The organism is Pedobacter sp. L105 (assembly GCF_009765875.1).
In the GTDB taxonomy this organism is placed as follows: Bacteria; Bacteroidota; Bacteroidia; order Sphingobacteriales; family Sphingobacteriaceae; genus Pedobacter.
In genome coordinates, this window is record NZ_LMUP01000016.1 from 119,877 (window position 1) to 210,150 (window position 90,274).

At 40.1% G+C, this 90,274-nt stretch carries 86 protein-coding genes and 7 tRNA genes (1 of these 93 running past the window's edge); 44 read left to right on the plus strand and 49 right to left on the minus strand.

Features of this window, described 5'->3' with window-relative positions; genetic code table 11:
- The 4 genes in view from GSQ84_RS26950 to GSQ84_RS26965 are tightly spaced (at most 13 nt apart) and all read left to right on the plus strand, a layout consistent with a single transcriptional unit that may run on beyond the window.
- Nucleotides 1–464: the 3' portion of a YggS family pyridoxal phosphate-dependent enzyme gene (locus GSQ84_RS26950; RefSeq protein ID WP_158800500.1), read on the plus strand. 223 nt of this gene lie to the left of the window's left edge; only the last 464 of its 687 coding nucleotides appear in the window; its start codon lies off the left edge, out of view; its stop codon occupies nt 462–464.
- Nucleotides 464–925, plus strand: a complete 462-nt coding sequence (locus GSQ84_RS26955; RefSeq protein WP_158800501.1) for a GNAT family N-acetyltransferase — start codon at nt 464–466, stop codon at nt 923–925. The genes GSQ84_RS26950 and GSQ84_RS26955 overlap by 1 nt, the downstream gene beginning before the upstream one ends.
- A 13-nt stretch (nt 926–938) precedes the next feature.
- On the plus strand, nt 939–2,210 hold the full coding sequence (locus GSQ84_RS26960) for an aspartate kinase (protein ID WP_158800581.1): 1,272 nt from the start codon (nt 939–941) through the stop codon (nt 2,208–2,210).
- Nucleotides 2,203–3,384, plus strand: coding sequence for a class I SAM-dependent methyltransferase (locus GSQ84_RS26965; RefSeq protein ID WP_158800502.1), 1,182 nt, complete (start codon nt 2,203–2,205; stop codon nt 3,382–3,384). Before GSQ84_RS26960 ends, GSQ84_RS26965 begins: the two co-directional genes overlap by 8 nt.
- 57 nt (nt 3,385–3,441) lie before the next feature.
- Here the strand turns inward: GSQ84_RS26965 and GSQ84_RS26970 are convergent, their stop codons facing one another.
- The 5 genes from GSQ84_RS26970 to GSQ84_RS26990 all read right to left on the minus strand — a co-directional run bounded on the left by GSQ84_RS26970 (nt 3,442) and on the right by GSQ84_RS26990 (nt 7,465).
- Nucleotides 3,442–3,639 (minus strand): cold-shock protein, encoded by a 198-nt coding sequence (locus GSQ84_RS26970; protein WP_158800503.1) that lies wholly within the window; start codon nt 3,637–3,639, stop codon nt 3,442–3,444.
- Nucleotides 3,640–3,719: 80 nt separating this feature from the next.
- Nucleotides 3,720–4,355, minus strand: a complete 636-nt coding sequence (locus GSQ84_RS26975; RefSeq protein ID WP_158800504.1) for a peroxiredoxin — start codon at nt 4,353–4,355, stop codon at nt 3,720–3,722.
- Between the two features lie 96 nt (nt 4,356–4,451).
- Nucleotides 4,452–5,372, minus strand: coding sequence for a DUF72 domain-containing protein (locus GSQ84_RS26980; RefSeq protein WP_158800505.1), 921 nt, complete (start codon nt 5,370–5,372; stop codon nt 4,452–4,454).
- A gap of 426 nt (nt 5,373–5,798) precedes the next feature.
- Nucleotides 5,799–6,893, minus strand: a complete 1,095-nt coding sequence (locus GSQ84_RS26985; RefSeq protein WP_158800506.1) for a S1C family serine protease — start codon at nt 6,891–6,893, stop codon at nt 5,799–5,801.
- Between the two features lie 5 nt (nt 6,894–6,898).
- Entirely contained in the window at nt 6,899–7,465 is a 567-nt protein-coding gene (locus tag GSQ84_RS26990) for an RNA polymerase sigma factor (RefSeq protein WP_158800507.1), read from the minus strand.
- Nucleotides 7,466–7,607: 142 nt separating this feature from the next.
- Between GSQ84_RS26990 and GSQ84_RS26995 the strand changes: the two genes are divergently transcribed.
- From GSQ84_RS26995 to GSQ84_RS27005, 3 genes are all read left to right on the plus strand, one after another.
- A complete protein-coding gene (locus GSQ84_RS26995; RefSeq protein ID WP_158800508.1) occupies nt 7,608–7,832 on the plus strand; it encodes a hypothetical protein in 225 nt (74 codons plus the stop codon).
- Nucleotides 7,833–7,926: 94 nt separating this feature from the next.
- The gene (gene purB, locus GSQ84_RS27000; RefSeq protein ID WP_158800509.1) at nt 7,927–9,273 is read left to right on the plus strand and encodes an adenylosuccinate lyase; all 1,347 of its coding nucleotides are present in this window, start codon (nt 7,927–7,929) and stop codon (nt 9,271–9,273) included.
- A gap of 77 nt (nt 9,274–9,350) precedes the next feature.
- Nucleotides 9,351–9,902 (plus strand): NifU family protein, encoded by a 552-nt coding sequence (locus GSQ84_RS27005; RefSeq protein WP_158800510.1) that lies wholly within the window; start codon nt 9,351–9,353, stop codon nt 9,900–9,902.
- A 66-nt stretch (nt 9,903–9,968) separates the two neighbouring features.
- On the opposite strand, the gene GSQ84_RS27010 is transcribed toward GSQ84_RS27005, so the two are convergent.
- The 3 genes from GSQ84_RS27010 to GSQ84_RS27020 form a co-directional block, all read right to left on the minus strand.
- Nucleotides 9,969–11,123, minus strand: coding sequence for a prolipoprotein diacylglyceryl transferase (locus GSQ84_RS27010; RefSeq protein ID WP_158800511.1), 1,155 nt, complete (start codon nt 11,121–11,123; stop codon nt 9,969–9,971).
- Between the two features lie 28 nt (nt 11,124–11,151).
- A complete protein-coding gene (gene mtaB / locus GSQ84_RS27015; protein WP_158800512.1) occupies nt 11,152–12,471 on the minus strand; it encodes a tRNA (N(6)-L-threonylcarbamoyladenosine(37)-C(2))-methylthiotransferase MtaB in 1,320 nt (439 codons plus the stop codon).
- A gap of 79 nt (nt 12,472–12,550) precedes the next feature.
- Nucleotides 12,551–13,117: a UbiX family flavin prenyltransferase gene (locus GSQ84_RS27020; RefSeq protein WP_158800513.1), complete on the minus strand. Its 567-nt coding sequence runs from the start codon at nt 13,115–13,117 to the stop codon at nt 12,551–12,553.
- A 397-nt stretch (nt 13,118–13,514) separates the two neighbouring features.
- On the opposite strand from GSQ84_RS27020, the gene GSQ84_RS27025 reads away from it, so the two are divergent.
- Nucleotides 13,515–13,590 (plus strand) — tRNA-His (locus GSQ84_RS27025).
- Between the two features lie 92 nt (nt 13,591–13,682).
- Nucleotides 13,683–14,156: a ribonuclease HI gene (rnhA, locus tag GSQ84_RS27030; protein ID WP_158800514.1), complete on the plus strand. Its 474-nt coding sequence runs from the start codon at nt 13,683–13,685 to the stop codon at nt 14,154–14,156.
- On the opposite strand, the gene fbp is transcribed toward rnhA, so the two are convergent.
- The 5 genes from fbp to GSQ84_RS27055 form a co-directional block, all read right to left on the minus strand.
- Nucleotides 14,153–15,172, minus strand: a complete 1,020-nt coding sequence (fbp, locus tag GSQ84_RS27035) for a class 1 fructose-bisphosphatase (protein WP_158800515.1) — start codon at nt 15,170–15,172, stop codon at nt 14,153–14,155. The two genes, rnhA and fbp, sit on opposite strands and share 4 nt — an antisense overlap.
- Before the next feature lie 20 nt (nt 15,173–15,192).
- Complete coding sequence (locus tag GSQ84_RS27040) at nt 15,193–15,684, minus strand: metallophosphoesterase (RefSeq protein WP_158800516.1); 492 nt, start codon at nt 15,682–15,684, stop codon at nt 15,193–15,195.
- A gap of 14 nt (nt 15,685–15,698) precedes the next feature.
- Nucleotides 15,699–16,478, minus strand: coding sequence for a tRNA1(Val) (adenine(37)-N6)-methyltransferase (locus tag GSQ84_RS27045; protein WP_254071003.1), 780 nt, complete (start codon nt 16,476–16,478; stop codon nt 15,699–15,701).
- A complete protein-coding gene (locus tag GSQ84_RS27050; RefSeq protein ID WP_158800517.1) occupies nt 16,405–16,788 on the minus strand; it encodes a VOC family protein in 384 nt (127 codons plus the stop codon). Before GSQ84_RS27050 ends, GSQ84_RS27045 begins: the two co-directional genes overlap by 74 nt.
- 364 nt (nt 16,789–17,152) lie before the next feature.
- Nucleotides 17,153–17,986 carry an energy transducer TonB gene (locus GSQ84_RS27055; protein WP_158800518.1) on the minus strand — a complete coding sequence of 278 codons (834 nt, stop codon included), beginning with the start codon at nt 17,984–17,986 and terminating at the stop codon, nt 17,153–17,155.
- Between the two features lie 262 nt (nt 17,987–18,248).
- Between GSQ84_RS27055 and GSQ84_RS27060 the strand changes: the two genes are divergently transcribed.
- The 4 genes from GSQ84_RS27060 to GSQ84_RS27075 all read left to right on the plus strand — a co-directional run bounded on the left by GSQ84_RS27060 (nt 18,249) and on the right by GSQ84_RS27075 (nt 24,308).
- A complete protein-coding gene (locus GSQ84_RS27060) occupies nt 18,249–20,429 on the plus strand; it encodes a glutamine synthetase III (RefSeq protein ID WP_158800519.1) in 2,181 nt (726 codons plus the stop codon).
- Between the two features lie 104 nt (nt 20,430–20,533).
- Nucleotides 20,534–21,715, plus strand: coding sequence for an AIR synthase-related protein (locus GSQ84_RS27065; RefSeq protein ID WP_158800520.1), 1,182 nt, complete (start codon nt 20,534–20,536; stop codon nt 21,713–21,715).
- A 266-nt stretch (nt 21,716–21,981) separates the two neighbouring features.
- On the plus strand, nt 21,982–23,370 hold the full coding sequence (lpdA, locus tag GSQ84_RS27070) for a dihydrolipoyl dehydrogenase (protein WP_158800521.1): 1,389 nt from the start codon (nt 21,982–21,984) through the stop codon (nt 23,368–23,370).
- Nucleotides 23,371–23,468: 98 nt separating this feature from the next.
- Complete coding sequence (locus tag GSQ84_RS27075) at nt 23,469–24,308, plus strand: MBL fold metallo-hydrolase (protein ID WP_158800522.1); 840 nt, start codon at nt 23,469–23,471, stop codon at nt 24,306–24,308.
- Here GSQ84_RS27075 and GSQ84_RS27080 read toward each other — a convergent pair.
- Entirely contained in the window at nt 24,305–24,508 is a 204-nt protein-coding gene (locus GSQ84_RS27080; protein ID WP_158800523.1) for a helix-turn-helix transcriptional regulator, read from the minus strand. The two genes, GSQ84_RS27075 and GSQ84_RS27080, sit on opposite strands and share 4 nt — an antisense overlap.
- A 428-nt stretch (nt 24,509–24,936) precedes the next feature.
- On the opposite strand from GSQ84_RS27080, the gene GSQ84_RS27085 reads away from it, so the two are divergent.
- The 3 genes from GSQ84_RS27085 (at nt 24,937) to GSQ84_RS27095 (ending at nt 28,462) form a co-directional block, all read left to right on the plus strand.
- Entirely contained in the window at nt 24,937–25,797 is an 861-nt protein-coding gene (locus tag GSQ84_RS27085; protein WP_062547391.1) for an RNA polymerase sigma factor RpoD/SigA, read from the plus strand.
- An 89-nt stretch (nt 25,798–25,886) separates the two neighbouring features.
- Nucleotides 25,887–27,335 (plus strand): glyceraldehyde-3-phosphate dehydrogenase, encoded by a 1,449-nt coding sequence (locus tag GSQ84_RS27090; RefSeq protein WP_158800524.1) that lies wholly within the window; start codon nt 25,887–25,889, stop codon nt 27,333–27,335.
- Nucleotides 27,336–27,514: 179 nt separating this feature from the next.
- Entirely contained in the window at nt 27,515–28,462 is a 948-nt protein-coding gene (locus tag GSQ84_RS27095) for a M20/M25/M40 family metallo-hydrolase (RefSeq protein ID WP_158800525.1), read from the plus strand.
- Between the two features lie 160 nt (nt 28,463–28,622).
- Here the strand turns inward: GSQ84_RS27095 and GSQ84_RS27100 are convergent, their stop codons facing one another.
- Genes GSQ84_RS27100 through GSQ84_RS27115 form a run of 4 tightly spaced genes read right to left on the minus strand, consistent with a single transcriptional unit; the run spans nt 28,623 to nt 32,107 of the window.
- Nucleotides 28,623–30,287 carry a S41 family peptidase gene (locus GSQ84_RS27100; RefSeq protein WP_158800526.1) on the minus strand — a complete coding sequence of 555 codons (1,665 nt, stop codon included), beginning with the start codon at nt 30,285–30,287 and terminating at the stop codon, nt 28,623–28,625.
- Between the two features lie 33 nt (nt 30,288–30,320).
- Nucleotides 30,321–30,956: a haloacid dehalogenase gene (locus GSQ84_RS27105; protein WP_158800527.1), complete on the minus strand. Its 636-nt coding sequence runs from the start codon at nt 30,954–30,956 to the stop codon at nt 30,321–30,323.
- Nucleotides 30,956–31,453: a hypothetical protein gene (locus GSQ84_RS27110; RefSeq protein WP_158800528.1), complete on the minus strand. Its 498-nt coding sequence runs from the start codon at nt 31,451–31,453 to the stop codon at nt 30,956–30,958. The genes GSQ84_RS27105 and GSQ84_RS27110 overlap by 1 nt, the downstream gene beginning before the upstream one ends.
- 3 nt (nt 31,454–31,456) lie before the next feature.
- Nucleotides 31,457–32,107 carry an ABC transporter ATP-binding protein gene (locus GSQ84_RS27115; protein WP_158800529.1) on the minus strand — a complete coding sequence of 217 codons (651 nt, stop codon included), beginning with the start codon at nt 32,105–32,107 and terminating at the stop codon, nt 31,457–31,459.
- A gap of 132 nt (nt 32,108–32,239) precedes the next feature.
- Between GSQ84_RS27115 and sucC the strand changes: the two genes are divergently transcribed.
- Both sucC and asnS read left to right on the plus strand, forming a co-directional pair.
- Nucleotides 32,240–33,430, plus strand: a complete 1,191-nt coding sequence (sucC, locus tag GSQ84_RS27120) for an ADP-forming succinate--CoA ligase subunit beta (RefSeq protein ID WP_158800530.1) — start codon at nt 32,240–32,242, stop codon at nt 33,428–33,430.
- A 533-nt stretch (nt 33,431–33,963) separates the two neighbouring features.
- Nucleotides 33,964–35,412, plus strand: a complete 1,449-nt coding sequence (gene asnS, locus GSQ84_RS27125) for an asparagine--tRNA ligase (RefSeq protein WP_158800531.1) — start codon at nt 33,964–33,966, stop codon at nt 35,410–35,412.
- A 460-nt stretch (nt 35,413–35,872) separates the two neighbouring features.
- On the opposite strand, the gene GSQ84_RS27130 is transcribed toward asnS, so the two are convergent.
- Nucleotides 35,873–37,534 (minus strand): FMN-binding glutamate synthase family protein, encoded by a 1,662-nt coding sequence (locus GSQ84_RS27130; RefSeq protein WP_158800532.1) that lies wholly within the window; start codon nt 37,532–37,534, stop codon nt 35,873–35,875.
- Nucleotides 37,535–37,700: 166 nt separating this feature from the next.
- On the opposite strand from GSQ84_RS27130, the gene GSQ84_RS27135 reads away from it, so the two are divergent.
- On the plus strand, nt 37,701–38,321 hold the full coding sequence (locus GSQ84_RS27135; protein ID WP_158800533.1) for an L-threonylcarbamoyladenylate synthase: 621 nt from the start codon (nt 37,701–37,703) through the stop codon (nt 38,319–38,321).
- A gap of 387 nt (nt 38,322–38,708) precedes the next feature.
- On the opposite strand, the gene trpA is transcribed toward GSQ84_RS27135, so the two are convergent.
- The 4 genes from trpA to trpD are packed head-to-tail and all read right to left on the minus strand — an operon-like array spanning nt 38,709 to nt 42,325.
- A complete protein-coding gene (gene trpA / locus GSQ84_RS27140; RefSeq protein ID WP_158800534.1) occupies nt 38,709–39,479 on the minus strand; it encodes a tryptophan synthase subunit alpha in 771 nt (256 codons plus the stop codon).
- Nucleotides 39,480–39,509: 30 nt separating this feature from the next.
- Nucleotides 39,510–40,691: a tryptophan synthase subunit beta gene (gene trpB, locus GSQ84_RS27145; RefSeq protein WP_158800535.1), complete on the minus strand. Its 1,182-nt coding sequence runs from the start codon at nt 40,689–40,691 to the stop codon at nt 39,510–39,512.
- Between the two features lie 27 nt (nt 40,692–40,718).
- Complete coding sequence (locus tag GSQ84_RS27150) at nt 40,719–41,339, minus strand: phosphoribosylanthranilate isomerase (protein WP_254071004.1); 621 nt, start codon at nt 41,337–41,339, stop codon at nt 40,719–40,721.
- Nucleotides 41,339–42,325 (minus strand): anthranilate phosphoribosyltransferase, encoded by a 987-nt coding sequence (gene trpD / locus GSQ84_RS27155; RefSeq protein ID WP_158800536.1) that lies wholly within the window; start codon nt 42,323–42,325, stop codon nt 41,339–41,341. The genes GSQ84_RS27150 and trpD overlap by 1 nt, the downstream gene beginning before the upstream one ends.
- A 201-nt stretch (nt 42,326–42,526) precedes the next feature.
- On the opposite strand from trpD, the gene GSQ84_RS27160 reads away from it, so the two are divergent.
- On the plus strand, nt 42,527–43,480 hold the full coding sequence (locus GSQ84_RS27160; protein WP_158800537.1) for an ion channel: 954 nt from the start codon (nt 42,527–42,529) through the stop codon (nt 43,478–43,480).
- Here the strand turns inward: GSQ84_RS27160 and GSQ84_RS27165 are convergent.
- Genes GSQ84_RS27165 through recR form a run of 3 tightly spaced genes read right to left on the minus strand, consistent with a single transcriptional unit; the run spans nt 43,477 to nt 45,759 of the window.
- The gene (locus GSQ84_RS27165; RefSeq protein ID WP_174238701.1) at nt 43,477–44,319 is read right to left on the minus strand and encodes an alpha/beta hydrolase; all 843 of its coding nucleotides are present in this window, start codon (nt 44,317–44,319) and stop codon (nt 43,477–43,479) included. The genes GSQ84_RS27160 and GSQ84_RS27165 overlap by 4 nt on opposite strands.
- Nucleotides 44,320–44,324: 5 nt before the next feature.
- Nucleotides 44,325–45,137: an SDR family oxidoreductase gene (locus tag GSQ84_RS27170; protein WP_158800538.1), complete on the minus strand. Its 813-nt coding sequence runs from the start codon at nt 45,135–45,137 to the stop codon at nt 44,325–44,327.
- A 4-nt stretch (nt 45,138–45,141) separates the two neighbouring features.
- Nucleotides 45,142–45,759, minus strand: coding sequence for a recombination mediator RecR (gene recR / locus GSQ84_RS27175; RefSeq protein ID WP_158800539.1), 618 nt, complete (start codon nt 45,757–45,759; stop codon nt 45,142–45,144).
- Nucleotides 45,760–45,841: 82 nt separating this feature from the next.
- On the opposite strand from recR, the gene GSQ84_RS27180 reads away from it, so the two are divergent.
- Together GSQ84_RS27180 and GSQ84_RS27185 are read left to right on the plus strand one after the other, a co-directional pair.
- Nucleotides 45,842–47,320 carry a sodium:solute symporter gene (locus tag GSQ84_RS27180; RefSeq protein WP_158800540.1) on the plus strand — a complete coding sequence of 493 codons (1,479 nt, stop codon included), beginning with the start codon at nt 45,842–45,844 and terminating at the stop codon, nt 47,318–47,320.
- A gap of 18 nt (nt 47,321–47,338) precedes the next feature.
- Nucleotides 47,339–48,046, plus strand: a complete 708-nt coding sequence (locus GSQ84_RS27185) for a TIGR00730 family Rossman fold protein (RefSeq protein WP_158800541.1) — start codon at nt 47,339–47,341, stop codon at nt 48,044–48,046.
- Here the strand turns inward: GSQ84_RS27185 and GSQ84_RS27190 are convergent.
- Both GSQ84_RS27190 and GSQ84_RS27195 read right to left on the minus strand, forming a co-directional pair.
- Nucleotides 48,043–48,648, minus strand: coding sequence for a DUF502 domain-containing protein (locus tag GSQ84_RS27190; protein ID WP_158800542.1), 606 nt, complete (start codon nt 48,646–48,648; stop codon nt 48,043–48,045). The genes GSQ84_RS27185 and GSQ84_RS27190 overlap by 4 nt on opposite strands.
- 9 nt (nt 48,649–48,657) lie before the next feature.
- Nucleotides 48,658–51,117, minus strand: coding sequence for a bifunctional UDP-N-acetylmuramoyl-tripeptide:D-alanyl-D-alanine ligase/alanine racemase (locus GSQ84_RS27195; protein WP_158800543.1), 2,460 nt, complete (start codon nt 51,115–51,117; stop codon nt 48,658–48,660).
- A 75-nt stretch (nt 51,118–51,192) separates the two neighbouring features.
- Here GSQ84_RS27195 and GSQ84_RS27200 point away from each other — a divergent pair, with 75 nt between their 5' ends.
- The 5 genes from GSQ84_RS27200 (at nt 51,193) to GSQ84_RS27220 (ending at nt 52,273) form a co-directional block, all read left to right on the plus strand.
- The gene (locus GSQ84_RS27200; protein WP_158800544.1) at nt 51,193–51,678 is read left to right on the plus strand and encodes a regulatory protein RecX; all 486 of its coding nucleotides are present in this window, start codon (nt 51,193–51,195) and stop codon (nt 51,676–51,678) included.
- A 137-nt stretch (nt 51,679–51,815) separates the two neighbouring features.
- Nucleotides 51,816–51,888, plus strand: a tRNA-Gly gene (locus GSQ84_RS27205).
- Nucleotides 51,889–51,934: 46 nt separating this feature from the next.
- A tRNA-Leu gene (locus GSQ84_RS27210) sits at nt 51,935–52,019 on the plus strand.
- Nucleotides 52,020–52,066: 47 nt separating this feature from the next.
- Nucleotides 52,067–52,139 (plus strand) — tRNA-Gly (locus GSQ84_RS27215).
- Nucleotides 52,140–52,188: 49 nt separating this feature from the next.
- Nucleotides 52,189–52,273, plus strand: a tRNA-Leu gene (locus tag GSQ84_RS27220).
- Between the two features lie 89 nt (nt 52,274–52,362).
- Here the strand turns inward: GSQ84_RS27220 and GSQ84_RS27225 are convergent.
- The 3 genes from GSQ84_RS27225 to GSQ84_RS27235 all read right to left on the minus strand — a co-directional run bounded on the left by GSQ84_RS27225 (nt 52,363) and on the right by GSQ84_RS27235 (nt 54,913).
- Entirely contained in the window at nt 52,363–52,983 is a 621-nt protein-coding gene (locus tag GSQ84_RS27225; protein ID WP_158800545.1) for an NAD(P)-dependent oxidoreductase, read from the minus strand.
- 174 nt (nt 52,984–53,157) lie between these two features.
- On the minus strand, nt 53,158–54,060 hold the full coding sequence (locus tag GSQ84_RS27230; RefSeq protein WP_158800546.1) for an AraC family transcriptional regulator: 903 nt from the start codon (nt 54,058–54,060) through the stop codon (nt 53,158–53,160).
- Between the two features lie 37 nt (nt 54,061–54,097).
- Nucleotides 54,098–54,913, minus strand: coding sequence for an SDR family oxidoreductase (locus GSQ84_RS27235; RefSeq protein WP_158800547.1), 816 nt, complete (start codon nt 54,911–54,913; stop codon nt 54,098–54,100).
- A 398-nt stretch (nt 54,914–55,311) separates the two neighbouring features.
- On the opposite strand from GSQ84_RS27235, the gene GSQ84_RS27240 reads away from it, so the two are divergent.
- The 10 genes from GSQ84_RS27240 (at nt 55,312) to GSQ84_RS27285 (ending at nt 66,703) form a co-directional block, all read left to right on the plus strand.
- Nucleotides 55,312–56,319, plus strand: a complete 1,008-nt coding sequence (locus tag GSQ84_RS27240) for an esterase (protein ID WP_158800548.1) — start codon at nt 55,312–55,314, stop codon at nt 56,317–56,319.
- A 10-nt stretch (nt 56,320–56,329) separates the two neighbouring features.
- Nucleotides 56,330–57,220 (plus strand): acetoacetate decarboxylase family protein, encoded by an 891-nt coding sequence (locus GSQ84_RS27245; RefSeq protein ID WP_174238702.1) that lies wholly within the window; start codon nt 56,330–56,332, stop codon nt 57,218–57,220.
- A 3-nt stretch (nt 57,221–57,223) separates the two neighbouring features.
- A complete protein-coding gene (locus GSQ84_RS27250; RefSeq protein WP_158800549.1) occupies nt 57,224–57,712 on the plus strand; it encodes an anthrone oxygenase family protein in 489 nt (162 codons plus the stop codon).
- Nucleotides 57,709–58,095: a patatin gene (locus tag GSQ84_RS27255; RefSeq protein ID WP_158800550.1), complete on the plus strand. Its 387-nt coding sequence runs from the start codon at nt 57,709–57,711 to the stop codon at nt 58,093–58,095. The genes GSQ84_RS27250 and GSQ84_RS27255 overlap by 4 nt, the downstream gene beginning before the upstream one ends.
- Complete coding sequence (locus GSQ84_RS27260; protein WP_158800551.1) at nt 58,079–58,507, plus strand: DUF4345 family protein; 429 nt, start codon at nt 58,079–58,081, stop codon at nt 58,505–58,507. Before GSQ84_RS27255 ends, GSQ84_RS27260 begins: the two co-directional genes overlap by 17 nt.
- A gap of 2 nt (nt 58,508–58,509) precedes the next feature.
- The gene (locus GSQ84_RS27265; RefSeq protein ID WP_158800552.1) at nt 58,510–59,898 is read left to right on the plus strand and encodes a patatin-like phospholipase family protein; all 1,389 of its coding nucleotides are present in this window, start codon (nt 58,510–58,512) and stop codon (nt 59,896–59,898) included.
- Nucleotides 59,895–61,601, plus strand: coding sequence for a metallophosphoesterase (locus GSQ84_RS27270; RefSeq protein WP_158800553.1), 1,707 nt, complete (start codon nt 59,895–59,897; stop codon nt 61,599–61,601). Before GSQ84_RS27265 ends, GSQ84_RS27270 begins: the two co-directional genes overlap by 4 nt.
- A 1-nt stretch (nt 61,602) precedes the next feature.
- Entirely contained in the window at nt 61,603–63,936 is a 2,334-nt protein-coding gene (locus GSQ84_RS27275) for a GMC family oxidoreductase N-terminal domain-containing protein (protein ID WP_158800554.1), read from the plus strand.
- A gap of 135 nt (nt 63,937–64,071) precedes the next feature.
- On the plus strand, nt 64,072–64,989 hold the full coding sequence (locus GSQ84_RS27280; RefSeq protein WP_158800555.1) for a hypothetical protein: 918 nt from the start codon (nt 64,072–64,074) through the stop codon (nt 64,987–64,989).
- 64 nt (nt 64,990–65,053) lie between these two features.
- On the plus strand, nt 65,054–66,703 hold the full coding sequence (locus GSQ84_RS27285) for a M28 family peptidase (protein ID WP_158800556.1): 1,650 nt from the start codon (nt 65,054–65,056) through the stop codon (nt 66,701–66,703).
- On the opposite strand, the gene GSQ84_RS27290 is transcribed toward GSQ84_RS27285, so the two are convergent.
- The 13 genes from GSQ84_RS27290 to pyrF all read right to left on the minus strand — a co-directional run bounded on the left by GSQ84_RS27290 (nt 66,700) and on the right by pyrF (nt 77,659).
- Complete coding sequence (locus GSQ84_RS27290; RefSeq protein WP_158800557.1) at nt 66,700–66,984, minus strand: SelT/SelW/SelH family protein; 285 nt, start codon at nt 66,982–66,984, stop codon at nt 66,700–66,702. The genes GSQ84_RS27285 and GSQ84_RS27290 overlap by 4 nt on opposite strands.
- 10 nt (nt 66,985–66,994) lie before the next feature.
- On the minus strand, nt 66,995–68,011 hold the full coding sequence (locus tag GSQ84_RS27295; RefSeq protein WP_158800558.1) for a YCF48-related protein: 1,017 nt from the start codon (nt 68,009–68,011) through the stop codon (nt 66,995–66,997).
- Nucleotides 68,012–68,443 (minus strand): DUF2147 domain-containing protein, encoded by a 432-nt coding sequence (locus GSQ84_RS27300; protein WP_158800559.1) that lies wholly within the window; start codon nt 68,441–68,443, stop codon nt 68,012–68,014.
- A gap of 82 nt (nt 68,444–68,525) precedes the next feature.
- A complete protein-coding gene (locus GSQ84_RS27305) occupies nt 68,526–69,560 on the minus strand; it encodes an LLM class flavin-dependent oxidoreductase (RefSeq protein WP_158800560.1) in 1,035 nt (344 codons plus the stop codon).
- Nucleotides 69,561–69,858: 298 nt separating this feature from the next.
- A tRNA-Leu gene (locus GSQ84_RS27310) sits at nt 69,859–69,942 on the minus strand.
- Nucleotides 69,943–70,215: 273 nt separating this feature from the next.
- Nucleotides 70,216–70,704: a hypothetical protein gene (locus GSQ84_RS27315; RefSeq protein ID WP_158800561.1), complete on the minus strand. Its 489-nt coding sequence runs from the start codon at nt 70,702–70,704 to the stop codon at nt 70,216–70,218.
- A 216-nt stretch (nt 70,705–70,920) separates the two neighbouring features.
- Nucleotides 70,921–71,004, minus strand: a tRNA-Leu gene (locus GSQ84_RS27320).
- 59 nt (nt 71,005–71,063) lie between these two features.
- The gene (locus GSQ84_RS27325; protein ID WP_158800562.1) at nt 71,064–71,825 is read right to left on the minus strand and encodes an MBL fold metallo-hydrolase; all 762 of its coding nucleotides are present in this window, start codon (nt 71,823–71,825) and stop codon (nt 71,064–71,066) included.
- 40 nt (nt 71,826–71,865) lie between these two features.
- Complete coding sequence (locus tag GSQ84_RS27330; protein ID WP_158800563.1) at nt 71,866–72,516, minus strand: outer membrane lipoprotein carrier protein LolA; 651 nt, start codon at nt 72,514–72,516, stop codon at nt 71,866–71,868.
- 9 nt (nt 72,517–72,525) lie between these two features.
- A complete protein-coding gene (locus tag GSQ84_RS27335) occupies nt 72,526–75,129 on the minus strand; it encodes a DNA translocase FtsK (RefSeq protein ID WP_158800564.1) in 2,604 nt (867 codons plus the stop codon).
- Between the two features lie 63 nt (nt 75,130–75,192).
- Nucleotides 75,193–75,414, minus strand: a complete 222-nt coding sequence (locus GSQ84_RS27340; RefSeq protein WP_142529160.1) for a PspC domain-containing protein — start codon at nt 75,412–75,414, stop codon at nt 75,193–75,195.
- Nucleotides 75,415–75,499: 85 nt separating this feature from the next.
- Nucleotides 75,500–76,777, minus strand: coding sequence for a DUF2851 family protein (locus GSQ84_RS27345; RefSeq protein WP_158800565.1), 1,278 nt, complete (start codon nt 76,775–76,777; stop codon nt 75,500–75,502).
- A gap of 51 nt (nt 76,778–76,828) precedes the next feature.
- Nucleotides 76,829–77,659: an orotidine-5'-phosphate decarboxylase gene (gene pyrF / locus GSQ84_RS27350; RefSeq protein WP_158800566.1), complete on the minus strand. Its 831-nt coding sequence runs from the start codon at nt 77,657–77,659 to the stop codon at nt 76,829–76,831.
- A 271-nt stretch (nt 77,660–77,930) separates the two neighbouring features.
- On the opposite strand from pyrF, the gene rho reads away from it, so the two are divergent.
- Nucleotides 77,931–79,658, plus strand: coding sequence for a transcription termination factor Rho (rho, locus tag GSQ84_RS27355; RefSeq protein ID WP_174238703.1), 1,728 nt, complete (start codon nt 77,931–77,933; stop codon nt 79,656–79,658).
- Nucleotides 79,659–79,664: 6 nt separating this feature from the next.
- On the plus strand, nt 79,665–80,348 hold the full coding sequence (pssA, locus tag GSQ84_RS27360) for a CDP-diacylglycerol--serine O-phosphatidyltransferase (RefSeq protein WP_158800567.1): 684 nt from the start codon (nt 79,665–79,667) through the stop codon (nt 80,346–80,348).
- A 97-nt stretch (nt 80,349–80,445) separates the two neighbouring features.
- Here pssA and GSQ84_RS27365 read toward each other — a convergent pair whose 3' ends face one another.
- Together GSQ84_RS27365 and folK are read right to left on the minus strand one after the other, a co-directional pair.
- Nucleotides 80,446–80,823 carry an Hpt domain-containing protein gene (locus GSQ84_RS27365; RefSeq protein WP_158800568.1) on the minus strand — a complete coding sequence of 126 codons (378 nt, stop codon included), beginning with the start codon at nt 80,821–80,823 and terminating at the stop codon, nt 80,446–80,448.
- Between the two features lie 22 nt (nt 80,824–80,845).
- Nucleotides 80,846–81,343, minus strand: a complete 498-nt coding sequence (folK, locus tag GSQ84_RS27370) for a 2-amino-4-hydroxy-6-hydroxymethyldihydropteridine diphosphokinase (protein ID WP_158800569.1) — start codon at nt 81,341–81,343, stop codon at nt 80,846–80,848.
- Between the two features lie 52 nt (nt 81,344–81,395).
- Between folK and sppA the strand changes: the two genes are divergently transcribed.
- The 5 genes from sppA to GSQ84_RS27395 are packed head-to-tail and all read left to right on the plus strand — an operon-like array spanning nt 81,396 to nt 87,009.
- Nucleotides 81,396–83,165, plus strand: a complete 1,770-nt coding sequence (gene sppA, locus GSQ84_RS27375) for a signal peptide peptidase SppA (RefSeq protein ID WP_158800570.1) — start codon at nt 81,396–81,398, stop codon at nt 83,163–83,165.
- 3 nt (nt 83,166–83,168) lie between these two features.
- A complete protein-coding gene (locus GSQ84_RS27380) occupies nt 83,169–84,845 on the plus strand; it encodes a DNA polymerase/3'-5' exonuclease PolX (protein WP_158800571.1) in 1,677 nt (558 codons plus the stop codon).
- An 18-nt stretch (nt 84,846–84,863) separates the two neighbouring features.
- Nucleotides 84,864–85,466 (plus strand): DUF4254 domain-containing protein, encoded by a 603-nt coding sequence (locus GSQ84_RS27385; RefSeq protein ID WP_158800572.1) that lies wholly within the window; start codon nt 84,864–84,866, stop codon nt 85,464–85,466.
- 3 nt (nt 85,467–85,469) lie between these two features.
- Entirely contained in the window at nt 85,470–86,510 is a 1,041-nt protein-coding gene (locus GSQ84_RS27390; protein WP_158800573.1) for a glycosyltransferase family 9 protein, read from the plus strand.
- Nucleotides 86,503–87,009 carry a histidine phosphatase family protein gene (locus tag GSQ84_RS27395; RefSeq protein WP_158800574.1) on the plus strand — a complete coding sequence of 169 codons (507 nt, stop codon included), beginning with the start codon at nt 86,503–86,505 and terminating at the stop codon, nt 87,007–87,009. The genes GSQ84_RS27390 and GSQ84_RS27395 overlap by 8 nt, the downstream gene beginning before the upstream one ends.
- On the opposite strand, the gene GSQ84_RS27400 is transcribed toward GSQ84_RS27395, so the two are convergent.
- The 3 genes from GSQ84_RS27400 to clpP form a co-directional block, all read right to left on the minus strand.
- The gene (locus GSQ84_RS27400) at nt 87,006–87,869 is read right to left on the minus strand and encodes an AMP nucleosidase (protein ID WP_174238704.1); all 864 of its coding nucleotides are present in this window, start codon (nt 87,867–87,869) and stop codon (nt 87,006–87,008) included. The two genes, GSQ84_RS27395 and GSQ84_RS27400, sit on opposite strands and share 4 nt — an antisense overlap.
- 123 nt (nt 87,870–87,992) lie before the next feature.
- Nucleotides 87,993–89,234: an ATP-dependent Clp protease ATP-binding subunit ClpX gene (gene clpX / locus GSQ84_RS27405; protein ID WP_158800575.1), complete on the minus strand. Its 1,242-nt coding sequence runs from the start codon at nt 89,232–89,234 to the stop codon at nt 87,993–87,995.
- 3 nt (nt 89,235–89,237) lie between these two features.
- Nucleotides 89,238–89,939, minus strand: coding sequence for an ATP-dependent Clp endopeptidase proteolytic subunit ClpP (clpP, locus tag GSQ84_RS27410; RefSeq protein WP_158800576.1), 702 nt, complete (start codon nt 89,937–89,939; stop codon nt 89,238–89,240).
- Nucleotides 89,940–90,274 lie beyond the last annotated feature (335 nt).

Genomic DNA, 90,274 nt, shown 5'->3' on the forward strand with positions numbered 1-90,274 from the left:
AAGTTAAATATATTGCCCCATTTATCACGCTGATACAATCAGTTGACAGTATCAAATTATTACAGGAGATCAACAAACAGGCCCTGAAAAACAAAAGGGTGATCGATTGCCTGCTGCAGATCTATATCGCCGATGAAGAAACCAAATTTGGTTTGGATCATGCAGAGGCGATTGAACTGCTCAGGTCTGAAGAATACCTTGCCCTAAAAAATATTCGCATTGTAGGCCTAATGGGCATAGCAAGTAATAACGCAGAAGAAAAACAGACGAAAGATGAATTCCAGGAACTAAAAGTTTTGTTTGATGGTATCAAACTGAGCTTTTTCAGGAAAGAAGATTCTTTTAAAGAATTATCTATGGGCATGTCTGGTGACTATAAACTAGCCATTGAAGAAGGCTCTACCATGGTTAGAATAGGCAGCAGTATTTTTGGTGCAAGAAAGATTAAACATTTTAAAGCATAATGAGCACTCACCTTAGATTTGCCGTAAAAGAAGACTGCCCCCGTTTACTGGAACTAATCAATGAACTGGCAGTATATGAAAAAATGCCCGATGAAGTAACCGTTACTTTAGCAGAATTTTCTGATGCCGGCTTTGGAGAAAATCCGGTATGGAAATCATTTGTAGCAGAAGATCAGAGCGGAATTTTAGGTTTCGCCCTATATTACACACGTTATTCTACCTGGAAGGGATGCCGTTTATACCTCGAAGACTTCATCGTTACTGAAGAATCCAGAGGAAAAGGGATAGGAAAACTGCTTTTTGAAAGGGTAATGCAGGAAGCCAAAGACAAGGGTTATAACGGAATGAACTGGCAGGTGCTCGACTGGAATGAGCCCGCTATCAACTTCTACAATAAATATAAAGCACAAATTGAATCAGGCTGGTTAAATGCCTCCTTTAGTAAAGAACAACTAACTTAACATGTCGACTCCTATAGAAGTATTCAAATTTGGCGGCGCATCTGTAATGAACGCCGAGGCCGTAAGAAATATGGCCGGTATTATAAAAAACTCTAAAGACAACCTCCTGGTCGTGGTATCGGCTATGGGAAAGATCACCAACAAACTGGAAGAACTTACCCATGCGTATATACTGGGAGAGGAAAATACAACCGAACTGCTGGATCAAATTAAAGCCTATCACTTTCAAATCCTGAATGATCTTTTTAATGATCCGAATCATCCTGTATTTAATCATATAGCCAATTCTTTTGTAGAAATTGAATGGTTGCTGGAAGAAGAAGCGAGTGATGCCCCCGATTATATTTATGATCAGATCGTTTCTATTGGTGAAATGCTTTCTACTCAAATTGTAGCCGCTTACCTGAATGAAAATGGAGTAGCTGTAACCTGGGCAGATGCAAGGAATTTTATTAAAACGGATAACACCTACCGTGAAGGAAAAGTTGACTGGGATAAAACCAATATAGAAATACAGAAACACCTGGTACCCCTGTTACAAAAGGGTATTGTCATTACGCAAGGATTTATAGGCGGTACAAGTGAAAACTTCACTACTACCCTTGGCAGAGAGGGATCAGATTATTCTGCCGCGATTTTCAGCGCCTGCCTGGATGCCAGCGCCCTAACCATATGGAAAGATGTACCCGGAGTGCTAAATGCCGATCCTAAATGGTTCGACCAGACAGAACTGATCCCACAGCTTTCTTATCACGATGCCGTTGAACTGACCTATTATGGAGCTACAGTCATCCATCCAAAAACGATAAAACCCCTTGAAAACAAAAAAATACCTTTATTGGTAAAGTCATTTATCCATCCTGAACGGGAAGGAACACTGATCAACGGGGAGAACTGCCCTCTGCCTGTTCCGTCTTTCATCTTTAAAGTAAACCAGGTATTGATCTCTATCTCTTCAAGGGATTTCTCATTTATCATTGAAGAGAACCTCAGTCATATTTTTAGCCTCTTCCATCTGCACAAAGTAAAAGTGAACATGATGCAGAACTCCGCGATCAGCTTTTCCGTGATTGTAGATCACGACAGAGAACAGGTAAATAACCTCATAGCCGACTTAAAGGCTTTATATACTGTAAAATACAATGCACATCTGGAACTGGTTACCATCCGTTATTATAACGATGATACAATCAGCAGGGTTACGCAGAACAAAGAAATCCTGCTGCAGGTAAAAAGTCGTTATACCTGCCAGATGGTAATGAAAGACAAATCAGCTATTGAATAAGCACCTTACAGATATAGCCGTACAGACTTATATCCATGACAATTTAAATGCAGATACGCATAAAATTGCCATGGCTAAAAGTCCTTTTCCTGAGGTCAGTGGAAAAGAACTGGCCAATCAAATTGCTGCACGAAAGAAAGCTTCAAAAAAGCTTCCCCATTGGTTTCATACCGACCTAATTTATTATCCTTCACTTTTATCTATAGAACAATGTTCATCAGAAATTACAGCCGCTTATAAAGCCTCGCTGGTTAATGGTGAAAACTTAATCGATCTTACAGGAGGTTTTGGGGTAGACAGCTATTACTTTTCAAAGCGTTTATCTGCTGTTACACACTGTGAAATCAGCCAGGAACTAGCTGAAATAGCCAGCTATAATTCAATCCCACTCAAACAAAACCATACCACTTTTATTTGCGGCGACGGAATTGAACTGCTTAAAGAAGATGATCAGCATTATGATAATATTTATATAGACCCGGCCAGGAGAAGCAGCGCAGGTAAAGTATTTATGTTGAAGGACTGCACGCCCAATGTAGTGGAACACCTGGATGTTTTATTAGCAAAAGCCCACCGTATATTAATTAAAACAGCTCCTTTGCTTGATATCAGTGCAGGATTAAAGGAATTGAAGCAAGTGGCAGCCATTCATATTGTAAGTGTAAAAAACGAATGCAAAGAGCTGATATGGATTGTAGAACGAGACTTCAAAGGTAGCACAGCAATCGTATGCACCACATTAAACAAAACACAAAAACAATTCAGCTTTTTAATTGGGGAGGAAACTTCTGCTGTAATTGAAGCTCAGGTTAGTGAAGGACTTTTTTTGTATGAGCCAGATGTAGCCTTGTTAAAAAGCGGGGCCTTTAACCTGATTGGTGATAGATACGGACTAAAAAAATTACACCAGCAAACCCAGCTCTATCTTTCGGATCAATTGAATGATACTTTTCCGGGCAGGATATTTAAAATTGACCAGGTATTATCTGCCGGGGAGATCAAAAAAGAGAAAAACCTGACAGGGAGTGTAATCGTAAGAAACTATCCGGACAAAGCAGCGGCATTGGTGGAAAAATATCATGTCAAACCAGATGATACGCAATTTATTATTTTCACGCAAAGCGCAACAGAAGGAAAATTGATTATCAAAGGAACTATCATCCAGCACTATTAAAATATAAAGCCTCCCTTTAAAGGAGGCTTTATGTGATGAAGCAGTTCATGACAAGCTTTACGCTTTTTTTACTTTTACCGCCTGCAAACCTTTTTTGCCTTCAGCTATTTCAAACTCTACAGCATCATTCTCCTGTAGACTATCAATGCCTCCAATAACGTCCTTAAAGTGAACAAAGATATCTTTGCCGCCTTCATAGACAATAAACCCATAACCCTTCTGCGTATTAAACCACTTTACTTTTCCGGTATTCATAATATTCCAATGTATAAATTAATATTTCTTCAAAGTTCTCAGTTATATCAAACTTAAAGAAAATCAATTAGTTTTTAAAATTATTTGTTCGGTTGTGGCGTGGTTCTTAGGTAAGGTTTGATAACTTTATGTCCTTTAGGGAATTTAGCATCAATATCTTCGGTTTTAATGCTGTTCATAACAATTACATCCTCACCGTCTTTCCAATCCGCCGGGGTTGCAACGCTATATTTAGCGGTCAACTGAAGTGAATCAATCACCCTTAACACTTCTGTAAAGTTCCTGCCTGTTGAAGCCGGATAAACAATCATTAATTTAACTTTTTTGTCCGGCGAAATCACAAATAACGATCTTACAGTCATTGTTTCAGAAGCATTTGGATGGATCATATCATACAGATCAGCTACTTTTTTATCCTCATCAGCAATGATTGGAAATTCTACTGAAGTATCCTGCGTTTCATTGATATCATTTATCCATGATTTATGCGATTCAACGGAATCAACACTTAAGGCAATTACTTTTACATTCCTTTTCTCAAACTCTCCCTTAAGCGACGCCGTACGTCCAAGTTCTGTTGTACAAACAGGTGTATAATCTGCCGGATGTGAAAAAATCACTCCCCAGCTGTCACCAAGGAATTCGTAAAAATCAATTTCTCCTATTGAAGTTTTAGCTTTAAAATTTGGAGCTACGTCCCCTATTCTGATACTCATATTAATATGTATTAGTTTTTAAATTAATGCTAATGAAAAGTTGAATACAATCCTCTCATTAAAATCACTACTAATATAATAGATATTTCATTCTTCTCAAATAAACAATGAAGGTTGCAGTCTGATTTCAGGAATTTGACTTCCCAATGTCTTGTTAAAGCTTTCCACGGCATGTATGGCCAGCCTGACAGACTCTCTTTCATCAGTCTGATGTACAAAAAAGTAAATCTTTTTTAGTCCCCTCTCCTGCCATGAAAAGAGCCGATCTGCCCATTCATCAATCCTGGCAAAATCACTTTCCCTGTGTGCGGCACCGTTACCAATAAACCTGATAAACACTTCATCAATTGTCACTTCCATATGAAGGACATCCCTTCTACCGCTTACGTCTGTAATCACAGCTCCTTTATTCAGCTGCGAAAACAGTTGAAATACTCCCTTTCGGATCGCAGGATCTGAAAACCATTCTTCATTGCGAAGTTCAACAAAAACGTTAAGGTCTTGAGGAAGGGATTTCAGAAAGGCTCTTAGCTCAGGTAAATTGTTCGGCCCGAAGCTATCGCTCATTTGCAAAAAACAGGGCCCCAGGTTACCTTCAAATTCAATTACAGATGTCAAAAAATCATCCGTAGCCCTTTCCGCTCCTTTCAGCCGTTTATAGTGACTAACCGATTCCGGGAATTTGGGACAAAATAGAAAACCATTTTTAGCAGAAGCTGTAACCTGTTTCTTCCACTTGCGCGCAGTTTCAACCGTCGGGATTTTATAATAGGCAGCATTCAGTTCGATAGAATTAAAATGCTTGGCATATTCTTCCAGAAAATCTGCAGGTTTGGTTTTTGGAGGGTAAAGAAAACCTACCCATTCCGGCAGTCCCCATTTAGCACAGCCAACGGAAATAGCTGCTTTAGCGCCAGATTCTTTGCCATTTAACACTTTTACTGTCTGCAGCCCGTCTTTGGGTAGGATAAAATTTACAGACTGAACTTCTTCCGAAGGTATTTTTCCAAATTCCATAATTAAATATGATTAATAAATCTGCATCGGCTTATAAAATTATGATTCAGCTGATGCGAGCCTTATCATCGTTAAAACAATATATAGTGATGAAACCGTGATCAGTATATCGCTTAAAAGCTTTAATGAACTGAGCTTTGCGAGCTCTTGAATGCAAATAAAAGCAATAAGAGCTAATGAAAAATATGCTAATGACAGTTTCATAAGCTTTAAAAGCAAATACATTCTAATGAAAACCTCAAATAAATGTTTTTGTTTCCTCCATAAAAAAAGCTGAAACTAAATAAATCCGTCAGTTCCACTTTATTTTACGAGACAATATTACTAATAAAATTAGTAATATAAAATTATTATCTATTCCTCCCGGCTCTAAAACAAAAAACCCCGGAACATTATATTCCGGGGTTCTAAAAAAATAAAGAGAACTTAATTATACACTTTGATCATGTAGACATAATTTTCAATCTTATCTATTTGTTTGGTTCTGTTTAAACCCTGCAAGGGATTCTTTTTAGCGAACACCACTTTCTTACCCAATGAATCCTGAGGAATCGCATTTAAGGCGTCCATGATATATCTTGATTTAATCGCAAAGGTAGCACCATCAACCTGATTCTCTTTAGCAGTGATCACCCCAATGATATTACCATAATTATCCAGCAATGGTCCTCCGCTATTTCCCGGATTAATTGGAATGGATACCTGATATTGGGTAGTATCTCCGGCGTGTCCTGTTTTTGAACTGATATAACCTTCACCTAAAACAGCATCATCTTTTGGATAACCCAGGGTGTAAACATTTTCTCCCATTCCAAGATTATTATCTTTCAGTTTGTAAGGAAGGTTAGCAAGTGGGGTAAAAGCCTCATCTGTAATTTTCAAAATGGCGATATCATACTGCTGATCGCGGTAAACTACCTTAGCCTGGAATGATTCACCTTTATTATTTTGTACATATACAGAATCTGCATCCCTAATCACGTGAAAATTTGTACACAGGTACCCATTTGCCGTCAGTGCGAACCCTGTACCGCCGAATTTGGCATTTTTAATCGGCCCCAGCTCTTCTTTAGAGTTGGAATTAATTGTCCTGACCAATTTATTCTGGTTATTCTTAATGTTGGTGATCTCCCGGCGCATTACTTCATAAGTACCATTCTGAAAAGTACTATGCTGTATAGAATAGATAGAAGATAGCGTAAGTAAAAGGAAGGCAGCTGCAACAGCAAAGGCCGACTTATTTTTACGCCAAAGCTTAACCACATATGACGTGCGGGGTTTCAGTTGCTCACTTAAAGATGCTACATCCAATTGCAGATGTGCCCTTTCCATTTGTTGCTGCAGAGAAAGTCTGTCACCATACTGCTTTAAAGAATCCAGAAAAGCTTTTTGGGTAACTACTTTATGATCAATTAAAGGATCATTGATACGTAATTGCTCTAAGGCTTCTGCTTCAGCAGCAGACAGCCTGCCCTGCAGGTAATCATCAATAATAACATCCAATTCAATATCGTTCTTCATTTTATCTAAGATTGAAAAAATAACTTTTTTAATCTCTGCAGACATTTATATTTCTGGGTTTTGGCGTTGTCTGTATTGGTATAGCCAAACTTCTCACAAATATCCTGCATGGAGAGATTATTTATATAAAAATCCTGAATAATAGTCTTGCAGGGTTCTCCAAGATTCAGCAATGCCGAACCCATTTTTTCAAACTGGAGATCTTTCTCTTCGTGTTGTTCTATATCTACATCTACAGCAACCACATCTTCAAAATCGGCCAGGTTACTGGTTTTTTTGCTTTGTTGCGAAAGCCTCTTCAACCAAATACGCCGGCAAACTGAGTAGATGAATGTTTTTAATTTACTGCTTAACTCGAAATTTCCACTCTTAATTTTGTTATATAAAATAATAATTGACTCCTGATATACATCTTTTGCATCATCCTCATCACCGTTATTATTTAATATAAACTGCAATATCATCGGGAAATACCCAATGTATAGCCTGTTTAGAGCATCTTCCGAGTTATTTAGTATTCCTAAAACAACCTCTCTATCTGTTGGAACTGAATCGCTTAACTTATTACTCACCAATTAATACATTTATACGTGAATGGTAACCCAATATTAGACAAAAAAATATTCTTTATGTTTTTTTTAAATTGTTGGGTTACCTTTTATGGGTTACGGTATTAATCATTAAAATTAATTAATTATTTTAAATAGTATTCAAATGAAAAACTTATTCAAATTCGGCTTTTTAGCTTTAGCAATCTCTTTATCAGTAGCAGCTTGTAACTCTGAGAAAAAAGCTTCAACTACAGATACTACTGTAACTGATTCTTCTACTGTTGTTACTGATGTTGATACTGCAGTTAAAGATTCTACAGTAAAAGATACAGCTGTTAAAACTACAACTACTGAAGTTAAAAAAGATACAGTAGCTAAAAAGAAATAATCTAATAAACTCTTATAAAAGGCTTTGGATCATTCCAAAGCCTTTTTTTTGTGCCTGTATTTTGATACATTTGCCGTTTGCTAAATACTGACACATGAACTTATCTCCTCTACAGGCTATATCACCAGTCGACGGCCGTTATAGAAACACCACACAAAATCTTTCAAAGTACTTTTCTGAATTTGCACTGATCAAATACAGGGTGTACGTTGAAATTGAATATTTCATCGCTTTATGTGAAACCGGGCTGGCAGGACTGGCTCAATTTGATAAAACTAACTATACACATCTTCGTGCAATATTTGAAGGTTTCAGTGAGGAAGATGCCCAGGAAATTAAAGACACTGAGAAAGTAACCAATCACGATGTAAAAGCGGTTGAATACTTTATCAAAAAAAGATTCGACAATTTAGGTTTGCAGGATTTCAAAGAGTTTATCCACTTCGGACTGACTTCTCAGGATATTAACAACACAGCCATTCCTTATACATTTAAACTAGCTTTAAATGAAACATATTACCCCGGGATCAGTGAGCTGATCACCAAATTACAGGAACTCGCTGCTGAATGGAAAGATATTCCTCTTCTGGCGCATACGCATGGCCAGCCGGCCTCTCCCACTAAATTAGGCAAGGAATTTCTGGTATTTGCTGAAAGACTGGAAATACAGCTGAATAACCTGGTCAGTATTCCTAACAGTGCTAAATTTGGCGGAGCGACAGGGAATTTTAATGCCCATCATATTGCTTATCCGGGTATAAACTGGGTAGATTTCTCTAATAATTTCGTTAACAACACTTTAGGATTAAGCCGCGCGCAGCATACCACACAAATTGAACATTACGATCAGTTTGCAGCGCAATGCGATGCTTTGAAAAGGATCAATACCATCATCATTGATCTGGACAGGGACATCTGGGCTTATATCTCCAAAAACTACTTTAAACAAAAAATTAAAGAAGGAGAAGTTGGATCTTCTGCAATGCCACACAAAGTAAATCCTATCGATTTTGAAAATGCTGAAGGCAATGCTGGCATAGCTAATGCTTTATTTGAATTTTTTGCAGCAAAACTACCTATATCACGTTTGCAGAGAGACTTAACAGATTCTACGGTATTAAGAAACGTGGGTGTACCTATGGCTCATACGATTATCTCTATCTCGTCTACTTTAAAAGGTCTTAACAAGCTGTTGTTAAACAATGAAGTGATCCAGGCCGACCTGGAAAATAATTGGGCAGTAGTTGCTGAAGCGATACAAACCGTATTGAGAAGAGAAGCTTATCCTAACCCTTATGAGGCACTAAAAGATCTTACCCGTACCAATGCCAAGATTACTGCACACACTATGGCAGCATTTATTGATGGTTTACAGATTGACGAAGATTTAAAGCTTGAATTGAAACAAATCACCCCTTTTAACTACACAGGTGTGTTTTAATATATAATGACCTAAAACAGACACCGATATCTGGATTTGAATTACGAATTATTTATTTTTGTAAGAAAAAAGAGACCATGACTATTAACGTATATACAGAAGAAACCCCGAATCCTGCCACTATGAAGTTTATGGTTAATAAGCTTCTGATCAATGGCAGTGAAGATTTCGCCACAAAAGAAAGTGCTGAGCACTCTCCTTTTGCCAAAGAATTATTCAAGTTTAATTTTGTTAGCGGAGTCTTCTTTGCAAGTAACTTTGTGACTGTCACTAAGACTGAAGATGCGGAATGGGCAGATATCAAACCTATTTTAAAAGAATTTGTAAAAGGTGCTGTAGAATCAGAATATAAAATTAAAGAAGCTGTTGCTGAAGATGCACCGGATTTTGAAGGGTCTGAACTGGAAATCAAGATTCAGCAAATCCTGCATGACTACGTTCGTCCGGCTGTAGAACAGGATGGTGGTGCTATCAGTTATAAATCTTTTGATGAAGGCGTGGTTACCGTTGAACTTCGCGGTTCATGCAGCGGATGCCCTTCTTCTACCATCACTTTAAAATCTGGTATCCAGAATTTATTACAGCGTATGGTTCCGGAAGTAAAAGAAGTAGTTTCTAACGCTTTATAAAAACAGAATAACACAAAAAAAACGCTTCGTGATCAGTCACGAAGCGTTTTTTTTATATCCATATTTTTAGTAGCTGGCCAATTTCTCTTTATTCCTGATGGAATAAGAGATCAGGAGCATTCCACCGATAAACAATAAAAAGGAGATCAGTTCTGCCTGGGTAAAAGAGATCCCGGCTACATGATACTTTGAATTTACACGGATCAGCTCTATACAGAAGCGCTCAACGCCATTCATCATCAGGTAAACACCAAACATCATTCCCGGAATTTTAATGCGGTCACGGATCTTCCAGAGGATAAGGAAAAGAATAAAGCAAATAATGACCTCATAGATTGGTGTAGGATATACCCGCAAAGGCAAGACGTTACAAAAACGGCCTCCGCATCCCGGAATGGGTACGCCTTCCATAGCTACATTATTGGGATAAGTATAAGCCCATAACCAGTCGGGCAGCCAGCTGAAAGGTTTAGGATGAAGGTTTACAATCCCCCAGTCGCCATCACCTGATAAGTGACAGCCAATCCGGCCTACACTATAAGCCAGCATCATACCCGGACCACCTACATCCAGCATATGCAAAGGTTTAATTCCATTTTTTTTAGCGATGTACAATACCGCTGCACCGCCACAAATCAATCCTCCGTAAAAAGTGAGGCCGCTAAAAGAAAGCAGGCCACCGATTGGGTCTTTGATAAAACTATCCCAATGTTCCAGGTTATCAAATATTTTTGCCCCCAGAAATCCCCAAACCGCAGCCCAGACAATCATATTGCCCATTAGCTCGTAAGGATGTTCTGTTACTTCAACAGTTTTTGGCTGATCGAGTTTAAACCTGCTTTTTTCTTTATAATCCCAATAAGCAAAAAGTGCGGCGAATAATACGCCGCCAATAATATTTCCTTTGGTAGAAAGCAGCACAGTCTGTGCATCATTAACAAACAAGCGGTAATTTAACAGGGCATAAACCAATTTATAACCTATCAGAAAACCAAAAATACCATTGTATACCAATTCAATTGGAGTAGCCTGAACGCCGATAGTAGCGATTCGTTTGATGGGATGAATAATCCCCAGTGCTTCTTTACGTTTTAATTCCTTTGTAAAAGCCCAGTAGCCGGCAATAAAGGCCATAGCCACCAATACACCAAAAGTATTAAAAGGCAAAGGCACCTGTATACCAAAGGCATATTCTATAAAATGAGAAACAGTAGGAAACATAAACGTAATTTTTTACGCGAATATAGGATTAATGCGCTAAAACTTCCTCAGTTTCCATAACTTCTACCTCACCATCAGGAGTTAGCTCTATGAGTTTAACTGTTTTAATTTCATTCACCATTACGGGGTCGTACTTCGCTTTTACCTTTACATAATTCCTGGTAAAACCATGCATAAAACCATTCTTCTGATCATCTTCAAATAAAACCTCCGCCACAGAACCTATTTGCGACAGATAAAAGGCACGACGTTTTTTATCAGATAAGATATGCAGCATTTTACTCCTGTCGGCCCTGGTGCTTCCGCTAACCACCCCTGTCATGGTTGCTGCCTCAGTTTGCTCACGCTCAGAATAAGTAAATACATGCAAATAAGAAATATCCAGTTCATTTAAGAACTGATAAGTATCCAGAAAATCTTCATGGGTTTCGCCGGGAAAACCAACGATGACATCAACACCAATACAGCAATTGGGAATCAACGCTTTAATTGTTGCTACACGTTCGGTATACAGATCCCTGCGGTAACGTCTTTTCATCAGGCCCAGGATCTTATCAGAGCCAGACTGCAATGGAATATGAAAATGGGGTACAAATCTTTTTGAAGCCGCTACAAAGCTGATAATTTCATTACTCAGCAGGTTCGGTTCGATAGAAGAAATACGGAACCGTTCAATTCCTTCTACTTCATCCAGCGCTTTTACCAGGTCGAAGAACTTATCTTCACGCTGTCCGTCGCGGATACCAAAATCACCAAGGTTAACTCCTGTAAGAACAATTTCCTTCACACCGCTTTCAGCGATCTGTCTGGCACGGTTAACTACATTTTCTACCGTATCACTCCTGCTTCCTCCCCTGGCCAATGGAATAGTACAATAAGTACAAGGATAATCACATCCATCCTGTACCTTAAGGAAAGTACGTGTACGGTCGCCTATAGAATAAGCGGCAATAAAATTATGGTTAACCTTTTCTATATCCTGTTGATGGATTACTGCTTTAGGCAACTTGGTCAGGTCAGATATATATTCTACAATACGAAATTTCTCTGCTGCACCCAATACCATGTCCACGCCTTCAATTTCGGCAATTTCAACTGGTTTAAGTTGTGCGTAACAGCCAACAATAGTGATGTATGCATTAGGCGCATATTTCAAGGCCTCCTTCACAACCTTACGGCATTTTTTATCCGCATGTTCTGTAACAGAACAGGTATTGATGACATATACATCTGCTGCATCAGTAAATTCTACCACGGCATATCCTGCATCAGTAAAAAGACGGCCGATGGTTGAAGTTTCTGAAAAATTTAACTTGCAACCTAATGTATAAAATGCTACTTTCTTCATTGGTGTTTATAGAGTTGGCAAAGATAACCTTTTAGCCGGGCTTATAAAAAAGAAAGCATTTGCCGATTGTCAAATTCTGCTAATTCTCGTTCCAGCGGTAACTGTCCTGCTCCAGTCCTGCCAGATCAACCACCCTGCTCACTACCGTCTGTGCTACTTCCTCAATGGTTTGAGGAATACTGTAATAAGACGGGTTTGCAGGACAAATGATGCCACCAGCCTCAGTAACTGTTTTCATATTATTGATATGGATCAGACTAAAGGGTGTATCTCTCACTACAGCTATCAGTTTTCGTCTTTCTTTCAGGATTACATCAGCAGCCCTGGAAATCAGATCATTGGAAATACCATGTGCTATCCTGCCCAATGTACCCATAGAACAGGGGATTATGATCATTGTATCAAATTTTGCCGATCCGGATGCAAATGGGGCATTAAAATCCATTTTCTGGTAAAAATCAAATGGATAGTCTTCATAGGTACTGTTTCCCAGCTCAAAACGCCATACTTCCTTTGCATTATCAGACATCACAACCCCTACCTTTTCAATCTGCGGGGACAGCTTCATCAGATTATCCAGTAAAAGTTTAGCATAAATGGAACCGCTGGCACCTGTAATTGCAACAATGATTTTTTTCTTCTTCATAGACATATAAAGGTATATAACAAGAGGTAACAAAAAAGGGCCGAAAATAAATTTTCGGCCCTACATCTACCTATGAAAAACATACCCCCGAAAGGGTAAGCCCAAATGTAATATTCTTTTCTAATAAAAAAGAAGGTTTGAACATTCTTTTCAACATTATATTAAACATTTAACATTTAAATGGTAATTATTGTAGAACCGGGTTAACATCGGGAAATTCTTTTTCTACCCGAATTTATGATTAGCCGTCCATCTGCATCCCTGTAAAACATAATTCTTAAAATTTATCCCATTTTAATAAGCTGTTTATGAATTGTTTAAAAAATAATTGCGATTCTTTATCTAAAACATTTGAATAAAATGATAAAAAGTGTACTTTTGTCAAACTGAAAAACATGGTGGTTTTAGCTCAGTTGGTTAGAGCATCGGTTTGTGGTACCGAGGGTCGTGGGTTCGAGCCCCATATTCCACCCATGTATAAAGAAAGCAGCCTCAACGGGCTGCTTTTCTTTTTTACAGTCTTTTTGCAGACATCATTTTGTCTGTTTTTGTTAAATTGCCTTTTATGATTGAGATTTATACTGACGGCGCAGCAAGCGGCAATCCTGGTCCGGGGGGCTACGGAGTGATTTTACGCTCCGGAGCACATTATAAAGAGTTAAGCGGAGGTTTCCGCATGACTACCAATAACCGGATGGAATTATTGGCCGTAATTGTTGGGCTTGCCAGTATCAAGAAACCCGGTACACAGGTAACCATTTATTCAGACTCAAAATATGTAGTCGATTCAGTAGAAAAAAAATGGGTGTTTGGATGGGTAAAAACCGGTTTTAAAGACAAAAAGAATAAAGACCTCTGGATGAGATTCCTGACCGTTTATAAACTTCATGACGTGAAATTCATCTGGATTAAAGGCCACAACAGCCACCCGGAGAACGAGCGCTGCGATGAACTGGCCGTAGCCGCCTCTAAACAAAAAAGCACACTGGAAATAGATACACCGTTTGAAATAGAAAGAAATAAAAGTACTTTACTTTAATTATAAACTGGTGCAGTATATTTTGCCATCATTTCCTCGGCCATTCTCACCATTTTCTCCGACCCGATGAATATAGATGTCCGCTGATGTAATTCCACAGGTTCTATATCCAGAATCCGTTTAAAACCATCAGAGGCAGTCCCTCCTGCCTGCTCGATAATAAATGCCATAGGATTACATTCATATAACAACCTTAGCTTACCATTAGGCGAGCTTGCCGTAGTAGGATATATATAAATACCACCCTTAATTAAATTCCGGTGAATATCTGCTACCATAGAACCTATATATCTCGACGTATAAGGCCTGTTACTCGCTGCATCATGCACCTGTGCATATTTGATGTATTTTTTCACACCTTCTGGAAAATGAACATAATTCCCTTCATTGATAGAATAGATACTTCCATCTGACGGCATTTTCATATCCGGATGCGACAAGCAAAATTCCCCTATAGATGGATCAAGTGTAAATCCATTGACTCCTTTACCCGTGGTGTAAACGAGCATGGTAGAAGAACCATAAATTACATAACCTGCAGCCACCTGCTCAGTTCCCTTCTGCAGCACATCGTCCAGCGTGGCCATTCCCTCAACAGACTTTCTGCGATAGATAGAAAAAATGGTTCCAACGGCTACGTTTACATCAATATTGGAAGAACCGTCCAGCGGATCAATACAAACAATATACTTGGCATTTTTAGACACGGGTGAATCAATAGGCACAAAATCATCCTCTTCTTCTGTAGCCACGATACAGCATTCCCCCCCACTGGTCAGTGCCGATATAAATTGGGTATTTGCAAAAATATCCAGTTTCTTTTGTCCCTCTCCCTGAATATTTACCGTACCTGCATCACCGAGTATATCTACCAGCCCTGCTTTATTCACTTCGCGGTTAACAATTTTTGCTGCGATACCAATATCTCTTAATAGCCTGGAGAGCTCTCCTTTAGCATAAGAGAAATCTGCTTGTTTCTCAATAATAAACTGACCCAATGTTTTTATTCCAGACATACCTTAGTGTATTTAATACGTTATCTATTACCCATTTCTATGGCTTCTAAGGTATGGATTTTATCTTCTGAAATACAAAAACGAATTAAAGTTTTCACTTTATGCCAACCGCTCTTACCCGCTGCACCCGGATTTATATGCAAACAACTGATTTTTGGATCAAACATTACTTTAAGAATATGTGAATGACCTGTAATAAAAAGCTGAGGAGGGTTAGTGTATATTTCACTCTTTATATTCGGTGCATATTTACCTGGGTATCCCCCGATGTGGGTCATCCAAACATCTACCTGTTCGCAGCTAAATCGAAGGTGTTCCGGAAATTCGGCCCTGATCACCTGATCATCAATATTTCCATAAACACCTTTTAGCGGTTTAAATGCAGCTAACTTTTCTGCCACGTCTGGCCCAAAATCTCCTGCATGCCAAACTTCATCACAGGCCTCAAAATGTTTAAACACGGCATCATCCAGATAACCATGTGTATCGGAAATCAATCCTATTTTCTTCATCTTACTCTATTGATTTAAAATGCCAGAAAGAAATTACTGAGCACTTGCTTGTACTGATCTGTATATATTCCTTCCGATGCGTAAATATAAATATGTTCCTCAACAAGCTCCTTATTCTTAAAATCCAGGCAAACAATCTGACGGAATGAAGTTTTGGCAGCATCAGAGTAAATATGAATGATTTTTGAAGGGAAAAGTTTATATAGCACAGCATTCACTACTACTTTTTCAGCCTGTTTAACCGGAAGTATCAGCCATAATGAACCCTGATCAGTAAGAAGCGCAGCTGACCTGCGCAATAACATTTCAAAAAAATCCTCATCTGCATGCCTTGCAATTTCCTTTCTCTTTTCCAGGCTTTTCAGGTCGTTCACAAAATATGGTGGATTAGAAACGATCAGGTCATATTTAATAATTGTTTCAAACCGTTCAAATCCAACAGTAAATACCTCCGTCCGTTCTGCAAAAGGAGAATGTGTAAAATTCTTTCGGGCAGCTATTGCAGCAGATTCGTCTATTTCAACTGCATCCACCCGGGCAGCAGGAAACCGCTGCGCAAGCATTAGTGCAATTACTCCCGTGCCAGTTCCAATATCTAAAATAGTATGCGGCAGCTGATGAGCAGCAATGGCGCCCAAAAGGACGCCATCAGTATTTATTTTCATCGCACAGCCATTCTGGTCTATTTCAAATTGCTTAAATTTAAATACACTTCCCACATTAATATTGAGAGAGTTCAAGCGGTAGACCGTCAGGATCTGAGAAAAAGGTAAACGGTTTACCTGTAAATTCATCAATTCTGATCGGTTCAGTGACTACTCCCTTTATAAATAACGCTTCTGCCACCGCAGCAACATCAGCCACCTCAAAAGATAAATGACGTAACCCAAGAGCCTCCGGTCTTGACGGTCTTTCCGGTGGGTTCGGAAAAGAAAACAGTTCAATCTGGTAAACCCCGCCAACAGAAAGATCCAGCTTATACGACTTCCTCTCTTCACGGTAAACTTCCCGCACAATTTCGAACCCAAGGATATCAGTATAAAAATGTTTGCTTACCTCATAATCAGAACAGATGATAGCTACGTGATGAATTTTATTTAACATAATTTCTGGTTTGTTATTTAAAGAATAACCAAAGGTAAAAAAATACACGCAACCCTGGATTCCATGAGACAAAGGAATGGCAGTGAGCACCAGGAAATTATTATTGGGTAAAGATTGGCTTTATTTTAAAAGGGTTCTGGCATATCTTTAGGAGGTGGTTGGAAGGTCGTTGGTTTATCCCGGGGATAAACCAACGACCTTCCAACCACCTCCTAACATCTATTTATGCGCTGTCCAATATTGAGTCAGGTACGAACCGTGTCTCGTCCGTCTGTCACTATATTAGTAGAAGACTCTATTCCCTGGATTAGTTATAAAAATACTAACATTCGTTAGCTCAAATGGTGTTTCTAAAGACGAAGTTCTAATTCAGCGTAAAAGATAAAGGCATGGTATAACGCACCCTTACAGGATTATTATGCTGCATCCCGGGTTTCCATCTAGGCGATTTCTTAATCACACGCAGCGACTCTTCATCACATCCTCCACCAATTCCCTTAAGGATAGTTACATCTGTTATTGAACCATCACGCTCAATCACAAAACTCACAAAGACCTTTCCCTGGATCCCTTCCTCTGTGGCCTGTTCAGGATACCGGAGGTTTCGCTGAATAAATTTCGCCCATGCAGCCATCCCTCCTTCAAATTCAGGATATTTCTCAACCGACCCTGTCTCATATACATTATTATCCGGAGCAGGAGATACACCTATACCCGTACCAGGTCCGGCAGCAGCTTCCGGCACAGCCGAAGCCTGGGTAGCTTTACCTGTTTGCGTTACCTGCCCTACCACAGCATCTTTTAATTGTTCCAGAGAGGGTGGTGTTTCATCTACATCCGGCTGTTCTACCACTTTTATATTTGCCGTCATTTTCACTGTCTTCAATTTTTCTGCTGAAGGATCTGCCTTTGGAAGCTCTACCTTTTTTTCAGGAAGTTTAGTGTTTACCGGCGGCAGTACCAGATCCACAACCGCTGTTACAGGTACAGCCTGTTCTATTTCAACAGGAAATAACCTTTTATAGATCAATGGGCCTACGAAAAGAAAAATAAATAAAGGGGCCGCTATAAATAACGCCCTGACTGTGATAGATGACGATTGAGCACGCAGCTCATAAGCTCCATACGCTTTGTTCCGGTTTTTAAAAACAAGATTCGTCCAATTTGATTGGTAAAGGGTGGTTGAAATATTCAGCATAGTGATTGAGATTAGATTCAACATTAAGATGTTTTAATCTCACCTATTCCATAAACAAAAAAAGGAGTATATTTCAATCTGCACAGCTGCAAAATCAATTTAAATCGCTATTATTCAATATTTTCTATAATGGTATATAAAAAGATAAAATAAAGAGGGGATTGTAGAATCATAATTATTTATGCATATTTCATTTTTTACAAAAGTTTGTTGAATATTTAATCAGAAAAAATCTATTTTTGGTCAAATTTTAAAGAAACTAATGAAAAGCTTAAGAACAATAGCGTTAAAAGAAGCACAAAGCAGAGTTTCACCAGAAGTTAAGTCACCATCGACTAAGATTTCTGAGTTTTTCGGCTCCAATGTGTTCGATAAAAAGAAAATGAAAGACTTCTTGTCAAAAGAGGTTTATGAAAAACTAATATCTGCTATCGAGCAAGGGGAATTAATCAATCAGGACGATGCCAACCAAATCGCAACAGCGATGAAACACTGGGCTATGTCTAAAGGTGCTACACATTACACGCACTGGTTCCAGCCATTGACAGGTTCTACAGCAGAAAAACATGATTCATTTTTTGAGCCAAGTGAAGACGGTGCAATTGAGAAATTTGCAGGAAGCGCTTTGGTACAACAAGAACCAGATGCATCAAGTTTCCCTAATGGTGGAATCAGAAATACTTTTGAAGCCAGGGGTTATACTGCCTGGGATCCTTCATCTCCTGCATTTATTATGGAAAGTAAAGCTGCAAAAACATTATGTATCCCTACAGTATTTGTAGCATACACAGGTGAAGCCTTAGATTACAAAGCTCCATTATTAAAAGCTTTAGCAGCTTTGGATAAAGCAGCTATAGACGTTTGTCATTATTTCGATAAAGGCATTGATAAAGTAACTGCATCATTAGGTATCGAACAGGAATACTTCCTGGTAGATTTAGCGATGTATAATGCACGTCCGGATTTATCTTTAACAGGCCGCACCTTATTTGGTGACATCTCTGCTAAAGGACAACAACTGGAAGATCATTATTTTGGATCTATTCCTGAGCGTGTTTTCACCTTCATGGTTGATTTTGAAAATGAATCATTCAAATTAGGTATCCCATTAAAAACCCGTCACAATGAGGTTGCACCACTTCAATTTGAATGTGCTCCTATATATGAAGAAATCAATCTTGCAATTGACCACAATCAATTGTTAATGGATGTGATGGAAAAAGTTGCCCGCAGACATAATTTCAAAGTGTTATTACATGAGAAACCATATGCAGGCATCAACGGATCAGGTAAACACAACAACTGGTCGTTAATTACCAATACAGGTAAAAACTTGTTATCACCGGGTAAAACCCCTAAAAATAACCTGATGTTCCTTGCTTTCTTTGTAAATACAATTAAAGCGGTTCACGAAAATGCAGATCTGTTAAGGGCTAGTATCGCTTCAGTAAGCAACGATCACCGTTTAGGTGCCAACGAAGCTCCGCCAGCGATCATCTCGATCTTCTTAGGTCAGCAATTGAACGAAGTGTTAGATGAAATCGAGCACTCACGTATCAGCAAAAAAATCAAAGAAGATAACGCTTTGTGGTTAGGTATCCCTAAAATTCCGCAAATCCTGTTAGACAATACCGACCGTAACCGTACTTCACCTTTCGCCTTTACTGGTAATAAATTTGAATTGCGTGCAGTAGGTTCTTCTGCTAACTCTTCAGCACCAATGACTGTATTAAACGCAATCATGGCTGATCAGTTGATCAAATTTAAAACTGATGTAGATAAACTGATTAAAAAAGGCGAGAAAAAAGATATCGCTTTGTTAACGATCATCAAAAAATACATCAAAGAATCTAAAGATATCCGTTTCGAAGGAAATGGTTATAGCCAGGAATGGGAAGATGAAGCTGCAAGACGCGGTTTAGCAAACATCAAAACTACTCCTGTAGCTTTAGACGCTTATATTTCTGATAAATCAGTTGAATTATTCGAAAGAAATAATGTATTCAGCAAACGCGAACTGCATGCCCGTCATGAGATCCTGTTAGAAAACTATTTCCTGAAATTACAGATCGAAGCAAGGGTAATGGGCGAAGTTGCCAATACCATGATCATTCCTGCGGCTATCATGTACCAGAATTCGGTAATTGAAAATGCAAAAGGATTAAAAGATCTGGGTATTAAAGAAGGATTAGATACACCATTGGCTATCATCGCTAAAGTATCGAAACACCTTGGCGAGTTGAAAACAAGTATTGATACCATGCTTGAGGCACGTAAAGTAACCAATGTAATTTCTGATTCAAGAGATAAAGCCATCGCTTATGATGAAAAAGTTAAATCTCATTTTGAAAACATCCGTTACCATGCTGACAAATTAGAGCAGATTGTTGACGATAGCGTTTGGCCGTTGCCAAAATTCAGAGAATTGTTATTTTTAAAATAAAATTCAGTTTAATAAAGCATATAACCTCTGCCCTTAAAAGCAGAGGTTATTTTTTTTTATGGTAAATCGCCTACATTCGCGCGTTTCCCTATCTTTGCAGCAATATGAGTGATAACAGGTACAACCAGCGTGGCGTTTCTGCCTCGAAAGAAGATGTGCACCAAGCCATCAAAAACATAGACAAAGGTATTTTCCCCCAGGCTTTTTGTAAGATCATACCGGATATTCTGGGAAATGACGAAGCCTTCTGTAATATTATGCATGCTGATGGTGCAGGCACCAAATCTTCTTTAGCTTACGTTTACTGGAAAGAAACCGGCGACCTCTCCGTATGGAAAGGGATTGCACAGGATGCGATCATCATGAACCTGGACGACCTGATCTGCGTAGGTGCAACAGATCATATTTTACTTTCTTCTACTATAGGAAGAAATAAAAACCTGATTACAGGTGAAGTCATTGCCGCAATCATCAACGGAACCGAAGAAATTCTGGCAGAACTGAGGGAGATGGGTATCTCTATTTATTCTACAGGCGGAGAAACTGCCGATGTAGGTGACCTTGTAAGAACTATCATTGTTGATTCTACAGTTACCTGCCGTATCAAACGGGAAGAGATCATCAGTAACCACACCATTCAGCCGGGTGATGTAATTGTAGGGCTTTCTTCTTCCGGGCAGGCTACCTATGAAAAGGAATATAACGGTGGCATGGGATCTAACGGATTAACCTCTGCACGTCACGATGTATTTGATAAATCAGTAGCAGACAGCTATCCGGAAAGTTTTGACCCCGCTGTCCCTTACGACCTGGTATTCTCAGGAGGTAAAAAACTGACTGATAAAATCAGGATTGATGAAAATACAGAGGTAACTGCCGGAAAGCTGGTACTTTCCCCTACCCGTACCTATGCTCCGGTCATTAAAAAAGTACTGGAAAAACACAGACAACAGATCCACGGATTAGTGCATTGCAGTGGTGGTGCACAAACTAAAGTGCTGCATTTTATTAATGATGATATCCATGTGATCAAAGACAACCTGTTCCCTGTTCCGCCACTGTTTGAGCTGATACAGGAACAATCAGGAACAGCGTGGAAAGAAATGTACAAAGTGTTCAATATGGGTCACCGGATGGAGCTCTACGTACCACAGGAGATTGCTGAAGATATCATTGCTATTTCTAAAAGCTTTAATATCGATGCCCGGGTTATTGGGCGAGTAGAAGCAGCCGATAAAAAACAGGTAACCATCATCAGCGAAAAAGGAAATTTCAATTACGAATAGTCCTCTAAATTAATTTATATACTGAAAAGCGGGTCTTCTAAAAAAAGGAGATCCGCTTTTTTGCATTTCACAAAGTCATCTGTCATCTTTTTAACTAACAGGCAAACAACCTCTTAATTCCAAATGCCCCGGCGTATCAGGCTCAAAAAACTGCAATATGACATTCAGCAATCAGAAAAGCACGTCACAAAATTCTTATTAGGAGTTTTAACGAACATTTTTTTTTAATTTTGGGCTTTACTAAGTTAATTTCCCTTTAAAAAGATATGAACTACGATGTAATTATCATAGGCAGCGGTCCAGGCGGATACGTTGCTGCAATCAGAGCGTCACAATTAGGTTTAAAGACTGCAATTGTAGAACGTGAATCATTAGGTGGAATCTGCCTTAACTGGGGCTGTATACCTACCAAAGCGTTATTAAAAAGTGCTCAGGTATTTGAATATATCAATCATGCATCAGAATACGGGATAAAAACTGCACCGGCAGAAGCAGATTTTGCTGCTGTGATCAAACGCAGCCGTGGTGTAGCTGATGGAATGAGTAAAGGCGTTCAGTTTTTGATGAAAAAAAACAAAATTGACGTCATCATGGGCACTGGAAAAGTTAAACCAGGTAACAAAGTTGAAATCAAAGGAGCTGACGGTACCCAACAGGAACTAACAGCAAAAAATATTATCGTTGCTACAGGAGGCCGTTCTAAAGAACTGCCAAACATCAAACAAGACGGTAAAAAAATAATCGGTTACAGACAGGCAATGGTTTTACCAGAGATCCCTAAATCAATGGTCATTGTTGGTTCCGGAGCTATAGGTTCTGAATTTGCTTATTTCTATGCTACTATGGGAACAAAAGTTACCCTGGTAGAATTTCTTGAAAACATCGTTCCTGTTGAAGATGACGATGTTTCTAAACAATTGCTGCGCAGCTTCAAAAAAGTTGGCATTGATGTAATGACTTCTTCAAGCGTTGAATCTGTAGATACAAGCGGTAACGGTTGTAAAGTTCAGATTAAAACTGCTTCAGGCACACAGACTATCGAATGTGATATCGTTCTTTCTGCTGTAGGTGTAGTGGCTAACCTTGAAAATATAGGCTTAGAAGAAACAGGCATTAAAACTGAAAAAGGAAAAGTTGTTGTCGACGAGTTTTACAATACTTCTGTAAAAGGTTATTATGCTATCGGTGATATCGTTGGCGGACAGTCATTGGCTCACGTTGCTTCTGCGGAAGGTATTATCTGCGTAGAGAAAATTGCTGGTCACAGTCCTGAACCTTTAGATTATAACAATATTCCGGGATGTACTTATTGCACTCCTGAAATTGCTTCTGTAGGTTTTACCGAAAGGGCAGCTAAAGCAGCAGGTTATGAATTGAAAATAGGAAAATTCCCGTTCTCTGCTTCAGGTAAAGCTGCTGCTGCTGGTGCAAAAGATGGTTTTGTTAAACTGATCTTTGATGCCAAATACGGAGAATTATTAGGCGCCCACATGATTGGTTTTAACGTAACTGAATTGATTGCAGAAATCGTTGTAGCCCGTAAATTAGAAACTACAGGTCATGAGATCATTAAATCTGTTCACCCGCACCCTACCATGAGTGAGGCAATCATGGAAGCTGCCGCAGATGCTTACGGAGAAGTAATTCACTTATAGTATTTCAAATATTAGATTAAACCCGCTGATAACCCAGCGGGTTTTTTAATTTTACAGTGTTTTCAATCTCCATTTACAGCATACTAAAATTAATCAGCATGAATTTACATACGATAGATACCGGATTATTTAAACTTGATGGCGGTGCCATGTTTGGTGTAGTGCCAAAATCCATCTGGCAGAAGAGTAATCCTGCGGATGCAAATAACATGTGTACCTGGGCAATGCGCTGCTTGCTGATAGAAGATGGCGACAGGCTGATTTTGGTAGATACAGGGATTGGAAATAAACAGAATGAGAAGTTCTTTAGTCATTATTACCTTCATGGTGAAGATACACTGGAGAAATCACTGGCAGCGAAAGGTTTTAGCAAAAACGACATTACGGATGTTTTCCTTACGCATTTACATTTTGATCATTGCGGGGGAGCTATTGTCCGCGAAGGAGAACAGTTACTACCTGCATTTAGAAACGCAACTTACTGGAGTAATGAAAAACACTGGGAATGGGCCGTGCATCCTAACGCAAGGGAAAGTGCTTCTTTTCTGAAAGAGAATATCCTCCCTATACAGGAAAGCGGACAACTCAAATTTGTTGAAACTAAGCCCAGCACTGAGTTTTCACCCGGCTTTAAAATAGACTTTGCTTTCGGGCATACGGATGCTATGATGCTGCCTAAATTAACCTATAAAGATCAAACGGTTATTTATGCAGCCGACCTGCTGCCATCAACAGGGCATATCCCGCTACCCTATGTCATGTCGTATGACATGTTTCCCCTGCAGACCCTGAAAGAAAAAAAAGAATTTCTGGATGAAGCCGCTGATCAGAATTATATCCTATACCTGGAACATGATCCGGTTAACGAATGCTGTACGGTACAGCAGACAGAAAAGGGTATTAAATTGAAAGACACCTTCAGCCTGGCTGATCTTTAACTGGTGTATTCCAGCAAATCCCCTGGCTGACAATCCAGTACCTTACAAATAGCCTCAAGGGTTTCAAGACGAATAGCCTTGGCTTTTCCTGTTTTTAACACAGAAAGGTTAGATAATGTCAAATCTACTTTTTTGCTCAGTTCCGTAAGGGACATTTTACGCCTGGCCAGCATTACATCTAAATTAATAACAATTGGCATAAACAGCTAATTTGAAATTCAAAAAATGACAGGTTTATAGTGTATATCCCTTGCAGACAAGCCCGATAAAATATAATTATATTTTAGGCAAACTGAAAATGATATCATTTGTTAAACAATAAATATAATTTAAATGGTTTAACCTCTTAACCCTATAAATATGTCATACTTAAACAATATTAATATACAAACGTAGCTACTAATTTATTAGTATACAACTATTTATTACCGTAAATCAACAATAAATAGTTCTTTGTCAATATGTGACAATTAAACTGACAAAAGTATTTTGGAATAATTTTTGCTACATAATTATTCTATAAATAAAGAGTGTAAAGTGTAACATTTTCAGGAATTTATGTTTTAAAATTGCCTTTTAATCCTTACTTTTGCACCCTCTAACACATAACGAGTACCAAAGCACATAAATGAGACAACTCAAAATCACCCAATCCATAACCAATCGCGAGAGTCAATCTCTAGACAAATATCTTCATGAGATTGGTAAAGTAGATTTAATCACCGCAGAAGAAGAAGTAATACTTGCAAGAAAGATACGTGAAGGTGATCAGGCAGCTTTAGAACGCTTAACCAAGACTAACTTACGTTTTGTGGTTTCTGTTGCCAAACAGTATCAAAATCAAGGATTAACTTTAGGTGATTTAATTAATGAAGGTAACCTTGGACTGATTAAAGCAGCTAAACGTTTTGATGAAACCAAAGGTTTTAAATTCATTTCTTATGCTGTATGGTGGATCCGTCAGTCAATTTTACAGGCTATTGCTGAACAAAGCCGTATTGTACGTCTGCCTTTAAACCAGGTAGGTTCACTAAGCAAGATCAGTAAAGCATTCTCCAAACTGGAGCAGGAATTTGAACGCGAACCTTCTCCTGAAGAATTAGCTGATATTCTTGAAACTACTGTTGATAAAATCTCTGACACCCTTAGTAATTCAGGAAGGCACGTATCTATGGATGCCCCTTTTGTACAGGGTGAAGAAAATACGTTGTTAGATGTTCTTGAAAATCACGAACCAAATACTGACAGCAGCTTAATCAATGAGTCCCTTTCTGAAGAGATCAAACGTTCCCTGTCTACTTTAACAGAGCGTGAAAGAGAAATCATTGTGCTTTTCTTTGGCTTAAGTACAAACCACCCTCTTTCTCTGGAAGAGATTGGCGAGAAATTCAACTTAACACGTGAACGCGTTCGTCAGATTAAAGATAAAGCATTACAGCGCCTGCGCCATACTTCCCGCAGCAAAATATTAAAATCTTATTTAGGCTAAACTTAGCCAATAGATAAATCGGGTAAAAAAGATTGGGTTTCCCCAATCTTTTTTAGTTTTGTACCATTCTAACCAAATACATCCCGATTATGCTCCATAACTACCAATCTGAATTTCAGAGCTGGATTGATAAAGAGAAAAAAGCCGTCGAATTACTTCAAATTGCAGGACAGCTATGGTTCGACAGATCCATAGAGCTGGTGCTGTTCCGCAAACCTCTGTTTGACACAGGCAGTAGCGAAATTCTGGCCCACCATCAATATGCCAGAGAGATCAGCGGTAAACCGATCAGCATCTATGAAACCCTGGAGCTTGCCGCTATCATTTCGAAATGCAACCTTGCCCCCTCCCGCATAGACATGGGAAGACTTTCCTCAGAATGGCTTGACCAGGATAATCATTTTGATGATATGCGTGATTTCGTGATCAGTAAACTGGGCCGTCATATCGGAAAAGACAAAATGAACCTCCAGCCAAAAGATGTAGTGTTATTTGGCTTTGGAAGAATTGGCCGGCTGGCAGCGAGGGAACTGATCCTTCAAACAGGAAAAGGGGAACAGCTTCGCCTGCGCGCTGTTGTCACCAGATCCTATAGTGATGAAGAATTAACCAAACGCGCCGAGTTACTGCGTACAGATTCAGTTCATGGTCCTTTTAACGGAATCATTACTGAAGACTTCAATAACAAAGCTCTGATCATTAATGGACAAATGATCTATTTTATCCAGGCAGAACATCCGGAAGAAGTCGATTATAGTGCCTATGATATAACGAATGCCCTGTTAATAGATAATACCGGTATATTCCGCGACCGTGAAGGCCTGAGCAGGCATCTAACGAACAAAGAGATCAGCAAAGTATTACTCACCGCTCCGGGCAAAGGAGATATCCCAAATATAGTGACAGGTATTAACGACCAGGATATTGATTTCAACAAGGCTGATATCCTTTCCAATGCTTCCTGTACCACCAATGCAATCATCCCAGTTTTAAAACTGATAGATGATGCTTTCGGGATTGAAAAAGGACATATTGAATCCATCCATTCTTATACCAACGATCAGAACCTCCTTGATAATTACCATAAAAAGTACCGCCGCGGACGATCCGCAGCACTGAACCTGGTGATTACAGAAACAGGGGCAGATAAAGCTGTTTCCAGAGTGATCCCGCATCTGGAAGGCAAACTAACCGGAAATGCGGTACGTGTGCCTACCCCCAATGTATCCCTCGCCATCCTCAATTTATCACTGGAAAAGACAAGTACAAGAGACGAAGTAATTGAAGTTTTAAAACAAGCTTCGCTTTTTGGAGATCTTTCAGAGCAGATTGAGTTTTCCATATCAAAAGAACTGGTTAGTTCTGACTTAATTGGCAATAGCCACGCTACAATTATCGATGGTCCTGCCACAATTATGGCAAAAGATAATAAATCGGTAATCATCTATACCTGGTATGATAATGAATATGGATATACCAGACAGGTTATCCGTCTCGCTAAAAAACTTGCTGGTGTTGTGCGGCTTACGTATTATTAATGATGCACAACTAACTAAAATCCTTTCATTTAAAAATCATAAAAACAAAACTAAATACTGTGCTGTTTGAATATTTTTTAATAGCCCATTGAAATGTCATTAATTTGCAATATATTAGGATTATCGAACTAGCCAAAGCCATATAAAATTAATCATCTGTTTAAAACTAACCAATTGCTATGAAATTATATCTACTCCTACCCCTGGCAATTTTGCTGGGCTGCAATACGGTAAAGACATCCAAAAACCTCCCCCCAAATTCAGATCAATTATTAAAAGATACTAAAATACTATCTTCTGATGCGTTTGAAGGCAGAAAAACAGGGACCAAAGGCGGTGAGATGGCCAGGGAATATATAGGAAAACGTTTCAAAGAAATAGGCTTGAAGACTTTTCCGATGTTGAACTCTTATCAGCAGGCATTTACCTTTGCTGGTATTGATGACCCAAAGATCACAGGTAAAAATATGGTAGGTTTTGTTCCGGGCTACAGTTCAAAAATCATTGTGATATCGGCACACTATGACCACCTTGGAGTAATCAACGGGAATATTTATAACGGTGCCGATGATAATGCTTCAGGTATTGCTGGAATGCTTAAAATCGCTTCCCATTACGCCAGGAGCAGACCGAATTATACACTTGTCTTTGTAGCTTTTGACGCAGAAGAATTTGGAAGAAAAGGATCAGAATATTTTGTCAGCCATCTGCCTGTAGATATCAAAAGGATTAAACTCAATATTAACCTGGATATGATCAGCCACAATGATAAAGGTGAATTATACGCTTGTGGCACTTATAAGTATCCGCAATTAAAGGACCATATTGGTACCAGCATCCCGGATCTGAAAATACTTTTTGGCCATGATAACCCAAAACTAGGTATTGACGACTGGACAGATCAAAGTGACCAATCGGCTTTTAATGCTAAAAATATTCCTTTCATTTACTTTGGTGTTGAAGATCATAAAGATTATCACAAATCAAGTGATAAGTTTGAAAACATCAACCAGGAATTTTTTGTCAATGCTGCAAATGGCATTATGGAAATCACGGATAATTTTGATAAAGACCGTAAGGTAGAGAAAGTATATAATGATACCGATACAGTTCAGTCTAAAAGATAGTAACCAGAAGTATCAGGATTTGAACACGATTTACGATAGTCAGTAAAAAACCCCAATCTTTCCAATAGAAAAAGGGCAATTTTCGAGTTGAAAGTTGCCCTTTTTTATGATTTACTTACCCTTCAAATTTTTACTCTTTGAAGAGTTCTGCTGAATTCTATTACTTTTTAATCGTCCTTTTATTAGCAATCATTCCTGTAAACTCACTTCTTGGATTAGCAGCCCTTACACCTCCTATAGTCAGCGCTTTAGGTCTTGCAGCACGATTAACAACACCCACAGTAGCCTGATTGCTTGTAGACCCAGGTACCAGTAAGTTTAAAGAGGCCGACAGATCCGCTTCTCTTTCATCACCAAAAGGATAAGTTGGATCATCGTCCATTGCTATACCCGGTATACCAAAGGTACCGGTTCCCGCAGGAACAAATCCTGAATAGTAACCGCCAAAACCATTTGCATTCTCGGTTTGAAACAGTGACATATATACCTGATATCTGTTTTGCAGTACAATTGGAAAGAATCCTACAGGCTTACCATAGGTAGTAGAACCAACTATCTGTACATTTACATATGGCCTCAATACATTGATCAGCAGTTCAGCTGCAGAAGCTGTATTTCCACTCACAATAAATACTACATTAGTAATCGTATTTAAACTTCCTTTTTTAGTAAAAGAAGCATTATTGCTTGGATCTGTCGTTGCATAACTTTCGTCGGCCAGCGTGTAAATAGCCCCGCTACTTCCGTTTTTATACTGTACTTTTCCATCAGAACCTAATGCCGGCTGATTCGCCAATATCGTTGCTTTACCAGCCTGCATCGTAGCATTATAAATCTCTGAATACATTTTTTTACCAGCAACACTGGAAGGTGCAATCAAATCAGCCAGGTATTCTGCGGTATTGATATATCCTCCGCCATTGTATCTCAAATCAACAACCAGGTCTGTTATCCCCTGGCCACTGAAATTAGAAAATACGGGATCAAGATTTACATCACTTGGTGCATCACTGTTTGTCAATGCAGAAAAACGGGCAAATGCCAGATAACCGATCTTAGTACCAGATCTGGTGATCACACTGGATGCATAAACCGGACTGCTTTTGTAAGAAGCTTTGGCAAGTGTTTTAGTAAACGGAACATTATCTACATAATTATAACCAGAAATCGTCACAGAATTTCCTGCTATAGCAGCATCAATTGCTGCGTGTTCTGTATCATAATCTTTTCCCACTACCGCAGTACCATTTACACTGGTAATTACCCAGCCCCTTTGCACGCCTGCTGCTGCGGCCGGAGAGCCAGGATAAACAGCAGTAATAAATAAGATGTAGGCACCGGATGTGCTGCCCTCGAGATAATAAATCGGTCTGATACCAACATCATTACCATTACCTTCGGTATCTACATCAGCAGATTTGAGATTAGCAGATGCACTAGGATTAGCTTGTGTTAAATCATCTATAAATGAGTATTTTGGAAAGCCATCTCCATAATATTCATAAGGCTGATTAGTTAAAGGATTAATTTTCAACTGACTGATTGCATACAATTCATCATTATAATTATCCAGATCAAGAGATTTAGAGGAATATTTTCTGGGATTGAACGTCGCATAATCAGGAATAGCATCATTCCATAGATAGATTTGTTTCGCATACAGAAACAAAGAATCTAAGGTTAATTGCTTAGGTGTTCCACTTGTTGGTGAAGTAGTTGAAGTGTTAGCAGTCTCTTCTTTATTTTTTTTACAGGAACTAATACCTATAATAATGACCAAAGCAGAGCCAATTACAAAGCGATTGTAGAGTAAATTTTTCTTCATAGTTTTAGGGAGAGAACGCTGACAATTATGGAGTTAAGATACGAATAGTTCGTTTATTGTCAAAGAATTTAACCTTTTTAATCGAAAATTAACATCAGTGGCGTATTCCGGATTAACAATAGGTTTATTCAAGCCAACCAGCAAGAGTTCTTCCTCCCTCAAATCATATTGAATACCAATTAATTCTATGGTTTCCGCCACAGACCTGGTAGCAGTTTCTGCCAGGAAATAAACCTTCAGGTATAATTCCAGCCCATTCCATTCAATTTGCCTGATTTTATTTAACTGTATCGCAGGATCACCGTCCGCCAATAAAAAAAGAGGCTTTCCTGCTGCTTTTACCTCCTGCATCAGTGAGAGCACCGGAGCAAACAGCAATAACTTTAGGGGTAACTTTGCATTCCGGTGAAGCAAATCAAAATTAACCCTGTATTTTTCGCCAAGGCCGAATTGTGCTGCAGTACGTTCATATATACCTTCAGTACCTTCTTTAGCATATATTTCCCCCATAAAGCTTACAATCTCCGGCCCATCGATCTGTTCTGTATATTCTATAAATTGCGCAAACAGGTAATACACCTGTAGCAGATAATCTTTTTCCGGATAGATCACATCGTCCAGCTCAAATATAAAAGCCTTGCTATTATCGGTATATTGCTGATACTTCATCAGGAAATAGAAAATAATACAGGATTAAACCCATTTGCAGTTTCCTGCATATAAAATACGCCATTGAGCTCTTTTTCTTTACCGGCAGTACGCAACGAAGGATCAGATACTGTTCCAAATTGCAATTCGCCCTTATCATATAACGCCCAATCTGATGTTGTTAATGGCCCTGACTGCTCATAAAGAGGAAAACTAAGGATATCCGGCAGCAGTACGTGGACATTAAACTCTTCAAATAATACCAGCGACTTTACCACTGCTTCCAGTTCAAAACGGTGTAGCGGCAATAAGCGGTCTGCTTCCTGATCCAGGCAGGCATTCAGCAAAGTATGGGCTATAGTATCTTCATTTTTCTCTCCCAGACTGATAAACTGATATTGTGAAGAAGAAAAAGCTGGCGTCTCCCCATAATCGCTAAGGATAACCTGGTCCCCTGTAAAAGCCTTTAATAATTTGAGTGCCTGGGCAGATTTGCCCCCGGTAATTAGTGTTTTCAAATTCTATACAATTAAACCATCTTTCATAGTAACTACCCTATCGCTAATCTCCGCAAGGTCTTCATTGTGGGTAACGATAACAAAGGTCTGTTTAAAGTTATCACGCAGGGTGATAAAAAACTGGTGCAGCGATTTCGCATTGGCAGAATCCAGGTTTCCTGAAGGCTCATCTGCCAATATAATAGCTGGATCATTAATTAAAGCACGGGCTACCGCTATGCGCTGCTGTTCTCCACCAGAAAGCTGGTTAGGCTTATGTGTAGACCGATCTTTTAAACCCAAAAGGTCCAGCAGTTCCATTGCCCTGATTTCCGCCTCTTTTTTACTTTTTTTCGCAATAAAAGCGGGAATACAAATGTTTTCCATCGCAGAGAACTCCGGCAGCAGGTGATGAAACTGAAACACAAAGCCAATATTCTGGTTTCTGAAGATACTCAGCAATTCACCGGATAGCTTACTTACCTTAGTGCCATTTAATTCTACACTACCTTCATCCGGTTTATCCAGCGTACCCAAAATATGCAAAAGCGTACTTTTACCCGCTCCGGAAGCGCCTATAATACTCACGACCTCTCCTTTATTGACCTCAAAATCTACTCCTTTAAGGATGGGCAGATTTCCGTAAGCTTTCCTGATACCTGTGGCTTTTAGCATACAGCAAACTTACAAAAAGTTGAGATTAAATCTAGTTAACGTAAATTTTACGCCTTTTGCCAAAGTATAAAAGGGGAAATAAGTTTTTAAAACCGATCTATAATTGTAGATTTGACTCAAATTTTTCAGCTAATGAATATACACGAATATCAAGGTAAAGAAATACTTAAAAGTTTTGGTGTTGCCGTACAAGAAGGCATAGTTGCCGAAACTGTTGAGCAGGCTGTAGAAGCTGCTAAAAAAGTAACGGCAGATTATAACTCAGACTGGGTAGTGATTAAAGCACAAATCCATGCTGGTGGCAGAGGTAAAGGTGGTGGTGTTAAATTAGCCAAAAACCTGGAAGAGGTTAAACAAAGAGCTACTGATATTTTAGGTATGCAGTTGGTTACTCCTCAAACCGGACCAGAAGGTAAAAAAGTAAATAAGATCTTGGTTGCACAGGATGTTTACTATCCAGGAGCTTCTGAAACAAAAGAATTTTATGTCAGCGTTTTATTAAACCGCGCTACAGGCAGAAACATCATCATGTATTCTACTGAAGGTGGTATGGATATCGAAGAAGTTTCTGAACATACTCCTCACTTGATCTTCAAGGAAGAAGTTGATCCTAAAGTTGGCCTTCAGGCTTTCCAGGCACGTAAAATTGCTTTTAACCTGGGTTTAAGCGGTGCTGCTTTTAAAGAAATGGTGAAATTTGTTACTGCACTGTATAAAGCTTACGACAGTACTGATTCTGCGATGTTTGAAATCAATCCGGTTTTAAAAACTTCAGATGACAAGATCATTGCTGTAGATGCCAAAGTAGATTTAGATGAAAATGCTTTATTCCGTCACCCTGCTTATGCAGCTATGCGTGATAAACTGGAAGAAGATCCTACTGATGTTGAAGCAAGTGAGTCAAACTTAAACTATGTAAAATTAGATGGAAACGTTGGCTGTATGGTTAACGGTGCTGGTTTAGCTATGGCTACCATGGACATCATCAAAATTGCTGGTGGCGAGCCTGCAAATTTCCTTGACGTAGGTGGAACTGCAAATGCACAAACTGTGAAAGCTGGTTTTAACATCATCTTAAAAGATCCAAATGTTAAAGCTATCCTGATCAATATATTTGGTGGTATTGTACGTTGCGACCGTGTTGCACAAGGTGTGATTGATGCTTATAAAGAAATAGGTGATATCCCTGTTCCAATTATCTGTCGTTTACAAGGTACCAATGCTGAAGAAGCGAAAAAACTAATCGATGAATCAGGCTTAAAAGTATTCTCTGCAATTGCATTGAAAGACGCTGCTGCCCTGGTTACCCAAGTTTTAGCTTAAGCAGTCAAAAAAATAAGATCTTCGGATCATATAATGCCAATTGTTAATTCAGTTGGCATTTTTTTATGCCCTCTTTTTCAGCAACAAATTTTAAACAAAAAAATCCTCCAATTTTTACGTCGGAGGATCTTTAAACCAAATATAAATTAAACGAGCAATACAAACATACGGATATTTATTACAAATACAAGTTTTATTTTATTTTTTTCATTAATAAACTTGTAAACACTCATTTTTAAATAAAAAAACGTTAAATAATACTCTAAATGCACTCATAAATATTAAAATAAAGACAAAAAGCATAATTCAACATAAAAATAAGGCATAAAAATTAATTTAAAATCTAAAAATGGCCCTATTGTTCATTTTTAACTAAGAAATAACAATCATTTTCATTTTTTAAAACAAATCAGTAACAATAATTTAACATTATCTTCATATCACTTCCTGATACCCAATCTTTAAACTTCTCCTTACTCATCCTGTTATTTCTTGATGGAATTCCTTATTTTTGAGCGCTCCACAAAAAGATCATGATTAAAAGAGAAAAAATAAAAAGCCTGTTAGCAACTACAGAATATAACAGAGAAGTGATAGTAATGGGTTGGGTAAGAACCTTCCGTAATAACCAGTTCATCGCCATCAATGATGGTTCCTGCATGGGTAATATTCAAATCGTTGTTGATTTTAACAATACCCCTGAAGAATTGCTAAAAAGAATTACTACCGGCGCTTCTGTTGCTATCACTGGTACATTGATAGAATCTTTAGGTAAAGGACAGCGTGTGGAGGTAAAAGCTTCAGCTATAGAAATACTGGGAGACAGCGACCCGGATAAATTCCCATTGCAGCCAAAAAAACATAGTCTTGAATTTCTAAGGGAGATCGCCCACCTGCGTTTCCGTACCAATACATTTAATGCTGTATTTAAAGTACGTCACGCTCTGGCATTTGCTATACATCAGTTTTACAATGAAAGAGGTTTTGTTTATATGCACACCCCTATCATCACGGCTTCTGATGCAGAAGGTGCCGGGGAAACTTTTAAAGTAACTACACTCGACTATGATCAGATCCCACGAACTGAAGATGGCCATGTAGATTATGCAGAAGACTTCTTTGGACGTGCTACAAACCTCACTGTTTCTGGTCAGCTGGAAGGTGAATTAGCAGCCATGGCTTTCGGTCAGATCTATACCTTCGGGCCTACTTTCAGGGCGGAAAATTCAAATACAACGCGTCACCTTGCCGAATTCTGGATGATTGAACCAGAGATTGCTTTTGCCGATCTGGAAGATAACATGCAGCTGGCAGAGGACATGATGAAATATATCATCACTTATGCAGTAGAAAACTGTAAAGAAGAGATTGAGTTTTTAAACGCCCGCTTGTTAGAGGACGAAAAAACTAAACCACAGCAGGAACGCAGTGAATTGTCGTTAATAGATAAACTTAATTTCTGCCTCAATAATGATTTCGAACGTCTTACTTATACTGAGGCAATTGCTATTTTACGTTCTTCAAAACCTAATCAGAAAAAACAGTTCAAGTACCTGATCAATGAATGGGGTGCCGACCTGCAATCTGAGCATGAACGTTTCCTGGTAGAAAAACATTTTAAAAAACCTGTAATCCTTACCGATTACCCGGCTGATATTAAATCTTTCTATATGCGCCAGAATGAACCTGATGCTGAAGGAAGAAAGACAGTTGCGGCTATGGATATCCTATTCCCTGGCATCGGAGAAATGATCGGTGGATCTCAAAGAGAAGAACGTCTGGACAGATTAACCCAGCGCATGGAAGAACTGAACATTCCACAGGAAGAATTATGGTGGTATTTAGATACCCGTAAGTTCGGTTCTGCCCCTCACGCCGGCTTTGGTTTGGGCTTTGAAAGATTGGTACTTTTCGTAACAGGCATGACCAACATCAGGGATGTAATTGCTTTCCCACGTTTCCCTAAGAACGCGGAGTTTTAATATTTAACCAGGAGGTCTAAGATCATCCTGTATTTAAAAAATCGGTATACTGTATTCCGGCTGCATAATGCGGCGCTTCGCTTGCAAGACGCTAGGCCGGAATACAGCATACCGATTTTTTTTGAGATCATTCTATGGGATTTTCTAAACAAACGATAAAAGCTAATCCAGAAAATAAAGTTTTCCCGGTGTCAGACCAATGATAAAGCTAATCCAGTAAATAGTCTCCCGCGATATAGGAGAGATATAGAAAGACTGCTGCAATAGATCATACAAAAGCAGTTCTAAGAAATCTGTCAAGCCACCCTGCAGTGATGGATACCCCTCAAAAAAAGGATCATGTGATATTCCGGCCTAGCGTCTTGCAAGCGTAGCGCAGCATTATGCAGCCGGAATATCAAATGATCCTTTTTTCAGCGGAGCCAGATGATCCTTTGATAAAACAAGTCTGGAAAATTATCTAATTCGACTGGTGCAAATTATCAGAGAATGAATTTGCATGTGCATAATCTATAGAAGTAACCCTGTAATCCGTAGGTGCAAAACTAGCAGCAGTACTCAACGCCATTCCCAGTTCAAACCGTAATGGATAAGGTGTAGCTAACAAGCTGCCCTCAGGAATATAAGGAAAAGTCTCCATATAAGACTGAACAGTATTTGTTGATATTCTCCTGTTGATATATGCCCTTGTCAATTGATAGGTATGCCTCAAACCAGCTGCCCCTAACAGCTCCACAGCACTGGCTACCGTCAAACGGTGATAATTGAACACCCTAACCTTTTTATCATCCACAACCAGCCCTTTCATCAAACTTGGATCTTGCGTAGCTACACCTGTAGGACAAGTATTACTGTTACATTCCAGGGCCTGGATACATCCCAGTGCAAACATCATTCCCCTTGCAGAATTACACAAATCTGCTCCCAGGGCGATATTCTTCACCAGGTCAAAACCTGAAGAAACCTTTCCCGAGGAAATGATTTTAATATGTTTTTTAAGATCAAACCCTGTCAGCACATCATAAACAAAAGCTAAGCCCTCTCTTAAAGGCATTCCTACCGCATTGGAAAACTCCTGTGGAGAAGCACCAGTACCTCCTTCTCCCCCATCTACAGTAATAAAATCTACATAAGTCCCGGTTTCCACCATCGCTTTGCAAATAGCAAAAAATTCGCTTTTACGGCCTATACATAATTTAAACCCTACCGGCTTACCGCCAGATAACTCCCTTAATTTTTTTGCAAATGCAACCAGTTCCAAAGGCGTTGAAAATGCAGAGTGTGCTGGCGGAGAGATCACATCAAAACCTTCCTTAACCAATCTTATCCTTGCAATTTCAGGAGTAACTTTCTTGGCCGGAAGAATCCCTCCGTGTCCGGGTTTCGCTCCCTGCGAAAGTTTAATCTCAATCATTTTAATCTGTTCACCTTTTGCCCTGATGGAAAACGCCTCAGGATCAAAGGTACCATCCACAGGATTACGACAACCAAAATATCCGGTGCCTATCTGCCAGATCAAATCACCTTTGGGCGCAGCATGGTAATCACTAATACCACCTTCACCGGTATTGTGTGCAAAGTTGCCAATGAAAGCACCGCCATTTAAAGCCAGGATTGCATTCTGACTCAATGAACCGAAACTCATCGCCGAGATATTGAATATACTTGCAGAATAAGGCTGTGCGCACTCCGGACCTCCCACAAGCACTCTTGGGTCTTCATCCAGCTCATGGTGACTAATTGCCGCAATACTATGGCTCAGCCACTCATAGCCATTTTCGTATACATCCAGCTGTGTACCAAATGGAATGGTATCATTTTCTTTTTTTGCACGCTGATAAATCAGGGAGCGGTTTAACCGGCTAAATGGTTTACCATTGGTATCACTTTCTACAAAGTATTGGTAAACTTTGGGGCGAAGATCCTCTGCCAGATAACGTAAACGTCCTATTACAGGGTAATTTCTTACAATACTGTGTTTAGGCTGATAAAGATCATATATGCCGAGTAATACAATTGGCCCTATAAAAATAAAAGCCCAGAAAAAAGGATGCCAGGCCAGACTAATCATCAAAGTTGCCGAGACAAGGAACGCGGCAATAGCAATAAATGCTTTTCTCATATTGGTATTAATTACTAAATAAACATCAATAGTACGACATTTATCGATTGATGAAACCTGTATAAGATACATTTTACAAAAAAAATTATTAAATGTCTTATGCAAGCTTCATAGCCGATAAATAACAAATATAATCTTATGAAAAAAGATTTTAGTAAATTTACATATGCTTATCAAAATATATCCTGAAAATCCAAATCCCAAAGCCATCGAACAAGCGGTTGATGTGCTTAAAAAAGGAGGAATTATCATTTATCCCACTGATACAGTATACGGACTAGGCTGTGATATCACCAATCAGAAAGCCATCGAAAGGATCTGCAAAATCAGGGGTATAAAACCTGAAAAGGCAAATTTCTCTTTCATATGTTCAGATCTGAGACATATATCAGACTTCGTTAAACCTATAGACACTACTGTTTTCCGTTTGTTGAAAAAGGCGCTGCCGGGTCCTTTCACCTTTATATTTAATGCAAACAACAATGTCCCTAAATTACTAAGTTCAAATAAAAAAACTGTAGGTATCAGGGTGCCTGATAACAGTATAGCCAGAGAAATTGTAAAAGTGCTGGGTAATCCGATTCTGTCTACCTCTATCAAGGACGATGATGAACTGATTGAATATTCAACCGATCCGGAATTGATCCATGAAAAGTATGAGGATCTCGTAGACCTGGTAATTGACGGTGGTTATGGTGACAATGAAGCTTCTACCGTTGTAGATTGTACCAATGGAGACTTTGAAATTATCCGTGAAGGAAAAGGGATACTGGAGAACTATCTGTAAAACGCATCTGTCTTATTGTTGATCAAACTAATTGAGGTTATTCAGGCTTCGCTGAAAAATTAAGATCATCCATTGCAGGGTGGCATAACAAATCTCTTAGAATTGCTTTTGCATGATCAATTGCAGCAGTCTTTTCTATATCACGTAGAACTAATTTCTGGATAATCATTATCATTGGTCTGATACGGGGAGAACTTTATTTTCTGGATTAGCTTTTATCGTTCGTTTAGAAAATCCCATTGATAATCTTAAAAAAAATCGGTGTGCTGTATTCCGGCCTAGCGTCTTGCAAGCGAAGCGCCGCATTATGCAGCCGGAATACAGTATACCGATTTTTTTAAGACTTGACAATCCAGAGATAACTTGACTATCTGACAGCAAAGGATATTAAGAAGTAAACTCCTTCATAAACTCACTTATATTTTCCTCCAAATAACCAGCATGAAGTGCCTTTACAAAAGCAGTTCCTATAATTCCGCCATTGGCATATTTACAAGCTTTATTAAATGTTTCCTTACTATTGATACCAAATCCTATCAACGTAGGATTATTTAAATTCATCTCCGCAATTCTGGAGAAATAAGTAGTTGTGGTATCGGATACTTCCAGGTTCTTTCCTGTAGTAGCAGAAGCCGATAACAAATAGATAAATCCATTACTCAAGCCATCAATCTTGTGGATGCGCTCTACAGAAGTTTGCGGCGTAACCAAAAAGATATTGCTCAATCCATTTTCAAGGAAAGCATCTTTATAAAATTCCTCATACTCTACCATGGGCAGATCAGGGACGATACAGCCATCAATTCCAACCGCAGCACACGCCTTACAGAAATTCTCTACACCATATTGCAGTACGGGATTCACATAACCCATCAATAAAACAGGGATCGTTACATTTTTACGCAGTTCCTTCAGTTGTTCAAACAGCAGGTTAAGATCCATACCATTGTCCAGTGCCTGTTTGCTGGTGGCCTGTATCACAGGCCCGTCTGCAACAGGATCTGAATAGGGAAAGCCTATTTCCAGCATATCTGCTCCTGCTTTTTGCAATGCTTCAGCAATAGCTACAGTATCGCCCAGACCAGGATATCCTGCTGTATAATAGATGGAAAGTATATTGTTTTTTTTCTCTTTAAATAATTGGGTAATCCTGTTCATTTCCTCTTTTTTATAAGCTAATTGCTGCTGTTAAAATCCAAAATATTTACTGTAGGTATCTAAATCCTTATCACCTCTACCGGAAAGACAAACCACTACATTTTCCCCGCCTGTAAACTTCATTTTTTCAAGATGTGCGATGGCATGTGCACTTTCAATAGCTGGGATAATCCCCTCCAGTCGGGTACACAATAAACCTGCTTCCAGCGATTCTTCATCGGTAATAGAAACATATTCCGCTCTTCCAACTTTAAACAAATGGGCATGCTGAGGGCCAATTCCAGGATAATCCAAACCTGCAGAAACCGAATAAGGTTCTATCACCTGTCCGTCTGCCGTTTGCATTAAAATACTCCTGCTACCATGTAAAACCCCTTCTTTACCAAGGAAAGTTGTTGCTGCAGAATGTCCGCTGCTTACGCCTTTACCAGCTGCCTCTACGGCAACCAATTTCACCTTTTCATCATCCAGAAAATGATAGAACATGCCCATGGCATTACTTCCACCACCTACACAGGCCAGTACATAATCGGGCTGATCGTTGCCTGTTTGCTCCATTAATTGTCTTTTTGTTTCTTCAGAAATCACCGACTGAAAAATAGACACCATATCAGGATAAGGATGAGGTCCTACAACGGAACCTATAATATAATGCGTATCCACAGGATTATTGATCCAGTCGCGCATGGCCTCATTGGTTGCATCCTTTAAAGTTTTACTTCCCGAAACCGCGGAAACCACTGTAGCGCCCAGCATTTTCATTCTGGCTACATTAGGTGCCTGGCGTTCAATATCTATCTCGCCCATATAGATCACACATTCCAAACCGCGAAGTGCACAAACTGTAGCTGTAGCTACGCCATGCTGCCCTGCACCAGTTTCTGCAATAATCCTTTTCTTTCCTAAACGTTCTGCCAGTAAGATCTGACCGATCGTGTTATTGATCTTATGTGCACCGGTATGGTTAAGGTCTTCCCTTTTCAAAAAGATATTGGCATTATATCTTTCAGATAAACGTTTAGCCAGGTAAAGCGGTGAAGGCCGGCCAACATAATTTTTCAGCAAATAGTGAAACTCTTGTTGAAAATCAGCATCACCGATGATCTGAAGGTAATTTTGTCTCAGCTCTTCAACATTTGGATAGAGCATTTCAGGAATGTAGGCACCCCCAAAATCTCCATAATAACCTTTTTCATTTACAAAATAACTCATAGTCTTATTTTTAAAACTGCCGTATGATTAGCAGGATAACGATTTTTTAAATTGTGTTAACTGAGCGATATCTTTCAGGCCTGGCAGGATTTCAAAACGGCTGTTTACATCTACAGCATAAAAACGTTCATCGTCAATCAGTAATAGGTCAGCAATATGATCCAAACCTATTCCCCCACTCAGGAAATAGGGCTTTTGCAAAATATAATTGTCCAGGAGTTGCCAGTTAAAAGTTTTCCCGGAGCCACCATGTTCTGGTGTTTGTGTATCAAACAGAAAATAATCCACAGCATCAGCATAATCCTCCAGCAAACTAAAATCGAAAGTATCATCTATTCCAAAAGCCTTGATCACCTCGGCCATGCCTTTTAATGCCCTGCAATAGTCGGGGCTTTCATTTCCATGTAGCTGAACGGCTTTAAGCTGATACTTTTTAATTGCATTTTTCACTGTATCCAGTTCTGCATTCACAAACACACCTGTAGTTTTAATCGTTGCAGGGATTTCAGTTACCAGTTCCGCATCCAGATCGGCCACAAATCTTTTCGATGCCGGGTGAAAAATAAAGCCCAGGTAATCTGGCTGCAGGGCAACAGCTTCTGCAATATTTGTGGGAACCTTCATTCCGCAGATCTTTAACTTTACCATTAGCCGATTAAATTTTGGAAGCTCTTTAAAGCCAGTCCTGTGACTAAAGAAGTTTCGGCCTCATAAAAACAATCAGCAAAAGATTGCTCAGGTTTAATAGTTTGTATAGCCAGGGCAGCATTACATAAAACCACATTATTTTGTGGGTCTGTACCAGTTCCCTGTAATACATGCAGAAATATATCAGCCGATGAACTTACGGTATCGCCACCCACAATTTCATGCTCGTCAATCTCTTCAAACCCGAGATCTGACACCTTGATTAGCGCCTCTCCATTCTTGCTGAAAGTCTTGATATCGCAGGTAAGAGATACTTCATCAAATCCGTCAACAGCATGCAGAATCGTATAATTCTTATCCGTTTCTTGATATAAGTAAGCATATAATCTTGCCAGTTCCAGGCTAAAGACCCCAACAATCTGATTTTTAGGCTGTGCCGGATTAGCCATGGGGCCAAGCATATTAAAAAACGTTTTAACCCCCAGATCCCGGCGTATAGGTGCAACAATCTTCATTGCAGGATTAAACAAGGGCGCATGGATAAAACAAATGCCAGCCCTGTCCAGGCTACGCTTCAGTTCATCCTGGTCGGCCGTAAATTGATAGCCCAGGTGCTCCATCACATTGGATGAACCGCAGCCTGAAGAAACCCCATAATTACCATGTTTGGCCACCTTATACCCTGCACCTGCAACAACAAATGATGCCAGCGTAGAAATATTAAAGGTGTCCTTTCCGTCACCGCCGGTACCGCAAAGATCTACCAGTTCATAATCTGACAGATCTACCTTTACACAAAGGTCGAGCATGGCGTCTCTGAATCCCTGTAACTCTGCAACAGTAATATTGCGCATACCAAAAGCAGTAATAAACGCAGCGATCTGCGAATTATTAAACTCTCCGGAAGCTATGGCGATTAAAATCCGCTGGGCTTCTTCCCTGCTAAAGGATTTATTTTCAAATAAGTGGTTCAGTATTTTCTTCATGGGCGTTAAAACAAAAAGGGCTGCTTAAAAAGCAACCCTCAAAATATTTTTATATAAAATAAAACGTACAAAATTGGGTCACACTATGCTATTGCATTGTGCCACCACCAATTGTTAAGTCCGTTTGTTAGTATCATCGTCTAGCAAATATGGGATTGATTTTTAATATTTGCAAAACATTTATTAAAATTTCGGGAGTTTATGACATTATTTAAGCGGAAATCTCAGGTAGATGATGATTTAGGATTTGGCAACATGCCTCTGATCGGCAATGAAAGATTGATGAACCCTGATGGAACATCTAATGTGAAACGCATAGGGCTGCCATTGTTCAGGACTTCAGATACCTATACCTGGCTGATCTCCATGTCATGGAAACAATTTCTCTTCATCATTTTACTGGCTTACCTGGCCGTCAACACCTTATTCGCCTCTTTGTATGTATGGATAGGAACAGAACATCTTCGCGGAGCGGAAGGCCTGCTTCTTCAGGATCGTTTTTCTGATGCCTTTTTCTTTTCTGCCCAAACTATTTCTACCGTAGGCTACGGGCACATCAGCCCCAATGGTTTTTTAACCAGTTGTTTAGCTGCCTTCGAATCTATGCTGGGTTTACTGGCCTTTGCTTTAGCTACCGGTTTATTGTATGGTCGTTTTTCCAGGCCAACAGCCAATATTATTTATAGTAAAAATATGGTTATTGCTCCGTATAAGGATATCAAAGGACTCATGTTCAGGCTGGCCAATCACCGGAACAATCAACTGATAGAAATTGAGATCCAGATGATCATGACCTACAATGAAATGGTTAATGGCAAAGTGATCAGAAGGTTCTATCCAATGGAACTGGAAAGGTCAAAGATCAGCCTGCTCACCTTAAGCTGGACAGTGGTACATCCAATTGATGAACACAGCCCGCTGTACAATAAAACTCCTGAAGATCTGGCAGAAGCAGAATTGGAGATTCTGGTGATGTTAAAGGCTTTTGATGATACCTTCTCACAAACTGTACATACCCGGACATCCTATAGAGATGAAGACATTGTGCACAATGCTAAATTCGCTAATGTATTTTCCAGACATGAAACCGGACAGATCATTATCGACCTCTCAAAAATTGGACATACCGATTTGGTTGAAGAAACAAATGGTTAAGTACGTTTCAGAAAATCCAGGATTTCGCCATATAACTGGTTTCCTCCAAAGATCATTTGCGCAATCATGCCTACATGTTTTTTCCCTTTAATCACATACAGTGTTGTGGGCACCTGCTCCTTTTCGAGGATTTTATTTAGTCTTTCAGACTGAATTTTTATTGCGGGATATGTTTTCTCCCCATAAAAAATCAGATGTGGGTTCTTACTGTTTTGCACATAATGTAAAGGAGAACCATCTTCCCAGTTTACAGGGTCTGAACTAAAAGTCTGCAGAAAGTCATCATAGAAATGGTCTTTTTCAGAAGTACTCATGTATTCTTTCATATCCAGCCCAAAAGGGTCATCAAGGATTACTCCTTTAATTGGGTTAGCAATTCCTGCTTTCTTGAAATATCGCGGATCTGTATTGATCAGCTCTGAAAGATGTCCTCCTGCAGAGTGCCCCATCAGGAATATTCTTTCTGGGTTGCCTCCATAAGCTGCAATATGGTTTTTTACCCACTTTACCGCAGCTACACAGTCGTCCCCCATTTGTCTATATTGGTTTTGAGGGGCCAGACCATAATTAATGGACACCAAAACCACCCCTTTACGGGCAAAGTTTCTGCCCAGCCACCAATAAGTTTCTTTTTTACCACTGCTCCAGGAGCCGCCATGTATAAAAACAATAACGTCTTTAGGTTTAACCGTATCCTTTTTATAATAAACGTTCAGTTGTCTGCTTTCGTCGTTTCTGTCGGTATAATTGACATCTTTTTTAATTTTTACCTGAGCAGATAAAACTGAGATTTGTCCAAGGAAAGCAAAAAGCATCAGCACGTTTTTTAAAGTGGTCATTTGAATTAAATTAAGGCATTCTTCTCCTTTTTATAGTGATTAAATACCAGTTTATCAGCTAATCCAGGCAGCAGCTTATTGAGCAGCACAGTGAACTTCCCCTGGCCTGTCATCACTAAAGTGCGTTTACGGGAAGCAACTCCGTTAACAATATTTACCGCGACTTCTTCCGAAGTCATCATTTTCCCCTCTTCCATATTGGTGTCCCCATAAGAAGACCCATCCTTTGCAAGGGCCGTAAAACGGATATTAGAAGCAGTAAAACCAGGACAGGCCACCATCACATGCACATCTTTAGCCATTAACTCTGTTCTTAGCGACTCCATAAAGCCATTCATCGCAAACTTAGAGGCCGAATAACCTGTTCTGCCAGGCAAGCCGCGGTAGCCTGCGATAGAAGATACGCCAATTACACTCCCTTTGGTTTTCAGAATTTCAGGTAAAGCGAATTTTGTACAATAAACCGTACCCCAGAAGTTCACATCCATCAGGTTTTTAAGTACAGACAGATCAAGATCATTAAACAGCGCACGCATAGAGATACCAGCATTATTGAGCAGGATATCAACTTTACCAAAAGTCATCACAGCCTGTTTAATCAGGTGTTCACATTCCTCTTCCTTACTTACATCTACCTGTACGGCAAGGGCTTTGATACCATACCTTTTTTCAAGATCAGCAGTAATTTCACACAGGGTTACAAACTGTCGGGCTCCCAATACCAGGATGGCACCGCGTTTGGCAAATTCTTCTGCACATGCTTTTCCTATACCAGATGAAGCACCGGTAATGATGACTACTTTGTTCTTAAAATCCATGTTATTATTTAATGATTGAATTTACATAAGGTACCCGGGTAACTATAGAACGGCCCAGTGTGATCTCATCGGCATATTCCAGTTCACCTCCAAAGGCAATACCGCGGGCAATGGTTGTAATTGGTATTTGAAAATCTTTAAGCCGTTTATACAGATAAAACAGCGTGGTATCCCCTTCCATGGTAGCACTGATTGCCAGGATGATCTCTTTTACAGGTGTTGTGGCTACCCGTTGTACCAGTGAATCTATGAAAAGGTCCGACGGACCAATGCCATCCATTGGAGAGATAAGGCCCCCCAATACATGGTAAACCCCAAAAAACTGCGAGGTATTTTCTATCGCCATCACATCACGTGTATCTTCTACCACACAGATCACTTCCTTTTCGCGTTTCTGCGAAGTGCAGATACTGCATATAGCCTGATCGGAAATATTATGGCAGATGCTGCAATGTTTAATATCCCTTTTTAGTTTAATGATGGACTGACCAAAAGAATCTACTTCCTCCTGCTCCTTGCCCAGCAAATGCAGCACCAGCCGCAAAGCGGTCTTTTGTCCTACCCCCGGTAATTTAGAAAATTCAGTAACAGCATCTTCGAGCAGCTTGGAAGAAAAGTTCATTTTACAAATTTATATTTATCTTCTGTTATTTGATTTTTAAAATATGATTTTCTTACATTAGCCTATAAAGCCTCTGTAAAACATGACCCCAGCCATCCTTTTGTCCTTTCTATTAGGATACTTTGCCCTTTTAGTAGGCGTAGCGTATTTCACCTCAAGAAATTCGTCAGACAATGCGTCTTTCTTTATTGCGAACAGGAGCTCAAAGTGGTATCTGGTGGCTTTTGGAATGATCGGCACTGCGCTTTCCGGCGTAACATTCATCTCTGTTCCCGGGGCTGTCGGCAAAAGTGAATTTGGCTATTTTCAGTTTGTACTGGGTAATGCGGTTGGTTTTATCATCATCGCCACTGTGCTGCTGCCGCTCTATTACAGGATGAACCTGATATCAATTTACACCTACCTGGAAAAAAGACTGGGTAAATACAGTTATAAAACAGGGGCAGTGATTTTCCTGATCTCCAGAACTATAGGCTCCTCCTTCAGGCTGTACCTGGTAGCTATTGTATTACAGAAATTCATCTTTGACGCCTGGAACGTCCCTTTCTGGTTAACCATTGTACTGTGTCTCTTACTGATCTGGATCTATACCCATAAAGGGGGATTAAAAACAATCATTATTACCGATACCCTGCAGACCGTATTTCTGCTGTTGTCGGTTATCCTATCCATTATTTTCATCTCCAAATCCCTCAATCTGGATATTACAGGCACATTTGAAGCCGTAAAAAACAGCAGTTACTCCAAAATATTTTTCTGGGAAGACTTTATGGGCAGTAAATCCCATTTCATTAAACAATTCCTGGGCGGGATATTTGTCACCATTGCCATGACCGGGCTGGATCAGGACCTCATGCAAAAGAACCTGAGCATGAAAACAATTAAAGAAGCACAAAAAAACATGTTCACCTTTACCGGGGTTTTTGTGGTGATGAACATCTTCTTTCTGAGTGTGGGTGCCCTGTTATACATTTACGCGGCAAAAAACGGCATCGATGTGACCGCTTTAAAAACTCCCGACCATCTGTATCCAGAGATTGCACTGAACCACCTGAATATTATTCCCGGAATTATCTTTATGCTCGGTTTAACTGCGGCTACATTCGCCACAACAGACTCGGCACTAACGGCACTAACCACCTCCTTTTGCGTCGACTTTTTACACTTTGATAAAAAAGAAGACCAGCAGGATAAAAAACTAGTCAATCAGCGTCACATGGTACACATTGGATTCTCTTTCCTGATGGTAGCCGTGATCCTGGTATTCAAAGCCATCAATAACGACTCGGTGGTAAATTCGATATTTACCGCAGCAGGATATACCTACGGGCCGCTGGTTGGCCTTTTTGCCTTTGGAATGCTCACCCGGAAAGCTGTGGCAGACCGGCTGGTACCTTATATCTGTATCATCTCTCCCCTGCTGTGTTTTGTGATCAATACCCACAGTATGCAGTGGTTTGGTTATGCCATGAGTTTCGAACTGATCGTTTTAAACGGTCTGATTACCTTTTTACTACTATGGATAACAGGCAAATCTACTGTTACCCAAACTGAATTTTAATGATAAACAAGCAACATAATGACAAGCGAAGATAAAATAAGAAGTGCTTTTGAAAACAAAAACTGGCAGGAAATTAAGGTAACTGACTCCTGGCAGATCTTTAAAATAATGGCTGAATTTGTGGCCGGTTTTGAGAAACTGGCTAAAATTGGCCCCTGTGTTTCCATCTTTGGTTCTGCAAGAACAGCAGAAACCAACAAATATTACGAGATGGCTGTAGAATGCGGCAAATTATTAACCGACCGTGGTTATGGTGTGATCACCGGCGGCGGACCGGGTATTATGGAAGCTGGAAATAAAGGCGCCCATATGAACGGTGGAAAATCTGTAGGTTTAAATATAGAACTACCTTTTGAGCAGTTCCATAATAAATATGTAGACCATAATAAGTTAATGGAGTTCGACTATTTTTTTGTGAGAAAGGTAATGTTTATGAAATACTCGCAGGGATTTATCGTCTTACCCGGAGGAATGGGTACCATGGATGAACTTTTTGAAGCGATCACCCTAATCCAGACCGGTAAAATTGCCCGTTTCCCTATTGTATTGTTAGGTAAAGATTATTGGGGAGGCTTGGTAGAATGGATAAAAAGCACCATGCTGGGAAAAGAACACAATATCCATGCTGAAGATATGAACCTGTTCAGACTGGCAGATACTGCCGAAGAAGCTGCAGAACATATTTTCAGGTTCTATGATAAATATGTGCTGAAACCGAATTTTTAAAAATCTTGAGGGGTTATATGGCTAACCCCTCCTGATACAACCAATTTCATAGCTTCGGCAGCGCTCATGTTCAATTCTTTGATTTTATCTTTATTCACCACACAAACCTGTCCGGCAAAAGAATAGGAAAAGGGAAAATATACAACACAATCACCGGGCAGCCCGATAACATTCAGGTCGCTCTGGGTTAAAAACCCGATTCTTTTAATATCACTATTCATCTCTACCAGTACCGGGTGGTTAAACTTTTTTTCATCACCAACAAAAGCTTCGGCAAGGTCTTTAATAGAAGAATATAAAAAATTCAATCCCGGCAGGCGTTTCATCCAGCGGTTAAACCAACTATACATTGGTTCGGTTACAAAATTGGTCACGAATATACCAGCTACCAGGATTAAGGCGATCACCAGTGCCAATCCCAAACCAGGGATATTTCTGCTTGCACCTGTTATTGGATCAACACCCAGAATATTATTTACATTCAGCCAGCTATCAACTGTAGTCACCGCCCAGATCACAATGTAAATACTTAGTGCTATGGGCAATACGATCAACAATCCTTTGATCAAATAATTTAGTAAAGCCCTTCCAATCTTATTCATAGCCCAAAATTACTCATAAAAATACACTCGTTTAACCCTTTGGGAAATATTTGTTAAAATCTCATAAGGGATGGTATCAATCTGTTCGGCTAAATCGGCAATAGTGAGCTGATCATTAAAAACAACTACCTCATCTCCGGTTTTAACATCAAGGCCGGTTATATCCAGCATGCACATATCCATTGCAATAGATCCTACTGTTGGAACAGGTTTTCCGGCGACCAGCATTTTCCCTACTCCGTTTCCAAAAGACCTGCGGTACCCATCGGCATAGCCGATTTTAACCGTTGCGATTGTTCCTCCTTCAGGAAGTATTCCCCTGCGCCCGTATCCTACGGTTTCCAGCGGACCAACAGTTTTAATTTGCGTAATGGTTGTTTTAAGTATAGCTACTGTTTGTAACCCCTGGTTCCCTTTTAGTCCTCCGTCAAAACCATATAAACCGATACCAATCCTTACCATATCCAATTGTGCTTCAGGATGTCTTGTAATACCCGAAGTGTTAGAAATATGGCGGATAAAATCATAACCCAGCTCTGCCCTCAGTTCAATACTCATATCCAAATAACGCTGTATCTGGTATTTTGTGAACTCATCATGTTGCGGATCTTCACTGGCCACAAAATGTGAAAAAGCCGAAACGATTTTGATCTTGTCTGTAGCTACTAAAATTGGCAATAGGCTGGTCAGATCAGGCTCTTCGAATCCCAGGCGGTGCATACCGGTATCAAGCTTTAAATGCACAGGATAATAATACTGCGAATCGGGCAAAAACTCAATAAAGGCTTTCAGGATATCCAGATTGTAAAGTTCAGGCTCCAGCTTGTATTTTAAAATGGCCTCAAAAGCATATGGCTCGGGGCTCATGATCATAATAGGCAGCGTGATACCGGCTTTTCTCAAAGCAATGCCCTCGTCTGCATAAGCTACAGCCAGAAAATCCACTTTATGGTACTGTAACAGATTGGCAATTTCAAAACTTCCGCTACCATAAGAAAAGGCCTTCACCATCGCCATTACCTTTACCCCGGGCTTTAATTTCGACTTATAAAACTTAAGGTTACCAGCTAAAGCGCTCAGGTCAATTTCCATCACGGTATCGTGAACCTTCTGGGTAAGCAGTTTACTGATCCGTTCAAATTCAAAACGTCTCGCTCCTTTTACCAGGATCGTTTCATTAGCAAAATGTATGGCAGGGAAATTATTAACAAAATCCTGGGTGCTCTCGAAAAACAAACTTTCCACAGGAAAAAGCTGAGCAAAAGCTTTAATATGCGGGCCTACACCAACCAAGCGGTTCACCTGTTTCTGTTTCAGCAGGGCCGCAATTTCAGTATACAGGTCCTGGTCTGTTTTACCGGTTTCATAAATATCAGACAGGATCAGCGTTTTATTCAGATGCTGGTTTTGCAGCCGTAAAAAATCAAGTGCAATGGCCAGCGAAGAAATATCGGCACTATATGAATCATCGATCACGGAACACTGATTGATACCATTTTTTAACTCCAGACGCATATTCACTGCGGTCAGTTTCTCCAAACGGAGGTCAGCTTCCTGCGGGGTATAACCTAAGGCCAGTAAGGTTGCCCAGCAGATAATTCCATTTTCTACCGAAGCCCTGTCACTAAAAGGAATTAAACACTCAATTTCTTCCTTTTTATAAACTGCCCTTAAATAACTTCTTCCCTTGATAGGTTCTACAAAAAGAATTTCCAGATCGGCCTTAGTCCTGGTACTCCAGGAGAACTTCTTTCTTCCCGGCAGCTTTTTGTCTGCCAGCGATCCGGTATAATCGGGGGAATAAATGAAAAGATTAACATCGTTAAATAACTTCAGTTTCTCCGCCAGCTTTTCTTTTGCAGAAGAAAACCCTTCTGCATGTGCCTCTCCAATATTTGTCAGTATGCCAATGGTAGGCTGTATAATCTCAGCAAGCCTGCCCATTTCCCCATTCTTTGAAATACCAGCCTCAAAGATCCCCAAAGTATGCTCATTATTGATCTGCCATACCGATAGAGGTACACCTATCTGGGAATTGAAACTTTTAGGGCTCCGCACAATGTTGTAATCTGAAGCCAGCAGCTGGTATAACCATTCCTTAACGATTGTTTTACCATTACTTCCGGTAATCGCCAAAACATCATAATCGAAATGACTGCGACGGTCGATAGCCAGTTGCTGTAAAGCCTCCAGTACATCCGGCACCAGCAGAAAATTTGCATCAGGAAAAGTATTTGCATAAGCCGGATTACTGATCACAAAACTTCTGATCCCGCTAGCATATGCATCACCGATAAACTCATGCCCATCGCGGTCTGCAGAGAGGGCAAAAAACAGCGATGTATCAGGCCTTCTTACACTCCTGCTGTCAATCAGCAGCGTATTGATTAAGGTTTCATATTTTAATTCGAAAAATTCAACGTTTAATAATTCCGCAATATGCTCAATAGGGTAACTGTTTTCAATCATGGGTCAGGTTAAATGGAATGGCGCTAATTTAGTAAAAAGATAATGCAGATATTTGTATGAGTTGATAATCATCCCTTGGAAAAAGAAAGAGCAAAACCTATATACGATAAAAGAACTGCTTTAGTTAAAGCAGAGAGTTACTGTGCCTATCAGGAACGCGCCCAGCAGGAAGTAAGAGATAAGCTTTACGACTGGGGATTACACCATAATGAGGTAGAAGAAGTGATCACAGAACTCATCACCACTAACTTTCTGAATGAAGAGCGTTTTGCCAATGCTTATGTATCCGGAAAGTTCAATATCAAGCGATGGGGCAAGATAAAGATCAAACAGGGACTGAAACTGAAAAAGATTCCGGAGAAAATGATCATTAAGGCATTAAATGCGATTGATTACGACGAATATCTTAAGACTATCCTTGCCGCTGCAGAGAAAAAATCGGCTGTATTGATAGAAAAAGATGTCTATAAAAAGAAATATAAACTCATTACCTACCTCATGGGCAAAGGCTTTGAGAGTAATTTAATTTCAGAAGTACTGAAGGACAATAACTTAAGCTAAGCCCTCCATTTATTATCAAAAATAACTTGACAGTAATCTAAAAGTATTTATATTTGCAAACCCAAACGGAAAGAAGCTAATCATTATTTAACTTGAATCAGGAAGGGAAACATCGGATGATGTTCAATAAAACCAATGCGAAAGTAGCTCAGTTGGTAGAGCACGACCTTGCCAAGGTCGGGGTCGCGAGTTCGAATCTCGTCTTTCGCTCTAAATGTATTCCTACCGGATATGTTTATTTAAAAGGTTAACACCTGCTCAGATGGTGGAACTGGTAGACACGCAGGACTTAAAATCCTGTGACCTTAAAAGTCGTGCGGGTTCGATTCCCGCTCTGAGTACAATAATACCTGTATCCTATATACAGCAATAACATTACCATACCAATGCGAAAGTAGCTCAGTTGGTAGAGCACGACCTTGCCAAGGTCGGGGTCGCGAGTTCGAATCTCGTCTTTCGCTCTAAAGCCTTCTTTATTGAAGGCTTTTATTTTTAAAAGGTTTTACACCTGCTCAGATGGTGGAACTGGTAGACACGCAGGACTTAAAATCCTGTGACCTTAAAAGTCGTGCGGGTTCGATTCCCGCTCTGAGTACTCAAACAGAAAAGCAAGTTGTTAATAGTAACAACTTGCTTTTCTTGTTTTTATAAGCTTCGATTTATTCGCTTCTATAACGCACCCATTTAGCTGTTCACCACAACCACAGCCTGCCCCACGTAAACACGACTCTCCAATTGCTCCACCAGCCACATTGCCAGATCAGCTCTCGTAATCATATGGCCCACTTCTCCCTTTACTAAAACCCGTACCTCCCCTGTCACATTCCCGTCGGTTAAAACAGGTGGACGCGAAATTATCCAGTCAAGTCCGCTTTCGCGAACAATCGCCTCCATTGCAGTCTTATCGGCTGTAATTCCACGTAAAAATGTCGGCACTAACAAGTAGCGATACCACCATGGTGATTGTTTTGCGCTCTCAGCCACTCCCATTGCAGATACTACCAGCAACAGGCCAGTCACAGACTTCTTCATTGCGGAAACAATGTTTTGCATTGCTTCACGCTCCAGCGTCTGGTTCATCCACGGTGCATTTCCACCGATACATACTATCACAGCATCCTGAAGATGCATAGCATACTGCACACGCTCAGCATCTAAAGCATCACCTGGAATAACTCGTACGCCAATCGGGAAGGACAAACCGACATGACGTACCAGCACGCTCACGTCATGCCCCATCGCAATAGCCTGGTTCATCACTAATCTGCCAGTCCTGCCATTTGCCCCAAGCAAAAGAACCTTCATAGCAAATCTCCTTTTCCTTCATCTTTTACACTAGAGAAACCTTCAAATACACACATAAATTATTATTTAATAAAATTCATAAACACCAGTCTGAATATGATATGATTATTTGATCATATCAAAGTAATACGCGTCGTTAAGCGCGTGAAGTCAATAAATTAAAAATAGCTGCCCTTAATTGAGGTTGCGATAATTGCTCGGAGAATAACCTGTCTTTTGCTTGAACAGCCGGGTAAAATGTGGTGGATTCTCAAAACCAAGCATGTAAGCTATTTCACTAACGGATTTGCCAGTACTCAATAATAAAGCTTTTGCCTTATCAAGCAACTGTAAGTGAATATGTTCCTGTGTTGTTTTTCCAGTAAACTTTTGCAGAAGATCCGAAAGATAGTTTGGTGATAGATTCAACTGTTCGGCAAATCTTTTCACCCCCGGAAGCCCAATGTTTATCAGTGTATCCTGTGCAAAATGATCTTTCAATAATCTTTCGAAAGCCTGTACCACATCAGTGTTAACTTTTTCACGGGTGTAAAATTGACGGTCATAGAAGCGGCTGCAATAATTCAGCAACATTTCGATGTTATTCTGGATTAAGGTTTGTGTATGCTTATCCACATTTTGACCACATTCCTGTTCAATCTTTTTTACACAGTCGAACAAAGCAAGCTTTTCCTCTTCGGAGACGTGCAGAGCCTCATTTGATTCATAATTAAAAAAGGAATATTGCCCCATCCTTTGACCAAGCGGAGAATGATGAATCAGATCCGGATGAAAAAACAGTGCCCAGCCTTCTTCAAGTGACTGGGCAGATATCGGTTTGGTTGCCTGTCCTGGTGCAGTAAACATGAGCGAGCCCTCGCTAAAGTCGTAATACGAGCGGCCATACCGTAACACACCACTGAATTTTTTGCAGAAAATGGTATAAAAGTCCAGCCGGTAGGAAAGCCCGCTTCTATCCCCTTGAAAATGGTGTTTTGTTAAATCAATAACAGTAACCAGAGGATGACGCGGTTTACCGCAACCCCATAATTCATGCACCTCGCTAATTGTTTGAACGTCAATATATTTTTCCTGCATCACAACTCAATTAAATCACAACCCAATGGGCAATTTACTAATTTACAAAACGATCACGCATTATCTTTATGAAATCCTGATCGCTGTTTTCATATTTTGTATCGATATAAAACTGGGCATCCTCGCCGACAACATAGCGTAATTGTGCTTTTTCGTCGGTTGCAGCCTCGTATATCGAATGGGCAACATCCTCAGGTGTAGCTTTTGGCAAATGTCCTGTGGTTGATTGATAGCGCCCAAAAAAATTGCCCATTATTGGATTGTACTCCAGAATTTCGTTTTTAATCATTTCCAGGCCATTTCTGAAATTAGTAGCTACGCCACCTGGTTCGATAATTTTAACGGAGATGCCAAATGCAGAAACTTCGTGTGAAAGCGATTCTGAAAATCCTTCAACCGCAAATTTGCTGCTGTTATATAAACTGCCGAAAGGCAATCCGATCTGACCTCCAAAGGAAGATATATTAATGATGTGACCGCTACCCTGCTTCCGCATTAGTGGCAACACAGCACTCGTCACATCCATCAGCCCAAATACATTAACGGCATATTGCTTGCGAATTTGTTCTGGTGTAGCAGACTCAAAAACACCCATCAAACCGAAGCCCGCATTGTTCACCAATACATCTATGCCTCCAAAATGTTGGATAGCCGCTTTTATAGCATTTTGAATTGATTCTGGTTCCTGTACATCTAAGCGGATTACCAATACATTTTCTAATTCACCAAGTTCCTGTTCGTCTTCAGGTGATCGCATTGTTGCAACTACGTTCCAGCCTTTTTCCTGAAATAACCTGGCGGTTTCCCTGCCGAACCCTGACGATGCTCCTGTGATAATTACTGTTTTACTCATGATATTATTCTTTTGTTTATACAAAGATGCGGGCTACAGTTAATGCTGGCTTACCCGATTCTTTGGATCACTTACCCGTTTTACGGTTTGATCGAATTATATATAAAACAAATTTGCCATCAAACCTGCCAATCAACCCAACAACTCAATTAAATCACTTTAAATCAGCTATATAAATACAAAAAATCAAAATTTTGAGAAAAGATCTTGTTTTGAATTTATTAATTATATAATTTCAAATAACCAATATAAACCTGTCTTTTAATGCTCTCATAATAAGATACATACAAGATAAATTTTACCTATTTATCCGAAAAAATATACTTAATGTGATATAAAAGATTGATTGATTATTTAATTTTTAATTATTAACCTCTTTATTCAATTATTTTATTTATATGCATTTTTTTGATGTATTCCCATTTGAATCATACGATGGTTTTAAATGCAATTTATGGAGATTACAACCTGCTAAAAGCCCAACAAAAGGTCCTGTTTTATTAGTGCATGGTGCAGGTGTAAGAAGTAATATTTTCAATGCCCCAAATGATAAAAATCTTCTTGATGCCTTAACCGAAGCTGGCTATGATGTGTGGCTGGAAAACTGGCGCGGAAGCATGGAATGTGAAAATAATGAATGGAACCTTGATATTGTTGCAGACAACGATCATCCTGCTGCTGTAGAAGAAGTATGCAGATTAACAGGATACTCAACTATAAAAGCGATCATTCATTGTCAGGGATCAACCAGTTTTATGATCTCTGCAATAAAAGGACTGATACCACAGGTTACAACGATTATCAGCAATGCCGTCTCCTTACATCCTGTAGTGTCCCGGGCTTCAGAAATAAAAATAAAAGGCCTTGTCCCGATAGTTAAATTGATGACCAGTTACCTCAATCCACACTGGGGAGATGAGGCGCCTGATCTGAAATCAAAACTATTTCGCTCACTGGTTAACCTTACACACCGGGAAAATGACACCAGCGTAGGCAAATTCGTAAGTTTTACCTATGGCGTTGGCCATCCGGCTTTATGGGAACTCAATAACCTGACCGATACCACCAAAAATTGGATAAGGGAAGAATTTGGCTATGTCCCGATGTCGTTCTTCGATCATATTACAAAATGTATTACTGCAGGTGCACTCGTATCTGCTGATGGAAAGATCAATTATAGCACATCGGCACCAAAAACAAATGCCCGTTTTGCATTTTTTGCCGGTAAGCTGAACAAGTGTTTTCGAAGCGCCAGTCAGGTAAATACGTTCAACTTCTTTGATGCTTACCAGCCTGACTACCATAAGTTATATCTCTATGATACCTATAGCCACCTGGATATTTTTATGGGTAAAAATGCATACAAAGACATTTTCCCCGCTATGATCTACGAACTCAAAAACTAAAACAAATATAATGGGAATACCAAAAAGGATTAAGAATTATAGCGGACGTTATGCTTTAGTAGACGGGGTGCCGTTTACCATGCCGGTCGCGACTAAAAATTCACCTGCTTTAATGGCTGCTTTTTTATGCGATTATGATAAAGCAAATCAACTATTACCGGGCAATGAACTACATGCAGTAAAATACATCAATGGCAAAGCCATTTTCATGGTCACTGTGATCAATTACCTCCATACCAATATTGGTAAATACATTGAATACAGTATTGCTATTGCCTGTACAAGAGGGCCAAAACCAGCACCAAGAATGTTGCCGGCGGTTTTCATGAAACACTATCACACCGGCCAATATATATTGGAACTGCCGGTAAGTACAGAAGTTTCTGTAAAAGGCGGAAAAGGAATTTGGGGAATGCCCAAACACCAGGCAAACCTCGACTTCAAAATCACTGACAACCAGGTATCTGCCCAGTATGAACTTGATGGCAAATTTGCCTTTCGGATAGAAATAGATAAACCTAATAGTTGCAATTTCCCGCTAAATGTAGGTACGGTAAATTACAGTCACTTCCGCAATATGCTGATGGCCTCCAATATCTATTTTGATGCCAAAGCAGGTATTAAAATAGGTAAAAAAGCTAAAGGCAGTTTATATATAGGTGATCATCCGCGTACTGCATACATGCGGGATCTGGAAATTGAAAGCAACCCTCTTTTTACGGCTTTTATGCCCAATGCAAACGGTGTTTTAGACGACCATTTTGAATGCTGGTTTATGACCTACGACAATAAACCACAGAACGTTACCCCCGAAGATTTTTCAAGCGTGATCGACCTTAAACTCAATGAAGACTGGCTTCCTTCACCAACTATTACTGATTATGAAAAATTCAAAATATAAGCGATGAAGACATATCTACTTACTATTAATAAAGCGGTTTTATTTGCCTGCCTTTCTATGTATTTCGGAACCGGATGGTCACTGGCATTATTCTCCTTTCCCATTGCACCAGACCTTACACCAGCAACCTACTACAATCAGTTTGTTCCTCAGGTTACCGCGGCAACACACTTTTTTACTTACATGACCCAATTAATGATGTTATGCTCAGCAGTAATGATCATTGAAAAATTCAGAAGCCCCGAAAAGTGGTATCCCATCCTTATTCTTCTACTTATCATCATCACCACCGCCGTTACCATAGTTTATATTTTCCCTTACAACAACAGGATGGCAGCAGGTATAACTGATCCGGCAGAACTAAAAACTGTATTAAAAGCATGGATACACCTGAACATCCTGCGGGTCTGTATATGGACCGTGATGTGGCTGTTGATGGTAGTGTACTATTCAGTTTTAGCTTTTCAATCCTCTAAAAATCCTCAATCATGAAAAAATTCATCAGGTTAATTATCCTGCTCATTTCAATTACCACTGTTTTATCCGGACTCGTACAATTGATCCACACTGAATTTATACTCAGCCAGATCGGAGCAGAAATCACACCAGTAACCGTACAATTATTTGCCACCATAGCAATGTTTATGGTTTTATTCGGCGGCCTCATCATTCACGCACTTTACAGTGCACATTCAAATCGCGCAGCCTTTTTATGGGGGGCACTACAAAAACTTGGTGCTTCCATCGCAGTATTTATAGGGATACACCATCACCTGTTCCTGAGTAAAGCAGCATTGGTTGCTTCCTTTGATTTACTGTCAGCTATTCTATTTTTTATCTACCTCTTACTTACTAAAAATGAAGATCATCAATAACATCAGTTTTTACGCTTACTGTCTTTTTCTGGTATTAATTGGAGGCGTGCTCGGCCTATTGGTCCCCAAATGGGGTCCTCTAAGTTTTGAAGTGTACGCAACCACCATATTTAAAACAAACATCGACCATGAATCAATGGCAAGCGCACTCAATCAATACCGCTTCATGAAAAGCGTTGAGTTTGGATTCGGTCTCTTTGGCCTTCTTTTCAGACAGGAGATCTATACGCAGAAAAAATTCAATTACTTTTTTCTGGGCATTATGCTGCTCGGAACACTGGAACGTATACTCTCCTATTTTGTCGACGGAAAGCCAAGGCCTGCCTACATCTTCTTTATTTTTTTAGAGCTGTCCATCTGGTTGATCATTCTGCTCTATTCAAGGGTAACGCTTAAAAACAAAAGACTATAAACATGTTTTCAAAAGATAAGCGTTCCCTGATCCTTGCCGGTGGTGGTGTGCGCCTTGCTTACCACGCCGGGGTGCTGATCGCGTTGGAGGAAGCCGGCATCAGCTTTAATCACGTAGATGGCACATCAGGAGGTATTTTTGGTACGGCAATGCTTGCATCGGGCATTACACCTAAAGAAACCGCCGTACGATGGAGAAAGTTAAATCTCAAAGGATTTATGTCGGCAATGCCTCTAAAGGATTATCTCAGTCAGCATACCTTGTCTGCGCTGGGCAGTGCAAACGGCATACGTAAAAGAATATTCCCGGCCTTGGGGATCAACGCGAAAAAGATAAATGAAAACACAGCCTTCGACGCCACTTTTAACGTCTGCAACTTCTCTAAAAAAACTATTGAATGTATAGACGGGAAGGCTGTAAATGAAGACTACCTGATTGCCGGCATGTCACTTCCCATTTTTATGCCGGCTATTCAGATCAATAACAACTGGTATACAGATGCGGTATGGATTAAAGATGCGAACCTTACGGAAGCGGTAAACCGCGGTGCTGAGGAGATATGGCTGGTATGGTGCATCGGAAATACAAGTGAATATTTAAATGGTTCCTTCAATCAATATGTACATATGATTGAAATCAGTGCCAATGGTGGCCTCTTTGCAGAAATTGAGTGGCTCCGTCAGGTCAATACCAGCAACATACAAAATGGGTTGCAGCCTGTCACCTTACGGATCATTAAACCTGAATATGCACTGCCATTAGATCCCGACTTCCTCTTCAATAAAATAAATGCGGATACGCTGATCAACATGGGTTATGCAGATACCCGGCGATACTTAGCCACTGACGAAATATTTGACACTGATAAAACCGTGGATCAATCTTCCGGAATGAAAACCGCAGCGGCAAGTCTTCACTTCAGACAGCAGTTTAGAGGCAAAATCGTTATAGAAGGCCAAAAATGTGCTGTCACCATAAACCTGTCCTTTTTCATTAGAGAGATAAACAAGGAATATGTCTATCAGCAATATGCTTCTATTTCTATTGATCAGGGCGATTTAATATCCGGATTTGAAAACACCCTTACCATTAGTCGGGCAGCAACAATTAATAGTGAATTTAAATTCAACTACCACTCGGTAAACTATACGGTCTGCATAAAAATGCAACTGAACAGTATAGTTGATCTGGTTCTTGGCCTTGATAACAAAACTGCGATGGTCAATATCGGTTCAGACGAAACACAAGGAAAGGAAGCGCTATTTATTCAGCCTGCCATCAACCGCATAAAAAATGCCTTTTACCTCAACGTCAATGCAGATACCGGCTGGTATGGAAAAATAAAAATAAAGCACAAATTATTATCAAACCTCTTTAATCAAAAAAAATGAAACCCTACAAACCTTCAAAAATGGTAAACTGGTTTGAACCAGGAATGCTTTTTCAAACAGGTTTACGTTCTGTTGTTTCGGCACTTTTTGGCAACTATGCAGACCGGCGCGAAACGGAAGCTGCCTTGTCGCCTTTAAGTGACGAAGGATGGGAAGAGTACCAAAAAGAATATGCTGGTAGACAGGAAATCTGGATTGACTATATCTGTGACACGGGTGATGGTTTTAACCCTACTTTCTCCGTGGCTTCACTCGCCGCACAGAAAGACTTAAAAGTTCATCTTCCCGATGACAGCGAAAAAATATTGCCGCGCGGTAAGCTGCTGCTGCTTGGAGGCGACCAGGTTTACCCTACTCCTGCGGGAGGCTTGTACAAACAAAAATTCAGTATTCCCTTTCAGTCCGCTTTACCAGAAAATAGTGTAAAAGACGATATCCCTCACTTATATGCTATCCCCGGCAACCACGACTGGTATGACGGTCTGAGTGGTTTTCTAAAATTATTCTGTCAGCAAAGAATGATTGGCAACTGGCAAACCAAACAGCCCAGAAGTTATTTTGCACGACCCTTACCAAACAATTACTGGATATGGGCCACAGACATTCAGCTTAATGAAGATATCGACAAACCGCAGTTGGACTACTTTCTGGAAATTGCCACCAATCATATGCAACCGAACAGTAAAGTAATCCTCATCACCGCAGAACCCGCCTGGATTTACAAAGAACTGGTTAAGGATGACACCAGCTATGATCGCTTCCGTTTTTTTATCGACTTCTATATTACAGGATTCAAGGTAAATGATGTGAAAAGGGGCTACCAGATAGCTACAATCATCACTGGCGACTTACACCATTACTCGCATTACTGCACAGACGACAGCGGACTGGAGGCCAATCATTATTTTGGCGCCGGAGGTGGTGGCGCATTTTTGCACCTCACACATAACCTGCCGCAGAAACTCAATAAAGTAAAACAAAATTTAAAACTTCACGCCACTTTCCCCGACAGGGCACAGTCGTACAAACTGCTCACGGGCAATCTCCTTTTCTTTATTAAAAACCGGTATTTTTCAGCATTGCTGGGTGGCATTTACCTTTTGTTTTTTTGGTTACTAAGAAGCTCGGACAGCAGCACTTTATCATTTTCCTGTCAGCATTCCTTTGCAAATTTCAGCATTTATCTGGGTAATGTCCTGATCAATACACCCTTTTTAAGTGTCCTTTCCATTTCGCTGATTGCCGGCTTCTGGAAATTTACAGATACTACATCTTACGCCAGAGGAGTTCAATGGTTCGGCGCGCTGCATGGTCTGCTGCAATGTATATCCATCTATGCCATGATATGGCTAATGGCCCAGCTGCCCTGCTTACATACTACTTTTGGCATCGCCGCATTCTTAATCATGCTGGTAGCAGCCGGTGGAATATGGGGTGGCTTTATCATGGGGATATATTTATTCTTGTCCAACATCCTGTTTGGCAATCATATCAATGAGGCTTCCTCGTCCCTGGCCTGCGAAGATTATAAATGTTTTCTTAAGCTACACATCAACCAGGAAGGATTGACCATTTACCCAATCGGCATAAAAAAAGCAACAAAAAAATGGAGCATTGTCAATTATGCCAACGGTGTTTCAATTAAGGGCGAGCTGCCCGAAATTCATCTGATTGAAAAACCAGTCTTTATAAAAAGCAACTAAAATGAGAAAGTTATCAAAATCTATTACAGATCTGAAACCCTTTTATGATGTGGTTATCATAGGCAGCGGATACGGCGGAAGCATTGCAGCCAGCCGCTTTGCACGCGCAGGTCTTAGCGTTTGCCTGCTGGAAAAAGGCAAAGAATTTCAACCTGGCGAATACCCGGATACCCTGGCCGAAGCAGAAGCCGAAATGCAGCTGAATACAAATGACCGGCAGGCCGTAAAAAACGGCTTGTATGACTTCCATGTTGGTGAGGGTATATCCGTATTTAAAGGCTGTGGTTTAGGTGGTACATCGCAGGTAAATGCAGGTGTGGTCATCAAACCAGAAAGCGCCGTTTTTAACGATAAAAGATGGCCAGCGGCAATCAGGGAAGACATGGATAGTCTTGAAAAAGGTTACCAGGCAGCATATGAGATGCTTAAACCTTCAACCTACCCGGCAAATACAGATGGATATCCGGAACTGGAAAAATCAAAAGCCATGCGCATATCTGCTGAGCAAATGGGTCAGCCTTTTAACTATACAGACATCAATGTATCATTTAAAAGCGGGCTGAACCATGTAGGCGTGGAACAAAAAAAATGTAACAACTGCGGCGATTGTGTTACCGGCTGTAATCATTCCGCAAAAAACACGTTGATCATGAACTATTTACCCGATGCGGTAAATTATGGAACTGAGATATTCTGCAATACTGATGTGAACCATGTAGCAAAGAGCGGTGATAACTGGATCACTTACTTTGAGGTATTTGGCAGTGAAAGGGATAAATTTAATGCGCCGCTACAATTTGTACGTTCTGCAAAAGTGATCATTGCAGGCGGCGCATTGGGCAGTACCGAGATTTTATTACGTTCAAAACAAGCGGGCTTACCTCTCTCTTCAAAATTGGGTGAACATTTTACAGGCAATGGCGATGTATTGGGATTTGCTTACAATTGCGAACAGCCTATTAACGGTATGGGATTAGGAAAACTTTGTGATGATGCTAAATATCCACCGGTTGGCCCCTGTATAACCAGTATCATAGATATGCGCAACCAACCTGTGCTGGAGGACGGAATGACCTTTGAAGAGGGAACTATTCCTGCGCCGATTGTTTCGTTGATGAATGTAAGTTTACTATCCTTGTCATCTGCAATCGGGCATAATACCAATGGCAGTTTCTCCGACTGGCTGAGAGATTGTGGTGAAGAGGCGAATAGTCTTATCCGCGGCCCATACCACGGAGCTACCAGCCATACCCAAACCTATCTGGTGATGACGCACGACGATGGAAGCGGGAAAATGAACTTAGACAACGGGAAACTGTCCATTAACTGGCCTGGTGTAGGCAAGGAAGAGATTTTTAAAAAGGTGGAAAAGGCAATGCTCGATGCAACGAAAGCTTTGGGCGGCACTTTCATCAGGAATATATTGTGGAGCAAACTGCTGAAGTATGAACTGGTAACGGTTCACCCGCTCGGCGGATGTAATATGGCAGAAGATGCATCAATGGGGGTAACCGATCACATCGGAAATGTATTTGCCGGCGATAGCGGCAGTACCACTCATGCCGGTCTTTATGTACTTGATGGATCTATTGTACCACTTCCACTGGGCACCAATCCGCTCTTCACGATTTCAGCATTGGCAGAACGCGCCTGTAAAATTATCCTGAGAAGAATGAACCTGGAAACACGTTATGATTTTCCACCGGCAAAATCTGAACTGACATTACCTGGTACTGCTGTGCAATTTACCGAAACAATGAAAGGGTTTTTCAGCACTGCCGAGAAAAATGATTTCCAAAAAGGCTATGAAACAGGAGAACAGCACTGCTCCCCTATCTTATTTACGTTAACTATCGAAACGGAGAGCATAGATAAATTTGCAAACGATCCGCAGCACCCCGGATATATGAGCGGAACGGTAATCGCCCCCGCATTATCAGATTATCCATTAACCATCAGCAATGGTTTGTTTAACCTCTTTGTAAAAGATGAAGATAATCCGGAGCATTTAAAAATGAAATATAATATGCAGCTCAATACTTACGATGGCAAGTCATATTATTTTTATGGTTATAAAGAAGTGGATGGCAGATCACCTTTTGATCTATGGCATGCTACCACTGTATTGTATACCACGATTTATACAGATGTCGATAAAACACAGATTTTAGGGAAAGGAATTTTAAAAATACGCCCGCAGGATTTTGCCACGCAGATGACTACGATGAAGGCCGTAAATGAAACAAATATGATGGATGGCTTAAAGGCGGTGGAATCATTTTCCAAATTTTTCAGCACGGAAATTATCGATTCCTACTTTAAAAAATTCTTTTAATAATTTTTCTTTGACTTTGCTAAGCCCCATTGTTGTTCATTCAGCAATGGGGCTGTTTATTTAGAGATCAGGGTGCAATTTGGGCCAGATGTCCCTGTCCGGGGTTAAAATATTGCCGTAAATTAATGTATATATATGTTAGATGATACAAAAATATATGGCCTGAAAAAACTTGTTCTAATAGTTTTATTATTAGGGATCAATACGGCGTTTTCACAAACCCTCCCCTTTACCAAATCACTTTCTTACAATAGCAGAACCCAAAACGGTAAAATATTTATCTTTGATCAGAATGAAACGGTTACCAATAGTAATGCTGTTGGCCAGGAAAAAGGATCAGCTGTAATCGCTTACAAAGGTTCCCGTTTTACCATCGAACATATAGATTCTTTAAATGGAGACTTGACCATTAAATTCTTACCCTTTAAACTGGCCAGGCAAAAGAACAGCCCCAATACATCCAAATATACCAGTGCCAGTTTAAAAAACCGCCTCACCTACAATGTTAAAAGTAACCCCGAAAATGATTCCATTACCAGTAAATCTGTCGGCAACAACATCAGGTATTTTACCCTCAGCAGCCATAAGGCAAATACTTCAGTTTCCGCCTATGCCGATAGTATTACCAAATGGACAGTTAGCTTAGGTACATTAACCAATCCTTTTAAACTAAGGCCTACCAAAGGACAATTTACAAGTAACCTGAATCTGGGTACTGCGATATTTGCCCAATATAAATTCAGTGAAAACTGGGCAGGAGGAGGAATATTAGGTATCTCATTAACATCTATCACTTTAGATAGTGCTTCCACTACAGGCCATGTATTAACCACCAGTGAACGGCCTGCAATCACTCCTTCAGTAAGCTTTTTAATCGCTTATAAAAACATCAACTTTACCTTGGGCGTAGGTATCGATTATATCAACACCACAACCGACATAGAGAAAAGCTGGATCTTCAATAAAAAACCCTGGATTGGCTTTGGAATTGGCATTAGCCTGTTTAATGGCTCAGTAGCTTCTATTAGTACAGTGGCGATAGCCGGACAATGACGCATAAATATTACAGGGGCAACAAAATTTAATTTGTAAATTGTAACGTCACAATTTATCTTTTATGAGCGCTAAATTTACCTATACCTTTATTTTCTCCGTTGTTTTAGCCCTGTCATCAGGCCAGCTGGTTTTTGCACAGCATATTCCGCTAAATAATAATATCAAAGAATCCCTGGAGCAGGTTAAACCGGACGAAATTAAGGGAGATATTACTTACCTGGCAGATGACAAGCTTAAAGGACGTTTACCCGGAACCGAAGGTTACCAAATGGCAGTTGATTACGTCATCAAACGCCTCAAAGAATTAAACGTCCAGCCCGCAGGAGAAAATGGTACATGGCTTCAGAAGGTATTCTTCCGAAAGGCATTTACCCGGAATGCAGTACTTTCTTTATCTCACGGGCAGACCGGCGAGCTGGGTATACGCAATAACAGTTATGTGATTTACCCTAATCCGGCAGTTGCGGCAGTAAAAATATCATCTTCACTGGTGTTTGCTGGTTATGGTATCAGCGAACCTGAATTAGGTTACGATGATTATGAAAACATAGATGTCAAAGGTAAAACCGTAATCATCATGCGTGGCTCACCAGATAAATTCAGTTCATCTGTCGCGGCACATAGCATGAACACCAGTACCTTATTAAAAGTAGCAGCAGCCCATGGTGCTGTTGGGGTAATTTTAAGCACTTCAGATTCTACCATAAAAATGCTGCCCAACCTCAGTAATGGAGTGTATAGTGTAATAGATAACGAAGGAAAAGTAGCTGTATCTCGTACCTATGATTCCAGTCAGCTGAGTTTTCTTGCTTCCGTAAAATATGAATTTCTGAACCTTTTATTTAAAGGTTCGGGTAAAACGATAGAAAGTGTTGCAGAAAAGCTGAAAGCAGGAGAAACACAATCTTTTTCACTCCCTTCCTTTGGTATAAATGTAGCTTATAACTCTGTTTATCAAGACATCGTCAGTTACAATGTGATAGGCAAAATACAAGGCTCCGACCCAATACTTAAGAATGAATATGTTGTTCATAGTGCTCACCTGGACCATTTAGGCATAGGCAAACCTGTTGAAGGAGATTCTCTTTATAACGGGGCGCACGACAATGCCTCTGGTGTAGCCAGTCTGCTGGGCATTGCCAAAATATACAATCACATCAAAGTGAAACCAAAACGTTCCATCCTGATTGTAATGGTAACCGGTGAAGAGCTGGGAGATCTGGGATCGGGATATTTTGCCATGCATCCCACAGTACCGGTAAAGAGTATGGTAGCGGATGTAAATACAGACATGCCAACGATTATTGCACCGCTCCTATCGGTTACTGCTTTAGGTGCCGAACATTCTTCATTGGCTAAACAGGTAGATGAAGCCGCCGGATACCTGGGTATCAGCGTAGAACCGGATCCGGAACCTAAACAGGCACGATTTACACGCAGTGATCAATACAGCTTTGTCCTTGCCGGAATACCTGCACTACACATTAAATATGGCAATAAAACGGCCGACGGAAAAAACAACCTGAACGAAACGGTTGTAAAATGGCGCGCCAAATATTACCATAAACCACAAGATGATATCAACGGGATATTTGATTTTGAAGCCGGAAAAAAATATGCGCAGCTTAACTTTTTAATTGGTTATCTGGTAGCACAGGGCATTTCAAGACCAGTTTGGAATACAGGTGATATTTTCAGTACTAACCATTAGGCTGTCTTATCAGAGTGGCCTAAACTTTTTTCAGGATTTACCACATCACGAATCAATTGTTTTAATTCCTTGATCTCAGGAAAACGGCCCATTTCTTTTCTGTCAAAGACGATATGATCATCTATGCTGATAATATAGGAACCGCCTGTTTCACTCGGCTGCAGCAATACCCCATGCAGATCATCGGTGAAAGTGCCTAACAGCTCCTGCGCCATGTAAGCTGCCCTCAGCATCCATCCGCATTTGGGACAATATTCTATACTTACGGTAGGTTTAGCCATGATATAACTCTTATTTTACTTTTAATGAATAGATCAGTCCTTTGTTTCCTGCCAGCAGAACCAGCGTACCTTTTTTGGCCTTTTTTATAACGTTAAAGCTGTCATCAGAAATATGGTACCAGTTCTGCCCTCCATTTTTTGATACATCTGTTCCTGAAGTGCCCGTCACAAAACAGTTTTTTTCATCAAACCAGATCACCCCGGAGCGAAAGCCAAAAACAGGACGAAAAGGTTTTTCCCAGGATTTCCCCCCATCAAAAGTTAAGAGCACATTATTTGTATTTTCCTTATCCTTCTGGTAATCTCCGCCCACCACGATCCCCTTATTGGCGTCATAAAAATCGAGTGAAAAGGCCCCGCTGCTATTTGACCCCTGCAAAATGGGACAATTATATTTTTTCCAGTTTACGCCATAATTATCGGAAGTATAAATGTTGGATCTCGCACCACCAGTAGCAAACCACACTCTTCCACCGGGCATCGTCCTGATACTGGTGCCGCTCGCAGCAAAAGCTGCTTCTCCGGGAGCCATATCCATCCCAAGGTTGGCACTGGCATCTTTCCAGCTCAGCCCACCATCCTCGGTAATTAAAAGCTGCATATGGTTTTTAACAGGATCACCGAAGATGATCCCTTTTTTTTCACTCCAGAAATCCATTCCATCAAGGAATATGGCCGAGTCTAGATTTTTATACGTTTCTGTCCAGTTTTTACCGCCATCGTTTGTACGGAGAATATAGGCTGGAGAACCGGCATTCACTATCACCGCATTATTTTCGTCAAATGCTTCAATATCACGAAAATCAAGTTTCTCATAACCTTTCGGTTTAACCCACTTCCACGCTTTGCCTCCATTAGTTGTTTTGCCTATAAATCCATTACTTCCGCTCACCCAGGCTACACTATCAGAAACTACTGAAAGCCCCCTGATACTGGTATTGGTTTCTGTAGTCAATGACCCCAGCTCGTAGGTTTGCGAAAAAACTGTATAAGGCAGGAACAGTAAAATATAAAAGAATATCCTCATTTATTTAACTCTTTTCCAGACTTCAGTTCTGCCCAACAATGAGATACCGACATAACCACGCATATTTAAATCACCATTTTCCTTAATATTCATATTGCAACTATAAGTTTTACCAGACTTAGGATCATATATTTTACCATCAGTCCATTTACCATCGTCATAAACAAAATCCCTAAGAATCTCCATACCCAGGATTGGCCTGCTTCTCAAAGCAGCATCAGGATTCTTCAGATCCGTTTTAACAATTCCTTTTTCATCCTTATTGGCACTCAGCCAGACAATCTTACCAAAGTACTTATCTCCTTTTTTGAAAACATCTATATGTGCTTCTTTGGTAGAATTGATCCATTGGCCCAGAATAGCGTCCTTGTTCTGGGCAAAACCTGTTAAAGATATTACTGTGAACAGCAATACCATTGAAATGTGTCTCATAAATTTATATTTAGTGTAAAGCTAAATTACACATTGGCGGTTCCGCTTCAAAAGGAAAAGGATAAAATCTTCAACAGCTCCTCTAACTCACTAAAGGGGCATTGACCGTTTTCATGATCTCAGCAAAGAGTTCATAAGAATGCAGCCTTGCCTTATGGTCATAAATATGTGAGGTAACCATTACTTCGTCTACCTTTGTCTGGTCCATAAAGGATTGGATATCCTGTTTAATCGTTTCTGGTCCGCCAATAAAAGAACAGCCCAGCATCTGCCCTACAGCTTCAGCTTCCTGTGCATTCCAGATGTCATCCATGCTGTCTACCGGTGGCTGTAAAAGCCTGCGGCGGCCTGTGATGACGCCCATAAAAAATTGCAGTAAAGAGGTAACCAGTTTATTTGCTATTTCATCCGTATCTGCAGCAACCACATTGATGCAGGAAATCACATAAGGTTTTTTAAGTCTTTCTGAAGGTTTAAAATTATCACGGTATATCTTTATTGCCGTAAGGAACTGTGCAGGCGCAAAGTGACTTGCAAAAGCATAAGGAAGTCCTTTTGCTGCAGCTAAGCGGGCACTATCCGTACTGGAACCTAAAATCCAGATAGGAATATCAAGGCCTTCACCAGGTATTGCCCTAACCTGGCTATTCATATTATCTTCAGAAAAATAATCTTCCAGCTGCTGTACATCTTCAGGAAAATCATTGGCAGCATTAAAGCGGCTGCCACGAATGGCCATTGCTGTAATCTGATCAGTACCCGGCGCACGGCCAAGGCCAAGATCAATTCGGTCAGGATATAAAGAAGCCAGGGTTCCAAACTGTTCCGCCACAACTAAAGGTGAGTGGTTAGGCAGCATGATACCTCCCGAGCCTACCCGAATGGTTTTTGTACCACCGGCGATATATCCGATCAATACTGAAGTAGCCGAACTGGCTACACTGATCATATTATGATGTTCTGCAAGCCAATAGCGGGTATAACCCAATGCTTCAGCATGCTTTGCCAGATCAAGGCTATGTTTAAAAGTATCAACAGGAGTACTTCCGGCTATTACAGTAGCAAGATCGAGTACTGAATAAGGAATTCCTGTTGTTTGGTCTATTTCGTTTTCCATTTTTAATCTATTTTCAACGCAACTGATTAGGCGATTTGTATAAAATTAGAGATTAGAAATGATAAACATTTATACTCCTGTAAGATTTGACTTTACATACAGATTGAAGATGATCAATTGATTTTTTGAAGTTTTTTCTTTGTATGAGTGAACCAGGATAGCTAGTTGATCAATAGAGATAGGTCAACTGATCAATCATTCTATAGGAACATATCAGGCAATAGTCAGTCAGCACGGATGACCCAATAAACAAAAAACCGTCTTCTAAAAAAATAGAAGACGGTTTTTACACAATGCGTGCCCGAAGAGAGACTCGAACTCTCAAGGATCTTACTCCAACGGCTTCTGAGACCGCAACGTTTACCAATTTCGCCATCCGGGCATTGACAACATTAAATAGAGCTTCCTGTCGTGGCGACAAATGTAGCATTATTTCTTAAATGATATAAAATTATTTAAAAAAAGCCACAGGTATTTTTAGAGGCAGTTTACTGCCTCATTTACCCTCTAATTGCTTGTACGCTCTAATTGCTTGTTTCTGCGTCTCTATTGTCTATTTCCTGATACCAGGCCATAAGAGATTCATATGTTTCGCTATTTAAAGCTTTGTCTAGTGATTCTTCGAGTTCTTTTAAATTAAGCATAATACTGATTTTTAGCATTCACCATCAAAGTTATGAATGAAGTTAATAATTATTTTATTGTTAAATATTGCCAGCTGGATTCTCTTTCTATAATAAAAGCCAGCCACTTTTAATATTTTATCATTTACCGGAAGATCTTGAAACATGATTCCGGTTATACTTTTATCCCAGCCACCTTTTTGCATCAAATAGGCATTTACACATTCGATAGTTGGCTTTTTGTTAGTGGTTTTATATAAATTTTTTACTGCCTTATCAATTGACCTGATCCAAAATATGTAATGCTCCTCGTTAAAAACAGTGTCTAAAATATTTTCACAATCTATATCCGAAACATAAACACCGAATTTTTTATAATTCCTTTTAGCTGTTTGCCCCCAATAAATTGCATCCCCTTCTTCCAGCCAATAATAAAATCCATGACCTAACCACGCATTGTCTTTTGAACATAGTATGGGTTTCTTTAAGTAAGGTATATCATATCCTTGCGTATGAAACATAAATCTCCTTTTTGGCATAACATACAGGCATTAGCTAATAGTTAAACAAATGTACAAATGTTAATTTAAATTACAAATTTTATTTAAATAAAATAACAACATGTTCAAAAGAGACATATTCATACTCAAAAATAGAATACTGAAGTTTAACCGGGCTAAGATCACAAAAAATAACCCCTTGTAAATCATGATTTACAAGGGGTTAAAATTAAATTGTACCCGAGAGCAGATTCGAACTGCCACGCCGTTGCCAGCACCAGCCCCTCAAGCTGGCGCGTCTACCAATTTCGCCACCCGGGTAGGTTCTGTGTTGCAAATATAGATTTATTAAGAATAGTTTAAAGAGATATTTTAAAAAACTACATCTCCAGACTTAAGCCATCATAAGCCAGCCTGATATTTGGAGGCAATTCCTTTTCTACATCAGCATGTTTACCCAGATTATGACTGATATGCGTAAAGTAAGTCATTTCCGCACCTATATCTTCAGCAAATGCGATAGCTTCAGCCAGTGTAAAATGAGAAATATGCCCCTCTCGCTGCAGTGCATTAACCACCAGCAGCTTTGTTCCCCTGATTTTATCTATGGAAGCCTGCGGAACCGTCTTTGCATCGGTGATATAGGTAAAATCATTAATGCGGTAGCCAAGAATGGGTAATTTATAATGCATCACATCCAGCGGAATAAACCTGGTTTTACCAATATAAAAATCCGCTTTGTCAATAGTATGCATATTGATCTGCGGACTGCCCGGATAAACTTTATCTGCAAAAATGTAAGAAAACTCTCTTTTCAAAGCTTCCTGAACTCTTTCCGTAGCATAAATGTCAATGTTCTTTTTCAGCAGATAATTAAAAGGCCTGATATCATCCAGTCCCGCTACATGGTCTTTATGCTCATGGGTGTAAACAATGGCATCCAGGTCTTTTACTTTTGCCCTCAGCATCTGGTACCTGAAATCAGGACCGCTATCAATTACGATGGTCTTATCTCCGGTTTCCAGCATCACAGAAACCCGTAAACGCTTATCCCTCGGGTCTTCCGACTGGCAGACTTCACATTGACACGTGATTACCGGAACTCCCTGAGAGGTACCTGTACCCAGAATAGTGATTTTCAAAATGTAATAGTTAAAGTCATAATTTCAAAATTAATCATTATTACCTCAAATCTACGACTTCAACACCCGGGTATTTCTTAGGATCAAAAGTAAATGTGTACTGGGGAACCTTTACATTTGGAACGAAAGTTTTCACTGCATAGGTATACTTGTTTCCATTTTTATCAAAGATCAGCACATTTACAATCTGTTTGGCTGTTTTGTCAATACTCAGCCTGATTTTAAAATATGATGTTTTTGTATCTATTGGTGAGAGGTCTATCATTTGGTAAACTTTAGCCCCTGCAGTTTTATCACCGGTATATAAATATTTATAACCCTTTTCATAAAGGGTGAATATTTTTGCCGGGTTCAAGGCCTGGTCGTTGTTATCTACCGCAGAAACCTGCACCTCCTTGTCTTTCTTCAGGTAAGTCCACTGACTTTTCCCATCACTAATCATGTCCTGATCGGTCATGGTTACTTTATATTTATTCGCGCCAGACTGAACAATCAGCGTTCCCTGTTGTGTTTCTTTGCTTTTACTTTGCGGACTTTCCAGGGTAAATATAAAATCGGTTTTAACGATATCATACGATTTGTATTTCTTACTCACCTCAGCCAGTATAACCTTTGCTTTTGCATCAGTCTGCGCATAACCCGCATAATTTATTCCCGACAAAACCAGTAAGGATAATAATAGTTTCTTCATCAATGTGTATTATTTTTTTAGATTGGTCAGAAATTGTTCCAGTGCATATTCATCAGGCAGTAATACTTCCCTGGCCTTGCTTCCTTCAAAAGGGCCCACAACGCCTGTAGCTTCCAGCTGATCGATGATCCTTCCAGCCCTGTTATAACCCAGTTTCAGTTTTCGCTGGATCAGCGAAGTAGATCCCTGCTGATGCAATACAATTAAGCGTGCTGCATCTTCAAACATCGAATCCCTGTCTGCCGGATCAAAATCCGCCTTCGAAGACTCTCCTGCCTCATCCAGGTATTCAGGTAATTGATAAGCTTCAGGATAACCCCTTTGGTTACCGATAAACTCAGAGATCCTGTCTACTTCAGGTGTATCTACAAACGCGCACTGCAACCTGATCAGATCGTTTCCTGTAGATAAAAGCATATCCCCGCGGCCAATCAGCTGATCTGCACCACCACTGTCCAGGATCGTCCTGGAGTCAATCTTAGATAATACCCTAAAGGCTAACCTGGCCGGGAAGTTGGCCTTTATCGTTCCTGTAATAATATTTACGGAAGGTCGCTGTGTGGCCAGTACTAAGTGGATACCAACGGCACGGGCCAGTTGTGCCAAACGCGCGATAGGTGTTTCCACTTCTTTACCGGCAGTCATCATTAAATCGGCAAACTCATCCACAATCAGCACAATATAGGGCAGAAAGCGGTGTGAATTATTTGGATTTAATTTCCTCTTGATAAACTTCTCATTATATTCTTTCAGGTTTCTTACCTGTGCATCCTTCAACAGATCATAACGCTGGTCCATCTCTATACAAAGAGAGTTTAGCGTATGGATTACCTTTTTAGTATCGGTAATAATCGCGTCGGCCTCTCCGGGAAGTTTAGCGAGGAAGTGACGTTCAATTTTATTGAACAACGTCAATTCCACTTTCTTTGGATCTACCAGTACAAACTTCAATTGTGAAGGGTGTTTTTTATACAGCAGTGAAACCAGGATGGCATTAATACCTACCGATTTACCCTGACCTGTTGCTCCGGCTACCAGTAAATGGGGCATTTTTGCCAGATCCGCAATATAAACCTCATTGGAAATCGTTTTCCCCAGGGCAATTGGCAGGTCCATATCCGTTTTCTGAAACTTCTCTGTATTCAGGATGCTTCTCATGGATACCATTTCAGGATGCATATTAGGTACCTCGATCCCTATCGTCCCTTTACCCGGCATTGGTGCAATAATACGGATACCCAATGCTGCCAGACTCAATGCAATATCGTCTTCCAGATTTTTAATCTTGGAGATCCTTATGCCCGGTGCAGGGATAATTTCATATAAAGTAACCGTTGGGCCAATGGTTGCTTTGATCTTATCGATCTCAATATTATAATGGTTAAGCGTTTCAACGATCTTGTTTTTATTCGCTTCCAGTTCATCTGCATTCACAGAGATCTTATTGGAACCATAATTCTCCAGCAGGTCAAGACTTGGGTATTTATAACTGGCCAGGTCGAGCGTAGGGTCATAATTCCCAAACTGCTCTACCAATTCCTCAGATTTCTTTTCCTCTTCACTTTTTTCTATCGTCAGTTCCGGCTCCGGTTTCACCTCTTCATAGATCAATTCCGTAAGCGGCTCTACAACTGGAGAAAGAATGATCGGGGCATTCATGACATTCAATACCGGCGATTTTGGAAGGATGATCTCTTCTTCAGCAGGTTTTTCTTCAAATCTGCTTGGCGTCAATATAATATGCTGCTCCTGCTTACGCTGACCAGCTAAACGTTCATTCAAAGTAAACTCTATTGCATTAGGCCTTTTTTCAAGTGCCTCATTTGTTGCCCTGACAGGTGGCACCGGCGTTTCTACGATCATATGATTCGTATCATCATCGTCAATAGGCTCATCCTTCAGGGACTCTATAATCTTTTTTCGTTCCGGAAATTTAAAGTCAATATTATAAGCAACGATTAAAATAGTTAATCCTAAAAAGGCAATCAGCCCCCCTACTCCTGCCACGCCGATCTGCGCAACCAGTAATTTATTTGACCAGTAACCAATCTCTCCCTCCAGATAATGTGGGGAATCTATAAAGAAGGAATGGAAAAAACCAAAAGTGAGGGACAAGAAAAGAAGGAAAAACAGGCTGTAACCAAAAGTTTTTTCCAGTGCAAATATCTTCACCTTAAATAACAGGCGGTAGCCGATCACAAAAAATACAAAAACGAATAAAAAGGAAGATACACCAAACCATTCATAAATAAACTGGTGCGACAGTAAGGCGCCGAATTTACCCAGCCAGTTTTGTACCACAAAAGGAATATTATGCTGTTGCAGCTCCTCCATGGTCTTGAAGAGGTTATGCCAGCCGCCATTTGCATCAATCACATAACTATAATCCTCCTGCCAGGTAAACAGGTAAGAAGTAAAAGCCACTAAAAAATATATAGAAAGGATCAGGAAGAACAAACCTGCAATTTTTAAGATCCTTTCATCCTGAAAGTTCAGTGAAGGCATTCTTTCAAATCTTTCTTTGGGTTCTCTAGCCGAAGCTTTTGAACTTTGCTTCTCCCCGTACTCGTTTTTGAATGAATTAGATTTAAACTGGTTTCCCCTTACCGACATTTTGTATTACTCAATTAATAAACAACAAATATAAAATATATAGTTGTATGTGTCATGTTATTATTATAGATCCCAAATCCGTTGTCTGATCCTTTTGATATAATGGCGCACATCAAGGATCAGAGCAGCCATAATATAAAATACAATAGGAAAACCTACCGCAAGGAAGGATGAATAAATAAAGAAAAGTCTGATTTTACTGATAGACATGTTAAATCGCTCTGCGATATATGTGCAAACACCAAAACTTTGTTTTTCGAAATAGGTGACGATGCTTTGAAACATGTTATTTGTTTTATAATATTCATTAACGAATATCAAGTCAATTTAGACATTAATTATGTTAAAAGCAATAATCATACCTCATTATTTAGGATAAGATATCAGCTCCGATCATACAGTTTAAACATTTTTTTGGTGAGCAGTAGCTTTTATACAATTGCAGCACAGCCTGAGAGTCATATGCGCCCCTTAATTGAAGCCCCGCTTTCCTGTACTGGCGCGTAATTGCATTACTTTCAGCAGGAATCTTCTTCAATAAAACGATAGACCGTTCAATAAATTCTGTCTGCCTGAAATATTTCCCATAAGTATACAGCAATAGACAAACGGTATTGATCATCAGATTTTCGATGGACTTCCTGCCCAGGCGTGTAGAAACAGGTTGACATAACCTGTCAAAATCAGAATGATTTTTCCAGTAAGGATGAACGTTAATATCCGAGAACATATGAATTAATTTCCGGGGGTCTGGCTCCTGCAGCAGATTAGCGAAGAGATGCTGTCGGCTGATCAGTAATCCCGCAGCTTGTGCAATCCTCAACGGCGGAAAGTTCTGCGGGTGCATCCTCATAAATTTCCATAAAGACTTATTCACAGGAACCAGCTGGTATTTTTTTCGGAGAAATGTATATTCCGATTGTAACTGTTTGGGATATTCATCTGTAAACTCACCATCAAGGAAACCGGCCTGTCCAAACAACAGTGCTTCGGCCTGAAGGGCATTATCCCTGTGCCTGGCCAGTATCGTAAACGGCAGGCTGGCAGCCAGCAATTCAAAAGGCAGGGCGTTGACTTTGAAGCCAAAGTTTTTCATCAGTAATTCATAACAGACCTTATTCCAGTAATAACTGTCCTGACTCAATCCAAAAGCCAATTCATCTGCTTTCTCCCTGAAACGGTCGCTCACCATATGCTGAAACATCTTCTTTACCGTCAATGGGTCTGCATGGGAAATCTGTTTGGCACAAGGAAAGAAATTCAGTCCGCCGTTCAATTGTTCATATCCTGCCAGCAGGGCTTCAGGAATTAAATCTTTCAACACCAATACTGGAATAATACTCCCATCGGTTCGGCATATAGGCACATCATCTTCATATACCACGTGAAGTATTACCGAATCATAAGACTGATCGACCTGATGGCCATGTAAGAGCCAGTCGGAAGATCTAACATGAATCTCCAGATTTCCCGCCCAGACCTGACCGCCTAGCTGTAATTTCGCCCCGCTAAAGTCAGGCCCGGCATGGGTATTTGGCAATCCAGGATGAATAATGCGGAGCGATTCCCCATTTGTACAGAAATAATCCCTCCGCAGCAACAACCTGAACTGCCAGATGTAGTGTAAAAAATCTTCATTAAGCTGCATACATGCAAACTTAATACGAACACGTTATTTCTTGTTAATTAAAATAAATAATTAAATCAGTCCTGCCTTTTCCAGTATACCCTGCATCTCCTGCTGTAATTTCAGGGCTTCCTCTCTCGCTTTTTCGGCAAAATCTTCGCCCTTGCCTGCATAAATGATTCCTCTGGCCGAATTAACCAGCAATCCGCAATGATCATTTAATCCAAACTCACATACCTCTGCCAAACTGCCGCCCTGTGCACCAACTCCCGGAACCAGCAAAAAACTATCTGGTGCCAGTCGCCTGATATTTGCAAATTCAGATCCCCTGGTGGCTCCTACAACATACATTAAGCGTTCACTATCTGCCCATTCGGAAGAAACTTTGATCACCTGCTCATACAATTTACCCTCAGGTGTTTCCAGCAGCTGAAAATCATGATGTCCTTCATTTGATGTTGCCGCCAGCAGGATCACCCATTTATCTTTATGCGTTAAAAAAGGGCTTACCGAATCTTTACCCATATAAGGTGCTACTGTAATCGAATCGAAACTCATGCCAGATTGCTCCAAATTGAAAAAAGCATCTGCGTACATGGCTGAAGTATTACCGATATCCCCTCTTTTTGCATCGGCAATGGTAAAAATATCCTCAGGCATATAGGCCCATGTTTTGATCAGTGTTTCCCAACCCTTCAAACCGCGGGATTCGTAAAAAGCTGTATTGGGCTTATACGCAACACATAGATCTTTTGTTGCATCAATAATTTGTCTGTTGAATTCAAAAATCGGATCTTCTTCTTTTAAAAGATGTTTTGGAATATTTTCCAGCACCGGGTCAAGACCCACGCACAAAAATGATTTTTTAGATTGTATTTGTTCAAATAACTGCTTCTTATTCATTTGGGCTTAGATTATGCGCAAATATGCCAAAATTAATACAGCTATTTAAACATGATTTTCAGGGGGACAAAGTAATTTATTTCTAACAATTTTAAATTTTACTTGCAGATTAAGTTACAAATACATACAATTGCAACATAATTCTCTAAAGTTTATCTGATCATTCCAGAAAATCTCACAAAAATTTGTTCTAATTTTCAAATCCACAATTGCATTTTTTGCTTTGATATGCTGATAAATACGTTTTTAAAAAATTCTCTACACCCACATAATGTTTAACAAAACAGAATTAAATGAAAAACTTACTGCAGAACTGCGTGAGTTAGCAAAATCTCAAGGTATCCTAAATGCTGATGATTTGCGCAAGGCCGAGTTGGTTGAAGTTATTCATCAAATAAGCGAACAACAAAATCAACAGGAAGAAGCAGTACCAGCAATTACAGCTGCAGATGTTACTGCCGATGCTACTAAAAGTCCTGTAAAATCAGCTAAACCAAAGGCTGCGAAAAGTAACTCAGCAGACAAACCGCTAAGAAAAAGAACCCGCATACCAAAAGATGAGCCTGAAACCAGCGGCAACACAATGCCGAACAATTTCAACAGGGCTTCCTTATTTGACACTCCTCCGGCAGAACAGCAGGAAGAGCAGCAGCCTGATCAGCAACAGGAATCGATTACCGCCGCTGTGGTAGAAAAAGAACCTGAAGTAGTGCCTACCGCACTTCGTAAAGAAGATAATCAGCCTGCCCAGACACCTGCCATCAACAACAATGACCTTAAAAAACAAAAGCCATTAAGAGAAGATAACAGGCCAAAAAACAATGGTAATAACGGCAACAATAATAACCAGAAACAAAACGAAAACAGTTATTCCAACCTGGATTTCGACAATACGATCACCAATGAAGGCGTACTGGAAATCATGCCTGATGGTTATGGTTTCTTAAGATCGGCAGATTACAACTACCTTTCTTCTCCGGATGATATTTATGTATCACAATCTCAAATCAAACTTTTTGGTTTAAAAACAGGCGATACCGTTAAAGGAAGTATCCGCCCTCCAAAAGAAGGTGAAAAATATTTCCCGCTGGTAAGGGTAGAAACTATCAATGGCCGCCTTCCTGCAGATGTGAGGGACAGGGTTCCATTTGACTACCTTACTCCTTTATTCCCTACAGAAAGACTGAACCTGTTTACAGAAACAAATAACTACTCTACACGTATCATTGACCTGTTTACACCGATAGGTAAAGGTCAGCGTGGATTGATCGTTGCACAGCCTAAAACAGGTAAAACAAATCTATTGAAAGAAGTAGCCAACGCCATTGCAAAAAACCACCCTGAAGTTTACCTGATCATTCTATTGATCGATGAACGTCCGGAAGAGGTAACAGACATGGCCAGAAGCGTACGTGCAGAAGTAATTGCTTCAACTTTTGATGAACCTGCAGAACGTCACGTAAAAATTGCCAATATCGTTTTGGAAAAAGCAAAACGCCTGGTAGAATGCGGACACGATGTAGTGATTCTGCTGGATTCAATTACCCGTTTAGCACGTGCATACAATACCACTGCTCCTGCATCAGGTAAAATTTTATCCGGTGGTGTGGATGCCAATGCATTGCATAAACCAAAACGTTTCTTCGGTGCTGCCCGTAACATTGAAAGAGGTGGTTCATTAACCATTCTGGCTACGGCATTAACAGACACAGGATCTAAAATGGATGAGGTGATCTTTGAAGAATTCAAAGGTACCGGTAATATGGAATTACAATTAGACCGTAAATTATCTAACAAACGTATCTTCCCTGCTATTGACATCACCGCTTCAAGTACGCGTCGCGATGACCTGTTACATGACAGAGATACTTTACAAAGGGTATGGATATTGCGTAACCACCTGGCAGATATGAATGCACAGGAAGCAATGGAATTTGTTCAGGCTCAAATCAAGAACACAAAAACCAATGAGGAGTTCTTAATTTCTATGAACAGCTAATCCAAAATGAAAAAGCACATTCCTAATGCATTAACTTGCGCCAACCTGCTTTCAGGATGTATTGGTGTAGTTTTTGCATTTAAAGGCGATTTAAGTACGGCAGCATATGCCGTACTCCTATCCGGAATATTCGATTTTTTTGATGGTTTTGTAGCCCGATGGCTGGGTGTTAAATCAGCTATAGGCAAAGAACTGGATTCTCTGGCAGATATGGTAAGTTTTGGTTTCTTACCCGGTGTGGTCATGTTTCAAATGCTTGCACAAAGTGACTATTCTTCACCCTATCTGCCTTATATAGGTTTTCTGATTACCATATTTTCGGCACTGCGACTGGCCAAGTTTAATATAGACGAGCGGCAGACGGAAGATTTCATTGGCCTGAATACCCCCATGAATACCTTGTTTATTGTTTCGCTGCCTTTTATTCAGCGGGACTACCCCGGAATAGGAAACTCTACCCTTTTACTGGTTTCCATCACCGTGATCATGAGTTTCCTGCTTACCAGTGAAATCAGGATCTTCTCCTTAAAATTCGGCTCCATGGAATGGGCCAAAAATAAGATCAAATTTATTTTCCTGATTATATCGGCTGTGCTGATCGCTTTTCTGAAGTTTGCTGCCATCCCTTTTGTACTGGTGTTGTACATCAGCATGTCGTTTTTACATTTCAAGGGCCGCAGTTTAAAATAAAAAGAAGCACGGGCTTTAAGCACATAGAAAAACAGGCATTGCCTGAGTCTGCAGCGCATAAACAAAACACAACCTCAAAAACCTGCTTTACGCGAAATTAAAGCCGTTTTTCCAGATCTGCTTTAGCTTCATCAAGCTGTCTGTACAAAATAGCTATAAAATCATTAAACTCCTGAAGTGCCTTTGGCATATCCGAAAGATCTTTTTTGTCGCGGGCATTTGTCTCGATATGCTGAAGATGTACACGGGCGTCTTCCCTGCCTACGTAGGACAAAGTTGGTTTAATCTTATGTGCATGTCCTGCTGCTTTTTCCCAATCTTCTGCTAAAATGGACTGTTCAAGATCCGCAACATAAAGTGGCGTTTGCAGTTTGAACATATCGATCATTTCGATCATGAATTCGGCACTGTCACCAGACATATCCCGAAGGTATGACAAATCCAGGGGGCTGTTGTTTTTTTCTTCGTTAATCATTTAAGACAAAACTAATATAAAATTATAATATTTTTGATACTGATAAATTATCCTGCAACAAAGACAGCAGGGCTGATATACTTTGCTGTAATACAGGATGGTTTACTGCACCCGCAATCTCTGCCAGCGGTACCAGTACAAATTTTCTTTCCTGCATCCAGGGATGCGGCACCTGAAGTTTTTCGCCCTCGCTGATCACTTCTTCACCGTATAAAATGATGTCTATATCGATCAGCCTGGCACCCCATTTTTCTTCTCTAACCCTTCCCAGTTCCTCTTCTATTTTCAATACACTTTCCAACACTTCAAAAGGGCTCAACACCGTATCCACACCTATAGCCATATTGAGAAATGACGGCTGATCTTCATTTCCCCAGGCGGCAGTTTCATACACAGACGACACCGCAGCTACCTCCCCTATCTTCAGCGCTATTTTACTGATAGCTTGGTTAAGTATAGCCTTTTTGTCCCCTAAATTACTCCCGAGTAACAAATACACTCTTTTGCGCTCCAATTCCATAAAAAAGCCTGATTCATTTAATATCTTTGCAAATTAAATACTAATCATCCAGATGAGAGAATTTTTCAAATATGTTTTTGCCACCGTTGTAGGAATTATCATTTCTACTTTCCTTATTGCCCTGGTCGCCGTCCTTTTTATCGTAGCCATTGTTTCTTCCGTAAATGAGGACAAAAGTGTAGACGTTGCCAGCAATAGCGTACTCTATCTTAATCTTGATCAAAGTATTAAAGAGCGTACACCAAATAAAACATTTGACAATCTTCCGATCATTGGCTCCGGCGGCGGCAAAAGTATTGGCTTTTATGATTTGATCAGGGCCCTGAAAAAAGCCAAGACTGATGATAATATTAAATGTGTATACCTGAATGTTAGTTCTCCAGGTGCCGGAAGGGCAACTTTAAAAGAGATCAGGGATGCCATGATTGATTTCAAAACCAGTAGAAAGAAAATCATCGCATATAGTGAAGTATATACCCAGGATGCTTATTACCTGGCCTCGGCAGCAAATGAGGTCTATATCAATCCGCAGGGCGCACTTGAATTTAAAGGATTCAGCTCACAGCTTACTTTCTACAAAGGAGCCATGGAAAAAATTGGTGTGGAAGCGCAGATCATTCGTGTAGGTAACTATAAAAGTGCTGTGGAGCCTTTCATCAATGATAAAATGAGTGATTATAACCGCATACAGGTGACTGCCTATCTTGGTGGATTATATAACACTTTCCTGGAAGGGATCTCTCAATCCAGAAATATCCCTAAAGATAGTTTATATGCTTATGCCAATACCTACCGGGTAAAACAACCTAAAGATGCCCTGGCACTTAAAATGGTTGATGGATTAAAATATAAAGATGAAATCATTGACGAGTTAAAATCATTGAGCGGAACAGGAAAGAAAGAAACATTGTCTACCATTACCATCAATGATTATGCAACTAACCTGAAAACAGAAAACAGTGAAAGTTCTAACAAAATAGCCGTGATCTATGCCAATGGCGAAATCACCGGCGGTGAAGGAAATGATGAGTCTATTGGCTCGGAACGTATTTCCCGTGCCATCAGAAAAGCCAGGCAGGATGATAATATTAAAGCAATTGTACTGCGTGTAAATTCTGGCGGCGGCAGCGCGCTGGCTTCAGATGTGATCTGGAGAGAGATTGTGCTGAGTAAAAAAGTTAAACCCGTAATCGCCTCCTTTGGTGACGTTGCTGCATCAGGCGGATATTATATCGGCTGTGCCGCAGATTCAATCTTTGTACAGCCCAATACCATTACAGGATCTATCGGTGTATTTGGAATTATCCCCAACTTTCAAAACCTGCTGACCAACAAATTGGGTGTTACATTTGACGGTGTTAAAACCGGACAGTATGCAGATATTATGAGCGTTAACCGTCCTTTAACTGCCGGTGAAAGATTAATTATCCAAAATGATGTGAACCATGTATATGACAGCTTCACTTCCCGCGTAGCCGAAGGACGTAAGAAATCAAAATCTTATATTGATTCCATAGGCGGCGGCCATGTATGGATAGGCACAGACGCTGTTAAAATCGGTCTGGCAGACAGGATTGGTAATTTCAACGATGCGATTGTTGCAGCTGGCAAAAAAGCAAAATTAAAAGATTATAAAATTGTTGAGTACCCACAGAAAATTGATCCTCTAAAATCTTTATTGGACGATGCGACTGAAAATGTAAGGGTATATTATGCAAAGAGGGAATTTGGCGAAAATTTCATGTTGTACGAGCAACTGAAAAAAGCCCTTGTCCATACAGGGATTCAGGCAAGCATGCCCTTCCAGATCAACGTTCAATAATCAATGGAAAACAAAACTATAGCCCGCAGTTTGCGACTTCTGTCACAATTGATGGAGTTGCACAATGAAAATCCTTTTAAAATAAAAAGTGTAGCCAATGCTGCTTTTAAAGTAGATAAACTACCCTTTGCCATTAACACCAAAACACAGGAAGAAATTGAGCAGATAGATGGACTGGGTAAAAGTACGGCCTTAAAAATCTGGGAATTACTGCAAACCGGAACCATGACCGATCTGCAAAACATACTGGCCAACACCCCCGAAGGCATTGTAGAAATGCTGGGCATCAAAGGAATTGGCCCTAAAAAAATCATGGTGATCTGGAAAGATCTGGGCATCGAAAATGTTGGCGAACTTTATTACGCCTGTAATGAAAACCGACTGATAGAAGCCAAAGGTTTCGGGTTAAAAACCCAGGAAGAGATTAAAAAAGTCATTGAATTTAAAATGGCCGCCCAGGGCAAATTCCTGTATGCCCAGGCAGAAACTCTGGTAAACAGTCTACTGGCAGAGCTTACCCTGTGGTTAACGGAAATAGAAGAAACATCGTCCATCAACATCGCGGGAGGATACCGCAGGTTCAACGAGATCATTGAAGAACTCGATTTTGTGATCGGCACTAATGATCCTGCCGCACTGATTGCCGGGCTACCCCTACTTACCGCCTTCTCTTTTGAACAGCAAACAGAACAATTGTTTGTTGCCATGAGCCCTTTTGGCTTAAAAATACAACTGCATATTTATCCAAAAGCAGACGAGTATCTTAACCTCTTCCGGTTAACCGGTAACGAACAACATGTAGAACAGGTACTTCAACTGTCTGGCAACGGACCTTTCTCCAGTGAAAATGAGATCTATGCCAAAGCAGGCCTGGCCTTTATTGAGCCAGAGCTTAGAGAAGGATTAAATGAAGTTGAGCTGGCCAAAACAAACAGCCTCCCTCAGCTGGTTACCTTTGAAGATTTAACAGGAAGCCTGCATAACCACTCTACCTGGAGCGACGGGGTGCATACATTAGAACAAATGGCCTCCTATTGTAAAGAGACACTTCATCTCGAATATCTGGGTATGTGCGACCACTCCAAATCGGCTTTTTATGCTAACGGATTAAACGAACAGCGCATTTATGCACAGCATCAGGAAATTGATGCTTTAAATATAAAACTGGCTCCTTTTAAAATATTTAAGGGCATTGAAAGCGACATCCTCAATGATGGGTCACTGGATTACAGTGATGATATCCTGAAGACCTTCGATTTTGTGGTTGCTTCCGTACACAGCAATTTAAGGATGGACGAAGAGAAAGCTACTGCCAGACTAATTAAAGCTATAGAAAATCCTTATACCACCATTCTCGGCCATCCAACAGGACGACTGTTACTAAGCAGAAAAGGCTATCCTATAGATTACCACAAAGTGATCGATGCCTGCGCAGCCAATAACGTAGTGATTGAGATCAATGCCAATCCGCTGCGTTTAGACCTCGACTGGAGATATCATCGTTACGCGCTGGAAAAAGGAGTATTATTGTCCGTTAATCCTGATGCACACCGCATGGAAGGTTTCAGGGATATGCACTATGGTGTTTATATTGGCAGGAAAGGCGGACTGGAAGCTAAACAATGTCTCAATGCGTTCAGCCTTTCAGAAATTACAGATTATTTCAATGGCCGTAAATAATAAACTACCTTTGAACTTATGATGAGTACCCTGTGCAATAAAATTTTTCAGGATGTGATCAATGATTATCATGTGCATAATCAAATCGATCATCCAATTGAAAATCCCTATACCGGTGATACGATTGAACATCTGCTTTATCTGAAATGCTGGATAGACACCGTGCAATGGCATATGGAAGATGTAGTGCGTAACCCGGAGATCAATCCTGCAGAAGGTTTACACTGGAAAAGACGCATTGACGGATCCAACCAGGAAAGAACCGATGTGGTAGAATATATTGACAGTTTTTTTCTTGAAAAATTTGCCGGCATTCAGCCTGTTGAAAATGCAAAGATCAATTCAGAAAGCCCTGCATGGGTGGTTGACAGGTTGTCTATTCTTGCGTTAAAGGTTTATCACATGAAAGAGGAAACCTTACGTCAGGATGCCAATCCATCACATATCCAGGCCTGTACGGATAAGTTAAACATCCTGCTAAACCAGAGAACTGACCTATCCAATAGTTTAGATGAACTGCTGGCAGACATTGAATCTGGTCAAAAATATATGAAAGTATATAAGCAGATGAAAATGTATAACGACCCGTCTTTAAATCCTGTTCTTTACCAAAATAAATAGGTCATGTCCAGGCAGCCAGGCTTACTGATCATCCGTTTTTCGGCCATGGGAGATGTAGCAATGACGGCTCCGGTACTGAAAGAGCTCAATAGCCATTATCCGGATGTAAAACTGACCGTGGTAAGCCGCACTTTGTTTGCCCCCTTCTTTGAGGGTATTCCAAATCTCAATTTTTACGCTTTTGATCCTAAAGGAAAACATAAAGGATTTTTAGGACTGATCAGGCTGTTCATGGAGCTCCGGCAGTTTCAGGTTACTGCCGTCGCAGACCTGCATAACAACCTGCGAAGCAGAATTATCGGTATTCTTTTTTTCCTTTGCGGGATAAAAACCATCAGGGTGGATAAAGCAAGGGCAGAAAAAAAGAAACTCACACGGAGGAAAGAAAAAATCATGCAGCCCCTGCTGCCGATGACAGAAAGATATGCCGCAGTTTTTAGCGCTCTGGGTTTTCCTTTCGTGCTAAAAAACAAACTCCATCCTTTACAACCCGAAACTTTAAGCAACGAATTGAACTTACTCACCGGGTTACATGAAAACCGTAAATGGGTTGGTATAAGTCCTTTTGCACAGCACCTGCAAAAAGTATATCCGCTGGATAAAATGGAAAAAGTAATCTTAAAACTCGCAGCCGAAGGTTATCTCCTTTTTATTTTCGGCGGTGGCGAGGAAGAGAAAAATATAGCCAAAAAATGGGAAGATCAGCACCAGAATATCCGGTCTGTGATCGGAAAGGTAAATCTTACCCAGGAGCTGAAGCTCATTTCCAATTTAGACCTGATGTTAAGCATGGATTCATCAGGTATGCATCTTGCCTCACTAAAGGGCGTTCCCGTAGTCTCTATCTGGGGCGCTACGCATCCTTATACGGGATTTTTGGGTTATGGCCAGTCTATCGATGATGCCTTGCAAATAGAGTTATACTGCAGGCCTTGTTCAGTATATGGCAATGTGCCTTGTTATCGTGGCGACCTGGCCTGTATGAACAATTTATCCGAAACAGTTGTTATCAACAAAGTAATCAGCAAATTAAATTATGGCTAAACAATTGATACTGGTAAGACACGGGAAATCTGACCAGCATACCGAAAGCGGCAAGTCAGATTTCGACAGGCCATTAAATCACAGGGGCAATAAAAATGCACCGGAAATGGCAGAGCGGTTAATCAAAAAAAACCTGGTTGCGGAATTAATCGTGAGCAGCCCCGCAAAGAGGGCATTGACCACGGCACAGCATTTTGCCGAGGTCTGGGAAATACCCAAAAAAAGTATTCAGCTGGAACCAACCATTTATGAAGCCAATACTACGGCTTTGCTGAAAGTAGTAAACCGGCTGGACAATGATTTTGACAGGATTGCCCTTTTTGGACATAATCCAGGTTTAACCGACTTCATTAATTACCTGGCCGACGCACATGTATATAATTTACCTACAGCCGGTCTGGTGGTCATAGATTTCCCTTTTGATGACTGGTTATTGATCAGCAGGCATACAGGAAATCTATTGTTACTGGATAGTCCAAAAAATGGCGATGACGATTAAAAATGCAGGTGTTTAACTGTCAGACCGTTGTTGATCAGTTGTTTCAGTGAATCTATGCCAATCCTTAAATGTGTCTCTACATAGGTATTGGTAACACTGCTATCGCTTTCCGCAGTTTTCACCCCTTCAGGAATCATAGGCTGATCTGATACAAGCAATAATGCACCGGTTGGAATTTTATTGGCAAAACCAGTTGTAAAGATTGTTGCAGTCTCCATATCTACAGCCATCGCCCTTAATGTTTTCAGGTATTTCTTGAAATTTTTATCGTGCTCCCAAACCCTGCGGTTAGTGGTATAACAAGTGCCAGTCCAGTAATCGCGCGAATGGTCCCTTATCGTTGTCGAGATTGCTTTCTGCAAAGCAAAAGAGGGTAATGCAGGCACTTCGGCAGGCATATAATCTGTAGATGTTCCTTCGCCCCTGATCGCTGCGATAGGTAAGATCAGATCGCCTAGCTGGTTCTTCTTTTTCAATCCCCCGCATTTACCCAAAAACAGAACTGCCTTCGGCATAATCGCTGTCAGCAAGTCCATCATAGTTGCCGCCATCGGGCTGCCCATACCAAAGTTAATAATGGTGATCCCGTTTGCTGTTACACTTTGCATCGGTTTATCCAATCCCATAATAGGCGCATTGTCGTTCCATTCAGAAAACATCTGCACATACCTGCTAAAGTTAGTCAGCAGGATATATTGTCCAAAATCTTCCAGTGTTCTTCCTGTGTATCTTGGAAGCCAGTTTTTTACAATATCGCCCTTGGTTTTCAAACCTGATTTAACAGGGGATTCTACTTCTTTAACTTTCTTTGCTTTTGCGACGATAACTTCATCTTTTTTCACTTCTTTTTCTTCATTCATATTCATTCAATTTTAGGTATTCCGGTCATCTATAATGAACATCGCTATGGAGAACGTTTCATTAAATCATTTTTGCTGAAATAACAAGATAAAAAAAAATCCCCGTTAAAACGGGGATTAAATTTAAGCTGCTTTTAACTTTTTAAAGTCGGCCTTTTCGAATTTCTCAATCGCGTAATCGAGCGAGATGACCAGCTCTTTGATACTCGTATCGGAGGGAATGTCAAACATCGCATCCAGCATGATTGCTTCGCAAATAGACCTTAGTCCCCTTGCACCCAGTTTATATTCCATTGCTTTATCTACAATGAAGTCCAGGACATCATCTTCAAACACCAGTTTCACACCTTCAAATTCAAACAGTTTCACATACTGACGGAACAAAGAATTTTTAGGTTCCGTTAATATATTACGCAGTGCTTGTTTATCCAGTGGATTAAGGTGCGTAAGTACAGGAACACGACCAATTAGTTCAGGGATCAGCCCGAAGGACTTTAAATCCTGAGGCGTGATATATTTGTATAAGTTATCCAGATCAAGTTCAGTATCGTCCTTTTTCACTTTATAACCTACAGCCTGTGTACGTAACCTGTTGGCGATTTTGCGTTCGATACCATCAAATGCACCACCACAGATAAACAGGATATTATTCGTATTTACCGGGATCATCTTCTGATCAGGGTGTTTACGTCCTCCCTGAGGGGGAACGTTTACCACTGTACCTTCAAGGATCTTCAGTAATGCCTGTTGCACGCCTTCTCCAGATACATCTCTGGTAATAGAAGGGTTGTCACTTTTACGTGCTACCTTATCTACCTCGTCAATGTAAACGATTCCGCGTTCTGCAGAAGCCACATCATAATCTGCTGCCTGAAGCAAACGGGTAAGAATACTTTCCACATCTTCTCCAACATAACCTGCTTCTGTTAATACAGTAGCATCACAGATACAAAAAGGCACATGCAGTATCTTAGCAATAGTTTTGGCCAGTAAAGTTTTACCTGTACCAGTTTCACCAACAAGCATAATGTTTGATTTTTCAATCTCCACTTCATCTTCCTGGTCTACCTTTTGTCCCAGCCTTTTATAATGGTTATATACCGCTACAGAAAGCACTTTTTTGGCGTCATCCTGACCAATTACATACTGATCAATGTGGGCCTTAATCTCCATTGGCTTAAGGAGGGTCAAGGAGGTATCCAGGGATTTAGCTTGTTTATTGCCAAATTCCTGCAGCACCAGCTGATTAGCCTGCGTCACACATTTATCGCAAATGTATGCATCAAGCCCTTCAATAAGCATTAAAGTATCCTGCTTACTTGATCCGCAAAAAGAACAACGTGATTCTTTCGTTTGTTTAGCCATTATCTATTTTTTATCCTTGTTGGCATTTGAGCCTAATACTTCGTCAATCATTCCAAAGCTTTTAGCTTCATCAGCTTTCATCCAATAATCACGGTCTGAAGCTTTTTCTACCCATTCGTAACTTTGTCCTGAGTGGTTAGAAATGATATCATATAATTCTTTTTTCAATTTAAGCATCTCTCTTAAGTTGATCTCCATATCTGAAGCCACACCTTGAGAACCTCCGGAAGGTTGGTGGATCATCACACGTGAGTGAGGTAATGCAGCACGTTTTCCGGCAGCACCAGCTACCAGTAATACAGCACCCATTGAAGCCGCCATACCGGTACAGATCGTAGCTACATCAGGAGTGATATATTGCATGGTATCATAAATACCTAATCCTGCATAAACGGAACCACCTGGTGAGTTGATATAAATTTGTATGTCCCTGTTGTTATCTGTTGATTGAAGGAACAATAACTGCGCCTGTATGATATTTGCATTTCCATCATGAATGGCATCACCTAAAAAGATAATCCTGTCCATCATTAAACGTGAAAACACATCCATCTGAGCAACATTTAACTGACGCTCTTCGATAATATAGGGAGTCATGCTTTTTGGATCGCTGTTGGTACGACCGATAAAACGATCAACATTTAATCCATTGATACGGTGATGTTTAACTGCGTATTTTCTAAATTCGTCTTTATCTATATTCATCTGTATGTTATTTTATTGTTTTTTTAGTTGTCAGATGGAGCTCGCGAAGGGCTCGGTTCATCTGTATGTTATTTTATTGTTTTTTAGTTGTCAGATGGAGCTCACAAAGAGCTCGGTTCATCTGTATATAATTATTGTTTGTTAATTATCTATCTCAACAGCTTCCAAAGTAATTAAACTAAGTTGGCAATTTATTTGGTTATTGTAAAATTAAAAATAGCTGATAAAAAATAAGGCGGCTTGATTAAAGCCGCCTTATGATAAGATTAAAGAAATTTAAAAATCTTCTGACAGATTAATTCATCTCTATAAATTTATTATAAGCTATATCTTTT

Bases quoted from the DNA above. Each gene is read 5' to 3' on its own strand.
- GSQ84_RS27290 (WP_158800557.1), bottom strand. From the start codon at position 66,984: ATGGCTAAACCTACCGTAAGTATAGAATATTGTCCCAAATGCGGATGG.
- GSQ84_RS27045 (WP_254071003.1), bottom strand. From the start codon at position 16,478: ATGAATTTACAGGTAAACCGTTTACCTTTTTCTCAGATCCTGACGGTC.
- GSQ84_RS26975 (WP_158800504.1), bottom strand. From the start codon at position 4,355: ATGAGTATCAGAATAGGGGACGTAGCTCCAAATTTTAAAGCTAAAACT.
- GSQ84_RS27400 (WP_174238704.1), bottom strand. From the start codon at position 87,869: ATGAATGAAGAAAAAGAAGTGAAAAAAGATGAAGTTATCGTCGCAAAA.
- trpA (WP_158800534.1), bottom strand. From the start codon at position 39,479: ATGAACAGGATTACCCAATTATTTAAAGAGAAAAAAAACAATATACTT.
- GSQ84_RS27305 (WP_158800560.1), bottom strand. From the start codon at position 69,560: ATGGAAAACGAAATAGACCAAACAACAGGAATTCCTTATTCAGTACTC.
- rnhA (WP_158800514.1), top strand. From the start codon at position 13,683: ATGATTGAGATTTATACTGACGGCGCAGCAAGCGGCAATCCTGGTCCG.
- sucC (WP_158800530.1), top strand. From the start codon at position 32,240: ATGAATATACACGAATATCAAGGTAAAGAAATACTTAAAAGTTTTGGT.
- GSQ84_RS27065 (WP_158800520.1), top strand. From the start codon at position 20,534: ATGAGTGATAACAGGTACAACCAGCGTGGCGTTTCTGCCTCGAAAGAA.
- GSQ84_RS27190 (WP_158800542.1), bottom strand. From the start codon at position 48,648: ATGAATAAGATTGGAAGGGCTTTACTAAATTATTTGATCAAAGGATTG.
- GSQ84_RS27005 (WP_158800510.1), top strand. From the start codon at position 9,351: ATGACTATTAACGTATATACAGAAGAAACCCCGAATCCTGCCACTATG.
- GSQ84_RS27295 (WP_158800558.1), bottom strand. From the start codon at position 68,011: ATGAGGATATTCTTTTATATTTTACTGTTCCTGCCTTATACAGTTTTT.
- GSQ84_RS27050 (WP_158800517.1), bottom strand. From the start codon at position 16,788: ATGTTAAATAAAATTCATCACGTAGCTATCATCTGTTCTGATTATGAG.
- GSQ84_RS27055 (WP_158800518.1), bottom strand. From the start codon at position 17,986: ATGCTGAATATTTCAACCACCCTTTACCAATCAAATTGGACGAATCTT.
- GSQ84_RS27060 (WP_158800519.1), top strand. From the start codon at position 18,249: ATGAAAAGCTTAAGAACAATAGCGTTAAAAGAAGCACAAAGCAGAGTT.
- GSQ84_RS26955 (WP_158800501.1), top strand. From the start codon at position 464: ATGAGCACTCACCTTAGATTTGCCGTAAAAGAAGACTGCCCCCGTTTA.
- sppA (WP_158800570.1), top strand. From the start codon at position 81,396: ATGAGAGAATTTTTCAAATATGTTTTTGCCACCGTTGTAGGAATTATC.
- GSQ84_RS27260 (WP_158800551.1), top strand. From the start codon at position 58,079: ATGAAGATCATCAATAACATCAGTTTTTACGCTTACTGTCTTTTTCTG.
- GSQ84_RS27185 (WP_158800541.1), top strand. From the start codon at position 47,339: ATGACAAGCGAAGATAAAATAAGAAGTGCTTTTGAAAACAAAAACTGG.
- GSQ84_RS27165 (WP_174238701.1), bottom strand. From the start codon at position 44,319: ATGACCACTTTAAAAAACGTGCTGATGCTTTTTGCTTTCCTTGGACAA.
- GSQ84_RS26985 (WP_158800506.1), bottom strand. From the start codon at position 6,893: ATGAAGAACGATATTGAATTGGATGTTATTATTGATGATTACCTGCAG.
- GSQ84_RS27080 (WP_158800523.1), bottom strand. From the start codon at position 24,508: ATGCCAATTGTTATTAATTTAGATGTAATGCTGGCCAGGCGTAAAATG.
- asnS (WP_158800531.1), top strand. From the start codon at position 33,964: ATGATTAAAAGAGAAAAAATAAAAAGCCTGTTAGCAACTACAGAATAT.
- GSQ84_RS27100 (WP_158800526.1), bottom strand. From the start codon at position 30,287: ATGAAGAAAAATTTACTCTACAATCGCTTTGTAATTGGCTCTGCTTTG.
- GSQ84_RS27250 (WP_158800549.1), top strand. From the start codon at position 57,224: ATGAAGACATATCTACTTACTATTAATAAAGCGGTTTTATTTGCCTGC.
- trpD (WP_158800536.1), bottom strand. From the start codon at position 42,325: ATGAAGAAAATACTGAACCACTTATTTGAAAATAAATCCTTTAGCAGG.
- GSQ84_RS27225 (WP_158800545.1), bottom strand. From the start codon at position 52,983: ATGAAGGTTCTTTTGCTTGGGGCAAATGGCAGGACTGGCAGATTAGTG.
- GSQ84_RS27270 (WP_158800553.1), top strand. From the start codon at position 59,895: ATGAAACCCTACAAACCTTCAAAAATGGTAAACTGGTTTGAACCAGGA.
- GSQ84_RS27130 (WP_158800532.1), bottom strand. From the start codon at position 37,534: ATGAGAAAAGCATTTATTGCTATTGCCGCGTTCCTTGTCTCGGCAACT.
- GSQ84_RS27315 (WP_158800561.1), bottom strand. From the start codon at position 70,704: ATGTTTCATACGCAAGGATATGATATACCTTACTTAAAGAAACCCATA.
- GSQ84_RS27020 (WP_158800513.1), bottom strand. From the start codon at position 13,117: ATGAAGAAGAAAAAAATCATTGTTGCAATTACAGGTGCCAGCGGTTCC.
- lpdA (WP_158800521.1), top strand. From the start codon at position 21,982: ATGAACTACGATGTAATTATCATAGGCAGCGGTCCAGGCGGATACGTT.
- GSQ84_RS27085 (WP_062547391.1), top strand. From the start codon at position 24,937: ATGAGACAACTCAAAATCACCCAATCCATAACCAATCGCGAGAGTCAA.
- GSQ84_RS27265 (WP_158800552.1), top strand. From the start codon at position 58,510: ATGTTTTCAAAAGATAAGCGTTCCCTGATCCTTGCCGGTGGTGGTGTG.
- GSQ84_RS27150 (WP_254071004.1), bottom strand. From the start codon at position 41,339: ATGGTAAAGTTAAAGATCTGCGGAATGAAGGTTCCCACAAATATTGCA.
- GSQ84_RS27285 (WP_158800556.1), top strand. From the start codon at position 65,054: ATGAGCGCTAAATTTACCTATACCTTTATTTTCTCCGTTGTTTTAGCC.
- GSQ84_RS27275 (WP_158800554.1), top strand. From the start codon at position 61,603: ATGAGAAAGTTATCAAAATCTATTACAGATCTGAAACCCTTTTATGAT.
- purB (WP_158800509.1), top strand. From the start codon at position 7,927: ATGAACTTATCTCCTCTACAGGCTATATCACCAGTCGACGGCCGTTAT.
- GSQ84_RS27115 (WP_158800529.1), bottom strand. From the start codon at position 32,107: ATGCTAAAAGCCACAGGTATCAGGAAAGCTTACGGAAATCTGCCCATC.
- folK (WP_158800569.1), bottom strand. From the start codon at position 81,343: ATGGAATTGGAGCGCAAAAGAGTGTATTTGTTACTCGGGAGTAATTTA.
- GSQ84_RS27345 (WP_158800565.1), bottom strand. From the start codon at position 76,777: ATGCAGCTTAATGAAGATTTTTTACACTACATCTGGCAGTTCAGGTTG.
- GSQ84_RS27300 (WP_158800559.1), bottom strand. From the start codon at position 68,443: ATGAGACACATTTCAATGGTATTGCTGTTCACAGTAATATCTTTAACA.
- GSQ84_RS27040 (WP_158800516.1), bottom strand. From the start codon at position 15,684: ATGAAGAAAATAGGATTGATTTCCGATACACATGGTTATCTGGATGAT.
- GSQ84_RS27105 (WP_158800527.1), bottom strand. From the start codon at position 30,956: ATGAAGTATCAGCAATATACCGATAATAGCAAGGCTTTTATATTTGAG.
- GSQ84_RS27135 (WP_158800533.1), top strand. From the start codon at position 37,701: ATGCTTATCAAAATATATCCTGAAAATCCAAATCCCAAAGCCATCGAA.
- GSQ84_RS27240 (WP_158800548.1), top strand. From the start codon at position 55,312: ATGCATTTTTTTGATGTATTCCCATTTGAATCATACGATGGTTTTAAA.
- GSQ84_RS27255 (WP_158800550.1), top strand. From the start codon at position 57,709: ATGAAAAAATTCATCAGGTTAATTATCCTGCTCATTTCAATTACCACT.
- GSQ84_RS27195 (WP_158800543.1), bottom strand. From the start codon at position 51,117: ATGATTGAAAACAGTTACCCTATTGAGCATATTGCGGAATTATTAAAC.
- fbp (WP_158800515.1), bottom strand. From the start codon at position 15,172: ATGTCTGGAATAAAAACATTGGGTCAGTTTATTATTGAGAAACAAGCA.
- GSQ84_RS27090 (WP_158800524.1), top strand. From the start codon at position 25,887: ATGCTCCATAACTACCAATCTGAATTTCAGAGCTGGATTGATAAAGAG.
- GSQ84_RS27075 (WP_158800522.1), top strand. From the start codon at position 23,469: ATGAATTTACATACGATAGATACCGGATTATTTAAACTTGATGGCGGT.
- GSQ84_RS27340 (WP_142529160.1), bottom strand. From the start codon at position 75,414: ATGTTTCAAAGCATCGTCACCTATTTCGAAAAACAAAGTTTTGGTGTT.
- GSQ84_RS27395 (WP_158800574.1), top strand. From the start codon at position 86,503: ATGGCTAAACAATTGATACTGGTAAGACACGGGAAATCTGACCAGCAT.
- GSQ84_RS27385 (WP_158800572.1), top strand. From the start codon at position 84,864: ATGATGAGTACCCTGTGCAATAAAATTTTTCAGGATGTGATCAATGAT.
- GSQ84_RS26970 (WP_158800503.1), bottom strand. From the start codon at position 3,639: ATGAATACCGGAAAAGTAAAGTGGTTTAATACGCAGAAGGGTTATGGG.
- pyrF (WP_158800566.1), bottom strand. From the start codon at position 77,659: ATGAATAAGAAGCAGTTATTTGAACAAATACAATCTAAAAAATCATTT.
- GSQ84_RS27230 (WP_158800546.1), bottom strand. From the start codon at position 54,060: ATGCAGGAAAAATATATTGACGTTCAAACAATTAGCGAGGTGCATGAA.
- GSQ84_RS27365 (WP_158800568.1), bottom strand. From the start codon at position 80,823: ATGATTAACGAAGAAAAAAACAACAGCCCCCTGGATTTGTCATACCTT.
- GSQ84_RS27180 (WP_158800540.1), top strand. From the start codon at position 45,842: ATGACCCCAGCCATCCTTTTGTCCTTTCTATTAGGATACTTTGCCCTT.
- GSQ84_RS27160 (WP_158800537.1), top strand. From the start codon at position 42,527: ATGACATTATTTAAGCGGAAATCTCAGGTAGATGATGATTTAGGATTT.
- trpB (WP_158800535.1), bottom strand. From the start codon at position 40,691: ATGAGTTATTTTGTAAATGAAAAAGGTTATTATGGAGATTTTGGGGGT.
- GSQ84_RS26995 (WP_158800508.1), top strand. From the start codon at position 7,608: ATGAAAAACTTATTCAAATTCGGCTTTTTAGCTTTAGCAATCTCTTTA.
- GSQ84_RS27010 (WP_158800511.1), bottom strand. From the start codon at position 11,123: ATGTTTCCTACTGTTTCTCATTTTATAGAATATGCCTTTGGTATACAG.
- GSQ84_RS27335 (WP_158800564.1), bottom strand. From the start codon at position 75,129: ATGTCGGTAAGGGGAAACCAGTTTAAATCTAATTCATTCAAAAACGAG.
- recR (WP_158800539.1), bottom strand. From the start codon at position 45,759: ATGAACTTTTCTTCCAAGCTGCTCGAAGATGCTGTTACTGAATTTTCT.
- GSQ84_RS26980 (WP_158800505.1), bottom strand. From the start codon at position 5,372: ATGGAATTTGGAAAAATACCTTCGGAAGAAGTTCAGTCTGTAAATTTT.
- GSQ84_RS27390 (WP_158800573.1), top strand. From the start codon at position 85,470: ATGTCCAGGCAGCCAGGCTTACTGATCATCCGTTTTTCGGCCATGGGA.
- rho (WP_174238703.1), top strand. From the start codon at position 77,931: ATGTTTAACAAAACAGAATTAAATGAAAAACTTACTGCAGAACTGCGT.
- GSQ84_RS27170 (WP_158800538.1), bottom strand. From the start codon at position 45,137: ATGGATTTTAAGAACAAAGTAGTCATCATTACCGGTGCTTCATCTGGT.
- GSQ84_RS27380 (WP_158800571.1), top strand. From the start codon at position 83,169: ATGGAAAACAAAACTATAGCCCGCAGTTTGCGACTTCTGTCACAATTG.
- GSQ84_RS27095 (WP_158800525.1), top strand. From the start codon at position 27,515: ATGAAATTATATCTACTCCTACCCCTGGCAATTTTGCTGGGCTGCAAT.
- mtaB (WP_158800512.1), bottom strand. From the start codon at position 12,471: ATGAAGAAAGTAGCATTTTATACATTAGGTTGCAAGTTAAATTTTTCA.
- GSQ84_RS27330 (WP_158800563.1), bottom strand. From the start codon at position 72,516: ATGAAGAAACTATTATTATCCTTACTGGTTTTGTCGGGAATAAATTAT.
- clpP (WP_158800576.1), bottom strand. From the start codon at position 89,939: ATGAATATAGATAAAGACGAATTTAGAAAATACGCAGTTAAACATCAC.
- pssA (WP_158800567.1), top strand. From the start codon at position 79,665: ATGAAAAAGCACATTCCTAATGCATTAACTTGCGCCAACCTGCTTTCA.
- clpX (WP_158800575.1), bottom strand. From the start codon at position 89,234: ATGGCTAAACAAACGAAAGAATCACGTTGTTCTTTTTGCGGATCAAGT.
- GSQ84_RS27245 (WP_174238702.1), top strand. From the start codon at position 56,330: ATGGGAATACCAAAAAGGATTAAGAATTATAGCGGACGTTATGCTTTA.
- GSQ84_RS27280 (WP_158800555.1), top strand. From the start codon at position 64,072: ATGTTAGATGATACAAAAATATATGGCCTGAAAAAACTTGTTCTAATA.
- GSQ84_RS27235 (WP_158800547.1), bottom strand. From the start codon at position 54,913: ATGAGTAAAACAGTAATTATCACAGGAGCATCGTCAGGGTTCGGCAGG.